The following is a 115,343-nucleotide window of genomic DNA, read 5'->3' as shown; positions in this document are numbered from 1 at the left end:
TCGTCGACGACCACCGCGGCGCCTTCGACGATTCCGGATGCCGACGGCGTGCCGGGCAGCACGGTGCCGACGGTCGCGGCCGGGGTGTCGGTGATCGGCACCCAGCCTTGGCGCGCGAGTTCGGCGCGCCCGAATGTCGGCCCGGAGGTGACGAAGCGGGCCGGGGCGACCAACTCGGCGTCCCTGGCGCGCTGTGCTTTCCGTGCGGCGACCAGATCGCCGAGACCGCCCGTATCGGCGCCCTCGTAGCAGCCGCGCAACTCCTGGACGGTCAGCGTGAAGACGTCGTCGAATTCGTCGATGACACCGCGCGCGACCAGATCCCGGCCCATGACCCGGATCATCCGCTTGACCATGCCGAATGCCCTGGTGCGACAGAACCGCAGCCGCTCTCGATGCGCCGCGCACCGATTCACCTTGCCGCGCAGGCGTTCATAGATCCGCCGCCGGAAGCCGCGCAGCTCTGCGTCGAGGTACTCGTCGGCCTCCGCACCGCGGCTGTGCTGCGCCGCCTCCCCGACCCGGCCGATCGCGCTGCGCAGCATGATGAACAGGCTCGCGGGATCCTCACGCAGATCCGGGGTTTCCAGTTTCAGCTCGTCCAGGCTGCGGTAGCCGTAGCGATCGATGTAATCGTCGATCCGGCCGAGGAATTCGGTGCGGTCACGCAGCGCATCGTAAATCTGTTCCGGCGCGGTCGAATTGATCAACGACACCAGTTCGGGATCGCGGCGAGCTAACTGCGCCAGCTCGGTCATGGCGCGCGCCGGTTCGGCGGATTCGACATCCGCACCGGGACCGACGACGGCATACAGGAACCACTCCGGCGCCTTCGGCAACAACAGTTTGGTCAGCAGATACATCAGACCGGTGCAGGTCAACAGGATCGCATCCAGGACCATCAGCGGACCCCAGCGCTCGACCAGTTCGCGATCGACCTTGCGATAGGCCGCGTAGGCCTGTTCGCCGGTCAGCGTCGAGTAATCGAGCGCATCGTATTCGTCGTAGACGCGATAGAAGTCGGTCATGAAGCGCTCGACCATATCGTCGATACCGAACAGCCGCCGCACATAGGTCACCGTGGTAATCGCCCGCGACCGCAGCCGGGCCAGTGGCGTACGGAAGATGAACGGGCGCAAAGTTTTCGCAACCTCGTCGGGCAGCGGTTCGTCGACGCCGAGCGCCGCCTCCAACACCTTCCGGTTCAACGGATACCCGGGTGCGATGCCAACCATCCGGTACCAGTGCAGCAGGTTGTAATAGACCCGGCCGTGAAAGTAACCGAGTAGCACCGGAGTCCAGCGATCAGTCTGGCGCAGTTGCTCGGCGGGCACCCGCAGCGACTTCGCGTAACCATGATATACGCGGCCGTAGATATCAGCGGCAGTCGTGTAGGTCAGCGGGGAGGTGATACCGCTGAAACTCTCGATGATGTTGGAGTTGTCCCAGATTCGCTCGTCGCCGTCGGCGAGCACCTCACCGGCGCCCCGCAGTACCGCAGCGCGCACCGCGCTGTCGGTGACCGCCGTGGTGATCGGCCGCGACTGCAGGAACCAGAGGCCATCGGCATCGATGGCCCACTCGATGTCCTGTGGCGCACCGAAATCGGCCTCCAGCTTGCGTCCCCACTCCACCAACTCGGCCAGTTCGGCATCGGCGAGCACGGCACGCTGACGGCGCTGCTGCTCGACCTCGAGCACCGCACAGCCCTGCTCCCCCGCGGGTGCATAGCTGCGATCCTTGTCCCCCACAGTCGTTTCCAGCACCGTACCGGAGGGTTTGTCGACCACAACCGAATCGGCGTCCACCGCACCCGAGACCAGCCCCTCGCCGAGCCCGTACACCGCGCTCACGACCAATTCGTCTGCGGCACCGCTGATCGGGTTCGCGGTGAACATCACCCCGCTCGCCTGCGCAACGATAAGACGTTGCAGGACAACGGCTATGGCATCGGTGCGCGGCTGGCCGTGCGCGAAGGCATAGCGGATGGACCGTTCCGAGAAGGCCGAAGCCCAGCAGTCGCGCACGCGCGAAGCGACCGCATCCACGCCGTTGACATTGAGGAACGAGTCGAACTGGCCCGCGTAGGAATGGCCGGGACCGTCCTCGACGACGGCTGACGATCGAACCGCAATCGCACCCGTGCCGACGCGGCCGTAAGCATCGGCGATCAGGTCGAGAATCGGCTGCGGCAGTGGCGCATTGGTGATCGCCGCGCGTAGTTTCGCACCAGCGGCCAGCGCCGAATCCAAGTCGTCCGACGATGTGACATCCATCACAATAGCGGCCACATCGCCATCCGCGGTGGTCTCGACAAGGAATCGGTTGAATACATCGGTGCCGACCACCACCCAGTCGGGGACGCGGAAGCCACCATTGTGCAAGGTGTACAACCCACGTGCTTTACCCCCGGCCAGCGCGGCGAATGTCGCCGAGTCGGTCCAGGGTCCAAGTACCTGCAAAGCTTCTCTCCCATCACCCCCGTTCACCGCACCGGAGCAGGCGCTCATGCGCAACAAGGCGGAGCAAAGCGTAAGGGGTTGTTCGGATATATCCGACTTTTTGCTTTCGACGTTAGCCCGCAATCCTGTGGTACTGCTTGCCGCAGACTTGGTTCGAACGCTTCGAGGCACCAGTAGGCTGGCCCTCTCGAGCGACCTGCAAGCAGTCGCCAGCAGGAGCCCGGACGTTCGTGGTTGTGAGGAGTAATTCGGCGTGAGTTGGACCTTCACCCCGGACGAGTTCGCCCATATCTGGCGCGAGACCGAAGTGGATCGTCACCCGTACCCGCTGCGCATTCTCGAGACGCCGCGCACCGAGGCCGAGGCCGACACATTGCGCGCACAGCTGGACGAGCGATTACCGCTGCGCAGCGATCCGGACCTGTCGGCGTGCCTGCGGATCTTGGCCGCACCGCAGACCAGGATCGTGGCGATCGGCGGCGGACATGGTTCCGGCAGCGAAATCCGATTGCTGGCCTGTGCGATCTACGATCGCGCCGTCCTGGCTATCCAGGAACCCGGTTCCGGACCGGATTTCGGTGGGTGCGTAAGACTTTCGATCGGGCACAGCGCCAAGCTCGGCACTCGGATCGCCGCATTGCTGCCCGCGGTCCCGGCCGGACACGAACCCGCGCGGGCGGCATCCGCCGATGCGATCCGCGATGACGAGACGGTGGTCGTATCGCAGCGGATGGTGCCGGCGATACGGCGGCTGCTGCTGAAGCCGCACACCGCCGAGGGGCATATCCGGATCGAGGGTCGGCTGGACCACCCGTCACCGCAGCCGCCGATCCACTACACCTGGATCGATGTCAAGGGCGACGGGCGCTACCTGATCAAAGCGGGCGAAACCGTGCACATCGTGCCGGCCTCGGCCGGACAACTCGCGACGCAGCTGCAGAAACGCATTCCCGCGCCGGCCCAATAGTTCGCACCGACCGGAACTATTTCATCCGGAGGCACGGGTAACGGTTAGTCTGAGGCGAACCGACCGATCCCCGGGGGGTGTGGTGCATGACGATCGAGAGCAGCCGAACCGATATCGCCCGCTTCAAACAGCAGGCACAGGCAGGCACCATCAGGTTCGATCCGGACGCGGCGCGACGTTGCGCCGAAATGTACGACAACCAGGCCGACCGGCTCATCCAGCTACGCCAGCGCCTCGAATCGGTGGGCGAGCTGGATGGCTTCGGTGGATTCATCTCCGCACAGCAGTTGCAGGCTGGATTCGCGCACAAGGCCCGTGACGCCGCCACCCTGCTCGATCACTACATCGAAGCCGCCTACCGCATGAAGGAAGCTTTCCTGATCAGCGGCGGGCTGTTCGAGGAGGCCGACGCCGCGAACGCCGCGGCGCTGCGGGCTATCGAGACGCGGGTGCCGCGATGAGCGCCGGATCGCGGAGTGATTTCGACTGTCGGACGCTCGGTGCGCGAATCGGGACACAGCGCGCGGTGGGAATAGCGGGGCCGAGCGTCAGCGAGGCGCGGTCATGAGTACAGCATCGCCAAACGATTCCACGAGAGATGGTGGTCGGGCGACGGGCAGGCCCGGCAATGATCCCGATTACATCGACTCGATGGAGCATTTCGAGTCGATGACGCACGAGGAGATCTACGCCAAGACCCAACAGATCGATGCCGGGCGGATCCTCAATGCATCGGTCACGTGGCTGGAAGTCGCAGGGACGCTGGCCAGTTCGTTTCCGCTGACCCGCGCCGGCTCGGATCGGGTGATGAATTCGATGGCCTGGGAGGGCGCCGCCGCCGAAGCCGCATATGCGAGTGCCCGCAGCTACGCCGACTCCGTCGATGAACTCGCCGCGATCATGGGACAGGTCGGCGCCCGCCTCGGCGCGGTGGCCGCAGCGGCGGAAGCGGTGAAGATCGCCGTGGTGCCGCCGGGCAATTCGGGCCCGATCGGCGCCATCGCCCGACTGCTCGAAGCCGCCAATGTGATCAATGCGCACATGGCCGACGAGGCGCTGCGCCAAGAAGCCGTCCTCGCCATGAACATGATCTACAAACCCGCCTACCACATGGCAGGCACCGCCGTCCCCACTCTCCCCGCACCACCCGCATTACCCGGCACACCGGGCACGACACCGTCGGCACCCCAGCACTCGCAGCAGCAGTACACCGAGCCCAGCGATCAAGCCACCGAACCAACACCAGCCCCCGACGGACAGGTGCCGGAGCCAACACCGTCGACATCGGAATCACAAGCACCACAACCAACTCCGGACCCAGCCACACCAGCGCCAGCCCCATCGACACCGGAATCACAAGCGCCGCAGCCCACGCCAGCACCGGCAACTCCGGAGCCAGCTCCCGCCCCTGGCACACCGGAACCGGTGCCTGCCCCCTCGCCGGAATCACAAGCACCACAACCAACTCCGGACGCACCGGCACCCGGCACCCCGGATTCCCAGGCACCGCAGTCTGCCCCGGCTCCATCGCCTCAGCCTGCCCCCGCCCCACTGCCCTCCCCGGCACCCGCGGCACCGGAATCCCCGGCACCGCAGCCCACCCCGACACCGGAGCAATCAACCCAGCAGGCACCCCCTCCGGCTCCGCCCCAACAGGCACCGCCCCCAACGCAGCAGCCACCGCCTTCCGCGCCAGCACCCCCAACCGAACAGGCACCCCTACCTGCGGCGCCCCCGGCCCCCGCCCCGTCGGGACCAACCTCTCCCTTCCCCGACCCAGGCGGCCAGCCCGGCATCACCGGCCCGATCCCCGACCAAACCGGCCCCTCCCAACCCTCACCGACCAGCAACCAACCAGGCGTCATCCCGACCCCCGACGGCAGTCAGCGATGAGCAGCTCCGCACTGGTCAACGCATCCACCCGCAGCTGATCCGAGCCACATCACCGCGATTGTTTTGTCGTCATGCCGTTTCGACCGCGGCTGGCACTGCCCGTTGGGGTCGACGCCCGCTTCCCATCGTTGGCATCGCGCCAGCAGTTCTTCCAACTCGATGCTCGATGCCTCCTCGGCAGCAGTCCGCACGATCCGTTCGCGGGTGCGAGCTGCTTCGGCCAGTGAGCGGCGGGGAGACATGAGACCCCCACGCCGAAGAGCAGCCAGCGTCAGGGCGCGGATACCGGAGCTGGGGTCGCGGACCGGTGCGCAACGATGCTGGTGCCCGCGCAGATTGCCAGGGCGAGCATCGCAGCCAACGCGCCCCATCGGGTCACCACGATGCCGAGGGTGGACAGCAGATAGCCCGCGCCGAGCGCACCGAGCGCGACGGCGGCGTTGCAGAACAAACCCATGGCCGCGACCGCGCGACCGAGGATCTGCTCGGGGATGACTTCGACCCGGTACACGGTCAATGCCACATTGCTGACGACGCCGATCCCTCCGATCCCCGCCCAGCAGGCGGCCAACACAAAAGGATTGGTGCTCAACGCAATTGGTACCAGTAGCGCGGTCCACACCCAGAGCGCAACCCGATAGACAAGCCGGATCGGAAAGCGGGCGATCAGCCGGGCAGCGCCGGCGGCACCGAGAATGCCGCCGAGACCCGCCGACCCGAGGACCAGCCCGATGATCCATGCGGAGTACCCGCTTGCCGCCAGCTCGACCATGATCAGCAGCAGCACCACCTGGATAACGGCATTCGACGCAGCGATCATTGTCGTCGAGGCCCGAAGGAATCGATCAGACCACGCCGTGCGCAATCCGTCCGCGATACTTCGAGCCGTCGAAGGCCGGGCTGTTCGGTCAGCTGCTGACGGCGTGCCCGAGACCTGCCGAATCAGCATCAGTGTGATGAGACAGACCACATATGACACCGCGTTGGCCACGAAGGGTAGCCAGCGCGCGACGCCATACACGGTGGCACCAGCCGCCCGACCGAAAAGAGCTGCGATCGGCTGTTCGGCCTCCAGGAAGGAGAACGCGGCGGGCCGTTGTTCGGGCGCCACTACATCACGCACGGCCGCCAACTCGCTCACACCGACGAAGACGTTTACGCAACCCTCGACGAACGCTGCGGCGACGGCAATCACGACGAGGCCTGGCAATCGCGCGTAGATCGCCGCGGCGACCAGCCCGGTCGCAGCCAACCCGACCAGCTGGCAACGCACCAGGATCCGGATTCGGTCGCCGTAGTCGGCGACGACTCCGGCCGGAATCTGGAAGATCAAGCTCGGCGCGGCAATGGCGAAGCCGACCCATCCGGCAGCCGCTGGGGAACCAGTCAGCGTGAGCACCAGCAGTGGATAGGCGATCCGGACACCATGGAAGCCCAACTGCGATAGCGCGTGACCGGACCACAGCAACAGGAAGTTCCGGTTGGCGCGCAGCCCAGCGCTAGCCATGGATGCCCGACAACCAGTCGATCAGCTCGAGCACCTCGACCTCGTCGGATTCCGAGCGCAATGCCTGATAGAGCCGTGCCACGACTTCGGCCCGCACACTCAGGATGCGAAAGTCGATATCGGGGTTCAGTTTCGGCAGCGTCAGTGCCAGCCCCGCCCACAGCTGCGGCCGCAACGGATCCGAACGCAGTTGCTCCAGATACAACGCTGCCGCAAGCGGGAGGTCTTGCGCGAGGTATGCCTTGTCACCGACGGGCTGATCCTCGATCGACAGCGCCGCTGCCGCGACACTGTCGATCTCCTTCAGCTGGACCGAAAGATGCAGGCGCCGATGGCTATCGGGAATCGAGTCCTGATCGACCGGCCCCGACGGCGCCAGCGCTTCGGGCCGCGCCGCCCGGGCCCGCCACCGAGCCGCCAACTCATCGATATCCGCCGCCACCGGCAGCAGGTTGCGCACCTGCCAGAAGGTGCGGTGTGCTGTGGAGATCTCGGAGGCGGCGAGCCCAGCCGCATGGGGCAGCTCCTCGGCCGCCCAGTCGGCGATGCCATCGCGCAATGTCCGCATCAAGTGTTCCCCTGTTGCGGTGAGCAATCCGGATTCCATCGCCTGTTCGATAGCACCCGCTACCTGGACGCGCCACAATGCGAATTCGACATGCGACTGCATAGAACCGTGGCATTCGGCGTTGCGATGGACGCGCCAGAAATCGGTGACACCGAAGAAGGCATAGATCCCGTGCGCCAAACCCATGATGGGACGCGGGTCGTCACGCCACGGCGCATAGAAGCGACAGGACGGGTCCTGGTCGAATAGGAGGATCTGATCGATCAGCAGGGTGAACTTGGTGTGCTGGATCTCATGGATCATGGTCAGCGCCAGCTGACAGGAGTCGGCAGGTGCTGTGGTGTAGACGCAGCCGACACCATTGGACGAGGTGTGGCTGGTACTGGCCGCATGCGGCCGCGCAGTCAACGGCGCCACGGTGCGCAGGCAGCTGCGCATCGGAATCAGGTATCGCTCGAAGTCACGGTGCAGCAGAGCCCAGGCGTCAGCGAAGTCCCGCTGCCACAATTCCGCATGGCCTGCCGTGAGTCGCGGCGGCACCGGCCGATCTTTGGCCAGATCGCGAAACGGATCGAGGTCGTCCAGAAACGTCGTGTGTTCACCTGCTTCGCCGCGCACCTGTCGCAACGGCAGCCAGTCCGGGTCAGCTTCGTAGTCCGGGCTCGGCACGAGGACACTTCTGCCGGACTGCGTGAAACCGATGGAGCCGTCGCTGGCCCAGCTCAATTCGCAATGGCCGCAGAAGTCGGCGGGCCCGAGCCGCGCCATGCCGATCCCCGGCAGCATCACGACACCGTTGCGAACGACGACTCGCATCGAGCCGTCCGGCAGACATGCGATGCCACCGGCGGCAGCGAGCCAGCCCAGGTAGCCGCAATCCGCCCACAGCGGCGTCGACGAATCATCGTCGGCGTATATGCGACCGAGAACGTGGGCGAGCCACGGTCCGAGGTGCGGGTACGCCAGCAGATCCGCGGTTTCGGCGGGATGGGTGCGCTGTAGATCAGCGAGAGCCTGATAGGCCGCATGCAATCCGGCGCCATCGCTGACCTCGGGCCGAACCGTGGCTTCGGCAACGAGCGTGCGCAGCAGGATCATTCGCGTGGTCAGCATTCCACTCACCAGCGTCGCAAGCGCCGTTTCGGTGCCATATCCCGAACTCAAAGAGATAGCGGCATCATCTATTCCGGTCACCGTTGTGGACATATCCCTACTCCTGTCACTCGAGCTTGGCGGTGTCGACGTCGGATAAGAGGCGCGACCCGATGTGCCGGATCAATGCCGTCAGATCGGCGCAGTACACCGAGGGATTGCGGAATCCGTTGTCCGCGCTGTACCGGTGGACGTAGTGACCGCCGCCACAAATGGTGTGTATCGAGCAACTGCGACACGTCGGACTCAACGCGTCGACCCCGATCTGACGCGCCACCATGGATGGTTCCCACAACGCCGCATCGAGCGGATTGCCCTGCTTGGAACAGGACAGCTTGGTAGCGCCCGCGAAGGCCGACTTCAGTTCGTCGACCTGCTCCAGAGTTCCGTCCGTTTCGATTACTGCCAATCGAACGGGTTCGAGGCCAACCGATTCCGATGCCGCCCGCCCACCGAGCAATAACGCGATAATGCTCTCGAAGAGCCGCACCCCGGTCTCTACCTCGGGCGCCTGGTACCAACGGTCGAAGATCGCGACCAACCAGTCGGCATAGGGCGTGGCATCATCTCCGCCGACCAGGTTCGGGGGCATAGTCGCCCAGTTGCCATGCGGTAGAAGGAAATCGACCGCAGGCGGATCGAATGCCAAAAGCGCTTCGTACGTCCGGACCGGGTCGTTATCGATATCGATCGTGCACAGCAGGCCGGCAAACAGCCGCGCCCTTCGATCCGGCGGCGCCAACTGCGCCAGGCCAGCCACCACCCGGCTATAACTGCCCTCGCCACGCCGGTCCCGGCGATGCCGGTCCTGACCGCTCTCATCCCCGTCGATACTGACGCCGATCCGAATATTCCACCGGTCACAGATGTCGACGAATTCCTCGTCGAGCAGCACTCCATTGGTCTGTATCCCCAGCCGCACCTCGGTTATCGGTTCCAACAGTGCCCGCGCGGTACGTGCGAATTCCGCGAGATTCCGATGACCGACCATCAGTGGTTCACCACCGTGCAACACGAGGTCCACCCTGGGCAGGTCGAATCGGCGTGCGTGATCACCGATCATGCGGCAGGCGTCGGCGAACACCTTATGACTCATGGTCTTCGGCTGATCACGCCAACTCTGATCGGCCATCTCGTAGATATAGCAATAGTCACAAGCTAAATTACACCGGCTGTGAATCTTGATGACGAATTCCACGAAAGGCTGCGGCTGCCACCCCGTTTTTCGCAGCTGCTCGACATCCAACCCCGCCGCAGGCCACAATTCTTCGCGCCGGGACAGCTCCAAGGGCACCGAACCCATACTTCACTTCCTTGGCCGGGCTGGGCACGCGTGCGACGGTTCGCGTCGCACGCGTGCACTGACTAGTTATCCGGGTTGATAAACGACTGGAAGGCCATACTCGAAGAGTTGCCGTCCCTATGCCGCTCGATCGCCGCGCGCAGCGCAGGGCTCGCGGCCTCGGTCAACTGTTCCGGCTTCAGATCCGCGAGGTCTGCAAGATTGCCCATGACAAATGCTCCTTCGTTCTCGCCTTTCGCGCACCACAGGTTCACCCCATAAAGAGGCAAATGAAAAATGAGGTATCCCGATACTGGGCGCGGCTAGAATAATCTTCCAGGGTCGATTCCATGAAAGGCTGCGGCTGCCACTCAATTTTCGCAGCCGCTCGGCAGCCAACCCGCCGCAGGCCGCAATTCTTCGCGCCGAGACAGCTCCAAGGGCACCGAACCCATATTTTACTTGGCCGGGCTGGGCACGCGTGCGACGGTTCGCGTCGCACGCGTGCACCCGACTAGTAATCCGGGTTGATAAACGAATTGAAGTTCATACTCGAAGAGTTGCCGTCCCTATGCCGCTCGATCGCCGCGCGCAGCGCAGGGCTCGCGGCCTCGGTCAACTGTTCCGGCTTCAGATCCGCGAGGTCTGCAAGATTGCCCATGACAAATCCTCCTTCGTTCTCGCCTTTCGCGCAGCACAGGTTCACCCCATAAAGAGGCAAATGAAAAGTAGGGTATCCCCCGATACTGGGCGCGGCGAGAATAATCTTCCTGGGTCCGACTATTTACGGACCCAATAACGGATACTACTGCAGCACAACTCATCTCGCATGGTTCAGCCATTCCCCATTTATGGGAAAATGCCGAGCAGTCTCTTTCCGCATACCTTCTTCATGCGCGGGCCACCGGCCGACAAAAGACCAGCAATTCGGGTCGCCAGATGGCAAACTATCGTTGCCGGCCGCAAGGCTCTCTCGCCGGAGAGGTGGCCACCGCGCGGATACTCGAATTCCGGCGGACGCTCCGATCGGTGTCGACAGGACCGATGGCGCGCTGCAGGGCTCAGACCTTGACCAGGTCGTCGGCGTGGATCACCGGGCGTTGCATGGTGTCCGGGAGTTCGGTGGTGGAGCGGCCGAGCATGCCGGAGAGTTCGGTGCTGTCGTATTCGACTACGCCGCGGGCAACTATGCGGTTGTCCGGGGCGATGAGGTCGACTACGTCGCCGCCGTGGAAGCGGCCGCGGACGCCGGTAATGCCCGCGGCGAGGAGGGAGCGTCGGCGATGGGCGACGGCTTGGACGGCGCCCTCATCGATGAGGATGGCACCGCGACTGTCGGCGGCGTGGCGGACCCAGAATTTGCGGGCCGAGAGGCGGACCGGACGGGCGGCGAACGCGGTGCCGACGGTGCCGGCGCTGAGCGCGATATCGGCCTCGGTGGCGGCGGCCAGCAGAACGGGGACGCCGGCGTCTGCGGCCAGCCGGGCCGCGGAGAGCTTGGAGGCCATGCCACCGGTGCCGAGTGCACCGCCACTGCCGGCGATGACGCCGTCGAGGTCGGCGCTGCTGCGGACCTCGGGGATGAAGGTGGCGGCACCCTTGCGCGGATCGCCGTCGTAGAGGCCCTCGACGTCGGAGAGCAGCACCAGCGCGTCCGCGCCGACCAGATGTGCGACCAGCGCGGCGAGTCGGTCATTATCGCCGAACCGGATCTCTTCCGTTGCGACGGTGTCGTTTTCGTTCACCACAGCGACCGCGCCGAGCGAGCGCAACCGGTCCAGCGTGCGCTGGGCGTTGCGGTGATGTTCCCGACGTGAGAAATCGTCAGCGCTCAACAGCACCTGCCCGACCGTGCGCCCGAACCGCGCGAACGAGGTGCCCCACGCATGCGCCAAGGCCAGCTGACCGACGCTGGCCGCGGCCTGCTTGGTGGCCAGATCCCTTGGGCGACTTGTCAATCCCAGCGGCGCGATACCGGCGCCGATCGCACCGGAGGACACCACGACCACATCGGATCCGGCCCGCATCCGCGCCTCCACCGCATCGGCGAGCCGATCCAATCGCGCCATATCGAGCCCGCCCTTAAGGCTGGTCAGCGCCGAAGACCCGATCTTGACCACCACACTGCGCGCCGAAGCGATCGCCGTCCTGGCCTCACTCAGCCCAGACTGCGACACCACTCCAGCCATCCCCGAACTCACCTGCATCGCAACCGAACTCCCTGTACCGCAAAAGAACTCGTCGTACCCACCAGTGCGACCGAATCCGCCGGGCGCAGCACTGCGCCCCGAACGCATTGGCCGCCACCGAATTCCGACACTCGCCGAATGGGCGGACCGAATCGCAGCGCTCGCCGAAACGGCATGCCAGCCTCCGGCGCACACCACAAGCCCGCGGTTCGCACGTTATTCCTCGTCGTCCTTGACCAGGCCGCGGCGCACTCGGGACGCGTGTTTGCGTTCGGCGGCGCTGATCCGGTCGTTCTGCTCCAGTCGAATATCGGTCCCGCGACCAGTTGGAACCATATCCACACCCGCGGAGATCTGCGGCTCCCAATCGAAGGTGACATCGCCGATGGTGACCGGTGCACCGGGCTTCGCGCCCTGCTTCACCAGCTCGTCTTCGACACCGAGGCGAGCCAGGCGGTCGGCGAGGTAGCCGACGGCTTCGTCGTTGTCGAACTGGGTCTGACGCACCCAGCGCTCCGGCTGTGGCCCGCGCACGATGAAGCCACCCGGCTCCTCCGGGTCGGCGATCACACTGAAGCCGGTCTCGTTCACCGCGATCGGGCGGATCACCGGACGCTTCGGCGCAGCCTTCGGATGCGCGGTCCGATACTGCTCGACCATCTCGGCGAGCGCAAAGGTCAAGGGGCGCAGGCCCGCTCGGCTCACCGCCGAAATCTCGAAAACCGGCCAGCCCCGGGCGGTGAATTCGGACGTGACCATCTGCGCCAACTCGGCGCCATCGGGCACATCGACCTTGTTCAGGATCACCACGCGCGGCCGATCGGCCAGATCACCGAGCCCGGTATCGGCATCCAAAGCCGGTTTGTAGGCGGCGAGTTCGGCCTCGAGCGCATCGACATCGGAAACCGGATCACGTCCTGGCTCCAGCGTCGCACAGTCCACAACGTGTGCGAGCACCGCACAGCGCTCCAGATGCCGCAGGAAATCCAGCCCGAGACCACGCCCCTCACTCGCGCCCGGAATCAGCCCGGGGACATCGGCGATGGTGAAGGTGGTGTCACCGCTGGAGACCACACCGAGATTGGGCACCAGCGTGGTGAACGGATAGTCCGCGACCTTCGGCTTGGCGGCCGAAAGTACCGACACCAGCGAGGACTTACCCGCCGACGGGAACCCGACCAGCCCCACATCGGCAACGGACTTCAGCTCGAGGACGAGATCGCCGTCCTCACCATCCTCACCGAGCAGCGCGAAACCGGGCGCCTTGCGCGCCCTCGAGGCCAGCGCGGCGTTACCGAGTCCGCCGCGTCCGCCACGGGCCACGATGAACTTGTTGCCCGCACCGACCAGATCGACGAGCACCTTACCGTCGTCGTCCAGCACCACGGTCCCGTCGGGCACCTTCAGCACCAGGTCGGTGCCCTGCTTCCCGTCGCGGTTACTGCCCTCGCCCGGTTTGCCGTTGCTCGCCTTGGCGTGCGGATGGAAGTGGAAGTCCAGCAGGGTGTGCACATTCGAGTCGACCTCGAGGATCACATCCCCGCCGCGTCCGCCATTACCGCCGTCCGGACCGCCGAGCGGCATGAACTTCTCGCGGCGCACGGAGGCGCAGCCGTGACCACCCTTGCCCGCACGCACGTGCAATACGACACGGTCGATGAATTTGGACATGTCCGAATCATCCTCCTCGGTGGTAGCCGTCGACTGCTTGCAGGTCGCTCGAATAAACCTGCGCTATGGGAACGCGATCCTTCGGGAACGCGAAAAGCGGGCCAGGGAAATGCACCCTGACCCGCTCAGCTGTTTCGGATTGGCTAGAGGCGGTCAGGCCTCGGCCGGCTCCGGAACGACGATGTTGACGGTCTTGCGGCCACGCTTGGTGCCGAACTCGACCTTGCCCGCCGCCAAGGCGAACAGGGTGTCGTCGCCACCACGGCCGACGAGCACACCGGGGTGGAAGTGCGTGCCGCGCTGGCGAACCAGGATCTCGCCCGCCGAAACGGTCTGGCCACCGAAACGCTTGACGCCGAGTCGCTGGGCGTTCGAATCGCGACCGTTGCGGGAGCTGGATGCACCCTTCTTATGTGCCATTTCTGAACTCCTGTGAAGTAATTCGAGAAAGCGCGAAGGCTTACTTGATGCCGGTGACCTTGAGGACCGTCAGCGGCTGACGGTGACCCTGACGCTTGTGGTAGCCGGTCTTGTTCTTGAACTTGTGGATGCGGATCTTCGGGCCCTTGGTGTGCTCGACCACCTCGGCGGCCACGGAAACCTTGGCCAGCTTGTCCGCATCGGTGGTCAGCTCGGCGCCGTTCACCACGAGAACCGGGGCCAGCGCCACGGACGAACCCGGCGCACCCTCGATCTTCTCGACCTTCACCAGGTCACCGACCGCGACCTTGTACTGCTTTCCGCCGGTCTTGACGATCGCGTACGTTGCCATCGGTCGGCTGCCCTTCTTCCTGTCATGTGCGCGGCTCGTGCTCGCGCTGCTGTCTGCTCCCGCACGGATGACTCCGGCTGGAAACCACAGCACTCTGGTCTGGTAGTCACCGCCGCCTCAGCAACCTGATGGCTCTCGGCTTCGAGCCGAGTCACGAATACAGCGCGGATAAGCGCTGTCGCCGGGCAGCGACTGTCCAAGATTACAGGACGGGTACCACCCCGACCAAACCGGTGCCCGCGAAAGGCGGGACCCCCGTCGCGGAATGCGGCGGGGGCCCCGGGTTCGGATCCGATTGTGGTAATCAGTTCACGTCGTCCACCGGCGGTCCGGCAGGACGACCGACGGCCCGGCGGCGCGGCTTGCGCGTCGGCACCACGACCGGCACATCCGCCGTGTAGTCCACCACGGGCCCTGCGGACGCCTGATCCGCCGTCGACAGCACGAAGACCGCACTGGCGCTGTCCGCAGCCGGTGCGGCGGCCGAACGCGCCACACGACGTCTGCGGCCGGTCGTACGGGGCGCCGCGGATTCGGGAACACCGTTGGCCGCCGCAGGTGCCTCCGATGTCACAACCGGCACTACGGCGGGCACCGCTGGTTCATCCGCCACCGAGCTCGAAATCCGAGCACCGACCGGTGCCAGGACCTCCTCGGCTGCGGGCTCGACAGCCTCCTCGGCCACCGCTTCCGCCGCCGCGACCTCCTCGGTGGCGGACGCAACGGACTCGGCGACTACGACCTCCTCGACCGGAGCCGCATCGGTCGCCGCGACGACATCGGTATCGACCGCTGCGACTTCCGCGACCACCGCGATGTCCGCGACATCGTCCGCGTGCACATCCTCGGCGTGCGTCGCCTCCTCCGACTGATGCGCCGCCATCGCCAACGCCACCGGATGCGCCCGCTTGACCGCGATCTCCGCCTCGTCCTCGGCAGCATGCCCGGTGCCATTGGTCGCCGCCGGCGCGCTCGCCGCCGCGGCCTTGTCCCGGCCACGGCGCCGCCGCGACCCGGTCTCCCGGCCACCGCGCGCACCGTCCTCGGCGCCCGCCAGCTCCACCGGGTAGGTGTGCACGACGATGCCTCGACCGTGGCACTGCTCACAGGTCGTCGAGAACGCCTCGACCAGCCCGGTGCCCAGCTTCTTGCGGGTCATCTGCACCAAGCCGAGCGAGGTCACCTCGGAGACCTGGTGGCGGGTACGGTCGCGGCCCAATGCCTCGGTCAGCCTGCGCAGCACCAGATCCCGGTTCGACTCCAGCACCATATCGATGAAGTCGACGACGATCATGCCGCCGATATCGCGCAGCCGCATCTGGCGCACGATCTCCTCGGCCGCCTCCAGATTGTTCCTGGTGACCGTCTCTTCCAGATTGCTGCCACCGGCACCGGTGAACTTGCCGGTATTGACGTCGATGACGGTCATCGCCTCGGTCCGGTCGATCACCAGGGTCCCACCCGATGGCAGCCACACCTTGCGATCGAGCGCCTTGGCGAGCTGTTCATCGATCCGGTAGGTCTCGAAGACATCGACACCGTTGTTCTCGTGCCGGGAGACTCGGGCGAGCATATCCGGCGCGACCGTGCGGATGTAGTTCTCGACGGTGCTCCAGGACCGCTCACCCTCGATGACCAGCCTGGAGAAGTCCTCGTTGAACAGGTCACGGATGACCTTGACCAACAGGTCCGGCTCTTCGTACAGCGTCTTGGGCGTGTTGTTGTCCTTGGCCTCGGCGGCCTTCTCGATGGTGCGCCAGGTCGCCTGCAACCGTTCGACGTCGCGAGCCAGCTCGGTCTCGCTGACGCCCTCCGACGCAGTGCGGATGATCACCCCGGCGTCGGCGGGCACGATATCGCGCAGGATCTCCTTGAGTCGCTTGCGCTCGGTATCGGGCAGCTTGCGGCTGATACCGGTGGACGAACCGCCCGGCACGTACACCAGGAAGCGTCCGGCCAGACTGATCTGGGTGGTCAGCCGCGCGCCCTTGTGCCCGACCGGATCCTTGGAGACCTGGACCAGCACCTGATCGCCGGGTTTGAGCGCTTGCTCGATCTTGCGCTCCTTACCGCCGAGACCGGCGGCCTCCCAGTTCACCTCACCGGCGTAGAGCACACCGTTGCGGCCGCGGCCGATATCGACGAATGCCGCCTCCATGGAGGGCAGCACATTCTGCACCTTGCCGAGATAGACATTGCCGACCATCGATGCGGAGCCGGTATTGGTGACGAAGTGCTCGACCAGGATGTTGTCCTCGAGCACCGCGACCTGGGTCGCGGTCGGGTGATCCGTAAAGCTCTTTTCGCGCACGACCATGACCCGGTCCACTGCCTCGCGGCGGGCCAGGAACTCCGACTCGGTCAGGATCGGTGGGCGACGGCGACCGGCCTCGCGACCGTCACGCCTGCGCTGCCGCTTGGCCTCGAGCCGGGTGGAGCCGGTGATGCCCTGCACCTCGTCGACGGTGGTGCGGCTGCGGCTCTTATTGCGCGGCTCACGCTCGTGCACGACGGTATTCGGCGGGTCGTCATCGGCGACACCCTCGCTCTCGGCGCCCTCCCCCGCCACCTTGCGGCGACGGCGGCGACGGCGACGGCGGCTCGAACCCTCCGGCACACCGGATTCCTCGTCCTCGGTCTCGGTGTCGTCGCTGGGCTCGGCTTCGGCCTCGCTCTTGGCGGCGTGCTCCGCGGGCCGCTCGTCCTCGGCGGCCTCCTCCGCGGCTTCGCTGTCGTCACCCTCGGATTCGGTGTCGGTGTGCTGTTCACCCCGACCACGTCCGCGACCACGACGGCCACGCCGCCGACGGCGCGGCTGATCCGCATCGCCCTGCTGTTCGCTCGACTCGTCCTCGGTGGTTTCGGTCTCTTCCTCGGCGGTCTCGACTGTGGCTTCCTCGGCGCGACGGTGATCGCGCTCGGCCCGACGCTGCCGACGCGCCTCCTCGGCAGCCGCGGCGTCCGGCGGCAGGAACAGCGGTGCGGCGACCTCGAAGACGACCGGCGTCACGACATGCGGCTCCTGCGGAACCGGTGGGGTGAACAGCTGCGTCGGCTGGTGGGCGACGGGCTGCTCACTTGCGGAGAAGATGGGGCCCGGCTCGGGCTGAGCGGCGAGCGGCTCGCGCTGAGCGGCGAGCGGCTCCGGCGCGGCGACGACCGGATCGGATACGGCCGGCTCTCGGACGGCGGCCGGCTCTCGGACGGCGGCCGCGGGGGCCTCGGCCTCGGATTCCACCGTGCCGAGTGCGTCGCGGACCGTTTCCGCTACCGCTCGATCGACATTCGATTGCGCACTACGTGCGTCGGCACCCAACTCGGCGAGCTTGGCCAGGATGCGTTTGCTGGTTACCCCCAGCCGCTTGGCAAGCGCGTGAACTCGGATTCGCTCCGGCAATTGTTCGGCATCCTGTGATGTTGTTGTCAGCGGCTCTTGATCGGCCACGAAGTCTCCTCGGGTCCCCGGGCGCGTCCCTCCTGGCAGGAGTGACGCGGCCGACGCGGGGGCACTGTCCGTTCACCTCACGCGGTTGGCGCGAGGTCAATTGGTCTCGCCCCGCATGCCCGGTTAACACCCAATGGTTTTCGTCGGTCGGGCTAACTGGTCACGCGGCGCCTGGCTGTTGGCTGAACTCCACGGCGCGAGCGCTCATCCAGCGTGCCGACGCGAACCTCCGGCCCCAGCAACGGGCCAGCTGTCCGTGGCAGCGATGATCGGCATCGAACCGCAGCGTCATCCGGTTACCATCCGACACCGATCGTCCGCGTACCTGCGCGAACAGCCGATATCGTCAGCAACCACTGCCAGTATCCCACACAGTGCGGCGACGCCTCGCCATCGCCGCACGAGTTCACCCCGCTGACACGAGGCTCCATCCCGCGGCGCCGCCGACAATGTCACCGGTTCGCGCAGCTCACGCCCATTACCTCACGGACGCGAGGCTCCGGCTCGCGGCGCTGTTACCGGCTCGCGCAGCTCACGCGTAAGGCCCGTGGGTCAGGCCGGGAACTCGGGAAACCAGAGCGCGATTTCCCGCTTGGCCGATTCCGGCGAATCGGAGCCGTGCACCAGGTTCTCCTGGGTCTGCAGCGCGAGGTCGCCGCGAATGCTGCCGGGGACGGCCTTCTCGACCGGATCGGTGCCGCCGGCGATCTGACGGAACGCCGCAATGGCGCGTGGACCCTCCAGGATGGCCGCGACGACGGGGCCGGAGGTGATGAACTCGATCAAGGAACCGAAAAACGGCTTCTCGGCATGTTCGGCGTAGTGGCCGCGCGCCAACTCGTCGGATACCTGCTTCAGCTCCAGGGCGGCAATCTTCAGCCCCTTGCGCTCGATCCGGGCCAGCACCTCACCGACGAGGCCACGGGCCACACCGTCCGGCTTGATGAGTACCAACGTCTGCTCAGTCACGGCGCACAGCCTAATAGGCGACACCCCCGGTTACCGAACCGGCGGCTAAGAAGAGCCCTGACTGCGTTGACTCGGCAGCAGACCCAGTTCCATCCGGCGTTTGACGTCGGCACGCAGCACCAGGATGAAGCCCCAGACGACGCCGAAGAAGACGCCCATGACACCGATGGACAGGTGCACGAAGACGCCGAGGATCAGCAGGACCTGGAGGGCCAGATTGAACGGGATCGCCCACGGGCGACGTTGCAGTCCGGCACCGAGGATCATCACCAGCGCGAGAATGACGAGGTAACTACCGGAGAACCAGCCGATACCGCCGCCAACGGAGGCAACCACGGGCAGCGCGAGCAGCACCGTGATCGCCTCGAGGATCAGCGTGCCCGCCATGACACCGCGCAGACCCTTCCACGGATCGGTGGCGGGCGGAGGGACCTGCGGCTCGCCGTCGGACCGCTCGGGCTCGGCGGCGTCGCCGTTTGACTCGGTCACGCTGTCTCCTTACTCACGCCGGATCCTTCCCGAACAGTGCCCGCGCCGCCCCCGCCGTGACGACCGACCCGGTCACCACGACGCCCGCGCCGGAAACCATTTCGCCCGCATCGCCGGCCTCCTCGGCAATGGCAATGGCGGTTTCCAGCGCATCGGGCAGGGTCTCGGCGGTGACCACCCGTTCGTCGCCGAAGCGCTGCACGGCGAGGTCCGCGAGGCGTTCGATATCCATCGACCGCGGCGACCCGTTGTTGGTGACGACGATCTCGTCGAAAACCGGCTCCAGCGCGTCCAGCATGCCGGCCACATCTTTATCGCCGAGCACTGCGACGACACCGACCAGCTTGCGGAAGTCGAATTCCGCGGTCAGCGTCGCGGCCAGCGCCCGCGCACCCGCCGGATTGTGCGCGGCGTCGATGAAGATGGTCGGGGCATTGCGCATGCGCTCCATCCGGCCGGGGCTGGTAACGCTCGCGAAACCAGCACGCACCGCCTCGATATCGAGCTGCCGATCCGCACCCGCACCGAAGAACGCCTCGACCGCGGCGAGCGCGAGCACCGCATTGCGGGCCTGATGCTCACCGTGCAACGGCAGGAAGATCTCGTCGTAAACCCCGCCGAGGCCCTGCAATTCGAGCTGCTGGCCACCGACCGCGATCTGGCGGGCCAGTACCCGGAACTCCGAACCCTCGCGCGCCACCGCGGCATCGACCTCGACGGCCCGGCGCAGCAGCACATCCATGGCCTCGGGTTCCTGTTCCGCGATGATCGCGACGGTATCGCGCGGCACCAGGCCCTCGGGCGCACGTTTGATGATCCCGGCCTTCTCCCCCGCGATGGACGCGAGATCGTCGCCGAGGAAATCGGTGTGATCCAGACCGATCGGTGTGATCACCGCAACCTGTCCGTCGATGACATTGGTCGCGTCCCAACGGCCGCCCATCCCGGTCTCGACGACCGCGACATCCACCGGCGCCTCCGCGAAGGCGGCATAAGCCATGCCGGTGAGCACCTCGAACTTGCTCATAGCCGGACCATCCGCGGCGGCGGACTGCATATCGATCATTTCGATATAGGGCAGCAGTTCGCGGTAGGTCTCCACATACTTGGCCGGGGTGATCGGCACGTTATCGATGCTGATCCGCTCGGTGGCCAGCTGCAGATGCGGGCTGGTGATCCGGCCGGTGCGCCGGTGCAGCGCGGTCAGCAGCGCATCGATCATGCGGGTCACCGAGGTCTTGCCATTGGTGCCCGCGATGTGGATGGCCGGATAGCTCTGCTGGGGTGAGCCGAGCAGATCCATCAGCGTCGCGATGCGGGTGAGCGACGGCTCGATCTTGGTCTCCGGCCAGCGCCGGTCCAATTCCGCCTCGACCAAAGCCATTTCGGCCAGATCCACCGGAGACGGCCCGGACCCGAGCCGCGGCTTCGGATGCTCGTCGTCGGCGTATTGTGGCTCCGGTTCGGCGTTCATTTGCCGCTCAATTCCGCGAGCCGGGCGCCGATGCGCGCGACCTCGGCCTCGGCGACATCGCGACGTCCCTTGATCTTGTCGACCACCTGATCCGGCGCCTTGGCCAGGAATGCCTCGTTACCGAGTTTGGCTGTGGTGGTTGCCAATTCCTTCTCGGCCGCGGTGAGGTCCTTCTCCAGGCGACGGCGTTCGGCGACCAGGTCCACGGCGCCGGAGGTGTCGAGCTCGACCGTCACGGTGGCCCCGCTCAGGCGCACCTCGACCGAGGCGGTCGCGGCGAATTCGGCGCCGGGCTCGGTGAGCCGGGCCAGGTTGGTCACCGAATCGTGCAGTTCGGTCAGACCCGCGGCGTCCAGGCCGATCAACGTGGCCGCCACCTTCTGCTTATCGGCCAGCCCCTGATCGCTGCGGAAGCGACGGATCTCGGTGATCAAGCGCTGCGCATCCGAAATCCGTTGTGCGGCGGTGCCATCCGTGGCTACACCGGTGGCCTGCGGCCAGCTGGCGATGACGACGGATTCGCCATCGGTCAACGCCTGCCACAGCGATTCGGTGACGAACGGGATGACCGGATGCAGCAGTCGCAGCACCGCGTCGAGCACATTGCCGAGCACGACGCTGGTCGACTCGGCGCGCGAACCACCGGCGGCGAACTGCACCTTGGACAGTTCCAGATACCAGTCGCACAGTTCGTCCCAGGCGAAGTGGTACAGCGCCTCGCACGCCTTACCGAATTCGTAGGCGTCGAAGGCCGAATCCACCTCGGCACGAACCTGTTCGAGCCGATCGATGATCCAGCGGTCGGCATCGGTCAGTGCGGCGCGATCGGGCAGCGTGCCCGGCTGCGCGCCGTTCATGAGCGCGAACTTGGTGGCATTGAACAGCTTCGTCACGAAGCTGCGCGAGGCGAGGGCATGCGATTCGCCGACCGAGAGGTCACCACCGGGCTGCGCACCCCGCGCCAGGGTGAAGCGCAGCGCGTCCGCTCCGTAGGAGTTGATCCAGTCCAGCGGGTCGATGCCGTTACCGCGCGATTTGGACATCTTCTTGCCATACTGATCGCGAATCAGGCCATGCAGGAACACATCCTTGAACGGCACCTGCTTCGCACCGCCCTTACCCGCGGTGAGCACATGATCGTCGGAGACGAAGGTGCCGAACATCATCATCCGGGCCACCCAGAAGAACAAGATGTCGTAGCCGGTGACGAGCACACTTGTCGGATAGAACTTCTGGAGCTCCTCGGTCGAATCCGGCCAGCCCATGGTGGAGAACGGCCACAGGCCGGAGGAGAACCAGGTGTCGAGCACATCCGGGTCCTGCACCCAGCCCTCGGGCGCGGTCTCGTCCGGACCGACGCAGACCACCTCGCCGTCGGGGCCGTACCAGATCGGGATGCGGTGACCCCACCACAGCTGCCGCGAAATGCACCAGTCGTGCATGTTGTCGACCCATTCGAACCAGCGCGGCTCCTGGCTGGTCGGGTGAATCACGGTGTCGCCGTTGCGAACCGCGTCACCGGCGGCCTTGGCCAGCGAGTCGACCTTGACCCACCACTGCATGGAGAGCCGCGGTTCGATCGCCTCACCACTGCGCTCGGAATGCCCCACACTGTGCAGGTACGGCCGCTTCTCTGCGGCGATCCGGCCCTCCGCGGCGAGCCGCTCGCGCACCTTGACCCGCGCCTCGAACCGATCCATACCGTCGAATTCGGTTCCGGTGCCGGTGATCCGGCCGCGCTCGTCCATGATGCTCGGCATGGGCAGGTTGTGCCGCAGGCCCATCTCGAAGTCATTGGGGTCGTGCGCGGGCGTGATCTTCACCGCGCCGGTACCGAATTCGGGATCGACGTAGTCATCAGCGATGATCGGGATCCGGCGTCCGGTGATCGGATGCTCGATGGTGCTGCCGATCAGATCCTTGTACCGCGGATCCTCCGGATGCACCGCCACCGCGGTATCGCCGAGCATGGTCTCCACCCGGGTGGTGGCCACGATCACATGCGGCTCATCGTCTTTGAGCGAGCCATAGCGCAGCGACACCAGCTCGCCCTCGACATCGTCGAATTTGACCTCGATATCGGAGATGGCGGTGCGCAGTTCCGGCGACCAGTTGACCAGGCGCTCGGCCCGGTAGATCAGGCCCGCGTCGTAGAGGCGCTTGAACATGGTCTGCACGGCCCGCGAGAGCCCGTCGTCCATCGTGAAGCGGTCGCGATTCCAGTCGACGCCGTCACCGAGCGCGCGCATCTGCCACTGGATCTGTCCACCGGATTCCCGCTTCCAGTCCCAGACCTTGTCGATGAACAGTTCGCGGCCGAGATCTTCCTTGGTCTTGCCGTCGACCGCGAGCTGCTTCTCCACGATGGTCTGGGTGGCGATGCCCGCATGGTCCATGCCCGGCAGCCACAGCACCTCATACCCCTGCATGCGCTTGCGGCGCGAGAGGGTGTCCATCAGGGTGTGGTCGAGCGCGTGGCCCATATGCAGGCTGCCGGTGACGTTCGGCGGGGGCAGCACGATCGAGTAGCCAGGCTTGTCGCTGGCGGTATCGGCGGCGAAGTAACCGGCCGCTACCCAGCGCTCGTACATCTCGGCCTCCACCTCGCTGGGAATCCAGCTCTTGGGGAGGGCATCGGCACGATTACGCGGGTTGTCAGGGGCTGCGCTGGTCACCCCGGCATTCTAGTGGTGGTGCCACTGAGCTCCTAAAAGAGCGTCTCGGAACTGTGTCGGCGCCCTGCGGCCGACTGCCCGCTATCCGGGGCACCGCCTCGGGACCGAGAGCCCGGCGCGCGAGCCCCGATGACCAATGTCGGTGGACCGGAAGGCGCTGGCCCGCACTCCAGTGTGGTGAACCAAGCCCGGATGAAGCGGAAACCGAGGTGCGCAGTCTCGTGGCGTGCGTGCCGGACATCCGAGAAGGATGGTCCTGAATGCCGAATGATTTCCAGACACGTTGTACAGGGCCAGTGCATAGAAAAAAGAAGGCGGAGTCTTCGGTGGATGAGGGACACCGAAGACTCCGCCTACATGTGGAGCTTACCGCCGAAACGGGCCCGAGCCGGGAATCCACAACTAATTCTCAGCTTCTCGAGGGGTTCTCAACGCGGTCGCCGGAACGCCACATTTCCCCCTTGACGGCGCGTCTGCCGCCCACACAACGGGGACGTTGCGCCGGCGGTGACGGCCGTTCCGAGCCGGGTGCGGTGCGACATCGTCATCGGCGATGAACGCCCGAACCCGTCTCGACGATCGTCCTCGACCGAACCACCATCGACCAGCTACGCCGGGCCGGTTTCGCGGTTCGACGGCGGGATCACGGGACCAGCACGGTCAGCGCGCTCGGAACCGCGCGGAGGGTGACTGGGAGTGTGCCCGCCGGTTCGCCGTCGGCGGTGGCGGGCGCGCCGGGAGCGGTGAGCGTCACCTGCGCGACGCGATACTGCTTGGATTTCGGGTGATCGATGCGCTTACCCGCCGACAGGGCGGGCAGCAGGCGGAGCATGTCCAGGCGTGAAACCGCGCCTACGACAGTCAGATCGAGTAGTCCGTCATCCATGACCGCATCCGGGCAGACCAGCATGCCGCCGCCGTAGGTGCGGGTATTGCCGATGGCCACCATGACGGCATCGGTTTCGATGACGGTGTCGGCGTCGGGATTGTCGAGTGCGCCGGGCGCGACACCGGACAACTCGATCCGGTACGGCACGGTGAAGCGGCCGGAAATCTCGGCCAGTGCGGCGAAGGTGTAGCGCAGTGGCCCCTTGGGCCAGCGCATATCGTTGGCGCGCAAGGTGACTCGCGCATCGAATCCGGTACCGGTGACGGTGGCGAACCACTTGAGCGTGAATCCGGGCGCGGGTGATTCGATGCGGCCGAGGTCGATGGTGCGGGTGCGGCCACCGAGGATCAGGTCGGCGGCCGCGACGGGATCGTCGGTGGGCACCCCGATTTCGCGTGCGAGATCGTTGCCGGTGCCCGCGGGGATCAGGCCGAGTGGCACGCCGGTCTGCGCGATGGCTTCCAGCACGACATTCATCAATCCGTCGCCGCCGATGCAGACCACCGCATCCGGCGTGGCGCTGCCGGTGATCGAATCCCGCACCTGACGTACGGATTCGACGGCCGATGGCGCGCACACCTCGGTGACCTCCACACCATGTGCGCCGAAGCGCGCCAACGCGGCCGCGGCCACCTCGTGCCCTCTGCCGACACCGGATTGCGGGTTGGTCACCACGGTGATCGCTCGCACCGGACGCGAATCCGATGTCATGGGACCAGCTTTCCCGGGTTGAGGATGCCAGCGGGGTCCACTTCCCGCTTCACCGCACGCAGTACGCGCACGCCCAGCTCACCGATCTCGTTCGGCATCCAAAAGCGATGGTCGGTGCCGACCGCGTGATGGTGGGTGATAGTGGCGCCCGCGGCCACGATCGAGTCACCGACCGCACCTTTCGCGATGCGCCACTGGGTGATCGGATCGTCCAGCTGCTTGGCAATGACGGTGAAGTACAGCGACGCTCCGGTCGGATAGGTGTGCGAGATGTGGCACATCACCAGCGGCGGGGTGCCCTGCCCGGCAAGCGAATCCGTCAGCGCCGCAGTCACCCTCGCTTTGAGTTCGGCCAGATTCGACCAGGTCGTCGCGGTTTCCAGGGTTTCGCACAGCACACCGAGATCGAGCAGCGCATCCCGCATATAGGGTGCGGCGAAACGCCCGTGCTCCCATTCCTGGGCCGGGGTCTGTCCCAGCGCGGTCCCGCCCGCCGCCACGAGCAATGCGCCAGCCTCGGCGCTACGGGCCGCGACATGCGCCGCGGTGCCTTCGAAGGTGGTGATGGCCAGACAACCGGCCACCGCATCGCCGCCGATATCGGCGGAGCGCGCCAGGTTGACGCCGGTCTCCACCTCGTCGGACAACCGCAGCACCGTAGGCGCGGCGCCGGCCTGCACCACCGAACGCAGTGCGGCGGCGCCGGTTTCGAAGTTCGGAAACGACCAGGCCTGGTAGCCGATGGTTTCCGGCACCGGATGCACCCGCAACGTGACCTCGGTGATCACACCGAGCGCACCCTCCGATCCGACGAATAGTTCACGCAGGTCCGGGCCCGCGGCCGAGGCGGGTGCGCGGCCGAGTTCGATGGTGCCGCTGGGTGTCGCGATCTTGAGGTGCTGGACCATATCGTCGAAGCGACCGTAGCCCGCCGATGCCTGCCCGGAGGACCGGGTCGCGGCGAATCCGCCGATACTGGCGAATTCGAAGCTCTGTGGGAAGTGGCCGAGCGAAAGTCGATGGGCGGCGAGGAGTTCCTCGGCCTTGGGGCCGGTGAGTCCTGCACCGAGCGTGGCGGTGCCGCTGACCGGATCGATCTCCGAAATTCCGTCCAGGCGGCGCAGATCCAGCGCGATAACGGTATCGAAGCGACCGCGGACCGGATCGACGCCGCCCACCACACTGGTGCCGCCGCCGAACGGTACGACCGCGATGGCATTCTCGGCACAGTAGCCGAGCACGGCGAGCACCTGCTCGTGATCGGCGGGGAAGACGACGGCATCGGGGGCGTCTTGTAGACCATCGGCGCGACGGCGCAGCAGGTCGGGGGTGCTCTTACCGCCCGCATGTAGCAGACGATCGTGGTGGTCGACCGAAATGCCGCCCACGCCGACCACCGCGACCAGCCCGTCCCGTTGAGTCGGCGTCAGTGTCGACTCGCGTAGCGGCACATCGCCCTCATCGCGGCGCGCCACCGGGTCACCGGACACTCCGAATACCTGCGTCAACAGGTTCCGAATCGCAGCCGAGAGCGGCTTGTGTCCGGCGGGGATGCCCCAGGCGTCCCACACCATACTCGCCGCGCACGTCGGCGCGCCCGGGTTTGCGGCGGGCGCCCCGGCCTCGGACGGTCCGATTTCGTCGGTGTACTGCTGCCTGTCGACCATGCGTTACAGTTTGACATAGACTGTCAAGCAGTAACGATCAGGCATCCGTTTTCCGGCACTTCGGTGCCGCCGATACCCGGTGGTGATATCCGATGACCTCCGCAGCATCCGCCCCCGATGACGCGCTCTCGGCCACCGATCTCGCCATCCTCGATGCGGCCAGAGCCTGCGTGGAGGAGTTCGGGGTGCGCCGCACCACACTCACCGAGGTGGCCCGCCGCGCCGGGGTCAGCAGGCCGACCGTCTACCGGCGCTGGCCCGATACCGGATCGCTGGTTGCCGAATTGCTGGTGCGCGAACTGCGCGCGATCGTCGCCGACACGATGCCGACAACGGGCGATGCGCGCACCCGGCTGGTCGAGGGCGTGGTCGCGGGTGCGGCGACGATTCGCTCGAATCCGTTGTTCGGCAAGATTTTCCGCACCGATACCGATCTGATGCTCACCTACGTGTTCGGGCGCCTCGGCCGCAACCAGCGCGCGCTGATCGAGCTGTTCAGCGCGAGCATCAGGGAAGGCCACCGGGACGGCACCATTCGCGCCGGCGATCCCGCGCAGATGGCGACAATGCTGCTGCTCATCGCGCAGTCGGCGGTGCAGTCGGCCGGTACGGTCGCGCGGCTGCTGGCCGGGTCGGCGCTGGATACCGAGTTGGCCCGCGCGATCGACGGCTACCTGGCTCCCATAGAGAAGGCTCGATGACAACCACCGAAAACCTCGGCACCGGCGATCCGTCTGCCATCGAAAGGGATTGTAATGACTGCGAATTCGGCTGATGCCCAAGGAAATTCCGCGCTGAATGCCGGACGCCGCAACCGTGGGCTGCAATGGCTCGGCGACGGCGGCGACATCGATGTGCTGGTGATCGGCGGCGGTGTGACCGGGGCTGGTGCCGCACTCGACGCCGCGGCGCGCGGACTGCGAACCGTGCTGGTGGAGCGCCACGATCTGGCCTTCGGCACGAGCCGATGGAGTTCGAAGCTGGTGCACGGCGGGCTCCGGTATCTGGCCAGCGGGCAGGTCGGTATCGCACATGAGAGCGCGGTCGAACGCGGAATTCTGATCACCACCACCGCACCACATCTCGTTCGCCCGCTACCGCAGCTCGTGCCGCTGCTTCCGGAAATCGGCATCGCACAACGGACTTTGATCCGCGCGGGCTTCGTCGCCGGGGACGTACTTCGCCGTAGTGCGGGCACTTCGCCTGCGACACTGCCGCGCTCGCGTCGGGTCGCCAGCGCCGAGGCGCTGCGATTGGCGCCGACGGTGCGCCGCGACGGGCTGCGTGGCGGCCTGCAGGCCTGGGATGGACAGCTGGTGGACGATGCTCGGCTGGTGGTCGCGCTGGCCCGCACCGCGGCCGCACACGGCGCGACGATCCTCACCCGGGTGGAAGCCCTTGACGTGACCGGAGATTCGGCCACCCTGCGCGACACCCTGACCGGCGACACCATGTCCATCCGAACTCGCACCGTCATCAATGCCACCGGTGTCTGGGCCGATCAAGTCGACGCGAGCATCGAATTGCGCCCGAGCCGCGGCACGCACCTGGTCTTCGATGCCGAATCATTCGGCGGACTGACCGCTGCACTGACCGTCCCCGTGCCCGGCAGCACCAGCCGTTTCGTCTTCGCCTTCCCCGCCGCACACGGCCGGGTCTACCTCGGTCTCACCGACGAGGATGCCCCCGGTCCGGTTCCCGACGAACCGAAGCCCACCGCGGCCGAAATCGATTTCCTCCTCGACACTATCAACACCGCACTACGAGAGCCTTTGACCCGCAACGATATTCGCGGCAGCTACGCCGGACTGCGCCCGCTGCTGCGGACGGCTGATAACAGCACCGCCGATATCTCCCGCCGCCACGCGGTCCTGCATTCCCCCGCTGGTGTCATCACCGTTGTCGGCGGCAAACTCACGACCTACCGCCACATGGCCGAGGACGCCGTCGATGCGGCGATCACGCACGGCAAGCTCACCGCTGGGCCGTGCCGAACCAAGCGACTTCCGTTGGTGGGCGCGGTCTCCGGCGCCGCTCGCGACCGGATCGCCGCCCCGACCGTACTGGTCGAGCGCTACGGCAGCGAGTCCGCGGCCGTACTCGAACTGACGGACCGTAATCCCGCCCTCGCCGAACGGGTCGCGCCCGGAATCGACGTCACCGCGGCCGAATTCGCCTTCGCGATCACGCACGAAGGCGCCCTCGACACCGACGATCTGCTGGACCGCCGCACCCGGATCGGTCTCGTTCCAGCCGACCGTGCGGCCGCCATGCCCGCAGCGGCGGCCGCCTGCGCGCGGCAGCATTAGTCCAGTTGCCAGGCGTCGAGTTCGGCTCGCATGGCGGCGCGTGGCCAGAGGTCGAGGCCGTGCGTGGCCTCGGCGGCCCGGATTTCGCGTAGTTCCGCGGTCTCCTCGGCGGGCTCCAGAAAGCGGAAGCCGAGGCGTTCGTAGTACGGGCCGTTCCAGGCCACATCGATGAAGGTGGTCAGTGTGATCGCCTGCAGCCCTTGGGCTTTCGCCCAGCGCACGGCATGGTCGATGAGCCGCTTGCCGATCCGCTTACCCGCGTGATCCGGATCCACCGAGACCTGGTCGATATGAGCGTTACCGTCGACGATGCCGAGGATCAGATAGCCGATCGGGCGGCCCGCGTCATCGGGGAAGATCCAGGCGCGGCCCGCCTGCTGGAATTCCCGGAGCGTATCCAGTGACGGCGGATCGTCATCGGCAACGGCCATCATGCCGATGTCGGCGAATGGTTTGCCCGCCACACGCTCGATATCTTGCAATATCGGCAGGTCGTCCTCGACCGCCGGTCGAATCATCCGCATGGACAATTCTCCCACGCCATTCATTCGACCGGAGTCGCCAGGATGCCGTTGACCAGCGCACGCAGCGCCCAGCGGGACCGATCGTCGCCGCCGCCCGCCAGCATCTGTTCGCGCATGGCCGCCAGCGTCGGATACCGGTCGGCGGGTAGTTCGGCGAAGTGTCGGGCGACCTCGGCGACGTAGTCCTGCTCAGTGGTGTCCTTGGTGTTGTACGCGCTCTGCTCCACGGCTTGTGCGGCCATGTGCAGGTAGATCAGGTCGACGGCCCAGGAATTGGTCTGCGGGTCCACTCCGCCCTCGGCGAGCAGGGCAAGTAGCCGCTCCACGATCAGCAGGGCGTTCGGGCTCGTCGGTATCGAGCCGAGCGCGACCAGGGCGAGCCCTTCGTGTTTGGACATCGCGTCGACGGTCGTCTCGACCAGTCTTGTGAGGCGGTCGCGCCAGGTATCGCCCATCGGCTCGGGCACCGTGCCGAGCATGTGGTCGAGCATGGCGGCCATCAGATCGTCACGGTTGGCGACGTAGACGTAGAGCGAGGCCGCGCCGGTGTCGAGGTCCTGCGCGACGCGGCGCATGGTGAGGGCGGCCAAACCGTCGCGATCGAGGACGCGCAGACCGGTTTCGATGATGACCTCACGGCTGAGGGGCGCCTTCGCCGGACGGGCCCGCCGGCTGACGGGTGCGGCACTCATGACGGCACCTCGCTCTCCGTCATAACCGCTGAGGCGGCTGTGTCGATGATTCGCTCGCTCATATCCGGGAGCATACGCCCCGACACGAACACCGTTTGACACGAACGTTGTTCGTTTCATATGGTGCACCGAACAATGTTCGTAACGATCGACGTTCGATTCCCTTCCCTTCCTTCTCAGGAGCTGGACATGACAACCCCCACACGAGCTAGCCCGTCGCCGGGCACCAAGGCCAGCGCCCGAATATGGGCGATACTTGCCGTGATTCTGGCGGCCGACATCCTCGACATGCTCGACTCGACCATCACCAATATCGCCGCGCCGACCATCGCACGGGATCTGCACGGCGGACCGTCGCTGATCCAATGGCTCGGCGCCAGCTACGCCCTCTCCCTCGGTGTACTGCTCGTCGTCGGCGGCAGACTCGGCGACCGCTACGGCAAACGCCGGTTGTTCCTCATCGGGTTGGCCGGATTCACACTCGCCTCGATCGCCTGCGGCCTTGCCGTCGATCCGGCCACGCTGATTACCGCGCGGCTTGTGCAGGGCGCCTTCGGCGCGATGCTGATCCCGCAAGGGTTCGGCATTCTGACCAGCGTCTTTCCCCGTGAACAGCTCGGTAAGGCATTCGGCGTCTTCGGCCCAGCACTCGGCCTGTCCGGAGTATGCGGACCGATCCTGGCCGGATTTCTCATCGATGCGGATCTATTCGGCCTCGGCTGGCGCGCTATGTTCCTGATCAATATCGGGCTCGGCGGACTCGCATTCGCCGCCGCCTACCGCCTGCTGCCCGCCGAACCTGGCGATCGCACCGTCACCATCGATGCACTCGGCGCTGTTCTGCTCGCCGCGGCCATGCTCGGCACACTATTCGGTCTGATCGACGGCTCGGCCAATGGCTGGACCGCCGCACCGTTGGCGGCCATGGCGGCGGGGGCCGTGGCCTTCGCGCTGTTCGCTCGTCGGCAGGTCACCGCGGACAATCCGCTGATCAAGCCGACACTGCTGCAGAACCGCGGCTTCACCTCGGGTCTGATCCTCGGACTCGTCTTCTTCGCCGCGGTCTCCGGGCTGCTGTACGTGGTCTCGCTGTTCATGCAGAACGGACTCGGGTACAACCCGACCGAGACCGCGCTCGGCCTGGCGCCGCTCGCCGTCGGCATCATCCTCGCTTCGATTGCCGCACACCAACTGTTGGCTCGGCTCGGTCGCAATCTCATCCTGATCGGTTTGCTGATCACTCTTTTCGGCACCGGCCTGCTCCTGGCTCTCGCACTCACCACCGGAATCGGTGTTGCCCCTTGGGCGCTGGCCATGGCGATCCTCGTGCTCGGCATCGGTATGGGTACCTGCTTCGGCAGCATCTTCGTCGTCACCATCGGCGATATCGACCCGTCCGAGACCGGCAGTGGCAGCGGGTCCCTTTCCGCCGTACAACAACTCGCCAACGCGATCGGCGCAGCCGCCGTCACGACGGTGTACTTCCACACGGTCGGCTCCGGTGAGGCGCACGCACTGACCGTCAGCCTGGCGCTCGTCGTGGCCGTCACGTTGATCAGTCTCGGACCGGTGTGGCTGCTACCACGCCATGCTCATGCCGAGCAGCACTGAATCACCTTCCAACCAAGGACTTATCATGATTCTCATCACCGGAGGCCGCGGCGCGGTCGCCACCGATCTCATATCCCTGCTGCGCGCCGACGGCCACGCCGTCCGCGTCGGCTCCGGCCGCCCTGAGCAGCTTCCCGCGGAAGTGGCCGCCGTCGCCTGCGACCTGCGCAACCCGACCACCTTCGCTCCTGCACTCGACGGCATCACCTCGGTGTTCCTGTATGCCGAGCCCGCGTGCAGCACAGAATTCGTCTCCGCCGCAACAGAAGCCGGAGTCGAACACATCGTGTTGCTGTCCTCGTCCGCAGTGCTCGATCCGACCGCGACCACCAATCCGGTCGCAAAGTCCCATCTCGACGCCGAGCTCGGACTCGCCGGTGCGCCGATGATCGTCTCCGTGCTGCGTCCCGGCGCCTTCGCGGGCAATGCCCGCGGCTGGTCGTTCGCGATCAAGGCTGATCGTCCGGTCAGCCTCCCCTACCCCAATGCCTACACCGATCCGATCCACGAACTCGACATCGCCGAATGCGCTCATGCGCTACTGACGAAACCGGACCACCGTGGTGGTGTCTACACCCTCACCGGTCCGCAGACGTTGCCGTTCACCGCGCAGATCGACCTGATCACCAAGATCACCGGCCGCACGGCAACCATCGCCCACGTCACCCCCGACGCGTGGAAACAGGAAATGGCCGAATTCATCCCGGCCAACTACGCAGACGGACTCCTCGATTACTGGCGCCGCTGCGACGGCGTACCCACCCCGATCACCGACACCGTCACCACCCTGACCGCCCACCCCGCCCGCCCCTTCACCACCTGGCTCGAAGACCACGCGTCCGAGTTCACCGGCTGACCCCGGCTTGTCTGGTCGCGCAAACGTCGCCGCGCGCAGTGGTCTGCGAGCTCGCAGAAGACAGGTGCGAGGGAGCATGTGATTCGCCGCCTCGGGTGCTCCACGACACTCATCGATCGAGGGCGCGGAAGGATCACCGCGTTTGCGCGCCAGCGGTCGGGTTTCGGGTGCCCGGCACGCTCTATGCTGGACGCCGGTGGTGGTCCGGGAAGGAGGCGCGGGTGCGGAATGACCCGTCGACCGTGGGGATCGCGCCGGGCGATGGTCTGATCGCACGCTTCGGTGCGGTTGTCGTGTATCTCGCGGGCGAAACCCCTTCCACGGACCGGATACTCGGCGCGATCGAGGCCGTGGCGGATACTCGGCATCCCGGGGCGGCGATCGCGCAGCGGCTGGCCGCGGTGGTTTTCGGCGGCAATTCCGAACCGTCACCGTTCGGCGTTATCGCACCGACGGCCGACGGCACCGTCATCCTGCTGCGCGGACAGGTCAGCGCGGAGATCCAGGGCGCGGAAGGAACCCGGCGACTCTCCGGAGCCCGCGCGTTCACCTGGGTGGACGAAATCGTGCGAGAACCGGTGCGGCGGATCGCGGTTGGCGCGGATACCGCCTTCCCGATCCACGAACTGCCACGCACCGACCTGCGCGCCGGCATCGTCCCCGGCAACGGTTTCGTCCTCCGCATAGCTGCCCGCCGCATCGGAAAATCCACAGCCACCCGAGCCCGCACCACCGGTACCCCCACCCCCGCAGCCGAACCCCCACCCACCGCTGCGGCCGGATCGGAAGCCCGCAACGAGGCGACCGCACAATCCGGGCCCATCCCGACCGGCCAACGCGTCGGCACGCCCCGACCCGCCGGATCGGGCCCAGCCGAAGGCTCCACCCAAGGCGCAGGTTCACGCGAAGCTGAATCCGCCCGCCCGACGGGATCCGTTCGAGAACCTTCCGCACCGTCGACCGACTCCAGCGAGCCCACCGAGACGGGGAGCTCGGCCAGCTCGATGCACCCTCCCGGGCCTCCGCAGCGATCCGCCGCACACGACGGACCGACCGTGCAGGCAGGACCGACCGGATCGATACAGACCGGCCGACCCCAGCAGCGATCCGCCGACGCCCGAGCCACCGAAGAGGCCGGACCCACGGGAACGACGCACTACGGACGATCCTCGCAGCAATCCATCGCCGACTCCGCCGAACCGATCGAAAAGGCAGGATCAACCGACTCTGGCCCGTCCACATCGGGATCGCCGGCGCGGGCCGTGGGATTCGGCGAGTCGACCGACAAGGTCGGGCCCGCAGGATCGACGGCCGCTGCCCGGCGGGGCGCCACATCGTCGGAGGCGCGGGCGAGTGGTTCGGCACCGTCCGGTGGGTCCGAACAGGCAAGTGCACCGGAGGAAATCGGCACCCAGGCCATGTCCGCCCAGGAACGGGAGGATGCCGCTGGCACGCAGGCGGAGGTAGCAGTGCGGCCGGAACCGATCGCGCTGCACAAAATTCCGGCATTGCAGGGGGCGCGGCCGCGGCCACTGCGACCGATTGGCAGCGCGAGCAACACGGAGAACTCGAGGGCGGGGCAGGCGGTCGGCACGCTGGTTCTCGCGGATGGTACCGCCTATCCGCTCGACCGAGCGTACGTCGTCGGCCGCAGCCCGGCGATGGACGAGACGGTACGTGCGGCCACCGCCACCCCCCTCGCGGTCCCGCGCGACCGCCACGTCTCGCGGGTGCACGCCTACGTCTCGGTCGACCGCGGCAAGGTCTACGTCCGCGACGCCGCAACCCCCGCAGGCACTTTCATCGCCGCCCCCGGCGCCGACGAATGGACCCGCATCGGCACCACCCCCACCGAACTGCACCCCGGTTGGAGCCTGCGCATAGGCCAACGGATCCTCACCTACCGCACCGACGACCGCCCGAAGCACCCAACCCGAGCCACCAGCAAACGCCGACGCCCCTGACCAGCTCGCACCGACCGCCGAACATGTGGTGGAAAACCCGAGCGTCACCGACGAAACCCGGCATTGCGGAGAAGCAGACCGCGCTCCAGGGCACGAACACCGATCCGCTCCGGGAGGAACAGGAGCCGACAACTCCGGGATCGGGACAAAGGGGGGTCCGCGACAAAATTCCTGGGGAGAGGACAATGTCCAGCATGCACCGCAATGGGCCGACACAGGACATCGACGAGTCCGCATTGACCGTGACCCAGCCCAAGGAGCAGGCCGCGGGCGTGACGGCCGTGGCCGTCGCCCTCAAACGCGGGGTCGAGGAGATGGGGGTGCTGCGCACCGCACGCACGCTGGCCCGGGTCAACCAGGTGCACGGCTTCGACTGCCCCGGCTGCGCCTGGCCCGAGCCGACGGGCCACCGCCGCCCGGCCGAGTTCTGTGAGAACGGCGCCAAGGCCGTCGCCGAGGAGGCGACGCTGCGCACCGTCACCCCCGAATTCTTCGCTCAGCACTCGATCGAGGAACTGGCGAGCAAATCCGGGTACTGGCTCGGCCAGCAGGGCCGCCTCACTCATCCAATGGTGCTGCGCCCCGGCGCGACCCATTACGCGCCCATCGAGTGGGATGACGCCTACCGGCTCATTGTCGAGCACCTGCGGGCGCTGAACTCTCCCGACGAGGCCCTGTTCTACACCTCGGGCCGCACCGCCAACGAGACCGCATTCCTCTACCAATTGCTGGTCCGCAGCTTCGGCACGAACAATCTGCCGGACTGTTCGAATATGTGCCACGAATCCTCCGGCGCCGCACTGACCAGTTCCATCGGCATCGGCAAGGGTTCGGTCTCGATCGACGACTTCGGCAAGGCCGATCTGATCATTGTCGCGGGCCAGAATCCGGGCACCAATCATCCGCGCATGCTCAGCGCGCTGGCGGGCGCGAAGGCACAGGGCGCCAAGGTCATCGCGGTCAACCCGCTGCCGGAGACCGGACTACTCGGCTTCCGCGACCCGCAGACGGTCAAAGGTTTCACCAGCGGTGTCCCCATTGCCGACGACTTCCTGCAGATCCGGCTCAGCGGCGATATGGCGCTGTTCCAGGGCTTGGGCAAACTGCTGTTCGAGGCCGAGGACCGCGCGCCGGGGACGGTGGTCGACCGCGAGTTCGTCGATGCGCATTGTGCGGGCTTCGTCGAATACGAAAAGAATATGCGCGCGGTCGATCTCGCCACGGTGCGAGCGGCAACAGGACTCACCGACGACAATTTGCACCGCACCGCAACACTTTTGGCCGAATCCAAGAACGTCATCATCTGCTGGGCGATGGGCCTGACCCAGCAGAAGCACGGCGTCGCCACCATCGAGGAGGCGACCAATCTGCTGTTGTTACGCGGCATGATCGGCAAGCCCGGCGCGGGCGTCTGCCCGGTGCGCGGCCACTCCAATGTGCAGGGTGACCGCACCATGGGCATCTGGGAAAAGATGCCCATGACCTTCCTCGACGCACTCGACCGCGAATTCGGCATCACCAGCCCGCGCAAACACGGTTACGACACCGTCGCTGCCATCCGTGCCATGCGTGCGGGTGCGGCGCGGGTGTTCTTCGGCATGGGCGGCAATTTCGTCTCCGCCACCCCGGATACCGAGGTGACCGAGGCCGCGCTGCGCAGTTGCGCGCTGACCGTGCAAGTCTCCACCAAACTCAACCGCAGCCACGTCGTGCACGGCGCGACCGCACTCATCCTGCCCACCCTCGGCCGCACCGATCTCGACCTGCAGAACGGCACCAAACAGCAGGTGTCGGTGGAGGATTCGATGTCGATGGTGCACCTGTCCACTGGTCGGCTGAAGCCGGTCAGCGCACACCTGCGCAGCGAAGTCGCCATTGTCTGCGAACTCGCGCGGACGCTGTTCGGCGCCGATCACCCGGTGCCGTGGGCGCAGTACCAGCAGGACTACGACAAGATCCGCAATGCGATCGCCCGTGTCGTGCCCGGCTGTGCCGACTACAACAAGCGGGTGCGTGACCGCAACGGCTTCGTCCTGCCGCATCCGCCGCGCGACTCCCGCGAATTCCGCACCGCCACCGGCAAAGCCAACTTCGCGGTGAACGAATTGACCTGGGTACCGGTCCCCGAAGGCCGGTTGATCCTGCAGACCCTGCGCAGCCACGACCAGTACAACACCACCATCTACGGCCTGGACGATCGCTACCGCGGGGTGCACGGCGGCCGCAAGGTGATTCTGATGAATATCGACGACATCACCGAATTCGGTTTCGTGGACGGCGATCTGGTGGATCTGATCTCCGAATGGACCGACGGCACCGAACGCACAGTAACCGGCTTTCGCATCGTCGAATACTCGACCCCGCGCGGCAATGCAGCCGCCTACTATCCCGAGACCAATCCCCTGGTTCCGCTGGATCACGTTGCGGCACGGTCGAATACACCTGTGTCCAAGGCGGTGACCATCCGAGTGGAGCCGCACGTCCATGTGGGGCAGCAATCGTGAGTAGAGTGACCGCACGCCGCAAGACGCACCGCATCTCCCCCAACGGCGTGATCGAGCGTCCGGATTCCGTTGCGGTAGAAGAACCATTGGAGCTACGCATCGACGGCCGATCGCTCACCGTCACCATGCGCACGCCGGGCAGTGATATCGAGCTGGTGCATGGATTTCTCCTGGGCGAGGGCATCATTCAAGCCGCCGAGGATGTGGTGAGCGCCCGTTACTGTGCGGGTACCGACGAGAACGGCCAGAACACCTACAACGTCCTCGATGTCCGCCTGCGCACCCCGACCCCGGTGCACGGTCGCAACTTTCTCACCACCGGCGCATGCGGTCTCTGCGGTAAGACCGCACTCGACGAGGTCCGCACCCGCACCAGATTCCCGCTGCCGACCACCTCGATCACCGTCGACACCGAAACCCTCGCCGTCATGCCGGACCGATTACGCACCCGCCAAACGGTTTTCGATGCCACCGGCGGTCTGCATGCGGCGGGACTGTTCACCTCCGACGGCACCGCACTCGCCGTACGCGAGGATATCGGCCGACACAACGCCGTCGACAAGGTGCTCGGCTGGGCCGTTCTCGAAAACCGGATCCCCGCAAACGATCTCGTGCTCATCGTCAGTGGCCGGGCCTCCTTCGAACTCGTCCAGAAGGCCGTGATGGCGGGCATCCCGATGCTCGGCGCCGTCTCGGCGCCCAGCTCATTGGCCATCGATCTGGCCGCCGAAGCCGGCCTCACCCTGGCCGGCTTCCTGCGCGGCGACACCATGAACATCTATTCCCGCCCCGACCGGCTGACCATTACCGACGAGGTTGCCGCCTATTGATCGTGACCTGAGGTCCGACTTACGGTTGCAGCACCAGATCCCTGGTTCGGCGACGAACGGAGAGACCGATGCGGATCACGGTAGATGGCAAATCCGGCGGGCTACGCGTGCGGATGCGGTTCGAACAGCAGCGCAATCGCTGGCTGGCGGTGCGAATCGTACTGGGGGTATTGGCATTTCAGGGCGCGGTCGTCGGATTGTGGGCGGTCTTCGCGCCGCACTCCTGGTACAGCAGTTTTCCGGGTTTCGGCATGCAGTGGATCTCCGCAGACGGCCCGTACAACCACCATCTGGCCTCCGATGTCGGCTCGTTCTTCCTGGCGCTGACCGCAGTGACACTGGCCGCGCTATTGCTCGGCGGCAGCGCACTTGCCCAGGTCGCGGGCCTCGGCTGGCTGGTCTTCGGCCTTCCGCACCTGATCTATCACGCCTTCCACAAACCCACCGACATGGGCGGTGCCAGCTTCACCCTCAGCGTCATCGGTGCGACGCTGATCGTCGCCCTCGGCCTGGCCCTGATCCTGGTCACCCCGCGTGGACCGCAGTTGCGCGATCCCGACCCCATCACCTTCCGCCTTCCCCGCCGCCGTACGACCAGGTAGACGCCCGCCCGAAACAGCAACGCCCCACAGCATGCTGTGGGGCGTTTTCCGTGCGAAGTGGGCGCGCTCAGGACACGTGCCAACCGCCGACCTCGGTCAAATGGTCGAGGGCCTGGACCACGGCCGGCGCACACAGGTGTCCATCGTTCGGCCCGAGCCACGCCATTTCGGCGATCTCCGCCGCCGGAGCCGGCGTGCCGTGACCAGGTGCGTGGAAGCAGTGCATCTCGACCAACATTCCGGGACGCCCGTGGGCGGGGGCCGTGATGGTCACCACGGGCGTGATCCGGTGCGCCTCCAATTCGACGCCGACTTCCTCGCGAACCTCCCGAACGAGCGCTCCCGGCAGGGTTTCTCCGGGTTCGGGCTTGCCGCCGGGCAGATAGAAGGCGTCGCGTCCCTCGGTCCGGACCGCGAGCAAGCGGCCGTTCTCGACGCACAGCCACGCCACCGACGTGAGCGTTCGTTCCCCGATCATCGTCCGGCTGACCCTTTCGAGCGACCTGCAAGCAATCGCTACTGACCCTTTCGAGCGACCTGCAAGCAATCGCTACGGACGACGTGTCAGTCCTTCAGCGCTTCGAGCAACGCCGCCCGCTGGCGCGCGCCGAGTCCACCGATGCGGCGGTCCTCGGGAATTTCCGCCTGATCCATCAGCTTGGCGGCCTTGACCGGTCCGACACCGGGCAGCGCCTTGATCACGGCAGCGACCTTGGTCTTCTTGACCAGGTCGTCGCTGTCCGCCTTCTTCAACAGGTCGGCGACCGATACCTGGCCGGCCTTCACCTTGCCGATCAGTTCGGAGCGCGCCTTGCGGACCGCAGCCGCCTTGGCCAACGCCTCAGTGCGCTGTTCCGCGGTCATGGTAGGCAGTGCCATGTCTCCTCCGCTTTCACTCGTCACTCGAACATCGAACATCTGGTTGACCGGACCGAGTAAACAGCACGACGACCACCACACTAGCTCGACACACCGGGTTCGACCAGCGGGAAATAGCGACAAGTTTTCTGAACGCCACCCAATCCACCGGACTACAGACCCCAAGCAGACCAGCGAAAAGGACAAAAGGAATCCATCATGAACCTGCCACGCAGTAAAAGAGGCTGTAGCGGCGATAACAGATGGCCGGGGGATGACGACACCCTAAGAAGACGCACAAGTGCGGGACGGCAGGTTCAACGGCGAACCAGGAGTCAATGGCGATTCCGAGTCCGGGCGCGATCGGCAACCTCAGCGATGCGGAATCCGACCGTCACCGTATCCCACACCACCAGCGCGCCAACAAGATAACCGACGGGCATCGATAGGAACAGTCTCCCCCGCCTCCCCGGAACTTTTGCCGGTCGTCGTGTGCACTTCGAAGAATGTCGTCGCGGGTCGGCGGTCGTGCGTCCGAGTAGTTCTGGGCGTATCCGACGAGTTACCCATGTACTTGCGAAATCACCCGTTCGGTGCGCAATACAGTTCGACGAGTACTGACGCGGGGGCCATCTGCGCCAGCACGTCTGCCCTGCCCGACGAGATTCCATGCCACCCGATCAACGGACACTGCTACGCTCCGAACTAGAACACGTTTCAATTCGGGAGAGGTTTCCATGGCAGCCAAGATCCGCGATGTAATCGAGCAGTACGTCAAATTGGTCGGTTCCGGCCCGACCGAGGCGATCGTCGACCTCTACGCACCCGATGCGGTGGTGCAGGATCCGATGGGCACCGATCCCAAGCGCGGCCATGACGCCATTCGCGAGTTCTACGAGGTGCTCGGGAACCTCGATCGGGAAACGAAGCTACACGCGGATTCGATTCGTATCGCGGGCAACCACGCCGCCTTCATGTTCACCCTCGTGACGAAGTTCGGCGATCAGCGCTTGATCCTCTCACCCATCGATGCGATGGACTTCGACGACGAGGGCAAGATCGTCGCCATGCGCGCCTATTGGGGCCAGGACGATATGCGCAACGAAGCGCCCTGACTGCACACAGACCGCAGGCGCGGTAGCCGAATTCGACTGCCGCACACGCGTTTTCGACTATCCGGCGCTCGTGCGAGCCGCCGCGAGCGGTGTGGCCCGCGCGACTGCGGCGAGGCTCGGGATGATGTCGAAGACCACGGCATACACCCAAAGCGGCGGCCCGATACACATCGGGCTAGTCCGAGCGAGATCGCCGCAGCATCGCGTAACAGCAGTGCCAACCTCCGATCTGCCGTGTGAAGACGTTCACCTCCCGTGTGAAGACGTTCACCAACTCCCACCCGAAATGCTCATCCAGCCACTCGACACAGGTCGTCAGTAGCGCCAAAATCCCCTGGTGATCGGGGTGCGCCAGTTCTGCGGGCGTTGTGAATCCCCCGGAGGTCGCGGCATAAACCACTAGATACTTGCGCTGGTACGTGCGCATATCGATGGTGCCGTTGAGAATCGCAGCGGCATCCAGCAGCGTGCCTGGGCCAGCCGGAAGCAACGGAGGTTGCGGTTGCATTCGCCTGACCCGGTTCGCCTGACGATTACGCCGACTTCTCCCGGCGCTCGGCGCGCTGCGCCTTGCGCGGCACGATGGTCGGCAGCACATTGTCGTTGACGGTGTCGGCGTTCACGACCACCTTGGCGACGTCGTCGCGGCTGGGGATGTCGAACATCGCCAGTTGCAGGACCTCCTCCATGATGGCGCGCAGACCACGGGCACCGGTGCCGCGCAGGATCGCCTGATCAGCGATCGCCTCCAGCGCGTCATCGGTGAATTCGAGGTCGACGCCGTCCATCTCGAACAGCCGAACATACTGCTTCACCAGTGCGTTCTTCGGCTCGGAGAGGATCTTGACCAACGAATCCTTGTCCAGGTTCGTCACCGAGGCGACAACCGGGAGACGGCCGATGAATTCCGGGATCAGACCGAATTTGATCAGATCCTCGGGCATCACCTCGGCGAAGTGGTCATCGGTATCGATATCGGCCTTGGAACGCACCTCGGCGCCGAAACCGATGCCGCGGTGACCGGTGCGATCGGAGATGATCTTCTCCAGCCCCGCGAACGCACCCGCGACGATGAAAAGCACGTTGGTGGTGTCGATCTGGATGAATTCCTGGTGCGGATGCTTACGCCCACCCTGCGGCGGCACACTCGCCTGGGTACCCTCCAGGATCTTCAGCAGCGCCTGCTGCACACCCTCACCGGAGACATCGCGGGTGATCGACGGGTTCTCGCTCTTGCGGGCGATCTTGTCGACCTCATCGATGTAGATGATTCCGGTCTCGGCACGCTTGACGTCATAGTCCGCGGCCTGGATCAGCTTCAGCAGGATGTTCTCGACATCCTCACCGACGTATCCAGCCTCGGTCAGCGCCGTCGCATCGGCGATGGCGAACGGGACATTGAGCATTTTGGCCAGCGTCTGCGCCAGGTAGGTCTTGCCGCAGCCGGTGGGGCCGAGCATGAGGATATTGGACTTGGCCAATTCGACGGTCTCACCGCGGCTGTCGCGCCCTTTGTCGCCCGCCTGGATGCGCTTGTAGTGGTTGTAGACGGCGACCGCGAGGGTGCGCTTGGCAGTGTCCTGCCCGATCACATAGTTCTCCAGGAAGTCCCGGATCTCGGCAGGTTTCGGCAGCTCATCGAGTTTGACCTCGCTGGACTCGGCCAGCTCTTCCTCGATGATCTCGTTGCATAGATCGATGCACTCGTCGCAGATGTACACCCCTGGTCCCGCAATGAGCTTCTTGACCTGCTTCTGACTCTTTCCGCAGAACGAGCATTTCAGCAGATCGCCGCCGTCTCCGATGCGCGCCATCTCGTGGGTCCCTACTTCCTTGTCCGCGTGCAACCGTCTATCCAGGTTGCCAGCAATCCGCCACCCTCGGGTGTAATCACCAACACCTCGAGCGATTCCGACGGTTCGAGCACTGCCGTCAACCGGGAGCTGAGGTCCCTAGCTTGACCGTACCCGGTGTGCACGACGGAGGTCGACAACTCGAGCATGTTTCTCGCAAGGGGTTGTCCGAGTTCTTACCACTTCAAACACGTTAACCCCGATCGGCGGCCATCCGACACGCCTGGCCGCCCGCCTCGGAAATCCTTCCGCCCGGCACCCTTCCGGCCGATCGGATTCCCTGAAGCAGTCCGGCCGGGCCACATGCCGAGCGGCATATGCCCCGGCCGGATTTTCCTGACATAGAGCAACTTACGAGCGATCAGCGCCGCGTCCGGCGCGGCCGTCCTACTTCTGGGCGCTGAGCTTGCGGTAATCGAAGACCGTATCGATGATCCCGTACTCCTTGGCCTCCTCGGCCGTCAGGATCTTGTCGCGGTCGGTGTCCTTGCGGACGGTGTCCGCATCCTTACCGGTGTGGCGCGCCAGCGTGGTCTCCATCAGGCGACGCATGCGCTCGATCTCCGCGGCCTGGATCTCCAGGTCCGAAACCTGCCCCTGGATGCCACCCTCCAGCGACGGCTGGTGGATCAGCACGCGGGCGTTGGGCAGGCAGGCGCGCTTGCCGGGGGTACCGGCGGCGAGCAGCACGGCGGCGGCGGAAGCGGCCTGCCCAAGGCAGACGGTGGCCACATCGGCACGCACGTACTGCATGGTGTCGTAGATCGCCATCAGCGAGGTGAACGAACCACCGGGCGAGTTGATGTACATGGTGATGTCGCGATCGGGGTCGAGCGACTCCAGCACCAGCAGCTGCGCCATGATGTCGTTCGCCGAGGCGTCGTCGACCTGCACGCCAAGGAAGATGATGCGCTCCTCGAACAGCTTGTTGTACGGGTTGGACTCCTTGACACCGAAGCTCGAGTGCTCGATGAACGAGGGCAGGATGTAGCGCGACTGCGGGCTCGCCGGGGCGGTGCCGCCGAGGCCGGGGCGCGGGTCGAACAGATTAGCCATCTTCGTCTCCAAAGTCTGGGTGGGTGAGCGATCGGCGGCGCGGACTTACTTCGCGCCGTTCGCCTGGGCCGCGTGGCTGATCACGTGGTCGATGAAGCCGTATTCCTGGGCCGCCGTCGCCGTGAACCAGCGGTCGCGGTCGGCGTCGGCGGTCACCTGCTCGACGGACCTACCGGTGTGCAGCGCCTGCAGCTCATTCAGTTCCCGCTTTGTGTGTGCGAACTGTTCGGCCATGATCGCGATATCGGCGGCCGAACCACCGATGCCCGCCGACGGCTGGTGCATCATGATGCGCGCATGCGGCAGGGCGTACCGCTTGCCCTTGGTGCCGGCGGTGAGCAGGAACTGGCCCATGGATGCGGCCAAGCCCATGCCGTAGGTGGCGATATCGCACTCGGCGAACTGCATCGTGTCGTAGATGGCCATGCCCGCGGTGACCGAACCACCCGGAGAGTTGATGTAGAGCGCGATGTCCTTGGTCGAATCCTCCGCCGACAGCAGCAGGATCTGCGCGCAGATCTTGTTGGCGATGTCGTCGTCGACCTGAGTGCCGAGGAAGATGATGCGCGCACGCAGCAGGCGCTCGTATACCGAATCACTGAGGTTGAGGCCAGCAGTGGGGGATGTCATGACGACCCCTGCCTTGTTCATTGTCACGGATACCTGCCTTCTCTTCTCACCGGCTCTGATTGCTACACAGCCATCACTGGTTCGCTATCACAAACATTAACGAAGCCGGGCGGCACCGAACTCCCGGTACCGCCCGTCTTCGCTCACAGCGCAATCTGGCTGACGCTCGATTGCGCTGTGCGCGAGCGCGCACTGTGTTTTCGGTTCACTCGCTACGCTCGCTCACGGCGCAATCACCCAACCACACGGCATCCGATCACGCTGTTCTTCCATGGAATTATTCGGCGCTCGCCGCGGCGGTCTCTTCGGCGCCCTCCGGCTCGGAACCCTCAGGGGCACCGAACATTTCGGCGGTGTCCACGGCGTTGCCGTCGGAGTCGGTGACCTTCACCTTGCCGACCACACCGGCCAGCGCCTTACCGCGACGCACATCCGCGAAGACCGCGCCGAGCTGGCCCGCCTGCTGCACCTGCTGGATGAACTGCTCGGGCGAGAGGCCGTAGCGCTGCGCCTGGAACAGGATCCGCTCGGTCAGCTCCTCCTGGCCGACCTGGGTGTTGTCCGCCTCGGCGATGGCGTCCAGCAGCAGCTGGGTCTTCACCGACTTCTCGGCGGACTCCTTGGTGTCCTTGTCGAATTCCTCGCGACTGGAGCCCTCGGCCTCGAGCGCCTCGGCCAGCTTGGCCTCGTCGTGGTCGAATCCGTGCACGGCATCGTGCAGCACGGCATCGATCTCTGCCTGCACGACCGCCTCGGGCAGCGGCACCTCGACCTGCTCCAGCAGGGTCTCGAGCACCTTGTCGCGGATCTGACCGGCCTGCTCGACCTTCTTGACCCGCTCGACCCGGTTGCGCAGGTCTTCCTTCAGCTCGTCGAGGGTGTCGAATTCGCTGGCCAGCTGGGCGAAGTCGTCATCGGCCGCGGGCAGTTCGCGCTCCTTGACCGAGCGGACCGTGACGGTGATGACCGCCTCCTTGCCCGCGTGCTCGCCGGCGACCAGGGTCGAGGTGAACTCCTTGGACTCGTCGACCGCCAGGCCGATGAGCGCCTCGTCCAGACCCTCGATCAGCTGGCCGGAGCCGACCTCGTGGGACAGACCGGTGGTGGCCGCCTCGGGCACGTCCTCGCCGTCGACGGTGGCCGACAGGTCGATGGAGACGAAGTCGCCGTTCTGGACCGGACGCTCGGCACCGGTCAGGGTGCCGAAGCGCTGGCGCAGCGACTGCAGCTGCTCCTCGATGTCCTCGTCACCGATGGTGAACGAGTCGACGGTCACCTCGATGGCATCGTAGGCGGGCAGGGTGATCTCCGGACGCACGTCGACCTCGGCCGTGAACGCCAGTTCCTGGCCGTCCTCGATCTTGGTGATCTCGATCTCGGGCTGGCCGATGACCTTGACCTCGGAGGTGGTGACGGCCTCGCTGTAGCGGCCGGGCAACGCATCGTTGACGACCTGCTCGAGGATCGCGCCGCGACCCAGGCGGGCCTCGATGAGCTTGGCCGGGGCCTTACCCGGACGGAAGCCGGGGATGCGGACCTGGTTGGCCAGCGCCTTGTAGGCCTTGTCGAAGTCCGGCTTCAGCTCTTCGAAAGGCACCTCGACGTTGATCCGGACCCGGGTCGGGCTCAGCTGCTCGACGGTGCTCTTCACGGACATGCTCCTTGTTCGTTGGTTCTGGTCGACTTGCTGGGGTAGTCACGAGCGAAAACGCCGCACGGCTCAACGTGCGTATCTCGACCAGGTTAGTTGACTCGTCGCGGCGGGCTGCAGGCAGCACCACCGCCGACGACCCGGCTCCGCGTTTACTTGCCGACGGCGACCGCGTCGGTGACGAAGACCAGCGTTTCGTTGGGCTTGATGCCATTGCCGCCCTCGCCGTAACCGAGGTTCGGCGGTATGATCAGCAGCCGCCGCGCACCTGCCTGCACACCGACCAATCCCTGCTCCCAACCCGGAATGACCTGTCCGGCACCGAGCGTGAGCTGGAAGGGCTTGCCCCGGTCGAACGAACTGTCCAGCTTCTTCTTATCCGACCAGGTGATCAGCGTGTAGTTCATGGTGAGCGGCTGACCCGCGACCGCGCCTGGCCCGCTGCCGGGGACCAGATCCTTGACGACCAGCTGGGTCGGCGGGGTGCAAGTATCCGGGATGGTGATCTTCGGCGTCGCACCGAAGCCGCCGACCACCACGATGTCGTCGGCGGTGCATTCGGCGCCGGTGTTCTGCGCGGGCAGCTGGCCGAAAGTGGGCTGCGCCGATGCCGCGGCGGCGGCCGATGACGTGGCCGCGGACGTGGTGGCGGCCGAGCCCTTGTGGTCGTCCGAGCCACAGGCGGCCAGCGCGAATGTCGCCGCGGCAATGGTGCCGATTCCGATGATCCTGCGCAGTGTTTGCATATGGCGGACCATAATGCACCGCGACTCGCCTCGGCCGAGCCCCCGTCGGCAATGCGGCGACACACGGCACCGGATCACATGACATCCGGCACCAGACGGAGCCGCCACCGGTGCGGGATCGTGAGAACCGATTTCGGCGTGGCACGGCCTGGGTAGGCTGACGGTGAATTCTCCATCCGGCGTTATCGATCGACGCCGGCAACCGTGCAGGACCCGGTGACAGGCGGTCCCCTCGAGGTGCTGCTTCCGATGCCCGAGTGTGAGGAGAGTCGACGCATGACGCAGATGGCCGGCGCCGAGGGCGATACCTCGGCCGACAATGTCGAAAGCAGTGGTGGTGCGACCGTCGCGCCACGGCCGTATCGGCTCGCGCAGGTGCCGGGTCCGCTCGATCCCGCGGAACTGGAACGGCTCGACGCGTGGTGGCGGGCCGCGAACTATCTGGCGGTCGGCCAGATCTATCTGATGAACAATCCGCTGCTGCGCGAACCGCTGCGGGCCGAACACATCAAGCCACGGCTGCTCGGGCATTTCGGCACCGTGCCCGGCCTGAATCTGGTTTGGGTGCACGCCAATCGGGCGATCCGCCAGCGCGATCTGAACGCGGTCTTCGTGGCCGGGCCCGGACACGGCGGGCCGGGACCGAATGCCTGCGCGTGGCTGGAGGGGACATACTCCGAGCTGTACAGCCATGTGCCACAGGACGAGACCGGGATGGGCGCGCTGTTCGCACAGTTCTCCTTCCCGGGCGGCGTGCCGAGTCACTGTGCGCCGGAGACGCCGGGTTCCTTCCACGAGGGCGGTGAGCTCGGCTATTCGCTGCTGCATGCGTTCGGCGCGGCGCTGGACAATCCGGATCTGACGGTGTTCTGCGTGGTCGGCGACGGTGAGGCGGAGACCGGGCCACTGGCCACCAGCTGGCACGCCAATAAGTTCCTCAACCCGGTGCGCGACGGTGCGGTGCTGCCGATTCTCGCGTTGAATCAGTACAAGATCGCCAACCCGACCATCCTGGCGCGCATTCCGGAATCCGAATTGCTCACGCTCCTGAGCGGATACGGCTACGAGCCGATTGTCGTCGCGGGTAGCGAACCTGCGGCCGTGCACCAGGAGATGGCCATTGCCGTGGACACCGCCCTGGATCGCATCGCGGAGATCCAGCGGCGCGCACGCGCTGGGACCGATGGGGCGCGCCCGAGCTGGCCGATGATCGTGCTGCGCACACCGAAGGGGTGGACCTGCCCGCCGGTGGTCGACGGCGATCCGGTCGAGGGCACCTTCCGAGCGCATCAGGTGCCGTTGGCGGCCGCGCGTACCGATGACGTGCACCGGGCGGTGCTCGAACAGTGGTTGCGGTCCTATCGGCCGGAACAGCTCTTCGATGAATCGGGCCGGCCGGTGTCGACGCTGCTCGACCTGGTGCCCGCTGGTGATCGGCGGCTGAGCGCGAATCCAATCGCCAACGGGGGCATGCTCGTTCGGGATCTGCGGCTGCCCGATTGGCGTTCCTACGGCATCGAGGTCCGCGCGCCGGGTGCGACCCAGCACGAGGCGACCCGGGTGCTCGGCGCCTGGCTGCGCGATGTCACCGCGCGCAATCCGGACAACTTCCTGACCTTCGCACCCGACGAATTGGTCAGCAATCGGCTGCAGGACATTCTGCAGGTCACCGGACGTGATTGGCAGGCCGAGATCGGTGAATTCGATGTGGATCTCGACCGCAGCGGACGAGTGATCGAGGTGCTGTCCGAGCATATGTGCCAGGGCCTGCTCGAGGGCTATCTGCTGACCGGCAGGCACGGCGTATTCACCTGCTACGAGGCATTCATCCACATTGTCGATGCGATGTTCAACCAGCACGCCAAATGGCTGGACGCGAGTGCGGCGGTACCGTGGCGGCGCCCCATCGCGAGCCTGAATTACCTCCTGTCATCACATGTGTGGCGACAGGACCACAATGGCTTCACCCATCAGGATCCCGGATTCCTCGATGTGGTGCTGAACAAGAAACCATCGATCGTGCGGGTGTATCTGCCGCCGGACGCGAATACGCTGCTGTCGACCTACGATCACTGCCTGCGTTCCCGGCATTACGTCAATGTGGTGGTCGCCGGGAAACAGCCGCAGGCGGACTGGCTTTCGGTTTCCGATGCCGCGGTGCACTGCGCACGCGGTGCCGGGATCTGGGAGTGGGCCGGGCAGAACGACGATCCGGGCACCACACCGGATGTCGTGCTCGCCTGCGCCGGGGATGTGCCGACATTGGAAACACTCGCGGCGGCGGCGATTCTGCGCGCGCGACTGCCCCAATTGCGGCTGCGGGTGGTCAATGTCGTCGACCTCATGCGACTGCAGCCATCCGACCAACATCCCCATGGCCTGTCCGACCGCGAATTCGACACGCTGTTCACCCGGGACCGTCCGGTGATCTTCGCTTTCCACGGCTACCCGTGGCTGATCCACCGGCTCACCTACCGGCGCACCAATCACAGTGAGCTGCACGTGCGTGGATACATGGAAAAGGGCACCACGACAACACCTTTCGACATGGTGATGCTCAACGATATGGACCGGTACCACTTGGTCATGGATGTGATCGACCGGGTTGCGACCTTGCGGGAGAAGGCGGCGGGGCTGCGGCAGGAGATGGTCGATGCCCGCTGGCATGCCCGCGCGTGGACTCGCGAATACGGCGAAGACATTCCGGCGGTAGCGAACTGGACCTGGCCGAACCTCAGTCTCTGATAAGTGCCGCGAAACTTCCTTGCGTGCGGTGCGCGGCTCGGCAAGATGCTGTTGACGATCAGCTGCACACCGCCGGAAGGCGCGGCCTGGCCCGCGACCGATCTGGGCTTCTTGCTGCACAAGAACCCGGACCGGGTGCAGGCGTTCGAGCAGTCCTACGGCACCGCGCATGCAGCGTATTCGTAGGCCACCGCGGTGTGCTGTACGGCGGCGCTGCTACCGGAAGTGGATCCGATGATCTGCTCGAACAGCGCGAAGTGCTGGGGCATTCAAATTTTTGCCATCGAGGCGAAACACACCGTTGCCGTTCCAGCGGTTGCCAAGGGACCCAGCGTCCGCGCCAACAATCTAGGACTGTCGACTCTGATGTAGCCCTGCGCGTCTCGCCTACCAGAGCGGATCGCCGCGCAAGCCGATGGTCCTCGATATCGCCGAAGTTTCTCGGCACCGGAACCCGCCCGGCGAAGCGCTGGCTATCCGCTGGTGCGACTACCAGCAACTACTCCGACCCTTACCATCGCCGGGACCCGATCCGTGCCGACGGCCCGACCCTACGCCTTCCAGCTGCCGAGACGAGGTGGGACACCGTGGCAGCCGAGAAGCACGGCGCCGAGACTGTGAAACCAACTGGGACACAGGTACACCCACACCGCCGAGCGCCACTATATCGACGCACCGAAGCAGGCAACCGACTGCACCGAAGTGCTGAACCTGCGCAAGCCGACGCACGAAACCGTGTCGCGCAGTCGAATCCCGGCCGGTCGGCGAGGCTCGAAAATGGCCTCCGACCCGCCAATACTGTCGGGGTGACAGGATTTGAACCTGCGACCCTCCGCTCCCAAAGCGGATGCGCTACCAAGCTGCGCTACACCCCGTGGCCTCGCGGCGGAAGATGGCGCCGACGAGGATGAATCCTCCGTGGAGCGGGTGACGGGAATCGAACCCGCACCATCAGCTTGGAAGGCTGAGGTTCTACCATTGAACTACACCCGCAGGCATACGACATCTGATGGGATCGCCATGATGTCGTGTGCGAACCGACTGTACCGAATCGGGTGTCGGGAACGCCAATCAGCCCCGTCGAATCGCTCAACAGGGCCGTTCCCATGGAGACGCGACCACACCTCCGGGCGCCAGTGGTAGCCAATTGCTATCAACGACTGCGTCGGGTCGCCGCTCGAGCCGGAAACCGCCCCTTTCGGCGTGCTGCCGGCGTGTCGGTCCGCGACTTCCCGGCCAACAAAATTGATGTGTAACGCCGGCGGTGCGACAGCGATGTCATACCCGATCGCCATTCGCGAGGTACCGATAACTCGTTATAAAACAGCGTTTTTCAGTGCCGAGTGGCTTGCTAGGATCCTTTTTGCCGGACGGGGGGTATCTGGAAAGGGGGCGGTGAGCGTGCACCGAGCGAGGTGGACCCAACCGCGTAGCAGTGGGAACGATCGGGATGGCGCCGGCACCTGCATGGGAACAGGGCACCCAGGTACCGACATCACCCGTGGCGGGTGAGTGCGATGGCTGCGGAGATCGAGCCACCGGTGGCGCGGATGGCAGGCGCGTGGGCCTGTGCGGTCTGCGCGGAACCGGGATCGCACGCGTCACCACAACAGTTGCAGCCGGTACTGGTCGAGATCGTCGACCGGCTGCTGTTGCTGGCCAGGTCCGAGCCCTTTCCGGTGCCCGAGGCGCGGATGTTGGGGGCGCGACTGGTCGAGGCGCCGTTCGAACGGACCAGAATGCTGGCCCAGGCCACCCGCTGGCTGCTGAGCTTCCCGGCGGGAACGCCCGGGTCGCTGGTCGCCACGCGCTGGCCGCTGGTCGCCAGTCAGGCCATCGATAGCTATGCCCAGGCACTGCAGGAGCGGGCGCTAGCTCAGCAGAAGCAGCACATTTCGGCCGAGGCGTCGTTGCGGGTGCAGGAGATCGCCGCGCTGGAGCATCGGCTGCGGCACGAGGCCACCCATGACGCGCTCACCGATCTGGCCAACCGGACGTTGCTACAGGACAAGGTGCGGCTGATGACGGCCGACCCGAACCGCGGCGTCGGCCTGCTGCTGATCGACCTGGACCGGTTCAAGCAGATCAACGACAACTACGGACACGCCGTCGGCGACGAGGTGCTCGTCGAACTGGCCCGCAGGCTGCGCGGGATCTGCCCGCCGGATACGATCATCTGCCGCTACGGCGGTGACGAGTTCGTGCTCGCCACCAACCCGCTGCACAACACCCTCGGCGAAATCGCGCAGCGCATCGTGGCCGCGCTGCGGGATCCGGTGTGGTCGACGGCCGGTCCGGTGCCGGTTTCGGCCAGCGTCGGCACCGCCTACTGTGCACCGGGCGACTCCTGCGATTTCACCGATCTGCTGCGCCGCGCCGATCGCGCGATGTATTCGGCGAAGACCGCGGGCGGGCGCCGCTTCGCCCTCGCCGACTCCGATAAACCCGAAATCAAGGCCGTCGCAGGCTGATCCGGCATCGGCCCTCCGGTCACCGCACACCGCATCGGTGTGGGCGACCAGCGGGTCGGTCCGGCCAGCCGGCCGGCCAGCGCTGACATCGATCGCCGCACGCGGCAGGTTCAGCTGGCCTGACAGGTGGGGCACCAGAAGAGGTTTCGGCCCTCCAGCACGCTGTGCGCGACGGGTGTGCCGCAGAGGCGGCATGGCGCGCCGGGACGGCGGTAGACGTAGGTGCGTGGGCGGTCGGCCGCGTAGGACGGTTCGCCGTGGTCGTGTTCGGGCCGGACGACGACCATCTTGCCGACCCGTACGCCCACCCGCATCAGCGCGACCAGATCGGTCCACATCGCGTGCCATTCGTCGGCGGTCAGCACGGTACCCGGTCGCTGTGGCGAAATGCCGTGCCGGAACAACAGTTCCGCGCGATACACATTGCCGACACCGGCGAGCACCTGTTGATCCATCAGCAGGGCGCCGATCGGCCTGCGCGAGCGGTGGATTCGCCGCCAAGCCCGTTCGGGATCGGCGCCACGCCGCAGCGGATCCGGGCCGAGTCGCTCGGTCAGCGCCGTTACCTCGGCGCGGGTGTACACCTCGCACGCGGTCGGGCCGCGTAAATCGGTGCCGTACAGGCGATCATCGGCCGACGCGTCGCCGACGACCCGCATCCGCACCTGTCCGACCGGCTCCCCCATCGGCAGCGGCACCTCGGTGAACACCCCGTACAGCCCGAGGTGCACGTGGACGACCAGACCCGACTCGTAGTGGTGCAGTAGGTGTTTGCCCCACGCATCCGCGCGCGTCAGCACCTGTCCATCGACTCGCGCGGCACCGGAGGCGAACTTGCCCTGCGGACTGGAGACGCGCACAACTCCCCCGGCAAAGCGTCGTTGATGCAACCGCGCGAGCCGATGCAGCGTATGGCCCTCAGGCATCGCAGGTCGAGGTCCTCTCCGGTCCGCTGTCTCACCTTGGCTTGCGAGACAGCGGATTTCGCCAGTGGTGTGTCAGTACGCCGGAACAGCCGGGGGCACACCGGTCTTCTCGTACTCGGCCAGGATGTCGATGCGGCGCTGGTGGCGCGGCTCCTCGGACCATGTGGTCGAGAGGAACGCATCCACGATCGCCAGCGCCTCTTCGGTGGAGTGCATGCGGCCACCGATGCCGATCAACTGGGCGTTGTTGTGCTCGCGGGCCAGTTGGGCGGTCTCCACGCTCCAGGCCAGGGCGCAGCGGGCGCCGGGCACCTTGTTCGCGGCGATCTGCTCACCGTTGCCGCTGCCGCCGAAGACCAGCCCGAGGCTGCCCGGATCGGCGACGGTGCGGCGGGCCGCCTCGATGCAAAAGGCGGGGTAGTCGTCGAGTGCGTCGTATTCGAGGGCGCCGCAATCGACGACATCGTGGCCCGCCTGCTCCAGATGGGCCTTGACGTGATTCTTCAGTTCGAAACCGGCATGGTCGGCACCCAGGTATACGCGCATGGCTGCGATTGTGTCAGGCGTGTTTCGCGGTGCCGCGAGAGGGCCGCGCAGCCACCATCAACACTGTTAGCCGCCGCGGCGAATCGACAGATGTGCCAGCGCGGTGTGCATCACGCCAACGGCATCGAACCTCGTCCCCGGTGAATGAATAGAGTTCTTCGCATGCAGCCGCACGACTCCCAGCCGCCTCAACAGGCGGGCGGACCCGCCGATCCCTATCCCGCACTGGGCGGATGGGCGCAGGCTCAGGACGCGACCGCCACACCGAATGAACCACCCGGGTACCCGTCGTCGCCCCAGTACCCCGCAGCGCCGTATCCCGGAATCCCCATACCCCAGTACGGGCCAACGCCCTATGGATACGAAGTTGCTCCGGTCCCGCCCGGTACGCCCCCGCAACGGCAGCCGCGCGGACTGTCCCCGTACGGCATGCCCGCACGGCACCCGTGGGAAATTCCACTGCTGGTCGTCGTCTGTGTGATCACCACGCTCGCGATGCTGATCGCGCTGGCGGTGTGCATCGATCTCGTCCTGGGGCAGAAGCAGCCGAGTATCTACGTGATCATCCTGGTCTTCGCGCCGATCGTGGTCTGGTTCCTGCGCGGTAGGAACTACGCGACCATGCGGGTCAACGGCGTCAAAATGTCGCCGACCCAGTTTCCGGAGGGCTATCAGCTGGTGGTCGAGGCGGCTGCCCGATTCGGGCTGGCCAAGGTGCCGGACGCCTACGTAGTGCTCGGCAACGGCCAGATCAATGCCTTCGCCTCCGGTCACGGGTTCCGGCGCTTTGTCGCGGTGTACAGCGATCTGTTCGAAATCGGCGGCGCCGCACGCGAACCCGATGCCCTCGCCTTCATCATCGGTCACGAAGTCGGACATATCGCGGCCGGGCACACCTCGTACTGGCGTCAGCTCGGCATGTTCGTTGCGCCGTCACTGCCGATCATCGGTAGCTCGCTGATCCGGTCCCAGGAGTACACCGCCGACAATCACGGCTACTGCAACCGACACGTCGGCGCATCGAGCGCCATGGGCACCCTCGCCGCGGGCAAATACCTGAACAAACTGGTCGGCTTCGACGAAATGGCCGATCGGGCCGCGGTCGAAAAGGGCTTTTTCGTCTGGATCACCAATGCCATGTCCTCACATCCGGTGTTGACCTGGCGGATGTGGGCACTGCGCGACCGCAGCAGGCACGGCAGGCTGTTCTTGCGGCCGACCCGACCGGCCGGTGTGCCGCCGGCCGGTCGGTACCCGAGCAGCTACGGCGAGGTTCCGGCGTTGCCGCCGAAACCCGTGCCGTAGCTCCGCGGTCAGTCGAAGGCCGGGTCCTCGGTCCTGGTCCGCTTCAGTTCGAAGAAGTGCGGGTAGTCGGCCAGCGTGACCGCCGCGTCCCACAGCTTCCCGGCCTCCTCGCCGCGCGGTATCCGCGACAGCACCGGACCGAAGAAGGCCGTGCCGTTGATATGGATGGTCGGGGTGCCGACATCCGGACCGACCTTGTCCATGCCCGCGTGATGGCTCTTGCGCAGCGCCTCGTCGAATTCGGTGCTCTCGGCGGCCGCGGCGAGTTCGGCGGGCAGGCCGACCTCGGCGAGCGAATCCGCGATCACCGCGGCGAGGGACTCCTTACGGGAGTCGCGCACGTACTCCTCGCGCCGGTTGTGGATGCGGGTGCCCATCGCGGTGTAGAGCGGGGAGAGCACCTTGTCACCGTGCTCCTGTGCGGCGGCGATGGCGACCCGAACCGGACCCCAGCCGGTGGCGAGCAGTTCCTCGTACTGCGGGGGCAACCCCTCCTTGCCCTCGTTCAGCACCGACAGGCTCATCACGTGGAAACGGGCCTCGATATCGCGGACCTGCTCGACCTCGAGGATCCAGCGGGAGGTGATCCAACACCAAGGGCACAGCGGGTCGAACCAGAAATCGGCAACATTCTTGGTGGTCGTCTCGCTCACAGACCTGTTCCTTCCATCGCACGCTCGTATCGCGCGGATTCACCGCGCCACTATTCGTGGCCAACCACGCGGGCGCACGATTCGTTCCCGGACCGGACACCGATTCTCCGAAAGGCGGACCCGGGTCCCAGTAGGGTTGACACGCAGGCGTCCGGTTCCCTCCGAAAAGGAGTCCGTCATGACCTCTGATCAGCATTTCGTCATCGTCGGCGGCGGGCTGGCCGCGGCCAAACTGGCGGAAGCACTGCGCGACAACGATTTCGCCGGAACCGTGACGCTGATCAGCGCCGAGGACTACCTGCCCTATGAGCGACCACCGCTGTCCAAGGAACATCTGACCGGGAAGAAATCGCTCGAGGAATTCACCGTCGATCCGGGCCAGTGGTACCGCGATCATCACATCGATGTCCGGCTCGGCACCGAGGTCGGCGCGATCGATCCGAGCGCGAAAACCGTGACGCTGCCGGATGGTTCGACGCTCGGCTACGACAAGCTCGCACTCGCCACCGGCTCGACACCGCGCCGTCTGCCGATTCCGGGCATGGACGCACGCCGGGTGTACACGTTGCGCACCATCGGCGATTCCGACAGCCTGATCGAGCTGTTCGGCTCGGCCCGGCGGCTGGTCATCATCGGGGCGGGCTGGATCGGGCTGGAGGTCGCCTCGGCCGCGCGTGCCGCCCGGGTCGAGGTCACCATTGTCGAATCAGCCGAACTGCCGCTGTTGGCGGCGCTCGGACCCGAGATGGGTCGGGTCTTCGCGGATCTGCACCGCGACCACGGCGTCGACCTGCGATTCGGCGCGCGGGTCGAGGCGATCACCACCCATCGAGTGGAGACGGATCTGGCGACCGGTGTCCGGCTCGCCGACGGCACCGTTATCGAGGGCGATGCGGTCCTCGTCGCGATCGGCGCCCGGCCGAATATCGAACTGGCCGCCGACGCCGGGTTGGCGATCGACGGTGGCGTACTCGTCGACGCGAGCCTGAGCACCAGCGACCCGAATATCGTTGCGGTCGGCGATATCGCCAGCGAACAGCATCCGCGGCTCGGGCGTCGAATTCGGGTGGAGCACTGGGCGAATGCGCTCAACCAGCCCGCCGTCGCGGCGCAGACCATGCTCGGCAAATCGGCCTCCTACGACCGCCTGCCGTACTTCTTCACCGACCAATACGACCTGGGTATGGAGTACACCGGATTCGCCGCACCCGGTGAGTATGCCCAGGTAGTCGTGCGCGGCGATGTGGCGAAACGCGAGTTCGTCGCGTTCTGGCTCGATGCCGACAACCGGGTCTTGGCGGGAATGAATGTGAACATCTGGGATGTCACCGACCGGATCAAGGAGCTGATCGGCCAGCAGGTCGATCCGGATCGGCTCGCCGACACCGCCGCGCCACTGTGATGCAGTCAGGATCGAGTATGGGTCGAATCGACGTTGCCAGTTCCGACCTGATCGCGAGCGCGCCGCAAGTGCGCACCGCCCGCTAGGAGACCCGATATGAAATACATGCTGCTCAAGACCTACGGACCCGCCGCCAATTGCGAAGTCCCGATCACCGAGTGGACGCCGGAGGAGATCAAGGCGCATATTGACTTCCAGCAGGCCCTCGGCGCGGAGTTGGCCAAATCCGGTGAGCTGGTGGACGCGCAGGGCCTGGCGGGGCCGGACGAGGCACGGCTGGTCAATTCCGACGGGCGCTCCGCACCCGTGATCACCGATGGGCCGTTCCCGGAAACCAAGGAGTTCCTGGCCGGATATTGGATTGTCGATGTGGAAAGTCCGGAGCGAGCGCTGGAGATCGCCGCACAGGCCTCGGCGGGCCCCGGACCCGGTGGGGCACCGATCGGTGAGTACATCGAGGTACGCGCGCTGATGGGTACCCCGGCGACCGAGCAATAGTCGGCGATGAACCGAGCAGTGCCGATCGAGGACCTGTTGCGCGAACTCGCACCACAGGTCCTCGGCACGTTGGTCCGCCGATTCGGCGATTTCGACACCGCCGAGGATGCGCTCCAGGAGGCGATGCTGGCAGCGGCCACCCAGTGGCCCGCCGATGGCTTGCCGGATAATCCACGTGGCTGGCTGATCCAGGTCGCACAGCGACGGATGGCCGATGCGGTGCGCGCTGATGTGGCTCGGCGACGCAGGGAAACAACGGTTTTCGAACGCCACATACCCGACGCGGAGACCTTCGACCGCGACGACACTCTCGCCATGTTCTTCCTCTGCTGCCATCCGGCACTCTCATCCGCGAGCGCCATCGCCCTGACCTTGCGCGCCGTCGGCGGGCTCGGCACCGCGGAGATCGCCAATGCCTTCCTGCTGCCGGAAACGACCATGGCGCAACGAATTACGCGCGCGAAGAAGAAGCTGGCCACCCTGGACCGCCCATTCGCCCGACCCGGTGACGCGGAATGGCACGAGCGACTCGGTGCCGTGCTACATGTGCTGTACCTGATCTTCAACGAGGGCCACACCACCACCACAGGTCCAGACCTACAGCGACCCGACCTCTCCAACGAAGCAATCCGCCTGATCAGGTCGATCCACCGGCTACTCCCCGACGACACCGAGGTCACCGGCCTGCTGGCACTCATGCTGCTTACCGACTCCCGGCGAACCGCCCGCACCGGAATCCACGGTGAACTGATCCCCCTCGCCGAACAGAACCGCGCACTATGGGACCGCGACCTGATCACCGAGGGCATCACATTGACGACCAGCACCCTCGCCTCCGGCCTCGCCGGCCCCTACCAAATCCAGGCCGCAATCGCCGTACTACACGCGAAGGCGCTGCGCGCCGAAGACACCGACTGGCACCGAATCCTGGCCCTGTACAACATAATCGAGCGCATCTCGAAGAACCCTATGGTCACCCTGAACCGCGCCGTCGCCACCGCCATGGTCCACGGCCCCGCCGCCGGACTAGAACTCGCCGACACCCTCGAAGACCAACTAGCCGGCAACCACCGCCTCGACGCCGTGCGCGGCCATTTACACGAAATGGCAGGCGATTTCCGCACAGCCATCGCCTACTACACCCGCGCCGCCAACCACACCACCAGCACCCCCGAACGCAACTACCTAACCTTGCGCGCCGCCCACCTCCGCCACCACCCCCTGAACCAGCGGAGGCCCCCATGGGAAGCCAAGCTGTAATGCAGAGCCATTCCCGATTGGCGCGGGGATGTGCCGATCCGAGTCAGAGATCGGTGCTGCGACGCAGTGAGCGAGCCGGTACGCACCCCGGAATGGCTGTGCGCCTTGGGTATTCGTGGTGGATATCCGGTCCGCAGATATCGTGGCTGGTCAGCGGCGTGCATTGACACAGATCCACCCCTCGCTGGATCCGCGTGTCTCATGCGCGCGCGATGCGGCAGGCGGCAGACTGCTTGGTGTGGCAGGCAAATTCAGTGCTGGGATTCTGTTGTTCCGCCGGAGTTCCGGTGCGGTCGAGGTGCTGATCGGGCATATGGGTGGACCGTTTTGGGTGCGCAAGGATGCTGGGGCCTGGTCGATTCCGAAGGGTGAGTACGAGCCGGAGCACGAAGACGCGGAGGCGGCCGCGGCGCGGGAATTCGTCGAGGAACTCGGGCTGCCGGTGCCCGAGGGCGAGCGGGTGCCGTTGGGCGAGGTCCGCTATGGCAGTGGCAAATCCACCAAGAACCTCACCGTCTGGGCCGTCGAGGGCGATGTGGACCCCTCCACAGTTGTCCCCGGCACCTTCGACATGGAATGGCCGCCCAAATCCGGCCGCCTCGCCACCTTCCCGGAAATCGACCGCGCCGCGTGGTTCGACCTGCCTACCGCCCGCGACAAACTCGGCACCGGCCAACGCCCCTATCTCGACCGACTCGCCGAACACCTCGCCTGACCGTCGCTATACACCGAACACTCTGCCGGTCACCGGCACTCCGGCCGACGGTGAGCACCCCGCAGACTGGGGAACCGGGCACCCCACACAAAGGTTGTCCGGTCCTAGGCGGGCTGCCCGGTGGCCAGCGAGTATGCGGCCCGGGGTCGCGCTGCCACTCGGCACGGGACACCGCCGGAACGGCACCCCACCGGTCACGCAGTACGCCGCGCCGCTCGCGCCGAAGGTCGGCAATGCATGCGCCGAAATCCTCCGGCGGTCAGCGCAAGCACGGCACCAATGTCAACGCTGCTGGGCAACACAGGACACCACCTCAGCTCGACGATCATCGCGATGTGCCGCCCAACTTCCCCGACAATCAGCGGAGCATGCCAGCCAACATCCCGCCGCTCACCGCGGTACGCCCGACGTCAGCGCGGCACACCACCCCAGGTCTGCCCGGTAATCAGCTCATACGCCTCCATGTACTTCTGGCGCGTGGCATCGACGATCTCAGCGGGGATCTCCGGCCCCGGGTACTCCTTGTTCCAGCCCGTGGAGGTCGACCAGTCGCGAACGAACTGCTTGTCGAAGGAGCGTTGAGGCCGGCCGGGTTCCCATTCGGCGCCGGGCCAGAAGCGGGAGGAGTCGGAGGTCAGTACTTCGTCGCCGAGGGTGAGAATGTCACTGTCCCAACCGAATTCGACCTTCGTGTCGGCGACTATGACGCCGCGCATGGCGGCGTGCGCGGCACCGCGGGTGTAGATGTGCAGAGTCAGGTCGCGCAACTGCTCGGCGACCTCGCGGCCCTCCTGATTCACCACATCAGCGAAGGTGATGGGCTCGTCGTGGCCCTCGGCGGCTTTACTGGTCGGGGTGAAGATCGGCTCGGGCAGTTTGTCGCCATCGCGCAGACCGGACGGTAGTGCGACGCCGGAGACCGTTCCGGTGCGCTCATATTCCTTCAGCCCCGATCCCGTCAGATAGCCGCGCGCGATGCATTCGACCTGCACCATCTTCAGCGGCTTGACCCGGATGCCGCGACCGGCGAACTCCGCGGGCACATCGGTCGCGGAGACCACATGGTTGGGCACCTCGGTGAAGTATTCGAACCACCAATTCGACAGCTGGGTCAGCAGTGCGCCCTTCTCCGGGATCGGCGTCGGCAGCACCACGTCGTAGACCGATACCCGGTCCGACGCCACGAGCAGCAGGGTGTCGCCGTCCTCGTAGAGGTCGCGCACCTTTCCGGCGTGGACATGCTTCACGTCGCAGCTCCGATCCTGGTCGATAGGGTTTATGGGAAAAAGTCCCGCGCGGGCAACCTTACCGAGGTGGCATTGTGGTGAGTGTTGTGCCCGCCGGGGGCCGCCCGCGCACGTTCTTCGAACCACGAAGGAGTCCAATGTCCGCACCGAATCTGACTCGCGACCAGGCAATCGAACGCGCCTCGACAGTGCAGGTCGAGAACTATCGCATCGAACTCGACCTGACCGACGGGGCAGGGCAGCCGGGCGAGCAGACCTTCTTCTCTCGCAGCACGGTCACTTTCACCGCGACCGCGGGCGCGAGCACGTTCATCGATATCGTCGCCCGCGGGGTCCGCTCCGCCGTGCTCAACGGCACGCCGATCGACATCGGCGACTATGACGAAGCCAAGGGCATCACCCTCACCGGTTTGGCCGAGCGCAACGAACTCGTCGTCGAGGCCGATTGCGAATACTCCAACACCGGTGAGGGCCTGCACCGCTTCGTCGACCCCACCGATGACGAGGTCTACCTGTACTCGCAGTTCGAAACCGCCGATGCCAAGCGCATGTTCGCCTGCTTCGATCAGCCGGATCTCAAGGCCACCTTCGATATCAGCGTCACCGCCGCGCCGAACTGGAAGGTCATTTCCAACGCCGCCGTGGTCGATACGCTCCTCGCCGACCCCGGCAAACACCTGTTCCGCACCACCCCGAGGATGAGCACCTATCTGGTCGCGCTCATCGCGGGCCCGTACGCGGAATGGACCGACGCCTACACCGACCATCACGGCACCATCCCGCTCGGCATCTACTGCCGTGCCTCACTCGCCGAACATATGGACGCCGAGCGCCTCTTCACCGAGACCAAGCAGGGGTTCGGCTTCTACCACAAGAACTTCGGTGTTCCGTACGCCTTCGGCAAGTACGACCAGCTGTTCGTCCCGGAGTTCAATGCGGGCGCGATGGAGAACGCGGGTGCCGTTACGTTCCTGGAGGACTACGTCTTTCGGTCCAAGGTGACCCGGGCGTCCTACGAGCGGCGCGCCGAGACCCTACTGCACGAGATGGCCCATATGTGGTTCGGCGATCTGGTCACCATGAAGTGGTGGGACGACCTGTGGTTGAACGAGTCGTTCGCGACCTTCGCCTCGGTGCTGTGCCAGTCCGAGGCGACCGAATACGCAAGTGCCTGGACCACGTTCGCGAATGTGGAGAAGTCCTGGGCCTACCGGCAGGACCAGCTGCCGTCCACCCATCCCATCGCCGCGGACATCCCGGACCTGCATGCGGTGGAGGTCAACTTCGACGGAATCACCTATGCCAAGGGCGCTTCCGTGCTCAAGCAGCTCGTCGCGTATGTCGGTCTGGAGCCGTTCCTCGCAGGTCTGCGCGCATACTTCACCGAACACGCCTACGGCAATGCCACTTTCGACGATCTGCTGTCGGCGCTGGAACAGTCCTCGGGCCGTGATCTGTCCGGCTGGGGCGCGCAATGGCTCAAGACCACCGGTTTGAATATCGTGCGGCCGGATTTCGAGGTCGACGCCGAGGGCAAATTCACCTCGTTCGCGGTGGTGCAGGAGGGTGCCGCACCGGGTGCCGGCGAACGTCGTGTCCATCGCCTCGCCGTCGGCGTCTACGACGACCAGGATGGAAAGCTGGTGCGCACCAAGCGCGTAGAGCTCGATCTCGATGCCGCCGACCGCACCGCTGTCCCCGAACTGGTCGGCGTCCCGCGCGGCACATTCGTGCTGGTCAACGATGACGACCTCACCTACTGCTCGGTGCGCCTCGACGCCGATTCGCTCGATGTGCTGGTGAACCGCATCGCCGATATCGCCGAACCGCTGCCCCGCACACTGGCCTGGTCGGCCGCATGGGAGATGACCAGGCAGGCCGAATTCCGGGCCCGCGATTTCGTCGCCCTGGTCCAGCGCGGTATCGGCGCCGAATCCGAAATCGGTGTGGTGCAACGACTCCTGATGCAGGCCAACACCGCGATCGGCAGCTACGCCGATCCGGAATGGACCGCCACCGTCGGCTGGCCCGAATACGCCAACCGGCTGCTGGAACTCGCCCGCGAGGCCGAGGCCGGTTCGGACCACCAACTCGCCTTCGTCAACGCACTCACCGGTGCCAAGCTGTCGGCCTGGCATACCGAGGTGCTGCGCGAACTGCTCGACGGCGATCCGGCGAAGGTCGGTCTCCCCGGGCTGATCGTCGATACCGATCTGCGCTGGCGGCTCGTCACCGCACTCGCCGCCGCCGGTGAGATCGACGCCGACGGTCTCGCCACTCCCATGATCGATACGGAGTTGTCCAACGATCCGACCGCGGCGGGTAAGCGGCACGCCGCGGCCGCGGCGACGGCCCGTCCGATCGCCGAGGTGAAGGAGCAGGCCTGGACGACGGTGATGACCGACGATTCGATCCCGAATATCACCGCCCGCTCGATCGTCGGCGGCTTCGCGCCCAACGGCCAGGGTGAGCTGCTGACGCCCTACGTGGAGCGCTACTTCGCCGAGATTCCCGCCGTCTGGGAGCGCCGCTCCAGCGAGGTCGCGCAGACCGTGGTCGTCGGGCTCTACCCGGCGTGGGCGATCAGCGAGGAAGCCGTCGCGGCGGCGGACAAATTCCTTGCCGATGACCATCCGCCGGCCCTGCGCCGCCTGGTGAGCGAGGGCAAGGCGGGCATCGAACGCTCGCTGCGCGCCCGCGCCTTCGACGCCCAGGACTGAAATACACACGGCGCGTTCACCTCAACCGAGGTGAACGCGCCGCAGGCGCAACGGTCAGCGACCGATGGCCGCGGCCATCACCCGAACCGCGGAGACCAGACCGTCGATGAGCTCGCCCTGCCGGAACGAACTCAGTGCGGCGGTGACGCCGAGCTGGCAGACGCGGTCATTGACGCGATCGGCGACCTCGCGGCCGGAGCGCACCTCGATGGCCTTGTCATTGGGCGAAACCGCGATGAGCACCGAATGCGCCGCCTCGGGGGTCGCGGGGAAGACCGCGTCCGCACCGGCGGCCGGATCCGCGCCGAGATCGCCGATGTAGACGTTGAAGCGCACCTTGGTCGCGCGGGTCGCCTCGGTGAGCACATTGTCCATGGTGAGCCGCTCGTCATCGCTGAACGGAGCTTCCTTGAACACCGCACCGGCCTCGTGCACGCCGGAGACCCGGCCGCTGCTGGTGACCACCGAACCGTGCGGCAGTTCGGATTCGACTACCGCCGGCCAATTAGAACTTGCCACTTGCCCGGCCTCCGATCAGCTCCACCTCGGTGGATTCGATTGCCGCATGGTGTCCATGCGACGACTCAGCGGTGTGGTGACCCGATCCGGTCACCTCGTCGGTGGCACTCCACAGCACGGCAGGCTGGGTCCACTTCTGACCGAGGTCGAAGTGAACCGGCTTCTCGCCGGGCAGTGGCTTGCCGAGAAACGACAATCCGGCGATCGCGCCGTAGATCACCAGCGGAATGCCGAGGAAGATCAGCACTGTCTCGAGAATGCTCACGAACTAACGGTAGACGATCGTGTGTAGTAGTTCGCGCTCTGGTCGAACTCGTGTTGCCCGGTCACACCAGCCAGGCGGCGGCATTCGCGGGCAACTGTCCGTTCACCGGCGGTGCGCTGACCAGCAGTACGTCACCGGGCGGCAGCGAGATCGGCGCGGGCGAGGCGTTCAGTACGCAGACCAGTCCACCGGTGCGCCGGAAGGCGAGACAACCCGCCGGGCTGCCGTACCACTCGATCCGCGGACCCGCGAATTCCGGTCGGACACTGCGTAATTCGATTGCCAAGCGGTAGAGCGACAGCGTGGAACGCAACTCCTCCAACTGCGCCTCGACCGAGGACGACGCCCACTCCGGCGGTATCGGAAGCCAGGACCGCGCCGCCGTGGTGAAGCCGAACGGCGGCGCCGCACCCTCCCACGGAATCGGCACCCGACAGCCGTCGCGGCCGCGCTCGGTATGTCCGGAGCGTTCCCAGACCGGATCCTGCAGTACTGCCTCGGGCAGATCGTCCACATTCGGCAGTCCGAGTTCGGCGCCGTTGTAGATGAAGACCGCACCGGGCAGCGCCAACTCCACCATGATCATCGCGCGGGCCCGCGCCACCCCGACGGGGCCGCCACCGTAGCGGGTGACCTCGCGCTCGATGTCATGGTTGGACAGGGTCCAGGTGGGCGAGGCGCCCACCGGCGCGACGGCCGCGAGCGAATTGTCGATGGCGGCCCGCACGGTATCGGCGGCGAATTCCGTCTCGGCGAGGCGGAAATTGAAAGCCAGGTGCAGTTCGTCCGGTCGGACGTACTCGCCGAAGCGGGTGTTGTCATCGACCCATACCTCACCGATCGACACCGCGTTCGGGTACTCGTCGAGCACCTTGCGGATGCGGCGGTGGATCTCGTGCACATGAGGATTGTTGAAGCGCGGATCGCTGTCGTCGTGCACGAGCATCTTGGTCTCGACGCGTTCCATATCGGGCAGGCCGTCCGGTTTGGCCATGCCGTGCGCGACATCGAGGCGGAAGCCGTCGACGCCGCGGTCGAGCCAGAACCGCATCGTCTGCTCGAAATCGGCGGCGACCTCGGGATTCTGCCAGTTCAGATCGGGTTGTTCCCGCGCGAAGATATGCAGGTACCACTGGCCGGGCGTGCCGTCGGGCTCGGTGATCCGAGTCCAAGCGGGTCCACCGAAGATGCTCGGCCAGTTGTTCGGCGGCGTGGCGCCGTCGGGTCCGCGGCCGTCGCGGAAGATGTAACGCTCGCGTTCGTGGCTGCCGGGCGCGGCGGCCAGCGCCGCGGTGAACCACGGATGCTGGTCACTGGTGTGGTTCGGCACCAGGTCCATGGTGACCTTGAGATTGCGGTCGTGCGCCTCCGCGATCAGCGCGTCCATTGCCGCCATGCCGCCGAACAGCGCGTCGATATCGCGCGGATCGGCGACGTCGTAGCCGCCGTCGGCCATCGGCGAACGCATCACCGGACAGATCCAGAGCGCGTCGACCCCGAGTAGTTCGAGATAGCCGAGCTTCTCGCGAACGCCACCGAGGTCGCCGATCCCGTCACCGTCGGAGTCCGCGAAGGATCTCGGATAGACCTGGTAGAACACGGCCGACCGCCACCAAGGTTGGACGGTGCGATCCCCCGACGCCGGCACGGCAGGTGTATCAGTCACATCCGCAATAGTGCCAAAGATTTCGGTGAATTCGCCCAGGCTCAGCGATATTCATCGATATCTGGCAAATATTCAGCGTTGCAAGCCTCGAGTCGAAACCCTGTCGCTGACCCGGAACCAGCGGGAAATACCTCACCGAGCCACATTCATCAGCGAATTTGCCGCCATCTCCAGATAGTCGAGCAACGCCTTGCGATGCTCATCGTCCAGTACCGCCGGTTCGATCTCCGCCACGCCGATGCGCATACAGCGCAGCCAGGCATCGCGCTCAACCGAACCGATTTCGAACGGCATATGCCGCATCCGTAGCCGCGGATGTCCCCGTTCTTCGGAGTAGGTGCGCGGACCACCCCAGTACTGCTCGAGGAACATGCGCAGGCGCCGCTCGGCCGGTCCGAGGTCCTGCTCCGGGTACAGCGGGCGCAGCACCTCATCGGCTGCCACCTCGCGATAAAACGTCGCGACGATCCGTTGGAACGTTTCCGCTCCGCCGATCGCCTCGTAGAACGACGTGGCTGTTTGCTCGCCGGAACTCATCGGATCCTCTCGATCGGGCCAATCTGCCGCCGTCCATTGTGCCCGCGTTACGGACGGGCGGCCCTTCAACCACAGTTCACCCGACATTGTGCGAAATCACCGTGCAATGGCGGGCGTTCCATGGTCAACTGGGGGGCAGTCTCTGCCGAGATACCACATGATCTTGATGATGAAGAAACCGGGGTCACTTATGAAGCAGCGGCACGGCCGATCACGTGAGGCCAGGACGCACCGACAACTCCAGCCCGCCGACGTCCACAATCGTGGGTCGGGGGCCACTCCGCTGCACATCTTGTCCGATTACTATCCGGGTGCCCATCGCACCGATGAGCCCGCTCACCACAATTCGCACCTCACGCCGGTCCAGAACGAGACCGCCAATTGGTTGAAGCGCCGGGTGCTGCTTCTCAATGCCACCTACGAGCCGCTCACCGCGCTGTCCGCACGCCGCGCCGTGGTGCTCCTGATCTGCGATAAAGCCGATACCGTTCACCACGACCCGCAGGGCTCGGTGGTGCATTCCGCCGAATCCGCCGTCACGATTCCGTCGGTCATCCGGCTGCGCAGCTACGTCCATGTGCCCTATCGGGCGCGCGTCCCGATGACCCGGGCCGCCCTCATGCATCGTGACCGCTACCGCTGCGGGTATTGCGGCGGCAAGGCGGAGACCATCGATCACGTCATCCCGCGCAGTCGCGGCGGCGAGCATTCCTGGGAGAACTGCGTCGCGAGTTGCGCCCCGTGTAACCACCGCAAGGCGGACAAACTGCTCAGCGAGCTGGGGTGGACGTTGCGTTCGCCGCTGATCTCGCCGAAAGGTCCGCATTGGCGGCTGTTGTCGACCACCGCGGAGCTGGATCCGGTGTGGTTGCAGTATCTCGGCGAGGGTGCGGCCTAGAGCTTGTCGACCCGGCCCGAGGGGCCCGCGCAGTATCTCGGGCGAGGCGCAGCCTGACGCTCGTGGGCAGGGCGCGGTCCGAGGGGTTCGCGCATCGGCCTGGGCGAGATAATGCGCGGACCCCGGTCTTCGGACGAACCGGTCGGGAATCATGTGTACTCGACGACCAGCGTTGCCCAGGTGCCGGGTTCGAGTGCCTCGAAGACGTGCGGCTCGTCGCCCGGGTAGGCGATGTAGTCGCCGGGCGCTAGTTCGACCGGTGTGTCGATCGGGCCGACGAGCGCGTGTCCACTGGCCAGGAGTATGTGCTCGACAACGCCGGGAATATGCGGCACCGATTCGCGCGCATGACCGGGTTCGGCCGTGATCCGGAACAGATCACGGCGCGAGTTGGCCGGCCCCGCCGCCAGCAGCGTCGCGCGGTACTCGGACTTGGCGGCCGCGACCACCGGCCCCTCCCCGGCACGAATGACGTGAACTGTGGGGCGCGGCGGGTCGAGCAGCCGCGAGAAGGGCATGTCCAGCGCGACGCACAGTGCCCATAAGGTCTCCAGGCTCGGATTGCCGGTACCCGATTCCAGTTGGGACAGTGTGGATTTCGCGACGCCCGCACGGTTGGCGACCTCGGTGAGCGACAGCCCGGCGCGCGTGCGCTCGCGGCGCAGCGCGGCGGCGATCACTGCCTGCGGCGTCGTCGGATCCTGCTCCATGCACACTCCCGTCGACTAGGGGGATGGCAGGCCGGCGGAGCCGGCCGGGGTGGGTGATTACAGTTGACCGCCCAACGGAGAACCGTTTTGACGAATCGCCCCGCCATGTTCACTATAAGCTACATGCGTTCGATATGGCGAACACTTGATCGGAACACACTCTCCGGGATCGCGACGGTACTACTCGCGATCGGGCTGATCGGTGTTTCCTATGGCGCTAGCACCGTCACCTCCGGTTTTCCGATCTGGGTACCGATTGTGCTCGGGGTCGTCGTGCTGGCGGGCGGCGCGGAGTTCCTGTTCATCGGGATCATGGCCGCCGGTGGCAGCCCGATCGCGGCGGTGCTGGCCGGACTGCTGGTCAATGCCAGGCATCTGCCATATGGGCTGTCGGTGCCCGATGTGGTCGGCACCGGATGGCGACGATGGATCGGCGTCCATGTGATGAACGACGAATCCGTCGCGCTGGCCCTCGCCCAGCCCGATGTGGCGCGGCGACGGGCCGCGTATTGGGTGAGCGGGTTGGGTGTGCTCATCGCGTGGCCGGGTGGTGCGGCGATCGGTGCGCTGATCGGCTCGGTGCTGCCCGATACCGGCGCGATCGGGTTGGATGCGGTGTTCCCGGCGGTGCTGCTATCACTGGTCATGCCCGCTCTACGAGCACGCGGCACGCTGCGCGCGGCCTTGATCGGAGCGCTCGCGGCCGTGGCCAGTGCGCCGTTCCTGCCCCCGGGAATGCCTGTGCTGGTTGCGCTTTCGGGACTCTTCTGCGCGATCTCGAAGCGGGACAGCGAAGAGCCAGGCGAGGGGCAGGTATGAGCACACCGATCTTGCTGGCGGCCATGGGCGCCTTGTCCGCCGGTACCTATGCCTTCCGTTCGTCGGGGCCTGCTCTGCGCAATCGCATCCGGCTCCCGGAGCGAGTGACAAGGCTGCTGGAGATCGGCGCGGTCGTACTGTTGGCCGCGATGGTCGCCATCACCACCCTGCCCACCGGCTCCGGCCACCTCGGATTCGCCCTCCCCGCAGGCGTTCTCGTCGGTGGGCTGCTGGCCTGGCGCAACCAATCCATGCTGGCGGTAATCCTGGCCGCCGCGGCCACCACCGCCGTCCTGCGTCTGCTCGGCGTGTCCTGACTCCCAAGCCACGGTCGACACTGGGATCCGATCAGCCGCACCCCTTGCACGCACTCACAACGGAGGCGAAGCCCCGGAAGGGTGCCGGGGTGGCAGCTACCTGGGCGTGAGGGGTATACCGCCACCCTGACGGCGGGCAACGGAGCCATAGCGGGCATCGAGACGCAGCCAGGTCTTGGTGGCACGGACGCGAACGATCTCGGTGGACGGGATGCGGCGCGGATCGGCCTTATCACCGGAATGCGGGATGAAATCCATTGCGGTGAGTGCGAATACGACACGCATCGGGACCTGCACATGGGCGAGCGGCCCGGAGACGGTGAGCACCGTCTGGTCCAGCAGGGAGGCGGGCGGGCCATGGCTGCTGCCGTGTTCCTTCGCCAGTGCCGCACCCTGTTCGGCGAGATCGACGAGGGTGCGCGCGGGCACATCGTCGACATGTTCGAAGCCGACATCCGGCGGGAGCGCACCGCGCCAAGCCGAATCCATCGAATAGCCGAGATCGATCGGACTGGCGGACGGCAAACCGGCCAGCACCAGATCGGCACCGACGGTGACATCGTCGGTGCCGAGCTCGGCGACCACGGTACGCATTGCGAGCGCCTCGAAACCCGTTGCCACCCATGCGGACACGTACCGTTCCCCGCGACGGCGCAGACGCACCACCGCCGCGGGATCCAGCCGAATGGCCCGGTTCAGAAAGGTCGCCAGATTCTCCCGCTCGGCCGGATCGGAAATTTCTAGGACGCGCTGTCCCGACATCAGTGCTCCCACATCACCACATCGCGGTCGCCACCGCATGACAACCGCAGTCCGCCACCACCACTACCCAACCGGATTCCGTCGGCACGACGCAAGCCGATGCCGACGACCGCTGCTCGACGGCCGAAGCCGGCCACTGCTGTCCAGCATCCAAAATCCGCCGCCCGAACGCCCCGGGCTCAGTCTTTCCACTGGGCGAGGTAATCCCGTTCGTTATCGGTGAGCCGACGCAGGCGCTGCGAGCGCATATCGAAGGCCGCGATCTGAGTGGAGGCGATCACCGCTGGCGGCGAGTCGGGGGCCGCGCCATTGGCCCGGACCTCGTAGCCGATGGTGAAATCGACCGCACGCAGCTGCTCGATCCACATGGCGATATCGAGCGGGCTGTCCTCGTGCCGCAGCTGGCCGCGGTAGCGGACCCGAAGGTCCGCCAGCACACAACCCTCGCGCAACGGTGCGGTCGGGCGTCCGTCCTCGAACAGCCACGGAATCCGCGCCTCCTCCAGCAGCGTCACCATGCGGGCATGGTTGACGTGCTGGAACACGTCCATGTCCGACCACCTGACGTCTACTTTGGCGTGGAAGCGCTTGGGCAGCAGCAGGCTGCCGCCGAGCGCCCTTCCATTGCCGTTGAGCGAACTGGTCAACGCGGTACCTCCGATTGAGCGCCCACCCCGCTCACCATGCTTCGCACTTGCCGCGCCGCAACCGACAGCGTGGCGAGATCGTGGGTTCCGGACTCGAACAACTCCGACAGCGCGGCCCGAGCGCGCCCGAGCCGGGACTGGTTTTTCGACTCCCAGTATGCAATCTTCTCGTCCGCTGTCTCCTCCGGGTCACCGCCGGAGAGCACATCGAGGGTCAGCGAGCGCAGCGATCCGTACATATCGTCGCGCAGTGCGAGCCGGGCCAGCGCATGCCAGCGATCACCGCGTTCCAGGTGACTGACCGCTTGCAACAGCCAATCGATCTTGAGGTGATCATTGAGCGCGTAGTACAGCGAGCCGACCTCGTCGCCGCTGCGATCGGTGATATCTGCGATATCCAACACATCGAGCAGCGGGAACATATTCAGCAACCCGAAGACCTCGGTGGCGAGGTCGGTCGGCGCGCCGCGCGCGATCACCTCGGCGGACTGGTCGGTGAGCGTCGAGACATGATGCCCGCGCAGCCAGCCTGGCACCTTCGGTGCCAGTTCCCGCACGCCCCGGCTGTACCGGTTGATCTCCGCACCGACCGCGATCGGCTGCGGGCGGTTGCTCAGCAACCAGCGCGAGGCGCGGTCCAGCGTCCGCTTGGTCTCCAGCTCGAGTTCGTCACGCACCGATACCGGGGCGTCGGTGGCCCGGATCCGCGTCCACATATCGTGCAGATCGAAGATCTCGCTGGCCGCCGCGAATGCGCGCACAGCGTCGGTCGAGCTGGCACCGATCTCCTCGTTCAGCCGATGGGCGTAGGTGATGCCGCCGTAGTCGACCATCTCGTTCACCACCATGGTTGTGGTGATCTCGCGACGCAGTCGGTGCCGCTTGATGGCGGTACCGAAGCGGTCGCGCAGCGGTGTCGGGAAGTAGTTCGGCAGCCGGGTGGCGAAGTACGCGATATCCGGCAGATCGGTTTCGAGCAGATCGGCCTTGAGCGAAAGCTTCACGTGTGCCATGAGATTGGCCAATTCCGGTGAGGCCAGACCTGTGCCCTGTTCGAGCCGGTGCTTGATCTCCACTTCCGAAGGCAGCGCCTCCAACTCGCGATCCACCCCGCGTTGCGCCTCCAGGTCTTCGATGAGTCGCTGGTGCACATTCAGCATCCGGGGCGCCTCCGCCCGGGAGATGCCCATCAGGAAGTTCTGAGAGACGTTGTCCTGCAACACCATCTGACCGACCTCATCGGTCATCGAGGCGAGCAGCGGATTGCGTTCGGCCTCGGGCAGTACGCCCGCGCTGACCACACCGTCGAGCAACACCTTGATATTGACCTCGTGGTCGGAGCAGTCGACACCGGCCGAGTTGTCCAGTGCGTCGGTGTTCATCTTGCCGCCATTGCGGCAGAACTCGATTCGGCCGAGCGCGGTCGCACCCAGATTGCCGCCCTCGCCGATCACCTTGGCCCGCAACTGATTTCCATTGACGCGCACCGCGTCATTGGACTTGTCGCCGACCTCTGCATTGGTCTCGGTGCTCGCCTTGATATAGGTGCCGATGCCGCCGTTCCACAGCAGCTGCACTGGCGCGAGCAGGATCGCCCGCACCAGTTCCGGCGGCGACAGCGCGACCACCTCGTCGGCCAACCCCAATGCCTTTCGCGCCTGCGGGCTGATCGGCACCGATTTCACGGTCCGATCCCAGACGCCACCGCCGGTGCTGATCAGCGAGGTGTCGTAATCGGCCCAGGACGAGCGCGGCAGCGCGAACATCCGCTGCCGCTCCCGGAACGACGGCGCCGCATCGGGCTCCGGGTCCAGGAAGATGTGCCGGTGGTCGAAGGCAGCCACCAGGCGGATGTGCTCGGACAGCAGCATGCCGTTGCCGAATACATCGCCACTCATATCGCCGACCCCGACCACGGTGAAATCGGTGGTCTGCGTATCGATATCCATCTCTTGGAAGTGGCGTTTCACGCTCTCCCAGGCGCCCCTGGCGGTAATGCCCATCGCCTTGTGGTCGTAACCCGCCGAACCACCGGAGGCGAAGGCGTCACCGAGCCAGAACCCGTAGCGCTGGGCCACATCGTTGGCGATATCGGAGAAGGTCGCGGTGCCCTTGTCGGCGGCGACCACCAGGTAGGTGTCGTCGCCGTCACGGCGGATTACCCGCTCGGGCGGCAGTACCGCACCGGTCGCGCGGTCGACATTATCGGTGACATCGAGCAGACCGGAGATGAACGTGCGATAGCATTCGACGCCCTCCGCGCCGAGTGCCTGCCGGTCCGCGGTCGGATCACCGGTGGCCGGGGGCGGCTGCTTGACTACGAATCCGCCCTTGGCGCCAACCGGCACGATGACCGCGTTCTTCACCGCCTGCGCCTTCACCAGGCCCAGGATCTCGGTGCGGAAGTCCTCGAGCCGGTCCGACCAGCGCAATCCGCCACGCGCCACCGGACCGAAGCGCAGATGCACACCTTCGACTCGCGGCGAATATACGAAGATCTCGAATTGCGGCCTCGGCTTGGGCAATTCGGCGATCTCGCGCGGTTCCACCTTCACCGAGATGTACGCGCGCGAATTGCCCTGGGCGTCGGTCACGTAGTAGTTCGTCCGCAGCGTCGCTTTGACCAGCGACAGGATCGCCCGCAGGATCCGGTCGGCGTCCAAGCTGACGACCTCATCGATGCGGCCGCGGACCAGGGTCTCCGAATCGCACGCGTGCTCGGCCGATTCGGTATCCGGATCGAACCGCGCCGTGAACAGATCGACGAACAACCGCGCGATATCTGGATAGGCGAGCAGCACCCTGGTGATATTCGCCTGGCTGTACGGGAAGTCGGCCTGCTGCAGGTACTTCGCGTACATCCGCAGGATCGATACCGCACGCCACGACAGCCGGGCTCGCAGCACGAGTTCATTGAGCCCGTCGGCCTCGGCACGCCCGAACCAGACCGCTTCGAAGGCCTCGGTGAACCGGTCGTGCAGGCCGCGCTCCTCGGATTCGAGCACAGCGGCTCCGGCCGAGGACTCCAGCAGTTCGGCGTCCAGATCCCGGTCCAGTGAACTGCGCAGCAGTTCTGGCCGAGCCAGCAAGCCGAAGTCATAGATCCAGCGTTCCCCGCCCTCATCGCCGACCACCGGATCCAGCAGAATCTGATACGGCCGCTCGTCGACCACCTCGACACCGAGGCTCTGCAGCACCGGCAGTACCTGGCTCAGCGAGATGCCGCTGCCGCCGATGTAGAGCGTGAACCGCCACGAACCCGGCACCGAATCCGCACGGCGATACAGGTATTGGTCGATCGAGCCAGCGGAGAGGCCCTCCAGCCGGGCCACATCGGCCAGGGCGCGCTCGGCGGCGAAATCCTGTTTGTAAGCCTCAGGAAAGGCCTCGGCGTAACGCTGTACGACGCCGGGATCCAGCACGGTCGAGGTGCTCACCGCGTCGTTGAGGCGGTCGTCCCAGGTGTGCGTCGCATCGGAGAGCAGGCTCTGGATGCGCAGCCGATTGGCCTCGGAGGTGTCGGCTTGGGCCACCGATTCGCGCGGCACCCCGTGCTCGGACTCCGGCATGCGCACCGTGAAATACACACTGGCCAGCTCACTTTCGCTGACCCGCGCGGAGTAGTCGATGGAGACACCGCCCAGTTCGCGCACCAGGATTTCCTGCATCTCCAACCGCACCCGCGTGGTGTAGCGATCCCGAGGCAGATAGACCAGGCACGCGACGAACCGGCCGTAGCCGTCCGAACGCAGGAACAGCCGAACCTGTCGGCGCAGACCGACATTCAGCACCGCGGTCGCGGTGCGACGCATGGTCTCGGCATCGGAGGAGAACAGTTCGGTGCGCGGGAACGATTGGATGACCTCGAGCATCGCCTGTCCGGAGAACGAATCCAGATCGAAGCCGCTCTCCTCGATCACCGCACGCACCCGGCGCTCGATCACCGGGATATCCAGGACGTTCTCATGTACCGCGGTCACGGTGAAGACACCGATGAACAGGTGCTCACCGACGATCGTGCCGGACTCGTCGAAGTCGGCGACGCCGATGAAGTACGGGTACACCGAGCGGTGCACGGTGGCGGGCACCAGGCCCTGGGTGAGCATGAGCAGCGGGCGGTCGCCGGTGTTGATCGGCACCCGGAAGTCGGTGCCGGAATCGGGGCGCAGCACGCCGAGGCAGGTAGCGGGCAGCGGATTCGAGACCATCTGTCCCTGCTCGGCGCTGAGCCGGTAGCGGGCGTAGCCGAGCACGGTGAAATTGCCACTGGCCAACCAGCGCAACAGATTCGCGGTATCGACCAGATCGGTATCGGAGAACGGCGCGTGGCCGGATTTCGCCGCCAACTCCAGCTCATCGGCCAGAGTGCTCTGCACCTGTTTGATGGCCTCGGTATCACCGATGACCTGACGCACATCCGCGACCACATCCGGCATCGACTGCTCGATCCGATCCAGCAGGGCCGGACTGGTCGACGGGTGCAGCTGCAGATGCATCCACGATTCGCGCAGGCCTCCGGCGCCGTTGCTGTCGACCTCGTGCGGCGCGGCGCTGGTCAGCCGTCCCTCCGGATCGCGCGTCACCTCGAAGATCGGGTGGATCACCTCGCTCACGCTGACGCCCATCCGGCTCAGCGACGAGGTGATCGACTCCACTAGTAGCGGCATATCGTCGGTGACCAACTGCACCGCGGCGCCGAGTCCGGAGCCATCATCGGAGTGGTAGACCCGTACCAGCGCCTGCCCGACTGGGCGGGTCATCGCGAGTTCCATATGCCGCCGGAAGATCTGGGTGATCCCGGTGATCGCGCAGTCCACATCGCCCGCGTCGACGTGGCGGAAATACGCCTCCTCGAGGGGGGCGAGTTCACCGCGCAGCGACTGCGGCAAACCCGCGGCCCACGCCGCTGTGTTTACCCGCCCCGCCGGCTGCGCCGGCTGCCGTCCCCCATCGGACAATTCGGACGAGACCGTCATTTTTTCGCCAACTCCTCGGATTCGGTTCCGCAACAAAGTGACGCCGGTCCGAGAGTAGCTGTGCCTTGCTGACGCGCGGGTGAAATCCCTTCTAAATGCAGGGTGTTCACCGATACCGCAGCGTTCGCCGCTTGATTGCCGAGGTGGATGGTCCCGGCACAGCACCCGGTCGGACCGGCAACGTCAGGTAGACGCAATCGCGATGGTAGCGACCCAATGTCGGGACTGCGCCTGCACATGCACGGTCCCCACCATAGCCAGATCTTTGGCAGGGTGTGCGTCGACCGCATTTCCTTCGATGAAGACACTGCGCGGTACCTGTTCGCCGCAGTTCCTTCGGAAGAATGACCGTTCGACACCGTCATGCACAGATGTGATCGCCTCGGCACCGGTTCGCAACCCGGTGCGGCGGCCCGGCGCCGAACGGTCTTCGGCGATGGCGACCGTGGATTGCTCGGACTGCATCTGCGCATGCACACTCCAACCTTATCGCCGTGACTTATGCATATGACACATCGTGGCGGAACTCAGGCCTTATTCATGAAGGAGATGAACAGCGAGGCATCGAGCGCCGCGGCACGCATCGGCAAACAAGAGGCACTGGTGCAGATCGGCTCGATGCGCGCGGGTCGGGTGCGGTGATCGGCACACGCACGTTCAGGTCGTCAACGATTTCCTTCGTCCTCGGGAAACCGGAACCACCCTGCCCGACCTTTTCGCCGAGGACGTCTTCTACTACTTCACTGCCGCGAAATGGTCCAAGTCGATGCGATCGCGGGTCCATCATCGACCTGTCGGTGTACTGCAGTGAGCGAGGTACTCGGCGACCAGCCAAGCCGGCATACCGGTGTCGCCTCCACGACCTGGACGACGAAATCGCCGAGGCTACTTCATGGTCCGACGCAGCCAGCCCCCACACACACCGTCTACGTGAACGTGACGCTCTCCTCGAGCAACCCGCCGCCACCGCGAAGCCACAACTGGGCGACCGGTTCGAAGGCCGAGCGCGCCATGGCGCAGCGCGCACAGCAATCGTCGCTGCACTGAAACACTTCCGTTCGGCGGGGCAGTGCACGGCAACCGCCCCGCCGAACGCCGGACTCAGCCGCGGGTGAGCTTGCGATGCGTCACCCGATGCGGGCGGGCCGCTTCCGGGCCGAGGCGGTCGATCTTATTGGCCTCGTATGCCTCGAAGTTGCCCTCGAACCAGAACCACTTGGCCTCGTTGTCACTATCGCCCTCCCACGCCAGGATGTGGGTGCAGGTACGGTCGAGGAACCAGCGGTCGTGGGAGATGACCACGGCGCAGCCCGGGAACTGCTCGAGCGCGTTCTCCAGCGAACCCAGCGTTTCCACGTCGAGGTCGTTGGTCGGCTCGTCGAGCAGGATCAGGTTGCCGCCCTGCTTGAGGGTGAGCGCGAGGTTCAGGCGGTTGCGCTCACCACCGGAAAGCACCCCGGCCGGCTTCTGCTGGTCCGGCCCCTTGAAGCCGAATGCGCTGACGTAGGCGCGCGAGGGCATCTCCTGGTTGCCGACCTCGATGAAGTCCAGCCCGTCGGAGACGACCTGCCAGACATTCTTCTTCGGGTCGATGCCCGCGCGGTTCTGGTCGACGTAACTCAGCTTGACCGTCTCACCGACCTTCACCTCACCGCTATCGGGCGACTCGAGGCCGACGATCGTCTTGAACAGTGTGGTCTTACCAACACCGTTCGGACCGATGACACCGACGATGCCGTTGCGCGGCAAGGTGAACGACAGATCCTTGATGAGCTGACGGTCGCCGAAGCCCTTGTCCAGATGCTCGACCTCGACGACCACATTGCCCAGGCGCGGACCCGCCGGGATCTGGATCTCCTCGAAGTCCAACTTCCTGTGCTTCTCGGCCTCGGCTGCCATCTCCTCGTACCGGCCGAGGCGGGCCTTGTTCTTGGCCTGGCGGGCCTTGGCGCCCGAACGCACCCAGGCCAGTTCCTCCTTGAGCCGCTTCTGCAGCTTCTGATCCTTCTTGCCCTGGACCTCGAGACGCTGGGCCTTTTTCTCCAGGTAGGTGGAGTAGTTGCCCTCATAGGGGTGGGTCCGGCCGCGGTCGAGTTCGAGGATCCACTCGGCGACATTGTCGAGGAAGTACCGGTCGTGGGTGACGGCAAGGACGGCGCCCTGGTAGGTGGCCAGGTGCTGTTCGAGCCACAGCACGCTCTCGGCGTCGAGGTGGTTGGTCGGTTCGTCGAGCAGCAGCAGATCGGGCTTGCTGAGCAGCAGCTTGCACAGCGCGACGCGGCGGCGCTCACCACCGGAGAGGTTGGTGACCGGCTCGTCCGGCGGCGGGCAGCGCAGTGCGTCCATGGCCTGTTCGAGCTGGGAGTCGACATCCCAGGCGTCGGCGTGATCGAGGTACTCCTGCAGCTTGCCCATTTCGTCCATGAGCTCATCGGAGTAGTCGGTGGCCATGAGTTCGGCGATCTCGTTGAAGCGATCCAGCTTCACCTTGACCTCGCCGAGGCCCTCCTCGACATTGCCGCGAACCGTCTTCTCCTCGTTCAGCGGCGGCTCCTGCTGCAGGATGCCCACCGTGGCGCCCGACGCGAGGAAGGCGTCTCCGTTATTCGGCTGGTCCAGTCCGGCCATGATCTTCAGCACGCTGGATTTACCTGCGCCATTGGGGCCGACGACGCCGATCTTCGCGCCGGGAAGGAAGTCCAAGGTGACATCGTCGAGCACGACCTTGTCGCCGTGCGCCTTGCGAACCTTCTTCATTTGGTAGATGAACTCAGCCATACGGGAAAGCCTATCGGTGTGGGTGTCAATGGAATGCAGCAGAGCCACCACTGTCGCCGGGGTATCCGACCTGTGGTCAGGCGTCGACTGGCTCGGTATCCGCGAGTTGAGGTGGTGCGGTCGTCGCGTCCTCCCCCGGTCCCTCCCCATCGACGCGTGCACGGTCATCAGCGCTGGATCGGTCACAACTATTCCGTGCCAGGGTACTGGGTCCGGACACCGCGCCCGAAACCGCGCGCCGGACCACATGTGCGGTGCAGCGGGACAGGTCCGGTCCGATCGAGGTGGCGCGCATCTCGACGTCGCGCCGCTCCACGCCATCCCTGGCCCGATACTCGTGGGTGCGCAACTGCCCGTGGGCGATGATCGGATCACCGCGACGCAGTGAGGCGTCGACACCGACCACCAGCCGACGCCAGCAGCTGACAGTGAGATAAAGAGTCCCGGCGTCGACCCATTCACTCGTCTCCGGATTGAACCGCCGAGAATTGCTCGCCATCCGGAACGTCACCACCTGCTCGCCATTGGTCAGATCCCGCTTGACCGGATGCGTCACCACGGTCCCGATCACGGTCACCATCGCTTCGTACATCGTTGCGCCCCTTTATATTTCGATCCGTCAGACTCTCGGGTGTTACTTCCCTTCAAGCCTGACGGCTCCGAACCCCTCCGGCCGCCCCAATTCCCGAATGTGGACAACTTCGCCACATGTGGACAGTCGCAGCTTCACAAACCCCAGCGGAGTTAGATGGCCGACAGATCGGTATTGGCGCCACACAGCACGATCACCGGCCGCTCGCCCTCGGCAGGCACATACGCACCGCTCTGCACGGCGGCCAATGCCGCCGCACCCGCAAGTTCCACCACGATCCGGAATTCGCGCCACAGATATTCGCGAGCGGTCGAGATGGCGTCATCGGTCACCAGCAACGATCGGACCTCGTAGCGACGCGCGATATCCAGCGCAATATCCCCGATTCGATTGGCCCCCAAGGAGTCCATCGCGATGCTGCGGACATTCACATCCACCGGCCGGTCCGCGAGCAGTGCGGCGTTCAGCGTCGGAATACCCTCCGGCTCGACCCCGACCACCTGCTGGCGCCGCCCCAGCGCCGCCGCGATCCCGGCGACCAGCCCGCCGCCACCGACCGCGACCAGCACCGACGGCCGCCCGCGCACCTGCTCCTCCAGCTCCAGTCCAACCACACCCGCACCGGCGACCACGGCGGGCAGATCGTAGGCGTGCAACTGCAACGCGCCCCGCTCTTCGGCCAGATCGCTCGCGTATTTGTACGCCTCGGCGTAAGTCGTTCCGTGCCACAGCACTTCGGCACCGTAGGACCACATCGCGGCCACCTTGGTATGCGGTGCCGACTCCGGAACCACCACCGTGCACGTCTTGCTGAGCCGAGCCGAAGCCAGCGCGGCCGCGATCCCGGCATTGCCCGCGGACGCGATCACCACGTGGTCGACCTGCGCGGGCGACTCCAACAGCGCATTGAAACTGCCGCGCACCTTGAATGTCCCACCATGCTGCAGGTACTCGAGTTTCAGCGTGACCGGAACCAGCCCGTTCGGTCCGATGATCGAGGTATGGAAGACCGGCGTCTTGCGCACCTGCCCGGCCAGCCGTCTGCGGGCCACCCGCACATCGGACCGATAAACCCGTCGGGCGTGCCTGTTCTCCACCACCGCGGTACTCCGCTCACTCACGCTTGCACCTCGATGGGGCTCAATGACGTATTCCTCGATCACGTTTGGCCAATTCGGCGAACATGGCATTGTGGGCGGCCAACTCCGCGTTGTGGTCGCGGTCGGCGGCCCGGTCGGTTCGTTTCGCGAGTTTCGCATCGCTGCGCGACCACTGGATGAGCAGTGCCAACATCACAACGACCAACGGCACCTCACCGCTGGCCCAGGCCAGGCTACCGCCGGTGCGTTGATCACCGAGCAGGTCGTTGTTCCAGCCGAGGGCAAGAGTGCTGAAGAACCATCCACCCATCACGGTGGTCATGCTCATCAGCGCAATGCCGAAGAAGGCATGGAAGGGCAGGGAACCGAAGATCATGCCCAGTTTGGTCAGCGGCTGCACCTGGCGCGGCTTGGGGTCGATGCCGATGACCACCCAATAGAACAGATAGCCGCTCAGCAGGAAATGCAGATTCATCATCAGATGCGCGGCATGGGAATCGACGAACGAGTCGTAGATACCGCCCATGTACAGGGCGTAGAACCCGCCGACGAAGATCACCGAGGCGACGATCGGATGGGTCAGAAAACGCGAGACCGGATTGTGCACCGCGGCCAGAATCCACTCCCGCGGCCCTGGCACGCCACCGCGCCCGGCCGCGGGCAACGCCCGCAGCGCCAGGGTGACCGCACCGCCGAGCGCGAACAGAATCGGCGCCAGCATCGATAACGCCATGTGCTGTCCCATGTGCACGCTGAACACCGCGGGCGAATACCGTCCCACCCCGGATGAGGTGGTGAAAAGCAGGATGGCGCAGGCCGACAACCAGGCGATGGTCCGGCCGATCGGCCAGGCGTCGCCCCGCGCGCGCAACCGCCGTACCCCCATCAGGTACAGCACGGCAAGCACGATGGCCAGCGTGCCGAAGATCAAGTCGAAGCGCCAGTCGAACAGGATTCGCGATGCCGTGGGCGGGCCATCGAGGTTGTAGCCGAGTTTCACCTCGGCGGGTGTCGGCACACTGGTCGGCGGCGGTGGCGGCGTGCGCCCCAACCCAACGGCCAGACCCATGGTCGCCGCGAAGATCAGCACCTCCAACCCGCCGAAGCGGATGAGCGCGGCGCGGTCCCGCGGATTCGCGGCGAGTGCGGGCAGGCTGGCGCGGCGTTGCAGATATCCGAATACGCCGAGCACTACCAGTGCACCGGCCTTCGCGATGACGAGTCGGCCGTAGGTGGTGGTGAACAGATCGCTCCACGGCACCCGCACCCAGGAATTGATCACACCGCTGACACCGATCACGACAAAGGCGATGGTGGCAGTGAGCGAGAACCGCCGGGCCGCGATATCGGTGTGCTCGCCGCCGCGCATCGCGTGCGCGAGCACCGCGAACAATCCGCCGACCCACACCGCGGCCGAAACCAGGTGCAGGATCAGGCTGTTGGTGGCCAGGTCGTGCGCGCCGCCTGCGGCCGAATGCCCGGTCAGCGCCAGCGGCATCATGGTCACGATCGCGCCGCCGAACAGCACCGGGACCCAACCCCAACGCAGCGCAAGTCGGCAACCCACCGCGACGATGAGCGCGAACACCGCCGTCACCCGCCATGCCTGGGCCAGCTCTACTTGGCCGATCGCGTGCCACAGCTGCTCCGGCCGCCAGATCTGCCCCACTGGCTGCCCGGTGGTGTCCGACACCGTCAGCGGAATGAGCAGCGCCGCACAGCACGCCCAGGTCAACGCGAAGTTCGAGGCGCGCCGCACCGCGCGATATCCGCCGACATCGAGCAGCCCATCGGACTGCGGCGGCACCAGGAATGCGGCGAGCAGCAGCGAGCCGACGGTCAGCGCCGCGGCCAGATCGGCGAGCGCGCGCACCGCGGGCAGGCCATAGGTGGTCAACGGCCCCGGATCCGGAATACCGAGCAGACTCAGCGCCTGTGCCGCCGACAGTCCGACGATCATCGCGGCAACCACCGCTGCGATCGCACCGGCCAGCACTGTCAGCGTCGTAAAGGTCGCCCCGGAGCCCGGCTTACCCGCTTCGAGCTCGGGGACGGCGGACGGGTCCTGCGGTGACGACATGGCACTGAGCGTAGTCGGCCCTTGATACGTGGCCCGGTGGGGTTTGGGCCGATAAGGTGGCAAACGGATCGGAGGTGCGATGTCGATCATGCCGCGACTCGTTTGGCCCGCACACCATAGGTGGCTGAAATGTTGCTGAGGCTAAGAACCTAGCCACCTGGACGGTCGCTATAATTGCCGCGCTGGACAGCACGGCCAATGTCGGCCATCGTGGAACCCGCTGCCTCCGTAGCTCAGTTGGATAGAGCAAGGGCCTTCTAATCCCTAGGTCGCAGGTTCGATTCCTGCCGGGGGCACCACGCAGCCCGTCTCTTCGCGTTTATGCGGGTAGACGGGCACCGCGTACGTCGCCTCGCCCGCTGTCGACCGTACGCGGATCCAACCTCGAGGGTTCGCCCCCGAGTCACATCTAGGAACTCACCGATTCAGTTGTCATGTCTGTGACCGATTTCCCATCCGGATAGCCCGAAGTATGCAGAGGTCACGGCCTGCCGTGGGATATGTACCACACCAGCCCACGCCTTAAACGGGGTGAACCAGACTTCTTCAGCGACGCGCTGCGCCCGGCTTCGAAGTCCAAGTCGCTGCCCGGTTCGGCAACCGGTCGGGCAGCCGAGCCTGTCCCGCCAATCCTTCTCCCATGGCCACTAGGTTTGCGTCATGCCGGTAACGACCACCTCGTATCACCACGGCGATCTGCCCGAGACGAGTTGCCGGGGCCGACTTCCTCAGGGACCCGCCGAGACCCTGCCGGTGTTTCTCATAGGACGGTTCGGAGTCCACATTGTGAGCAGACCGACATTGTGAGCAGACCGGTTGAACCAGTCGTCGCGGTGGATCGTAGTACGGGGGACGAATTGCGATCGACGCATCGTCGAAGTGCGACGAAGGGTTCGAAAGATGAGTTCAGCCAAACGTTTTCAGCGTGCCACGGTGTCGGTCGCGGCCGCCGCTGTCGTGCTCGCGGGCCTGCTCAGCGCCTGTGGCGGCGAGAAAAGTAGCCAAGCGGTGGTGCAGCCGTCCACGGCCGCAACAGTGGTGTCCAGCGCGGGGCAGGCGCCCGCGGTAGCGAAAACGCAAGGCTGGCTGAAGATCTACGATGGCCAGGCCCCGGCCGGGACCACGAATATGGTGCAACTTCGGGTGACCAGCAATCCTGCTGTCGGACAGTTTGTTTCGGATGGATCGGGGCGGTCGCTGTACCGGTTCGACAAGGATACGGCGGCACCTTCGGTATCCAACTGCTCCGGGCAGTGCGCCGTGAATTGGCCGCCGCTGACCGTGAACCGCGATCAGGCGCTCTACGCCGGGGGCGTCGATCCCCAGCTCGTCGGATTCATCGAACGTGCCGACGGCTCCTGCCAGATCACCATCGACGGTTGGCCGGTGTACTACTTCTCGAAAGACACCACGCCGGGTGACCTGCTCGGTCAAGGTGTCGGCGGAACGTGGTTCGCGGTCACTCCGAACGGCGGCAAGGCTCTGAACAAGTGAGTACAACGGCCCCGGACGCCGCCGATCGGCTGTCTGCTCAGCTGTCGAGTTTCAGCAATTCCCACGACAGCAGATCTGTCAGCCCAGGATCTTCGGCCCGCCACGCGCTATAGACCTGGTATACGAGATCCATTCCGGCAAAGCCGGATAAACCGGTAATCCTGGCATGGTAGTGCTGGTCCGGACCACCGGCGCGGAACTCGACGCGTAATCGACATCGACTTCCTCGTCGCGGTCCGGGTCCTGGTCACCGACGTAGTCGAGGTGGATCTGGAATATCGGCAACAAGTAACTATCCGCAGATCGCCGCCACCGCACCGGCGAGCAACGACAACCCCCGATCCAGTTCGTCGTCGCCGATTGTCAACGGCGGCAGCAGCTTTACCACCTCATCGGCCGAACCCGAGGTCTCCACGAGCAGCCCGCGTTCGAAGGCGAGTTGGCACACCTTGCCCGCGCGGGAGGCTTCTTCGAACACGATGCCGTGCACCAACCCGCGCCCACGCGTCGAGACACCGGGAAACGCCGCCGCGATTTCGGCGAGCGCGTGCGCCACGCGTTCCCCTTTGGCCAGCGTAGAGATCTCCAGCGCGCGATCGGACCAGTAGTGCTCGAGCGCGACCCGCGCGGTGACGAACGCCGTATTGTTGCCACGGAAGGTGCCGTTGTGCTCACCAGGCGCCCACTGATCGAGTTCGGGCTTGAAAAGCACCAGCGCCATGGGCAACCCGTATCCGCCGATCGATTTCGACAGCGTCACGATGTCGGGGGTGATGCCCGCGAACTCGAACGAGAAAAATCCACCGGTCCGTCCGCAACCCATCTGCACATCGTCGACGATCAGCAGAATTCCGCGCGCACCGCACAATTCGGCCAGCTGCCGCAGCCATTCCGCGCGTGCGACATTGACCCCGCCCTCACCTTGCACCGTCTCCACGATCACCGCGGCGGGCTGGTCCAAACCCGAGGACGCATGGTCCAATGCGCGCCGCATCCAGCGCAGATCGTCGGCTTCATCGAGGAAGCCGTCGTACGGCATGGGCATCGCATGTGGCAGCGGGACACCGGCAGCGGCACGTTTGGCGGCGTTGCCGGTCACCGATAGCGCGCCGAGCGACATCCCATGGAAGGCGTTCGTGAAGTTGAGTACGGTCTGGCGTCCGGTGACCTTGCGAGCTAGTTTCAATGCCGCCTCGACCGCATTCGCGCCGGTCGGACCAGGGAACTGCACCTTGTAGTCCAGCCCGCGCGGTTCGAAAACCGTGTCGCGCAAGGCCTCGAGCAGCCGCCGCTTGGCGATGGTCGACATATCGAGGCTGTGCGTGATCCCGTCACCGACGATGTAGTCCAGCAACGCCCGCTTCAGCACCGGATTGTTGTGGCCGTAGTTGAGTGCGCCCGCGCCGGCGAAGAAGTCCAGGTAGTCCTTGCCGTTCTCATCGCGCAGCCAGGCGCCGCTGCCGGTGTCGAAGACGGTCGGCCAGGCCCGGCAGTACCCACGCACGTTCGACTCGAGCGTCTCGAAAACGGTCATCGCAGTGGTGTTTCGAGCGACCTGCAAGCAGTCGCTAGCGTCGACAGTCATCGCGATCCTTCCTGTCGTGCGCGATCGCCCATGAGGCAAATCTGAAGTGACTGTGTTTCTAACATTGGTGCAGCGGGTTTGTCGCACTTTTCCAAAAATCGCGCGCTGACCTACCGCGCGTCCCCCAACGCGCCGTAGAGTCAACCGTTTGTGCGGGGCAAAGTAGAGGGCAACAGATCGCAACTCGCCGCACTGCACGCACTCCGAACCGCGCGGCTGTACCTGTACCTCATCCGAGCCGGCTTCCGGCGCCAATCCCAGTACAAACTCGCGATGTTCGCCGGCCTGTTCACCAACTGCGTCTTCGGATTCGTGCGCGCGGCGGTGATGATTTCGGCGGTGCGGGCCTCCGGCGGCTTCGGCGGTTACGACGCGGGATCGATCGGCGCCTACGTCTGGCTATCCCAGGGACTGCTCGGCGCGACCCAATTCATGGGACCACCACTGGAATTGGTGGATCGGGTCAAGAACGGCGATATCGCGATCGACTTCTTGCGTCCGGTCGATGTCCAATTCAGCTATCTCGCCATCGATCTCGGCCGCGCGGCGTGCACCTTCCTGCCGCGCGGCGTGCCGAGCGTACTGGTCGGCATCCTGACCTTCGGACTGGTCATGCCGGGTACGCCGGGGCCCTACGTGCTCGGGCTGGTCAGCGTGCTGCTGGCCGTCGCGTTGTCATTTCTCTGCCTTTTCGCCGTCGGATTGATCGGATTCTGGGTGGTGGAAACCCGTGGGCTCCGAGTGCTATACCAGATTTGCGGCACGTTTCTGGCCGGGCTGTTTGTGCCGGTCCACATGTTCCCGGCATGGCTCCGTACCGTCGCGCATGCCACTCCGTTCCCATCGATCCTGCAGTCGCCGATCGATGTCCTGTCGGGTCGGGTCACCGGGATGGATGCCGTGATGGTCGTCGCCGCGCAAGCGTTCTGGGTACTCGCGGTCGGCGCGGTCGGCCGGGCGCTGCTGGTGGCCGGGCGCCGCAGACTGGAGGTGCAGGGTGGTTGAGCCCCCGTATACGCCCCCACCGGCCGGCACCTGGTTCACTCCCTATGCCGCGGTGTTGCGCTCGCGGATGCGAGCCCAGCGCGCATACCGATTGTCCTTCGCCAGTGAGATATTCAGCGCCTTCCTGATCGGCATCGTCGAATTCGTCGAGGTGTGGGTCATCTACCACAATGTCCATCTGCTCGGCGGGCTCGATCTCGACGCTGCACTCCTGCTGTTCGGTCTCAGCAACACCGGATTCGCACTGGCCCAAGTCCTGTTCGGCCACCTGGATTCACTACCGACGCTCATCCGACTCGGCGTGCTCGACGCCTATCACCTACGACCCCAGCCACTCCTGCTGCAGCTCATCACCAGCGACATCTCGCTGCGTCGATTCGCCCGTGCCTCGGTGGCGATCATCGTCCTCGGACTCGGTCTCGTTCGCAACGATCTCACCTGGGGTCCACAAACTCTCGCGCTGCTGACGACTACCCTGCTCAGCGGCATCGCCCTCTTCGGCGGCCTGTTCGTCTGCGCCGCCGGCGCGCAGTTCTACCTGATCGACGGTGCCGAACTGACCAACAGCTTCACCTACGGCGGCTCCTTCGCCGCCATGCAACCGGCTTCGGTATTTCCGACATCGCTGAAGCTGGTATTCGGCCTCGCCATTCCGGTCGCGTTCACCGCGTACCTACCGACCATCGCACTGCTGCACCTACCCGGCCCCCCGCTGCTGCCGGCCTGGCTGGCCTGGTGCGCACCGTTGGCGGCGCTGTGGGTGTGGCTGCTCGCATTGGGTCTGTGGCGACTGGGCACTCGGCACTATCAGGGAGGCGGCGGATAAGCGTGGCGGACAGTGAGTTATCGGACTCGATCATCGAGGTCGACAACCTGACAAGGCAATTCACTCTATTTCGGAGAAACGGGCGGCGCTGGCGACACAGCCGCGAAACGCTCACCGCGGTCGACCGGATGACGTTTCGCATCGAACGCGGTTCGGCGGTCGGCTATATCGGCGCGAACGGGGCGGGCAAGTCGACCACAATCAAAATGCTGACCGGGATCCTGGTCCCTACCTCAGGCACTGTGCGCACTTGCGGCCTGGACCCGGTGCGACAGCGGCGCGAACTCGCCGCCCGGATCGGGGTGGTATTCGGGCAGCGCTCCCAGCTGTGGTGGGATCTACCACTGCGCGAATCATTTTCGATTCTGACCGCGATCCATCGGCTGGAATCCGATGTCGCGCAGAAACGTACCTACGAGTTGGTCGAACAATTGGAGATGGCCGAGACGCTGGACACTCCGGTGCGTCAGCTCTCGCTCGGGCAGCGCATGCGGGCCGAGGTCGCCGCGGCGCTGCTGCACTCCCCCGAACTGGTCATTCTCGACGAGCCGACCATCGGCCTCGATGTGCTGTCGAAACAGCGGTTACGTGAGTTCCTACGCGCCGAACGCTCCGAGCGCGGCACCACCCTGTTGCTGACCACGCACGATATGGGCGATATCGAACGGCTCTGTGATCGGGTGCTCGTCGTCGACCGCGGCAGTCTGGTGTACGACGGTTCACTGACCGGACTCGCGGCGCGGGTCGGTGCCCGGCGGGTGCTGGTCGTCGATCTGGCCGAACCGACCCGCAATCTCGACGATGTGCCCAGCGCCGAGCTGTTGACCAGCGAGGGCGGCGGCATGCGCCAGCGATTGGCCTTCGATGCCGAATCGACCACCGCCGCACAGGTTCTCGCTGCCGTCTCCGAGCGCGCCGAGGTTCGCGACCTGTCCATAGAGGAGCCGGACATCGAGGACGTCGTCCGGCGGATCTATGAATCCGCCTGGTGACCGACGCCGGTGTCCGGCTCCCGATTCGGTTGATATTCAGTTGTTTTCGGGTTCCCGAGCTCCTTGGTCGAGCCGGAACGGCGGGTATTCGTCACGCATCAGCGAGGCGTACGCACCCACCCGGATGGCCCACCGGTGCAGGCCGAGCAGAAAATCGAACAGCCCCTTCGGATAAACCGCCGTGAACAGCAGTGCCACCACCGCGACCAGCAGCAGCGCGTTGGCCAGCGTGAATCCGCCCCAGTCATCCCTGCCGCCCATACTCGCACTGAAAATCGCACCGAGGATCAGGTAGTGCGGAATGGCCAGCAGCCACCATTTCACCAGCACCAGACCACGACTCAGCTGCTCGGGATAGTCGATCTCCAAGTCCGCCGGATAATCCGGGTCGGACTGCAGACTGAACGGCGGATACCTATCGGTGCCTAGCACGGAGTAAGCGTAGAAGCCGACCCGCCAGCCCCACCGCATGACGCCGACATTGAAGTCGAACAGTGCGCGCGGATAGTTACCGGTGATCAGAATCGCGAAGAATGCGACCACCGAGACGATCACGTACGCGATGTACAGAAAAACCAGAATAATGGCGTGTGGGATGGCCAGGATCCATTTGACCAACCACATCCATCGCGATAGCGCGGGATCGAGATCTCCTCGGACACGAACCGGATTGGCCGGGCTAGCCGCAGCGACGGTGTTCTCGGGCTCCATAATCAATGCTCCTTCCAGGTGCTTCGATGCCTCGACAAACGGGAGGAATGTCCTGATTGTCCCGTAGCGAACGTCCGGGTCACACCACATTCCGATACCGACACGCCAACGAAAAGGTGGCTGCCGCCGTGGCGAATCGCGCAGTGCCGCAACGGCCCTGCCGCGGGCCTCAGCTCGGCGCCTGCCCCTGGGCCGAGTACAGACTGACCTCGCCCTCCTCACCGAGGAAGGCGTTCACCAGCATGATCTGCCCGGCCTCCAGCTCGTCCGGGTCGGGGGCACTGGTGGTGATCGAGATCTGCGGAATCACCGCCCAGTTCACGACATAGCGTTCCGGCGGTCCGTCGTCGTCGGACAGGCGCGCGAGTCGGAATACCGACACCGTCTTGCGGATGATGAGCGTGCGCACCACCTCGGCAATTCGCTCCGGATCTTCCAGCGCGAACATGAACCCGAACGTCAATTCGGGCGAAGACACATAGGCGGGCACAAACACCGAGGCTAGTCGATCGAACGATGTCGCGCTCGCACTCCCCCGAAGTGGTTGCTGCCCATGCGCTCAGCGATTTCCCGAGGGTCGGAATGTCGGCAGATATGTGACCGATCCGTAACGGATCATAACGATTTCCCGGCAGCTCATCTGCTTTTACACCATACTATTGCGCCGATTCGACTATCGCGCTTTCCTGAAAAGGTCCCGATTTTCTCGGGCCGTCTTCCTCATCGCATCGTCGCGGATTTCCCGGTTTCTTTGGCGTGCTGATGGCTGTGTGGGCGGCGATCCGGGTGCGGGGCTGCGCCGGAGCCGAGGGGTGCCCCTCCATGAAATCCTCCTCGGCCCTGGCGCATCCAAATACACACCCATCGTCACCGCAGGGGCGTGCATCATGCCTACCGAATACGCAACGGGTCGTATCGGAGCCGACGAGCTGCCATCGCCATCGGCGCTACTGCGCGCATTTCGCGAACCCCACGATCCGAATCGACACCGGCACCGTGTGCTGGACGCGGGACGCGAACTGGTCGAATGCCATGAACGCAGGCGCGATGCCCTGCGGGCGGCGCATGCGCCGGGCGTGTCGAGCGGATGCGTCGCGCAGTGCCTGCAACTCGTCGACCACGTCGACGTACAGCGCACCGAACTGGTCGGCCACATCGACAATTGGGTCGCCGACAATGTGCAGCACCGCACCGGCGCCTCGTTGCACACCGAGACCCTGGGCGCCGTCATCGATCGAATGGCGGCGAAATGGGTTGCGGCACAACATGCATTGGGTATGTCGGAATCGATCGAGCCGCCGCATCCACTGCAGTTGGACGATGACGCCCAGCTGCAGTGGAGCCGGTTGGCCGAACTGGCCGACGGGTACAAGGACCTGATCACCGATGTGACCGAGCACCGGCGCAGGCTGCCGGTGTGGTGATCACCCGGGGTTCTCCAGCCCCCTATCGATCGCTGTGGGGCTCGACCACTTCCGCGTCGACGAACGAGGTGCTCGGCTCGACTTCCGCGTCATAGGACACATCGGCCTCGTCGTCGACGAGTTCATCGGCGCGCTGCGCCGCGGCATCTTTGCGCGCGGCGGCCGCGGCCTCGTTCATCTCGATGGCGTCGGTGATCCACTCACCGATCTCCCGAGTGACCTCCGCGACGGTGCCGGCGATGATGTTCGCAATATTTCCGACGTGCCGCGCACCAGAGGAAGTCAATTCTTGAATCAGATCCTTGTTGCTTTCGAATTTCCCGATCATTCACACACCCACTTCGGTTGTGTTCCGTTGTCGCATCACGATAACACCGGACGTGGAATCCTTCCCGACCAAGAACGGCGGCAGTGCCAGTTCGAATATCTTCAGCCAGACCGATCCGACTTGCTTACCGAGCGAACCGGTGTGGTAGGGCATTCCATACTTTTCGCACAGCGCCCGGACCTGCGGGGCGATCTGCGGATAACGGTTCGCGGGCAGATCCGGGAACAGATGGTGCTCGATCTGGTGCGATAAATTGCCGGACATGATGTGGAACAGCTTGCCACCGGTGATATCGGCCGAGCCGAGCATCTGCCGGACATACCATTCACCGCGGGTCTCCTCGGCGGTCTCTTCTTCGGTGAACGTCTGCACGCCCGTGGGGAAGTGGCCGCAGAAGATGATGGAGAAGGCCCACAGGTTGCGCACCAGATTCGCGGCGACGTTTCCGGCGAGTGTGCTGATGAACAGCGGGCCGGTCAATGCCGGGAAGACGATGTAGTCCTTGAGCACCTGCCGACCGGCCTTGCGCCACTGGCCTTTCAGCAATCGCTTGATCTCCGACCAGCTCTTCTTGCCCCGGAGGATGTTCTCCACTTCCAGGTCATGGCCCATCACACCCCATTCGAACAGCACCATCAGCGCGAGGGCGTAGAGCGGCTGGCCGAGTCGCAGCGGATTCCATTGCTGGCCCTCGGTCATGCGCAGGATGCCGTAGCCGATATCACGATCCACGCCGTGGATATTGGTAAAGGTGTGGTGCATGTAGTTGTGCGAATGCTTCCACTGATCCGCCGGGCAGACCGTATCCCATTCGAACTCACGGGAATTCAGGCCGCGCTCGCGCATCCAGTCGTACTGGCCGTGCATGACATTGTGGCCGATCTCCATATTGTCCAGGATCTTCGACACACTCAGCGCGGCTACCGCAGCCAGCCAGAACGGCGGCAGGAAGCCGAGATACATCAGGCCGCGGCCGGCGATCTCGAAACCGCGCTGTGCCTTGATGATCGAGTAGATGTACTCGCGATCGCTATCGCCGAGATCGGCGACAACGCGAGCGCGCAGGTCGTCGAGGGCCCGGCCGAGTTCCTCGACCTGGTCCGGGCTCAGCACCAGCGGGCCGTCTTTCGTTTCGGTCAGAATTGTCATTGCTGTGATCCCTTGCCTTGTCAGATATCGATGTCGACATCGCCGACGGGCGCGTTGATGCAGAGCTGGATGGGCTGATCCGGATCGCTATCGGTTTCGCCGGTGCGCACGTTGCGTGTGCAGCCGGTGCGCCGAACCGCGGTGCAGGAGAAGCAGATACCCATCCGGCAGCCGTACTCCGGTGTCAGACCCGCGGCCTCGGCCTGCTCCAGCAGGACCGCGCCGTTGTTCTCGGCGCTGCGGCCGCTGGCCGAGAAGCTGACCGTGCCGAATGCCGCATCGGCGTCGACGGGGGTGGTGGACAGGGTGAATTCCTCGGTGTGCAGCCGCTCGCCCAGCTGCTCCGCCTCGAAAATCTTGCGCACTGCGGCCATCAGGCCCGGTGGCCCGCAGACGTAGGTCTCGCCATCGGCGAACCACGGTGCGACGCGTTCGAGTTGGTCGTTATCGAAATAACCGGAGCCATCGCTCGGATAGCGCAGTTCGATGCGGAAGTTCCTGCGCACCTGCGCAATCGCCTCCAGCTCGGCCCGATGCGGCACCGTCTCAGGCGATTTCGCATAGTGCAGGAAGGCGAGTTCGCCCGGATAGCCCTCATCCGCCAGCGTGCACAGCATGGACAGTACCGGGGTGATGCCGCTGCCGCCGCTGATCAGCAGCACCCGTTCGGGGCGTAGTTCGGGCAGCCGGAAGACACCGGCGGCCGGCTCCAGGCTGACCACCATGCCGGGCACGGCATTGCGGTAGAGGTATTGCGATACCAGGCCGCCCGGATGCGCGCTGACCGTCAATTGCAGATGCCGGTCGCGCCGCCCCGCCGGATTGACCGGTGAATAGCACCTGGTGTGCCGGATACCGTCGATTACCACGCCGATCCGCACGTATTGCCCCGCGACATGGCCGCGCCACTGCCGGGTGGGGCGCAGGGTCAGCGTCACCGAACCCGGCACCGAGCGGCGGACGTGGGTGATCTCCGCCCGCAACTCCCGAACCGTCAGTGTGGGGCGGACGAGTTCCAGGTAGCGGTCGAGCGAGTGCGGTGTGGTCAGGGTTTGCACCAGGTCGATGAGTCCCACCATGCGGATGCCTCTGCTTTCGGGCTGCGGCGTGCCCCGAACCGTCATTGACCAAGATTTCAGTGCACGCCTGTACACTCAACTAGTGTGACCGACGGACCGGGGGCAGTGTCAACCAGGAATTGATGTGACCCGAACTACATCCTCGGAATGGACGAATGGTGAACAGCTGTAAGCTCACGGTGATGACCGAGACCGCAGCCACCCGGGGAGAACGCAAGGAGCGCACCAGACAGGCCCTGCTCGACGGCACGCTCGCATTAGCCGCCGAGCGCGGCTTCGGTGCGCTGAGCCTGCGGGAGATCGCCCGCTCCGCGGGCATTGTGCCGACCGCGTTCTATCGGCATTTCGCCTCACTCGACGATCTCGGCGCGGCCCTGGTCGACGAGGGCATTCGGGCGCTACGCCTGGCCCTGCGGCAACTGCGTCGCACGCCCGATGCTCGACTCTTGGAGACCGTGCGCTTCGTTTTCGATCAGGTCGCCGTCAAGCGCGAACTCTTCGGCTTCATCACTCGCGAACGCCGCGGCGGCTCGGCCGCCCTGCGACACGCCATCGCACTCGAGCTGCAATTGATCGTGCGCGAACTGGTCGTCGATCTCTCCCGCATCCCGGAACTGGACTCGTGGTCCCCCGAAGACCTCGAACTGGCCGCCGATCTCATCGTCTCCACGGTCGCCGACTGCATTGCCGACTACGTCGCCGCCACCCCGCGCGACCAATCCGCGATCATCGATCGCACCACCAGTCAGGTCCGTCTCATCACGCTCGGCATGGCCGTCTGGCGGCCGAACAGAGAGTAGCGACTACCGATCCCCCATGCGGCTGAACAGGTCTGCCAGCAATGCCCGGAGTTCGTCGCCGATTTCGCGGTCCCGGTAGGTCGCCAGACGTGCCATGGCGAGCCCTTGAATTCTACTGAGAAGGCCAGGCTAATTCGGTAGACAAATCGCCGGTCACGCTACGGCGGGAATGTCCCCGACTCGGGTATGCAGTCCGGGCTGCGGACGGGCAGCAGGGCAGCGACACCAACGGTCAGGACCACCAGAATGCCGACAATGCCCGCGCGGTCCGTGTCGAAGGCCCAGACGAAGAAGCCGAAAAGTGCTGGAGCGAGGAAGGATACAGCGCGGCCGGTGGTCGTGTAGAGGCCGAACATCTGCCCCTCGCGGCCGGGTGGGGCCAGCCGGGCGAGGAACGAACGGGCGGCGGATTGGGCCGGCCCGACGAAGATGGTGAGCAGCAGGCCGAAGATCCAGAACATGACCGGACCGGACACGATCAACAGCGCGATGCCACATATCACCATGGCGACCAGCGATGTCACGATCACGATCTTCGGACCGAGGCGATCGTCGAATCGGCCCGCGGCGAGCGCGCCAAGTGCCGCAACGACATTCGCGGCAATGCCGAACAGCAACACATCAGAGTCGGCGATACCGTAAACCCGCACGGCCAGGATCGCGCCGAAGGTGAATACACCGGCCAGACCGTCGCGGAAGATCGCGGCGGCGACCAGGAAGCCGACGGTGCGTCGATCCACGGCCCACAACTCGCGCAGATCCCGCCACAGCACCCGGTACGAGCCGAAGAATCCAGCCTTCGCCGCGCCGGGATCGGCATCGGTATGCGGTAATTCGGGTACAGCGAAGAGCACCGGCAGGGCGAAGGCGGCGAACCAGACGGCGGCCAGCAGCACGACCAATCGGATATTCGTACCGTTATCAGTGGGCACGCCGAGGAGGCCGCGGTTATCACCGTGACCGGAGATGAAACCGAAGTAGCTGATCAGCAGGATGAAGATGCCGCCGAAATAGCCCATGGCCCAACCGAATCCAGAGACCCGACCGACATCGGCAGGGGTGGAGACCTGACGCAGCATGGCGTTGTAGGGCACGCCTGCCAGTTCGAAGAATGCGGAGCCGAAGCCGAGCAGCACGAGGCCGAGCCAGAAATGGTGGTAGTCGTCATGGACGAAGAACATCAGTGTCATCGTCAGAATGGTCAGCGCGGTCAATACGCCGAGTGAGCGTTTGCGTTTCGCGCTCGCGTCGAAGTGCTGACCGCAGATCGGCGCGGTGAGTGCGACCACGAAACCCGCGATGCCGAGGGCCCAGCCGAGCCACGCGCTCGGCGATACACCGCCCGGCAGATCGTCGCCGACCTTATCCGTGAGGTACACCGAGAAGACGAAGGTCAGGATCACGGCATTGAATGCCGAGGACCCCCAGTCCCACAACCCCCATGCCACGACTTGTGCGCGCCCGGCGGCCTGCCCGACCATCGCCCGTGCTTCAACCCCGGACTCGTCTGTCACCCGGCCACCACCCTCATCGAAATCGCTGCGCGATGTGGCGCTCATGGGCGCAGCCTAATGCGGATTCCGTCGGCAGGCGGGCCAACAACCGATACCATCCTCAGTATGCACTCAGTTGCATAGTACCGAGTGTAACGATAGCCTGGCGTCATGGCACTCGAACATGCGCTGCTGGTATCGCTGACCGAGCGCGCCGGTTCGGGGTATGAGCTGGCGCGCCGCTTCGACAAGTCCATCGGGTTCTTCTGGCGCGCCACCCACCAGCAGATCTATCGCGTGCTCAAGCGCATGGAGGAATCCGGCTGGCTCAGCAGCGAGACGGTCGCCCAGGAGAGCAGGCCGGATAAGAAGGTCTACTCGGTGAACGAGGCGGGCCGCGCCGAACTGGCGCGCTGGATCGCCGCTCCGACCGATACCTCGATGCCGCGCAATGAACTCGGCGTGAAGATCCGCGCCGCCGCATACGGCGATATCGGCGCGCTCTGTGATGAGGTCGCCCGGCATCGCGAGCAGCACAATCAACGCCTCGAGTTGTTTCGACTCATCGAGAAACGCGATTTCGGGGGGTCGCCCCCCGATGGACAGAGCCCGGCACCGGATCAGCTCTCCGGTGCCCCATTGCATCAGTACCTCGTGCTGCGTGCGGGCATCCGCGTCGAGTCCGGATTCGTCGAATGGTGCGACGAAGTACTGCAAGCCCTGCAACCTCGTGCAACAGCCCAGCATGCGGACCCGAAGAAAGGTGAGACTCAGCGATGAGTTCGTTCCCCCATCTTTTCGAGCCTCTCGATCTCGGCTTCACCACGCTGCGCAATCGCGTGATCATGGGGTCGATGCATACCGGGCTGGAAGATCGCGCCTGGGATACCAACCGGCTCGCCGCCTATTTCGGCGAACGGGCCCGTGGCGGAGTGGGTCTGATCATCACCGGCGGCTATGCGCCGAATCGCACCGGCTGGCTGCTGCCGTTCGGCGCGAAACTCACCAATAAGTCCGAGGCCTACCGGCACCGGGTGATCACCAAGGCCGTACACGAAGAAGGCGGCAAGATCGCCATCCAGATCCTGCACGCCGGCCGTTATTCCTATATGCCGAACAGTGTTTCGGCATCCTCGATCAAGGCGCCGATCAATCCGTTCCGGCCGCGCAAGCTCTCCGCGCGCGGGGTCGAGCAGACCATCGATGACTATGTGCGCTGCGCGAGGCTGGCCCAGTTCGCGGGCTACGACGGTTGCGAAATCATGGGCGGTGAAGGCTATTTCATCAACCAGTTCCTCGCGCCGCGCACGAATAAACGCACCGACAAATGGGGCGGCTCCCCGGAGAACCGACGCCGCCTAGCGGTGGAGATCGTGCGCCGCACCCGTGCCGCAGTCGGCCCGGACTTCATCATCGTATTCCGTTTGTCCATGGCCGAATTGGTCGAGCAGGGGCAGACGTTCGACGAAATCGTCACGCTGGCAAAGGAACTAGAGACTGCGGGCGCCAGCATTCTGAATACCGATATCGGCTGGCACGAGGCGCGGGTGCCGACCATCGTCACCTCGGTGCCGCGGGCGGCATTCGTCGAATTCACCGCGAAGATCACCGCGCAAGTGAACATTCCGGTCTGCGCGTCCAACCGGATCAATATGCCCGAGATCGCCGAGGAGATCCTCACGCGCGGTGATGCGCAACTGGTTTCGCTGGCGCGGCCGTTCCTCGCCGATCCGGAATGGGTGAACAAGGCGCGGGCGAACCGGGTCGACGAGATCAATACCTGCATCGCCTGCAATCAGGCGTGCCTGGACCACGCCTTCCAGCACAAGACGGTCTCGTGCCTGTTGAATCCGCGGGCGGGCCATGAAACCCAACTGAAGCTGCTGCCGACACGGCGCACCAAGCGCGTCGCGGTGGTCGGCGCGGGGCCGGCCGGGCTGTCGGCGGCGGTGAATCTCGCCGAACGTGGGCACCGAGTCGACCTTTTCGAGGCCGACGACAAGGTCGGCGGGCAGTTCGATATTGCCCGCCGGATTCCGGGCAAAGAGGAGTTCAACGAGTCGATCCGCTACTACACCAGGATGCTGGAGGTCACCGGCGTGACTCTGCACCTGAACAAGCGGGTCACCGCGGCGGAGTTGCTCGACGCGCGCTACGACGAGATCGTGCTGGCCACCGGTGTGCGCCCGCGCATTCCGAATATTCCTGGCATCGACCACCCGATGGTGCTGTCCTATGCCGAACTGGTGCGTGAGGAGCAGACGGTCGGCAAGCGCGTCGCCGTCATCGGTGCGGGCGGCATCGGCTACGACGTGAGCGAATTCCTCACCGTCGACGGACATCCCGCCCTCGAGCTCGACGAGTGGAAGCAAGAGTGGGGCGTCGACTCGGCCGACGAACACACCCGCGGCCAGCTCACCGAGCCCAGGCCGGCCCCCGCCACCCGCGAAGTCGTGTTGCTGCAACGCAAGTCGACCCCGTTCGGGAAGGATCTCGGCAAGACCTCCGGCTGGGTGCACCGCGCCGCGCTGAAGGCGAAAGGCGTCGAGCACGTCGGCGGCGTCAACTACGAACGCATCGACGACAACGGCCTGCACATCAGCTTCGGCGAGAAACGCCAACGCCCCCAACTGATCCCGGTCGATAATGTCATCATCTGCGCGGGCCAGGAATCCGTACGCGAACTCGAAGAGCCGCTGCGCGCCGCCGGTGCCACTATCCACCTGATCGGCGGCGCCGACCTCGCCGCCGAACTCGACGCCAAGCGCGCGATCGACCAGGGCACACGACTCGCGGCGCGCCTGTAGCGGCGCCACCCACCGTGCCGTCACCCTCGTGGTCCCCGTCCACCGCGCCCATTTTCACCCCCGCGATTCCGTGCGCGGCACGGGAGACGGCGCACTCCGCCGCACCCTGCGGTGCGGTGCACCAGGCATTGGTGCAGGCCAAGCGAGAACACCCCGCCACCACAGCAATCTCGACTGACGCCGAGATCCGCGAGGGGATCCCGTCGAATCGGCGCAGGAATGGGTGGTGCCGGCGCCTCGCATTCGGATCCCCTAGGCTCCTCTCGTGAGTCTGCCCTCCCCTACCTCCGAAAATCGCGCGGTCGTTACCGGCGCTTCGTCCGGCATCGGCACCGCGCTCGCCGCTGAGCTTGCTGTTCGCGGGTATTCGTTGATTCTGGTCGCGCGGCGCGGTGAGGTGTTGACCGAACTCGCGCAGCGGTTGACGTTGGCGCATGGGATCGCCGTGGAGGTGCGGGCGGTCGATCTGGCCGATCGGACGGCGCGGGGGGCGCTGGTCGAGGAGTTGGTGGCGCGCGATATTTCGATCCTGTGCAATAACGCCGGTATCGCAACCTTCGGTGCGGTCGCCGAATTGGATCCCGCCTATGAGCGAGCCCAGATGGAGCTCAATGCCGTCGCCGTGCACGACCTCACGTTGGCCGTGCTGCCCGGCATGATCGCAAGGGGTGGCGGCGGCATCCTGATCAGCGGTTCGGCGGCGGGCAATATGCCGATTCCGAACAATGCGACCTATGCGGCGAGCAAGGCCTTCGCAAATACCTTCTCCGAATCGCTGCGTGGCGAATTGAAGGGCTCCGGCGTGCACGTCACCCTGCTCGCCCCGGGCCCGGTCCGCACCGAAAACCCCGATCCGGCCGATGCCTCCATCGTCGACCGCATGGTGCCCGACTTCATGTGGGTCACCTCCGAGTACACGGCCAAGATCTCCATCGACGCCCTGGCCCGGAACAAGATGCGCGTGGTCCCCGGCCTGATCAGCAAGGGCATGAGCGTGGCAGGCCAATACGGCCCCCGCGCCCTCACCGCCCCGGTCGCAGGTGCGTTCTACAAGAAGCTCGGCGGCTGAGAAACAGCGGGGTGCGGGCCGCGGCACTGCGCTGATCAGCAACCCGTCAGGAAACGTTGGCGGTGCGTCAAGGAACCGTCAGCATCACCCATGATCACCAGGTACCGGCGTAGTCCTGATATCGGCCCCGCATGCCCGAGAAAACGGGGGCGCACCCAGGAGAATCACGTGACGCTGCTCGAAATCTTCCCCTCGCTACGATCGGGAAGGCCTTCGCGGCTCGACTCCGCCGTCTGGCCGCAGGATACCCACTACGACGACGACGGCAGAATCACCCTCGGTGGGGTCGCCCTGGCCGATATTGCCGACCAGTACGGCACCGCCACCTATGTGCTCGACGAGCACGAGGTCCGCACCCGCTGCCGGGCCTACAAGAAGGCCTTCCCGGAGGCCGAGATCATCTACGCGGGCAAGGCGCTGATGATCCGCGCGGTCGCGGAATGGGTTACCCAGGAAGGACTTTCGATCGACGTATGCTCGGCGGGTGAGCTCGCCATCGCCATGGCGGCCGGTGTCGATCCGAAGCGAATCGTATTGCACGGCAATGGAAAATCCTCCGACGAGCTCGCGGTTGCCATGCACAGCGGGGTCGGCCGGATCGTGGTCGATTCGCTGACCGAGATCACCCTGCTGTCGGCACTGTCCACTCGACCGCAACAAGTCCTGCTGCGACTGTCCCCCGGCATCGATGTGCACGGGCATCCCGCCGTGAAAACTGGTGTGCTGGACCAGAAATTCGGTTTTCCGATCGGCAGCGATCTGGCCACCGAGGCGGTCCAACGCATTATGCGCCAGCCGAACCTCGAGCTGATCGGCTTCCACTGCCACCTCGGTTCGCAGATCTACGACCCGGACCATTACGGTGAGGCGGTACGCCGGTTGATCGGCGAAATGGCGAGGGTCCGTGCGGATCACGGCCGCATCCTCACCGATCTCGACCTCGGCGGCGGACATGCGGTTGCCTACCGCAGCGGCGACGCCGAGATGAATCTGACCGAACTCGCCGACATCATCGACGACGCCCTGGACGCGGCCTGCGCACGCCACCACTTCCCGCGCCCGAATATCGCCTTGGAACCGGGTCGCGCCATCGTTGCGCGCGCTGGGGTGACGTTGTACCGGGTGCTATCGATCAAGCACATCGACGGCGGCCGGACTTTCGTCACCGTCGACGGCGGTATGGGCGATAACGCCCGCGTCGCACTGTACGGCGCGAAATACGAAGTGGTCGTTGCCAATCGGCATCCCTGCGGCCCGGAGATGACCGCGACGGTAGCGGGTCGCTACTGCGAGGCGGGCGATGTGCTGGCCACCGATGTTCGACTCCCGGCCGACTTGCGCCCCGGCGAGGTGCTCGCGGTGCCGTGCACCGGCGCCTACCACCACAGTCTCGCCTCGTCCTACAACAGCGTCGGTCGACCACCGGTCATCGCGGTACGCGACGGGCGTGCCCGCCAACTGATCCGCCGCGAAACCACCGACGATCTACTCGCCCGCGATATCGGCAACTGACGGGCGCCGCCGGTCATCGACTTGTCCGGCGGCAGGGCCGATGTATCGAGCACCGGCTGTTCACAAACAACCGGACCGCCGACCGAACCGTCGGCGGGTCCAGGTTTTCCACGCACACTCAGCGCTTGCGGGTGCCGAAAATGCTGCGGCTGATCTCCCGACCTGCGGCGGTCGCGGCCGAACGCAGGAAGCTCTTCACCGCCGGATTCTTCATAATGCGCTCGGCGGCGGATTCCGCCTCGGGGGTGGCCTTTGAACGACCCGGAGCCGGAGGTGCCTCCGCTTCCTGTTGGGCCGCCGCGACTTTCGCGGCCAAGATCTCATAGGCGGACTCACGATCGATGGTCTGGCCGTACTTCGCGGCCAGCGCGCTGGATAGCGCCCGCGACTTGATCTGCTCCGCGCCGATGGTGTCCATCAGGGAGCGTGGCGGCTGCATCCTGGTCCACGCCACGGGAGTCGGCGCGCCCTGCTCGGAAAGCACTGTCACGATCGCCTCACCGGTACCCAACGAGGTCAGCGCCTTCTCCAAGTCATAGACACCGGTCTTCGGGTAGGTGCGTACGGTCCTGGACAGCGCCTTCTGATCGTCGGGGGTGAAGGCACGCAGCGCATGCTGAATGCGCGCACCGAGTTGGGAGAGTACTGAATTCGGGATATCGGTGGGCAGCTGAGTGCAGAAGAAGACGCCGACACCCTTGGACCGGATCAGCTTGACCGTCTGCTCCACCTGCTCCAGGAATGCCTTCGAGGCATCCGCGAATAGCAGGTGCGCCTCGTCGAAAATGAAGACCAGCTTGGGCTTTTCGACATCGCCGACCTCGGGCAGCGTCTGGAACAGATCGGCGAGCACCCACATCAGGAAGGTCGAGAACATCACCGGCCGCGCCGCCTGCGCGCCGAGTTCGAACAGTGTGATCACACCCTGACCGCCCGCGGTGCGCAGCAGATCGGCCGGATCCAGTTCGGGCTCACCGAAGAAGGTGTCACCGCCGTCGGCCTCGAGATTCACCAGCGCGCGCAGGATCACCCCCGCGGTCGCCGCCGAAACCCCGCCGATGCCGTGGAGATCCTCCTTGCCCTCTGGGCTGGTGAGGTGGGTGATGACCGCGCGCAGATCCTTCAGATCCAGCAGACCGAGCCCCGCCCTATCCGCCCAGTGGAAAATCAGCCCGAGCGTGGACTCCTGAGTTTCGTTGAGTCCCAACACCTTACTGAGCAACACCGGGCCGAATGCGGTGATGGTCGCACGGATCGGCACGCCGACACCGCCGGTGCCGAGCGAGACGAATTCGGTCGGATAGCCGGCCGGCGCCCAGCCGGGCGCACCGGTCTCGGCCGCCCTGGCGCTGAGCTTGTCATTCGTCTGCCCGGGCAGCGCGAGCCCCGACAGATCACCCTTGATATCGGCGAGTACCACCGGAACCCCGGCGCGGGACAGCTGTTCGGCAATGCCCTGTAGCGTTTTCGTCTTACCGGTACCCGTCGCACCGGCGACCAGCCCGTGCCGGTTCATGGTGCGCATCGGAATCCGCACGCGCGCAGTCGGATCCACGGCACCATCCACGACAACGGTGCCCAATTCCAGCGCCGCACCGTCGAACGCGTACCCGGCCGCGATCTCCTGCGCCACCGACTGTTCCGCGGTGTTCGCCGCCAATTGCGCGGATTCCGCCGCGGCAGCGCTGGCGGCCGCGGTCTGCGCCGTCACGGCGGCCCTGGATTGCGCAGCAGCGGCCTGTGCCACCGCATTCGCCGCATTCGGATCCGCGGTCGCGGCGGCCGCCTCCTGCTCGGCCAACTCGCGTTCGGCGGCCACGGCCGCGGCGGCGGCTTCGGCGGCCACGCGCGCCGCCTCCTCGGCCGCTTTCCGTGCCGCGGCCGCCTTCTCCTGAGGGGTTGGCCCGCCCGTCTGCCGACCACCACCCCCCATCGAATCGCTTCGCGATCCTGCGTTCATGGCGTCCTCCGTCTGGTCTGACCATGACTGCTTCCCAGTGTTAGCTGTCATGCCGAAAACGCATCCGCCGATCTCCCGCAAACTCTATAACCGCTGCTCCCACCGAGTCGGCTCAACCCTGTGGTGACATGCACTCCTGCGCAAACAGCACCAGCACAACCTCCGGTTTCGAGCGAAGTGGGACCGAGTAGCTGCCGCGAACAGGTACGCCGAATGCATCGCCAATAAATACGGCTAATGTTGCCGAGGTGTCCGACAAATACGTGGTATGGATGGATTGTGAGATGACCGGCCTGCGCCTCGACAGCGACAAGCTGATCGAGGTGGCCGCGCTCGTGACCGATAGCGACCTCAATGTCCTCGGTGACGGCGTGGATATCGTCATCCACGCCGACGACGCGGCCTTGGCAGCCATGCCGCAGGTGGTCGCCGATATGCACGCACGCTCGGGCCTGACCGAAGAAGTGCGCCGCTCCACGGTCACCCTCGCCGACGCCGAGCAGCAGGTACTCGACTACATCCGCGAATACGCCCCGACCGCGGGCACGGTGCCACTGGCCGGCAATTCCATCGCGACCGACCGCGGCTTCATCGCCCGCGATATGCCCGCACTCGATGCGCATCTGCACTACCGGATGATCGATGTGAGTTCCATCAAGGAACTGTGCCGCCGCTGGTATCCGCGCATCTACTTCGGCCAGCCGGAGAAGGGCCTGACCCACCGCGCTTTAGCCGACATCAAGGAATCCATCCGCGAGCTGGAGTACTACCGGCGCACAGCCTTCGTCGCCGCGCCTGGCCCGTCGACCACCGAGATCGCCGCCGTCGCGAACGAACTGAGCGGTGGCACCGATGCGGGCGAGCAAAACACCACGTCAGAAACCGATTAGGGACTCGAGGGGTTGACACGCTAATATCGACCGCGCTGGTGATTTCACCGGCGATGGTGAGTGTAGTTCAGTTGGTAGAGCACCAGGTTGTGATCCTGGCTGTCGCGGGTTCGAGTCCCGTCACTCACCCCAAACGTCCTGGTGCGCGAACCGTCCCCCTCGGGGGCGGTTCGCGCACTTTGACCAGCAGATTCTTCACTGTCGACGATATCGTCCACTGGAATTCGGAAGACCGGGACCAGCCGATCCGGGGCCGGTAATCAACCAGCTCCTCGATCAACGCCTTCGTCTCACTATGGCGACGGATCTCCAGCTGAGGAGGAACCGATGTCCATCAACGACACGGCTACATCTGCACTTGCGGCCTTTCGGCGCCGTCCCAACATCCGCGAGGAGATCATCGAGACCCTACGCGGCGCTGTCATCTCCGGGGAGCTGCGCCCCCGGATGATCTACTCGGCCCCGGCCCTGGCCGAACAATTCAATGTATCGGCCACCCCGGTCCGCGAAGCGATGATCGACCTCGCCATGGAAGGGCTCGTCGAGGCGGTCCGCAACAAGGGATTCCGGGTCACCGAACCGTCCGAGGAAGAACTGGACCACCTGACCGAGCTGCGCATGCTGATCGAGGTTCCCACGGTGCGCCGCATCGCGGAGTCCGGCGTCGACCCCGAGCGCATCGCCGAACTTCGTCCGCTCGCCGAGGACATCGAAAACGCCGCCGCCGCGCACGACCTCATCACCCATGTCACCATCGACATGGAATTCCACACCAAACTGCTGAGTCTGGCGGGCAACCCGCAGTTGGTCGAGACGGTGCGATCGTTGCGCGCCCGCTCCCGAATCTATGGGCTCAAGAGCCTGGCCGACCGCGGCCAGCTCGTTGCCTCCTCCCATGAGCACACCGAGCTGCTCGACCTCATCGACAGACACGACGCCGAGGGTGCCGAACAGCTCATGCGCCGCCACATCGGCCACGTCCGCGGAATCTGGGCCGACAAACCATCCGACCCGACCGACCCCGTGCGCGCCGCGGACCAGTGAGAACTCGGTCTTCACCCGGCCGCGATTCCGGTCGGTCGTGCCGGAACTGCTCCAGTTAGCCGGTGGTTGGGCGATGCGAGGCCCACTCGCGCCGGACGTGGCCGATATGCGTGCGGACCAAGTCCGCCATGCCGGCACGATCTCGGGCCAGGGCAAGATCGATCATTTGCTCATGTTCGACAGTCGTCGCCACCAGGTTGCCTTCCGCGGCCAGTGATTCGAGGCCGTAGAGGCGGCTGCGACTGCGCAGTCCGCGAACTTCTTCGACGATCTTCGGGTTGCCGTGCAGCGCTAGGAAGCGGATGTGGAATTCGGTGTCGAGTTGGGTGTAGCCACGCAGGTCGACGGCTTCGGCAGCCTCGACGAGTTGGCGAGCGAGTGGGCGAAGTTCTGCGACGCGACGTGCGGTATCACCCTCGCAGAACTCTGCCACCGCACCCATGATCGGCACCTCGATCAGCAGGCGTAGCTCCACAAGATCGTCGAGTTCGGCGTCGCTCATCTCGGTGACGCGGAAGCCGGTGTTCCGGACAACTTCGACCAGCCCTTCGCGGACCAGCTCGAGCATGGCTTCGCGCACAGGGGTCGCCGATACTCCGAGCTGAGCGGCGAGCAGCGGGGCTGGATAGACCACTCCGGGCTTCATCTCGCCGGTGATCAGTGCCGAACGAAGGGCCTCGGAGACCTGCCCTCTCAGGGTGGTTCGAGAGCGGATGGATTTGAGTGCCAGCTGCTCGACTGGTGCCATATGCCCACCCCGGTTCCTGGTTGTGCGAGAAGCCAAGCTTCGTCCAGTGTCACATTGTAATAGCACATTCTCCTGGTGTTACCGCTCGGCCGGTTTGATGGCGATCAACCTTCGGCGAAGCTATTGCCATTGCAATGTGAAATTGCAATACTGATCACCAGTGGTCCACGTCACAGTACCGCACTGATACATGCGACGCGCTGCGACACGGCACTGGATTGGAGGAGTCGGATGACCGCGACAGTCGTCGCGCAAGGAGCATCAGCGACCCGGAGTCCGTCGATCACCGGAAGCGCGCGGATCACCAGAACCGCACAGTACATGCTCGAGCCATCCGACCCCCATCTATTGGTTTTCACCCCCTGAGCTGTCTAGTGCGCCGGTCTGGGTGCAAACCACAGAAGTTACGTGTCGTCAAAAGGAGAAAACTCACAAAAGTTCCGCCGCAGGCGCTATGGTATGTGAAATGTCACATACCACAGTCTGATGCAAGTGTTTATTCAGTCGCGGCACGGCCTCGGCTAACTGGATGGTCCGTCCGTCGGCGGGCCACGCAAGATGGAGTAACCCAATGACCCTCATTCGTCGCGGCGCCGTGATTGCGGCCGCCATGGTGATCGGGCTCAGCCTCGCCGCGTGCGGCAGCAACCTCACCCAAGGAGGTTCCGGAAACAACGGCTCCGGAACCACCGGCACGATCAACCTCGGCATGCTCACGCCGCTGACCGGCAGTTCGGCGGCAATCGGTCCGAATATGCAGAACGGTGCCCAGCTCGCGGTCGACGAGATCAACGCGCAGGGCGGGGTCGGCGGCCGCAAGCTCGCGCTCACCGTCTCGGACGAGGGATGCGACCCGAGGACGGCCGCTGCCGGTGCCGCGAAGCTCGTCAGTGACCACATCGACATCTCTGTCGGTGGCTACTGCTCCTCCGCGACCCTGCCGACGCTGAGCATCTTCAACAAGGCGAACATCCCGATGATCATCCCGGCGGCGAACTCCGCAGACCTCGTCGCGCAGAAGCTGCCCAACGTTTTCATGATCAACGGCACCGGCATCCAGCAGGCGGAGGCCGCATCGAAGTTCATCAAGTCGCAGGGCAGCACGGCTGTCGCCCTGCTCGATGACAACACGTCGTATTCGACCGACATCGCCAAGCGCGCTGGGCTGGATCTGCAGTCGCTCGGTGTCAACGTCGTCACCCACCAGTCGGTCACCGCCGGAGAATCGAATTATTCCGGTGCTGTCAACGCCGTGATGAGCTCCCATGCGGACTTCGTCTACTGGACCGGCTATTACCAAGAGGGGGGTCTGATCATCAAGCAGCTCAAGGCTGCCGGCTATCAGGGCAAGATCATGGTCGCGGATGGAACGGTCGACGAGAAGCTGGTCCAGATCGCAGGTCAGCAGAATGCGCAGGGCGTGTTCGCGACGATGACCGAGACGCCGCAGACCGTCCCGGATGGTCAGGCCTGGGTCAAGAAGTACCAGGACAAGTTCGGCTCCGCACCCGGCCCGTACTCCACCCAGTCGTACGACGCCATACGGGTTGCCGCGGAAGCGATCAGGCTCGCCGGCTCCACGGACGGTCAAGCCGTTATCAAGGCGCTCATGCAGATCAACGGGTTCAAAATTTTTTCCGGCCCGCTGAAGTTCACGCCCGAGCACACGCTGACCGAGGGTGGATTCGACATCCTGGTCGTGCGGGGTGACGATTTCGCCCTCAACAAGTGAGAGACGCCGGGTGGCCGCCCTGCCTCGGTCGGCCACCCGGCATTTCGATTGTTACGCAACAACTTTCAACATTTCTCTCTCGCCCTGATATCTCTCACATGCTGGGAAAACGCATGGATAATCTCCCTCAACTCGTGCTCGACGGCCTATTCGTCGGGTCGTTCTACGCCCTGGTCGCCCTGGGCTACTCGATGGTCTACGGGATCATCAAACTGCTGAACTTTGCCCACGGCGACATCTACATGCTCGGCGCATTCGCCGGTTTCACCACGCTGAGCGTCGGCGCCGGTGCGCTCGGCGGCGGTTTCCTGGCTCTCGTCGTCATCATGCTCGTCGCGATGATCGGGACCGGAACGTTCGGTGTCATCCTCGAGCGGGTCGCCTACCGCCCCTTGCGGAGCGCGCCGCGGCTGTCGGTCCTCATCACAGCAGTGGGTGCAAGTTTCGCGCTGGAATACGGCATCGCGGTGGCGTACGGCCCGAACCCGGAGGTGTATCCGATCGGAGTGAGCGGCGGTGCACTGGACATCGCCGGAGCGCGGATCACGTACGCGCAACTCGCGATGGTGGCGATCGCCGTCGCGCTCATGGTCGCCCTCGACACCCTGGTCCGGAAGACCCGATCGGGCCGCGCAATGCGGGCGATCGCGCTGGACCCGAAGGCATGTCTGCTCATGGGGGTCAACGTCGATCGCGTCATCTCCCGGACCTTCTTCCTCGGGTCCGCACTGGCCGGCGCGGCGGGAGTCATGGCCGGCGTGTACTACGGGAAGATCGACTTCCTGATGGGCTTCGTCATCGGGCTCAAGGCGTTCACCGCCGCGGTCATCGGTGGCATCGGGAACCTGCGCGGAGCCGTGCTCGGCGCGATGGTGCTCGGTCTGCTCGAGTCGTTCGGTGTCGCGTTCCTCGGCAGTCAATGGCGTGATGTCTTCGCGTTCGGCTTCCTCATCCTCTTCCTGACCGTGCGCCCGACAGGGCTGCTCGGCGAGCGTGTCACGGAGCGTGTGTGATGAACGACAAGTCGGCCTTGCAGACAGGCGAGGATGGCTCGGCATACGTTCGGGCTGTCGAGGAACGTGCACCCGCGAATGTCGCGCTCGCTGGGAGGGGCGTGGGGAGTCCGAAGCCGGGCGGCGCGCAGCTGTCGCGCGCGCTGTCGAGTGTCCTCGCGAGCAAATGGCTCGGCGCCGTCGTAGCCGGCCTCGCGCTGGTGCTGCCGTATCTCGACTCGAGCACCTATGTGATTCAAATCGCCACGGACGCACTCATTTTCGTGATGCTCGCGGTCGGGCTGAACATCGTGGTCGGCTTCTGTGGACTCCTCGACCTCGGGTATGCCGCGTTCTTCGCGATCGGCGCATACACCTCGGGTGTCCTGTCGACGAAATTCGGGTGGCCGATGATCGCGACCATTCCTGCGGTCGTGGTTGCCGCGGTCGCCGGTGGACTCATCATCGGCGGGCCGACACTTCGGCTCCGCAGCGACTACCTGGCGATCGTCACTCTCGGCTTCGGAGAGATCATCCGCATCACCGCGAACAATCTCGATTTCACCGGTGGACCGAACGGCTTGTATGGCATCCCCGACCTGGGCAACTTCGGACTGCGGTCCGACGTCGCGATCTACTGGGTCACCGCCGTCATCGTTTGTCTGGCCGTGCTGTTTTCGAGCCGGCTCGGGCGTGGCAGGCTCGGCCGGGCGTGGCGCTTCGTCCGTGAGGATGAGGACGCCGCCGAGGCGATGGGCATCCATACCTACAAGGTGAAGTTCACGGCATACATTGCGGGTGCGATCTTCGGCGGCATCGCGGGTGTGCTCTTCGCCGCCCACCAGACGGCGATCTCACCGCCGAGCTTCAATTTCCTGTGGTCGGCACTCATTTTGATGGCCGTCGTCCTGGGCGGTATGGGGTCCACCCCGGGTGTCGTCGTCGGGGCTCTGGCGATCTCGCTGTTGCCCGAGCTGCTGCGCGATGCGCAGAACTGGCGCTACCTCATATTCGGCGTGCTGCTGATCGTCATCATGATCTTCCGCCCCCAGGGGCTGCTGCCGGCACACATCGGGGAACCGAAGCGGCGCAAGCGGCAAGCATCGACCACCAACTTGGGAGGTGCCTCGTGAGCACAGTCCTGCTCGATGTCAAGGACATGGCCGTGTCCTTCGGCGGTGTCCGCGCCGTCGACGGCCTGACCTTCTCGGTCCGTGAGGGTGAGGTGCTGGCGGTCATCGGGCCGAACGGCGCCGGCAAGACGAGCGCCTTCAATTGCATTACCGGCTTCTACAAGCCGTCGGCTGGCTCCGTGACATTCGCGGGCGCCGACATCACCGGAAAGCGGCCCGCCGTCATCGCCGCGAGCGGCATTGCGCGGACATTCCAGAACCTTCGGCTCTTCGGCGACATGTCGGTCCTCGACAACGTGCGGGCCGGGATGCACGTACGCATCAGGCAGAACTTCCTCGACGCGATACTGCACACGCCGCGCTACCGGCGCTCCGAGGACGCGGCTACCGACGAAGCGGAAAAGTGGCTCGACTTCGTGGGGATGCAGCACGACCGAACCATGCAGATCCGCAACCTCCCGTACGGCGAGCAGCGGCGGGTGGAGATCGCGCGGGCCCTCGCCCGCGAGCCCCGGATGCTCCTGCTGGATGAGCCTGCGGCCGGACTGAACCACGGAGAGAAGAAGCGACTGCTCGACCTCATGCAACGCATCGCCGATCTCGGGATCGCGGTGGTCCTGATCGAGCACGACATGGGTCTGGTCATGCAGGTGTCCGAGCGGATCGTCGTGCTCAGCTACGGCAAGGAGATCGCCGACGGCACGCCGGCGCAGATCCGGTCGAATCCGGCCGTCATCGAGGCATACCTCGGTGCCGAGGACGAAGACGCGCACGCGGAGGCGGAACGAATCGCGGCCGAAGCGATTCCGGGTGACCCGGGGCTGGAGGTACGGCAGTGAGCACAGTCCTCGACATCAGGGGGCTCGAGGTCGCCTACGGCAAGGTGGAGGCCCTGCGGGGTCTCGATCTCACCGTTGCAGAAAACGAGATCGTCGCACTCCTCGGCAACAACGGCGCCGGCAAGTCGACAACGGTATCGACGATCTCCGGCGTGGTCCGGTCCCGGGCCGGGTCCATCACGGCATACGGCGACGACATCACTGCGGCGACGCCGTGGTCGATCGTCGAGCGCGGGATCCTGCAGGTGCCGGAAGGTCGGCGGATCTTCTCGCGGTTGACCGTGCACGAGAACCTCCAGCTCGGCGGCTACACCGTGCGGGACAGCGCAGCGATCGGCAAACGGATCGATCAGGTATACGACCTGTTCCCGCGGATGGCCGAACGCCGCAACCAGCAGGGCGGCACCCTCTCCGGCGGCGAGCAACAGATGCTCGCGATCGGGCGGGCGATGATCGCCGGACCCCGGCTGATCATGTTGGACGAACCATCCATGGGTCTCGCGCCGCTGGTCGTGTCCCAGGTCATGGAGGCCATCGTCTCGATCAACCAAGCGGGAACGGCGGTGCTGCTCATCGAACAGAACGCACGGGCCGCGCTGAAAGTAGCTCACCGCGGCTATGTTCTCGACTCCGGCCGGGTGACGGTAACCGGTTCGGCCGACGAACTACGTGCCGACCCGCAGGTCGTCGAGGCATACCTCGGAGCATGACGGCGATGACAAGGAGCATGACGGGGATGACCATGACGGGGATGACAAGGAGCACGACGCCGATGACGAGCATGACGCCGATCGAGACGATCGACTGGCACACCGGCGGTGAACCGTTCCGGATAGTGCCGGACTGTCGGATGGCCGTGGCTGGCGACGGGCTCACCGTCGCCGAACGGCGGGTTCTCGCGATGGAAAGCGACGAAGTGCAGTGGGTCCGGGCGCTGCTGTGCAGCGAGCCACGTGGTCACGCCGACATGTACGGCGGTTTCCTCGTCCCACCGGACGACTCCGGCGCCCACTTGGGGGTGCTTTTCTGGCACAAAGACGGTTTTTCGACAGCCTGCGGGCACGGCACGATCGCACTCGGCGCATGGGCAGTGGAATCAGGTCGGGTGCAGGCACCCGCCGACGGAGTAACGGATGTGGTCATCGACGTTCCGTCGGGGCGCGTCACAGCGAGTGTTCGCACCGTCGGAGGTGCCGTCGAGGACGTGACGTTCACGAATATCGCCAGCTATGTCCTCGACCGCGGCGTCGAGGTTGCGACGTCACGGGGGACTGTCACGGTCGACATCGCATTCGGCGGCGCCATGTATGCCGTGCTGCCGGCGCAGGCGGTTGGTCTGCGGGTCCGGCCGGAGGACATCACCCAGCTCATCGAGATCGGCCGGGAGATCCGCAATGCGCTCAATGCGGCCGGCGCCGCCGAACACCCGACCGATGCCCGCCTATCCGGGATCTACGGGACCATTCTCACCGAGGAGGTCCACTCTCCGGAACCGCGCGCGGACGGAAGTCGACGACTGCACCAGCGCAACATCACCGTGTTCGCCGATGGCGAGGTCGATCGGTCTCCGTGCGGATCAGGGACGTCGGCCCGGGTCGCGCTCCTCGCCGACCGCGGAGAGCTGCGCCCGGGTGATGAGCTCCGGCACGAGTCCATCGTGGGCTCGGTATTCCGGGCATGGATCGCGGAGCAGGCCACGGCACACGGAAACCCGGCGGTCATCCCGGCGATGACGGGCACCGCCTACCAGGTCGGGACAAGCCGGTTCACCGTCGACCCGCGCGATTCGCTAGTTCCGGGATTCGTGCTGCGATGAGCGTATTTCTCGACTCCGACGACATCTTCGCACTCGGTCCTGTCGCCGCGGTAGCGACACTACAGGACGCGCTCCGCGCCGGACTCGACCCGGATGACGACGTGCCCCGCGCCGTCATCCCACTGAGCAAAGGCCAGGCGTTGATCATGCCGTCGGAGGCAGGTCAATGGTTCGGAGTAAAGGTCGCGACGGTTGCCCCGGACAACCCCGCACTCGGCTTGGAACGGATCAACGCCACCTACCTCCTCCACGACGCCGAGACGTTGTGTCCCGTTGCGATACTCGACGGCGTGGCGCTGACGACCCTGCGCACGCCCGCAGTCTCGGTCGCGGCGTGCCTCGACCTGCTCGGTGCACTCGCGGACGAGTCCGGTGACGGGCTCCGGCTCGTCGTCTTCGGCGTGGGCCCGCAGGGCGAAGGACACGTGCGCACGATACGAGCTCACGCACCTCTTATCGATGTCAGTGTCGTGACGCGTCGTGGCGGTCTGGTCCCGGCGTGGGCCGACCGGCACCTCGCGGCAGATGACGCAGCGCTCGCCGACTACGTTCGGGTCGCGGACGTGGTCGTCACGGCAACCTCTGCCCGCGAGCCGGTCTTCGATGGACACCTCGTGCGCGACGGCGCGGTCGTCATCGCCGTCGGTTCCCATGAGCCGTCGGCACGCGAACTCGACGGCGCGCTCCTGGGACGCGCGACGGTCGTCGTCGAGAGCCGAGACGTCGCACTTCGCGAGGCCGGAGACGTCGTACTCGCGGCGGCGGAGGGCCTGCTCGACCCGAGTTCACTGGTTTCCCTGGCGGACCTGTTCGGTGTCCTGGGGCAAGGGAACGGCCGGGCGATTGCCAACAGCCGTCCGACCGTCGTCAAGACGACCGGAATGGCGTGGGAAGATCTGGTCGTCGCCGTCGCGGCATACGAACGATGGTGTGCGAGAGCGTGACGCCCCTGCCACCACGCAGGACAGGCGGGCTGCCTGCTGCCATGACCAGCATCGGATCGCAGCACTTGCCGCACAACAGTACCGACCTGCCGGATGCCCCTTGACCGGATTTCCTGGTACGTATGCCGGGACATCCGGGGCTCGGAAGGCCGGAAGGCCGAGGAGGCTCCCGACACAGTCGGACCTCCTGGGCCTATGCCTTTGTGCGGCAGTCGATTTCACGCATGTCAAGGTCTCACATGCCAGGCCTTCGCGGACTCTGCCAATTATCTGACATATCTACGTTTCACTCCATAGACTGCAGTCAGCAGGGGCGGTGTCAGCAGGACACTACCCCGACTGATCAGAAAGACACCAAGTTCGTGATGCGTTCCGCGGCAATCGCAGCTTTCGTCGGCGCAACTCTGCTCACCGGAGCCACCGGTACCGCGACCGCGGATATCGTGGTCGAACCGGGCACCGGATCCAGTACGGGTTCGAGCTCCGTCACCACCGGATCGGCCGGCGGTGTCACCACCACCGGCTCCTCGGGCACCGGCTCGGCCGGTGCCGCGATGTCCGGCTTCGAGAATCTACTGTTCGGCGGGCCGCTGATGTGCGCCGCACTCGGGAGCGCCGTCGGCGCGACGCTCAGTTGCGCGTAGGGCGATTCCCTAGCGATTGTCGGCGTTGCCCGCCTTCCACTCCGGCCACGGAATGTTCCAGTCGCCGAGTCCGTCCACGCCCGAAAGCGTGCCGCCCACAGTGTTCTTGACGATGGTGATGTCGCCACGTTTGGCGTTCTGCAAGACCCACAGCGCGTTCGCCGGGCTCAGATTCAGGCAGCCGTGGCTGGTGTTCGAGTTTCCCTGCGCACCGACCGACCACGGCGCGGAGTGAAAGAAGATGCCGGAGTAGGAAAGTCGGGTCGCGTAGTCGACCGGCGTCTTGTAGCCGTTCGGCGAACTCACCGCGACGCCGTAGGTCGAGGAATCCATGATGATGCGGTCGAAGCGGTCGCCGACGATGTAGATGCCGTTATCGGTCGGGGTGCTGTCCTTCCCCATCGAGGTGGGCATGGTCCGCACCACCTGACCGTTCATCTCCACCGTCACCTGCTTGGTGCTGTCATCCGCGGTGAAGATCGTCGGATCGCCGATGGTGAAGAAGGAGTGGATATTGTCCTGGCCGAACAGCCCCTTGCCGAGATCACGGCCGTAGACATCCACATCGATGGTGACCTTGGTGCCCGGCGCCCAGAAATGCTCCGGCCGCCACCGGACCTCACGATTGTTCACCCAATAGAAGGCGCCCTCGACCGGCGGCTCGGTAGTGATTTTGATCGCGTTCTGCGCGGCCTTGCGGTCCGGGATGTTCTCGTCGAACTGCACGGCCACCGGCTGACCGATACCGACCACTTCCCCTTCGCCCGGCAGCAGAAACGGCTTGGTCTGACTGTCCGGGGAACTGGTCGTGAAGCTCAACACGGTGGTGTTCGCACCGCCGAGACCGATCGCGCCGGCCTCGAGCTTGTAGGTCTTGCCGTAGCCGAGTACCTCGGTGGTCTCCCAGCTCCGTCCGTCCGCGGCCAGCTTGCCTGCGACCGGAGCGCCCTTCGAGTTGGTCAATGTGACGGTGGTGAACTTGCCATCGTCGACTGTGAAGGTCAGCGGCACGCCCGGCGAAACCCCCGTGCCACCGTCCTTGACCGGAGATAACAGCTTGGGCTTCATCAGTTCGGTGACCGGATTGCGGTCGATCGCGACCGTAGCGGCGTCGCTGGCGTTGGACGACGAACACGCCGTCAAGGCCAGCGCCACCACCGCGCATACGATTACCGGTCCTGTGATCTTTCTCATCGACCGATGTCGACCCTGACCAACGCTCATAACCAACCCCGTTTCAAGTCCCGATGCACCAGGGCACCGACGGCTTCGGATCCAACCCGACCACGCTCCTCCCGCAACGCCGACGGAGTTCGGCTCGGACCACGCTCCAGACATTCTGCCACCAGCTCAACGAGTCCATCTCAATGGAAAGCACTCCGCCACAGGCGAGTTGCACCGGTTAGATCAACCGCACCCGGCCGGGTGTTAACACCCATCGCGAAACCCCCTCACCCCCGGTCAGAAACCGATTTCACTTCTGGGCACTCGGCCTGTTAATGTTTGTCCCGCACCGCAACGCGGAGCACAGCAAGATACGCGCCATTAGCTCAATTGGCAGAGCAGCTGACTCTTAATCAGCGGGTTCGGGGTTCGAGTCCCTGATGGCGCACCTAAGTTAGTAGGTCAGGCCCGACTTTATGGTCGGGCCTGTTTGCTCTACAGGACCGTCACCAAAAGTCACCACCAAGGTTCCGCGGCTGGCCATGCCTAGCCCCAGCTCCAGCACGGCCGATGAGTCTGGTGCCCGTTTCGGTGAGACGATGTAATGCCGCTCCGTGACGATCACGCAACAGGGCTGTGACCGAATACACCCCAAGGTGACGAAGTGCTGGTCGAAAGCCGGGGCAAGGCATACTCATGTGGTGCTCGGCGCAGAATAGTTCGATCTCGTCATGGCTGTCATACGCGGCGACGCCGACGAGGTGCGACGCGCTCACCAAGCTGGTGTCGACCTGGCGAGTGCCACTGCGCCGGGAGGCTCTGGCTCTCTTCTCGGTTGGGCCGCGGAGTGGGGCAGAACCGAGATCCTCGCTTACCTGCTGGCCCAGGGCATCGAAGCGGAGTCGACTGCTCTTTCGAGGGCCGCGAACAGGGGCCATGCCAAGACGGTGCGGCTACTGCTCGACCATGGCATGAACCCGGATCTGCCGATAGCAACTAACAAGTTGACACGACAGCCGGATGCGTCGTGATCGCTGGCGGAAATAGTTCCGCTCCGACGCAGGTTAGTTTCCATGGAAACCAAATTGCGAGTCGGCGATCAGGCCGGCACCGATCTTGGAGGAAGACACCTCATGAGCACCATCGACTCGACTCCCACCGTCGACATCCGCCGCGCCGAGGACCGGTTCAAGTCCGACTACGGCTGGCTGGATTCCAAGCACTCGTTTTCCTTCGGCCACCATTTCGACCAGGCCAATACTCATCATGGGCTGCTGCTGGTCAACAACGACGACATCGTCGATCCCGGTACGGGGTTCGACACCCATCCACACCGCGACATGGAGATCGTCACGTGGGTGCTGAAGGGCTCGCTGGTCCACCAGGACTCCACCGGCCACAACGGCGTGATCTACCCCGGCCTGGC

100 protein-coding genes and 5 tRNA genes (1 of these 105 running past the window's edge) are annotated in these 115,343 nt (G+C 65.4%); 49 read left to right on the top strand and 56 right to left on the bottom strand.

The features are described 5' to 3' along the window. Positions 1-2,462, bottom strand: partial view of a phosphoenolpyruvate synthase gene (locus tag AB0J29_RS10690; protein ID WP_364782641.1) — the 5' portion only. It extends 262 nt beyond the left edge of the window; 2,462 of the gene's 2,724 nt are visible here — the first part of the coding sequence; its start codon is at positions 2,460-2,462; its stop codon lies off the left edge, out of view. A 253-nt stretch (positions 2,463-2,715) separates the two neighbouring features. Between AB0J29_RS10690 and AB0J29_RS10685 the strand changes: the two genes are divergently transcribed. From AB0J29_RS10685 to AB0J29_RS10675, 3 genes are all read left to right on the top strand, one after another. Beyond that, on the top strand, positions 2,716-3,429 hold the full coding sequence (locus AB0J29_RS10685; protein ID WP_364782638.1) for an ESX secretion-associated protein EspG: 714 nt from the start codon (positions 2,716-2,718) through the stop codon (positions 3,427-3,429). A gap of 86 nt (positions 3,430-3,515) precedes the next feature. Next, positions 3,516-3,890, top strand: a complete 375-nt coding sequence (locus AB0J29_RS10680; protein ID WP_364782635.1) for a hypothetical protein — start codon at positions 3,516-3,518, stop codon at positions 3,888-3,890. A gap of 103 nt (positions 3,891-3,993) precedes the next feature. Continuing rightward, on the top strand, positions 3,994-5,322 hold the full coding sequence (locus AB0J29_RS10675; RefSeq protein WP_364782632.1) for a hypothetical protein: 1,329 nt from the start codon (positions 3,994-3,996) through the stop codon (positions 5,320-5,322). Between the two features lie 271 nt (positions 5,323-5,593). On the opposite strand, the gene AB0J29_RS10670 is transcribed toward AB0J29_RS10675, so the two are convergent. The 16 genes from AB0J29_RS10670 to AB0J29_RS10595 all read right to left on the bottom strand — a co-directional run bounded on the left by AB0J29_RS10670 (position 5,594) and on the right by AB0J29_RS10595 (position 26,689). After that, complete coding sequence (locus tag AB0J29_RS10670) at positions 5,594-6,829, bottom strand: MFS transporter (protein WP_364782629.1); 1,236 nt, start codon at positions 6,827-6,829, stop codon at positions 5,594-5,596. Next, complete coding sequence (locus AB0J29_RS10665; RefSeq protein ID WP_364782626.1) at positions 6,822-8,603, bottom strand: HEXXH motif domain-containing protein; 1,782 nt, start codon at positions 8,601-8,603, stop codon at positions 6,822-6,824. Before AB0J29_RS10665 ends, AB0J29_RS10670 begins: the two co-directional genes overlap by 8 nt. A gap of 13 nt (positions 8,604-8,616) precedes the next feature. Continuing rightward, on the bottom strand, positions 8,617-9,852 hold the full coding sequence (locus tag AB0J29_RS10660) for an FxsB family cyclophane-forming radical SAM/SPASM peptide maturase (protein ID WP_364782623.1): 1,236 nt from the start codon (positions 9,850-9,852) through the stop codon (positions 8,617-8,619). Between the two features lie 62 nt (positions 9,853-9,914). After that, a complete protein-coding gene (locus tag AB0J29_RS10655) occupies positions 9,915-10,061 on the bottom strand; it encodes a hypothetical protein (RefSeq protein WP_364782620.1) in 147 nt (48 codons plus the stop codon). A 284-nt stretch (positions 10,062-10,345) separates the two neighbouring features. Further along, positions 10,346-10,492, bottom strand: a complete 147-nt coding sequence (locus AB0J29_RS10650; RefSeq protein WP_364782617.1) for a hypothetical protein — start codon at positions 10,490-10,492, stop codon at positions 10,346-10,348. 400 nt (positions 10,493-10,892) lie between these two features. Continuing rightward, positions 10,893-12,020 (bottom strand): glutamate 5-kinase, encoded by a 1,128-nt coding sequence (proB, locus tag AB0J29_RS10645; RefSeq protein WP_364782614.1) that lies wholly within the window; start codon positions 12,018-12,020, stop codon positions 10,893-10,895. 216 nt (positions 12,021-12,236) lie between these two features. Beyond that, a complete protein-coding gene (gene obgE / locus AB0J29_RS10640) occupies positions 12,237-13,691 on the bottom strand; it encodes a GTPase ObgE (RefSeq protein ID WP_364782611.1) in 1,455 nt (484 codons plus the stop codon). Between the two features lie 153 nt (positions 13,692-13,844). Continuing rightward, entirely contained in the window at positions 13,845-14,111 is a 267-nt protein-coding gene (gene rpmA / locus AB0J29_RS10635; RefSeq protein ID WP_063047669.1) for a 50S ribosomal protein L27, read from the bottom strand. Between the two features lie 40 nt (positions 14,112-14,151). Then, positions 14,152-14,463, bottom strand: coding sequence for a 50S ribosomal protein L21 (rplU, locus tag AB0J29_RS10630; RefSeq protein ID WP_040687720.1), 312 nt, complete (start codon positions 14,461-14,463; stop codon positions 14,152-14,154). A gap of 304 nt (positions 14,464-14,767) precedes the next feature. Beyond that, positions 14,768-17,908 carry a translation initiation factor IF-2 N-terminal domain-containing protein gene (locus AB0J29_RS10625; protein WP_364782608.1) on the bottom strand — a complete coding sequence of 1,047 codons (3,141 nt, stop codon included), beginning with the start codon at positions 17,906-17,908 and terminating at the stop codon, positions 14,768-14,770. Positions 17,909-18,460: 552 nt separating this feature from the next. Further along, on the bottom strand, positions 18,461-18,877 hold the full coding sequence (ndk, locus tag AB0J29_RS10620; RefSeq protein WP_364501309.1) for a nucleoside-diphosphate kinase: 417 nt from the start codon (positions 18,875-18,877) through the stop codon (positions 18,461-18,463). A gap of 45 nt (positions 18,878-18,922) precedes the next feature. Then, on the bottom strand, positions 18,923-19,366 hold the full coding sequence (locus AB0J29_RS10615) for a DUF4233 domain-containing protein (RefSeq protein ID WP_364782605.1): 444 nt from the start codon (positions 19,364-19,366) through the stop codon (positions 18,923-18,925). Positions 19,367-19,379: 13 nt separating this feature from the next. Beyond that, entirely contained in the window at positions 19,380-20,750 is a 1,371-nt protein-coding gene (locus AB0J29_RS10610; RefSeq protein WP_364782843.1) for a folylpolyglutamate synthase/dihydrofolate synthase family protein, read from the bottom strand. Positions 20,751-20,836: 86 nt separating this feature from the next. After that, positions 20,837-23,515, bottom strand: coding sequence for a valine--tRNA ligase (locus AB0J29_RS10605; RefSeq protein ID WP_364782602.1), 2,679 nt, complete (start codon positions 23,513-23,515; stop codon positions 20,837-20,839). Positions 23,516-24,158: 643 nt separating this feature from the next. Further along, complete coding sequence (locus tag AB0J29_RS10600; protein WP_364782599.1) at positions 24,159-25,115, bottom strand: YegS/Rv2252/BmrU family lipid kinase; 957 nt, start codon at positions 25,113-25,115, stop codon at positions 24,159-24,161. Beyond that, on the bottom strand, positions 25,112-26,689 hold the full coding sequence (locus AB0J29_RS10595) for an FAD-binding oxidoreductase (RefSeq protein WP_364782840.1): 1,578 nt from the start codon (positions 26,687-26,689) through the stop codon (positions 25,112-25,114). Before AB0J29_RS10595 ends, AB0J29_RS10600 begins: the two co-directional genes overlap by 4 nt. 185 nt (positions 26,690-26,874) lie before the next feature. Between AB0J29_RS10595 and AB0J29_RS10590 the strand changes: the two genes are divergently transcribed. Beyond that, positions 26,875-27,483, top strand: coding sequence for a helix-turn-helix domain-containing protein (locus AB0J29_RS10590; protein ID WP_364782596.1), 609 nt, complete (start codon positions 26,875-26,877; stop codon positions 27,481-27,483). A gap of 54 nt (positions 27,484-27,537) precedes the next feature. Continuing rightward, positions 27,538-29,091, top strand: coding sequence for a glycerol-3-phosphate dehydrogenase/oxidase (locus AB0J29_RS10585; RefSeq protein ID WP_364782593.1), 1,554 nt, complete (start codon positions 27,538-27,540; stop codon positions 29,089-29,091). Here AB0J29_RS10585 and AB0J29_RS10580 read toward each other — a convergent pair. Next, a complete protein-coding gene (locus tag AB0J29_RS10580; RefSeq protein WP_364782590.1) occupies positions 29,088-29,615 on the bottom strand; it encodes a GNAT family N-acetyltransferase in 528 nt (175 codons plus the stop codon). The genes AB0J29_RS10585 and AB0J29_RS10580 overlap by 4 nt on opposite strands. A gap of 20 nt (positions 29,616-29,635) precedes the next feature. After that, positions 29,636-30,307, bottom strand: a complete 672-nt coding sequence (locus AB0J29_RS10575; RefSeq protein WP_364782587.1) for a TetR/AcrR family transcriptional regulator C-terminal domain-containing protein — start codon at positions 30,305-30,307, stop codon at positions 29,636-29,638. 189 nt (positions 30,308-30,496) lie between these two features. Between AB0J29_RS10575 and AB0J29_RS10570 the strand changes: the two genes are divergently transcribed. From AB0J29_RS10570 to AB0J29_RS10545, 6 genes are all read left to right on the top strand, one after another. Beyond that, positions 30,497-31,918: an MFS transporter gene (locus AB0J29_RS10570; RefSeq protein WP_364782584.1), complete on the top strand. Its 1,422-nt coding sequence runs from the start codon at positions 30,497-30,499 to the stop codon at positions 31,916-31,918. 25 nt (positions 31,919-31,943) lie between these two features. Beyond that, on the top strand, positions 31,944-32,774 hold the full coding sequence (locus tag AB0J29_RS10565) for an NAD(P)H-binding protein (RefSeq protein ID WP_364782581.1): 831 nt from the start codon (positions 31,944-31,946) through the stop codon (positions 32,772-32,774). Between the two features lie 221 nt (positions 32,775-32,995). Next, complete coding sequence (locus tag AB0J29_RS10560) at positions 32,996-34,738, top strand: FHA domain-containing protein (RefSeq protein WP_364782578.1); 1,743 nt, start codon at positions 32,996-32,998, stop codon at positions 34,736-34,738. 194 nt (positions 34,739-34,932) lie between these two features. After that, positions 34,933-37,242 carry an FdhF/YdeP family oxidoreductase gene (locus AB0J29_RS10555; RefSeq protein ID WP_364782837.1) on the top strand — a complete coding sequence of 770 codons (2,310 nt, stop codon included), beginning with the start codon at positions 34,933-34,935 and terminating at the stop codon, positions 37,240-37,242. After that, the gene (gene fdhD, locus AB0J29_RS10550) at positions 37,239-38,072 is read left to right on the top strand and encodes a formate dehydrogenase accessory sulfurtransferase FdhD (RefSeq protein ID WP_364782575.1); all 834 of its coding nucleotides are present in this window, start codon (positions 37,239-37,241) and stop codon (positions 38,070-38,072) included. The genes AB0J29_RS10555 and fdhD overlap by 4 nt, the downstream gene beginning before the upstream one ends. 68 nt (positions 38,073-38,140) lie before the next feature. Then, entirely contained in the window at positions 38,141-38,674 is a 534-nt protein-coding gene (locus AB0J29_RS10545; protein ID WP_364782572.1) for a hypothetical protein, read from the top strand. Between the two features lie 67 nt (positions 38,675-38,741). Here AB0J29_RS10545 and AB0J29_RS10540 read toward each other — a convergent pair whose 3' ends face one another. Together AB0J29_RS10540 and mihF are read right to left on the bottom strand one after the other, a co-directional pair. Then, a complete protein-coding gene (locus tag AB0J29_RS10540; RefSeq protein ID WP_364782569.1) occupies positions 38,742-39,152 on the bottom strand; it encodes an NUDIX domain-containing protein in 411 nt (136 codons plus the stop codon). Positions 39,153-39,238: 86 nt separating this feature from the next. Beyond that, the gene (gene mihF / locus AB0J29_RS10535) at positions 39,239-39,553 is read right to left on the bottom strand and encodes an integration host factor, actinobacterial type (protein WP_364501275.1); all 315 of its coding nucleotides are present in this window, start codon (positions 39,551-39,553) and stop codon (positions 39,239-39,241) included. 716 nt (positions 39,554-40,269) lie between these two features. Here mihF and AB0J29_RS10530 point away from each other — a divergent pair. Then, positions 40,270-40,647: a nuclear transport factor 2 family protein gene (locus tag AB0J29_RS10530; protein ID WP_364782566.1), complete on the top strand. Its 378-nt coding sequence runs from the start codon at positions 40,270-40,272 to the stop codon at positions 40,645-40,647. A 175-nt stretch (positions 40,648-40,822) separates the two neighbouring features. On the opposite strand, the gene AB0J29_RS10525 is transcribed toward AB0J29_RS10530, so the two are convergent. The 6 genes from AB0J29_RS10525 to AB0J29_RS10500 form a co-directional block, all read right to left on the bottom strand. Beyond that, positions 40,823-41,155 carry a hypothetical protein gene (locus tag AB0J29_RS10525; RefSeq protein WP_364782563.1) on the bottom strand — a complete coding sequence of 111 codons (333 nt, stop codon included), beginning with the start codon at positions 41,153-41,155 and terminating at the stop codon, positions 40,823-40,825. A gap of 25 nt (positions 41,156-41,180) precedes the next feature. Further along, positions 41,181-42,461: an ATP-dependent Clp protease ATP-binding subunit ClpX gene (gene clpX / locus AB0J29_RS10520; protein ID WP_364338981.1), complete on the bottom strand. Its 1,281-nt coding sequence runs from the start codon at positions 42,459-42,461 to the stop codon at positions 41,181-41,183. Positions 42,462-42,887: 426 nt separating this feature from the next. After that, positions 42,888-43,556 (bottom strand): ATP-dependent Clp protease proteolytic subunit, encoded by a 669-nt coding sequence (locus tag AB0J29_RS10515; protein WP_364782560.1) that lies wholly within the window; start codon positions 43,554-43,556, stop codon positions 42,888-42,890. Positions 43,557-43,601: 45 nt separating this feature from the next. After that, a complete protein-coding gene (locus AB0J29_RS10510) occupies positions 43,602-44,186 on the bottom strand; it encodes an ATP-dependent Clp protease proteolytic subunit (RefSeq protein WP_364782557.1) in 585 nt (194 codons plus the stop codon). Between the two features lie 277 nt (positions 44,187-44,463). Next, positions 44,464-45,837, bottom strand: coding sequence for a trigger factor (gene tig / locus AB0J29_RS10505; protein WP_364782554.1), 1,374 nt, complete (start codon positions 45,835-45,837; stop codon positions 44,464-44,466). A 152-nt stretch (positions 45,838-45,989) separates the two neighbouring features. After that, on the bottom strand, positions 45,990-46,583 hold the full coding sequence (locus AB0J29_RS10500; RefSeq protein ID WP_364782551.1) for an FKBP-type peptidyl-prolyl cis-trans isomerase: 594 nt from the start codon (positions 46,581-46,583) through the stop codon (positions 45,990-45,992). Between the two features lie 276 nt (positions 46,584-46,859). On the opposite strand from AB0J29_RS10500, the gene AB0J29_RS10495 reads away from it, so the two are divergent. Together AB0J29_RS10495 and AB0J29_RS10490 are read left to right on the top strand one after the other, a co-directional pair. Continuing rightward, positions 46,860-49,328, top strand: a complete 2,469-nt coding sequence (locus AB0J29_RS10495) for a phosphoketolase family protein (RefSeq protein WP_364782548.1) — start codon at positions 46,860-46,862, stop codon at positions 49,326-49,328. Between the two features lie 3 nt (positions 49,329-49,331). Further along, a complete protein-coding gene (locus tag AB0J29_RS10490; RefSeq protein WP_364782545.1) occupies positions 49,332-49,514 on the top strand; it encodes a hypothetical protein in 183 nt (60 codons plus the stop codon). A gap of 615 nt (positions 49,515-50,129) precedes the next feature. Here the strand turns inward: AB0J29_RS10490 and AB0J29_RS10485 are convergent. Beyond that, positions 50,130-50,203, bottom strand: a tRNA-Pro gene (locus AB0J29_RS10485). Positions 50,204-50,247: 44 nt separating this feature from the next. Beyond that, positions 50,248-50,321: transfer RNA gene (locus tag AB0J29_RS10480), tRNA-Gly, on the bottom strand. Positions 50,322-50,845: 524 nt separating this feature from the next. On the opposite strand from AB0J29_RS10480, the gene AB0J29_RS10475 reads away from it, so the two are divergent. After that, positions 50,846-51,799, top strand: a complete 954-nt coding sequence (locus AB0J29_RS10475) for a GGDEF domain-containing protein (RefSeq protein WP_364782542.1) — start codon at positions 50,846-50,848, stop codon at positions 51,797-51,799. A gap of 110 nt (positions 51,800-51,909) precedes the next feature. Here the strand turns inward: AB0J29_RS10475 and AB0J29_RS10470 are convergent, their stop codons facing one another. After that, a complete protein-coding gene (locus AB0J29_RS10470; protein ID WP_364782539.1) occupies positions 51,910-52,725 on the bottom strand; it encodes a DNA-formamidopyrimidine glycosylase family protein in 816 nt (271 codons plus the stop codon). 72 nt (positions 52,726-52,797) lie between these two features. Continuing rightward, positions 52,798-53,271, bottom strand: coding sequence for a ribose-5-phosphate isomerase (locus tag AB0J29_RS10465; RefSeq protein WP_364782536.1), 474 nt, complete (start codon positions 53,269-53,271; stop codon positions 52,798-52,800). Between the two features lie 162 nt (positions 53,272-53,433). On the opposite strand from AB0J29_RS10465, the gene AB0J29_RS10460 reads away from it, so the two are divergent. Continuing rightward, complete coding sequence (locus AB0J29_RS10460; RefSeq protein ID WP_364782533.1) at positions 53,434-54,576, top strand: M48 family metalloprotease; 1,143 nt, start codon at positions 53,434-53,436, stop codon at positions 54,574-54,576. Positions 54,577-54,584: 8 nt separating this feature from the next. Here AB0J29_RS10460 and AB0J29_RS10455 read toward each other — a convergent pair whose 3' ends face one another. Beyond that, on the bottom strand, positions 54,585-55,229 hold the full coding sequence (locus AB0J29_RS10455) for a DsbA family protein (RefSeq protein ID WP_364782530.1): 645 nt from the start codon (positions 55,227-55,229) through the stop codon (positions 54,585-54,587). A gap of 178 nt (positions 55,230-55,407) precedes the next feature. Between AB0J29_RS10455 and AB0J29_RS10450 the strand changes: the two genes are divergently transcribed. The 4 genes from AB0J29_RS10450 (at position 55,408) to AB0J29_RS10435 (ending at position 59,104) form a co-directional block, all read left to right on the top strand. Beyond that, positions 55,408-56,631: an FAD-dependent oxidoreductase gene (locus AB0J29_RS10450; protein ID WP_364782527.1), complete on the top strand. Its 1,224-nt coding sequence runs from the start codon at positions 55,408-55,410 to the stop codon at positions 56,629-56,631. Between the two features lie 96 nt (positions 56,632-56,727). After that, complete coding sequence (locus AB0J29_RS10445; protein ID WP_364782525.1) at positions 56,728-57,129, top strand: YciI family protein; 402 nt, start codon at positions 56,728-56,730, stop codon at positions 57,127-57,129. Between the two features lie 6 nt (positions 57,130-57,135). Next, a complete protein-coding gene (locus tag AB0J29_RS10440) occupies positions 57,136-58,389 on the top strand; it encodes a DUF6596 domain-containing protein (protein WP_364782522.1) in 1,254 nt (417 codons plus the stop codon). Positions 58,390-58,627: 238 nt separating this feature from the next. Beyond that, complete coding sequence (locus AB0J29_RS10435) at positions 58,628-59,104, top strand: NUDIX domain-containing protein (protein WP_364782520.1); 477 nt, start codon at positions 58,628-58,630, stop codon at positions 59,102-59,104. Positions 59,105-59,514: 410 nt separating this feature from the next. Here AB0J29_RS10435 and AB0J29_RS10430 read toward each other — a convergent pair whose 3' ends face one another. Continuing rightward, positions 59,515-60,351, bottom strand: coding sequence for a phosphoribosylaminoimidazolesuccinocarboxamide synthase (locus tag AB0J29_RS10430; protein ID WP_364782517.1), 837 nt, complete (start codon positions 60,349-60,351; stop codon positions 59,515-59,517). A 137-nt stretch (positions 60,352-60,488) separates the two neighbouring features. Between AB0J29_RS10430 and pepN the strand changes: the two genes are divergently transcribed. Next, the gene (gene pepN, locus AB0J29_RS10425) at positions 60,489-63,071 is read left to right on the top strand and encodes an aminopeptidase N (protein WP_364782514.1); all 2,583 of its coding nucleotides are present in this window, start codon (positions 60,489-60,491) and stop codon (positions 63,069-63,071) included. A 54-nt stretch (positions 63,072-63,125) separates the two neighbouring features. Here the strand turns inward: pepN and AB0J29_RS10420 are convergent, their stop codons facing one another. From AB0J29_RS10420 to AB0J29_RS10405, 4 genes are all read right to left on the bottom strand, one after another. Then, positions 63,126-63,590 carry a DUF5130 domain-containing protein gene (locus AB0J29_RS10420; protein ID WP_364782511.1) on the bottom strand — a complete coding sequence of 155 codons (465 nt, stop codon included), beginning with the start codon at positions 63,588-63,590 and terminating at the stop codon, positions 63,126-63,128. Next, positions 63,577-63,855, bottom strand: a complete 279-nt coding sequence (locus AB0J29_RS10415; protein ID WP_364501213.1) for a hypothetical protein — start codon at positions 63,853-63,855, stop codon at positions 63,577-63,579. The genes AB0J29_RS10420 and AB0J29_RS10415 overlap by 14 nt, the downstream gene beginning before the upstream one ends. Before the next feature lie 61 nt (positions 63,856-63,916). Further along, a complete protein-coding gene (locus AB0J29_RS10410) occupies positions 63,917-65,521 on the bottom strand; it encodes a glycoside hydrolase family 13 protein (RefSeq protein ID WP_364782508.1) in 1,605 nt (534 codons plus the stop codon). 132 nt (positions 65,522-65,653) lie between these two features. Further along, positions 65,654-66,058 carry a globin gene (locus tag AB0J29_RS10405; protein WP_364782505.1) on the bottom strand — a complete coding sequence of 135 codons (405 nt, stop codon included), beginning with the start codon at positions 66,056-66,058 and terminating at the stop codon, positions 65,654-65,656. A gap of 190 nt (positions 66,059-66,248) precedes the next feature. Here AB0J29_RS10405 and AB0J29_RS10400 point away from each other — a divergent pair, with 190 nt between their 5' ends. Further along, positions 66,249-66,956, top strand: a complete 708-nt coding sequence (locus AB0J29_RS10400) for an HNH endonuclease (RefSeq protein WP_364782834.1) — start codon at positions 66,249-66,251, stop codon at positions 66,954-66,956. A gap of 149 nt (positions 66,957-67,105) precedes the next feature. Here AB0J29_RS10400 and AB0J29_RS10395 read toward each other — a convergent pair whose 3' ends face one another. Continuing rightward, positions 67,106-67,666, bottom strand: a complete 561-nt coding sequence (locus tag AB0J29_RS10395) for an XRE family transcriptional regulator (RefSeq protein WP_364782502.1) — start codon at positions 67,664-67,666, stop codon at positions 67,106-67,108. A 123-nt stretch (positions 67,667-67,789) separates the two neighbouring features. Between AB0J29_RS10395 and AB0J29_RS10390 the strand changes: the two genes are divergently transcribed. Next, positions 67,790-68,485, top strand: a complete 696-nt coding sequence (locus AB0J29_RS10390) for an AzlC family ABC transporter permease (RefSeq protein WP_364782499.1) — start codon at positions 67,790-67,792, stop codon at positions 68,483-68,485. After that, entirely contained in the window at positions 68,482-68,802 is a 321-nt protein-coding gene (locus AB0J29_RS10385; RefSeq protein ID WP_364782496.1) for an AzlD domain-containing protein, read from the top strand. Before AB0J29_RS10390 ends, AB0J29_RS10385 begins: the two co-directional genes overlap by 4 nt. A 96-nt stretch (positions 68,803-68,898) precedes the next feature. Here the strand turns inward: AB0J29_RS10385 and AB0J29_RS10380 are convergent, their stop codons facing one another. From AB0J29_RS10380 to AB0J29_RS10350, 7 genes are all read right to left on the bottom strand, one after another. Continuing rightward, a complete protein-coding gene (locus tag AB0J29_RS10380) occupies positions 68,899-69,564 on the bottom strand; it encodes a hypothetical protein (protein WP_364782493.1) in 666 nt (221 codons plus the stop codon). Between the two features lie 179 nt (positions 69,565-69,743). Beyond that, positions 69,744-70,166, bottom strand: a complete 423-nt coding sequence (locus AB0J29_RS10375; protein ID WP_364782831.1) for a thioesterase family protein — start codon at positions 70,164-70,166, stop codon at positions 69,744-69,746. 41 nt (positions 70,167-70,207) lie between these two features. Continuing rightward, positions 70,208-75,187 (bottom strand): NAD-glutamate dehydrogenase, encoded by a 4,980-nt coding sequence (locus AB0J29_RS10370; protein ID WP_364782490.1) that lies wholly within the window; start codon positions 75,185-75,187, stop codon positions 70,208-70,210. 1,101 nt (positions 75,188-76,288) lie between these two features. Next, a complete protein-coding gene (gene ettA / locus AB0J29_RS10365) occupies positions 76,289-77,965 on the bottom strand; it encodes an energy-dependent translational throttle protein EttA (RefSeq protein WP_364782487.1) in 1,677 nt (558 codons plus the stop codon). A gap of 76 nt (positions 77,966-78,041) precedes the next feature. Continuing rightward, the gene (locus tag AB0J29_RS10360; RefSeq protein ID WP_364782484.1) at positions 78,042-78,557 is read right to left on the bottom strand and encodes a single-stranded DNA-binding protein; all 516 of its coding nucleotides are present in this window, start codon (positions 78,555-78,557) and stop codon (positions 78,042-78,044) included. A gap of 152 nt (positions 78,558-78,709) precedes the next feature. After that, positions 78,710-79,678 (bottom strand): serine/threonine dehydratase, encoded by a 969-nt coding sequence (locus tag AB0J29_RS10355; RefSeq protein ID WP_364782481.1) that lies wholly within the window; start codon positions 79,676-79,678, stop codon positions 78,710-78,712. Positions 79,679-79,697: 19 nt separating this feature from the next. After that, on the bottom strand, positions 79,698-81,737 hold the full coding sequence (locus AB0J29_RS10350) for a cytochrome c oxidase assembly protein (protein ID WP_364782478.1): 2,040 nt from the start codon (positions 81,735-81,737) through the stop codon (positions 79,698-79,700). 222 nt (positions 81,738-81,959) lie between these two features. Between AB0J29_RS10350 and AB0J29_RS10345 the strand changes: the two genes are divergently transcribed. Both AB0J29_RS10345 and AB0J29_RS10340 read left to right on the top strand, forming a co-directional pair. After that, positions 81,960-82,036 (top strand) — tRNA-Arg (locus tag AB0J29_RS10345). Between the two features lie 601 nt (positions 82,037-82,637). Next, positions 82,638-83,231: a hypothetical protein gene (locus AB0J29_RS10340; protein WP_364782475.1), complete on the top strand. Its 594-nt coding sequence runs from the start codon at positions 82,638-82,640 to the stop codon at positions 83,229-83,231. Between the two features lie 78 nt (positions 83,232-83,309). On the opposite strand, the gene AB0J29_RS10335 is transcribed toward AB0J29_RS10340, so the two are convergent. After that, a complete protein-coding gene (locus AB0J29_RS10335; RefSeq protein WP_364782472.1) occupies positions 83,310-83,516 on the bottom strand; it encodes a hypothetical protein in 207 nt (68 codons plus the stop codon). A gap of 7 nt (positions 83,517-83,523) precedes the next feature. Then, positions 83,524-84,816 (bottom strand): diaminobutyrate--2-oxoglutarate transaminase, encoded by a 1,293-nt coding sequence (ectB, locus tag AB0J29_RS10330; RefSeq protein WP_364782469.1) that lies wholly within the window; start codon positions 84,814-84,816, stop codon positions 83,524-83,526. Between the two features lie 150 nt (positions 84,817-84,966). Here ectB and AB0J29_RS10325 point away from each other — a divergent pair, with 150 nt between their 5' ends. The 3 genes from AB0J29_RS10325 to AB0J29_RS10315 all read left to right on the top strand — a co-directional run bounded on the left by AB0J29_RS10325 (position 84,967) and on the right by AB0J29_RS10315 (position 87,639). Continuing rightward, positions 84,967-85,821 (top strand): ABC-2 family transporter protein, encoded by an 855-nt coding sequence (locus AB0J29_RS10325; protein ID WP_364782466.1) that lies wholly within the window; start codon positions 84,967-84,969, stop codon positions 85,819-85,821. Further along, positions 85,814-86,647: an ABC-2 family transporter protein gene (locus AB0J29_RS10320; RefSeq protein ID WP_364782463.1), complete on the top strand. Its 834-nt coding sequence runs from the start codon at positions 85,814-85,816 to the stop codon at positions 86,645-86,647. Before AB0J29_RS10325 ends, AB0J29_RS10320 begins: the two co-directional genes overlap by 8 nt. A gap of 128 nt (positions 86,648-86,775) precedes the next feature. Further along, entirely contained in the window at positions 86,776-87,639 is an 864-nt protein-coding gene (locus AB0J29_RS10315) for an ATP-binding cassette domain-containing protein (protein WP_364782460.1), read from the top strand. 36 nt (positions 87,640-87,675) lie between these two features. On the opposite strand, the gene AB0J29_RS10310 is transcribed toward AB0J29_RS10315, so the two are convergent. Next, positions 87,676-88,350: a DUF4389 domain-containing protein gene (locus AB0J29_RS10310; protein ID WP_364782457.1), complete on the bottom strand. Its 675-nt coding sequence runs from the start codon at positions 88,348-88,350 to the stop codon at positions 87,676-87,678. A gap of 169 nt (positions 88,351-88,519) precedes the next feature. Next, positions 88,520-88,798, bottom strand: a complete 279-nt coding sequence (locus AB0J29_RS10305) for a hypothetical protein (RefSeq protein ID WP_364782454.1) — start codon at positions 88,796-88,798, stop codon at positions 88,520-88,522. A gap of 439 nt (positions 88,799-89,237) precedes the next feature. Between AB0J29_RS10305 and AB0J29_RS10300 the strand changes: the two genes are divergently transcribed. Next, positions 89,238-89,774, top strand: a complete 537-nt coding sequence (locus AB0J29_RS10300) for a DUF4254 domain-containing protein (protein ID WP_364782451.1) — start codon at positions 89,238-89,240, stop codon at positions 89,772-89,774. Positions 89,775-89,796: 22 nt separating this feature from the next. On the opposite strand, the gene AB0J29_RS10295 is transcribed toward AB0J29_RS10300, so the two are convergent. Genes AB0J29_RS10295 through AB0J29_RS10285 form a run of 3 tightly spaced genes read right to left on the bottom strand, consistent with a single transcriptional unit; the run spans position 89,797 to position 92,330 of the window. Further along, positions 89,797-90,102, bottom strand: a complete 306-nt coding sequence (locus tag AB0J29_RS10295; protein ID WP_364782448.1) for a hypothetical protein — start codon at positions 90,100-90,102, stop codon at positions 89,797-89,799. Then, entirely contained in the window at positions 90,103-91,251 is a 1,149-nt protein-coding gene (locus AB0J29_RS10290; protein ID WP_364782445.1) for an acyl-CoA desaturase, read from the bottom strand. Positions 91,252-91,271: 20 nt separating this feature from the next. Further along, positions 91,272-92,330, bottom strand: a complete 1,059-nt coding sequence (locus AB0J29_RS10285) for an FAD-binding oxidoreductase (RefSeq protein ID WP_364782442.1) — start codon at positions 92,328-92,330, stop codon at positions 91,272-91,274. Between the two features lie 182 nt (positions 92,331-92,512). On the opposite strand from AB0J29_RS10285, the gene AB0J29_RS10280 reads away from it, so the two are divergent. Then, on the top strand, positions 92,513-93,130 hold the full coding sequence (locus tag AB0J29_RS10280) for a TetR family transcriptional regulator (protein ID WP_364782439.1): 618 nt from the start codon (positions 92,513-92,515) through the stop codon (positions 93,128-93,130). A 158-nt stretch (positions 93,131-93,288) separates the two neighbouring features. On the opposite strand, the gene AB0J29_RS10275 is transcribed toward AB0J29_RS10280, so the two are convergent. Beyond that, a complete protein-coding gene (locus tag AB0J29_RS10275; RefSeq protein ID WP_364782828.1) occupies positions 93,289-94,611 on the bottom strand; it encodes an MFS transporter in 1,323 nt (440 codons plus the stop codon). A gap of 183 nt (positions 94,612-94,794) precedes the next feature. Between AB0J29_RS10275 and AB0J29_RS10270 the strand changes: the two genes are divergently transcribed. From AB0J29_RS10270 to lysA, 4 genes are all read left to right on the top strand, one after another. Continuing rightward, entirely contained in the window at positions 94,795-95,403 is a 609-nt protein-coding gene (locus AB0J29_RS10270) for a PadR family transcriptional regulator (protein WP_364782436.1), read from the top strand. Beyond that, a complete protein-coding gene (locus tag AB0J29_RS10265; RefSeq protein WP_364782432.1) occupies positions 95,400-97,430 on the top strand; it encodes an NADPH-dependent 2,4-dienoyl-CoA reductase in 2,031 nt (676 codons plus the stop codon). The genes AB0J29_RS10270 and AB0J29_RS10265 overlap by 4 nt, the downstream gene beginning before the upstream one ends. Positions 97,431-97,695: 265 nt before the next feature. Then, positions 97,696-98,499: a mycolate reductase gene (gene cmrA / locus AB0J29_RS10260; RefSeq protein WP_364782429.1), complete on the top strand. Its 804-nt coding sequence runs from the start codon at positions 97,696-97,698 to the stop codon at positions 98,497-98,499. A 168-nt stretch (positions 98,500-98,667) separates the two neighbouring features. Continuing rightward, a complete protein-coding gene (gene lysA / locus AB0J29_RS10255; protein ID WP_364782426.1) occupies positions 98,668-100,011 on the top strand; it encodes a diaminopimelate decarboxylase in 1,344 nt (447 codons plus the stop codon). Between the two features lie 118 nt (positions 100,012-100,129). Here lysA and AB0J29_RS10250 read toward each other — a convergent pair whose 3' ends face one another. After that, a complete protein-coding gene (locus AB0J29_RS10250; RefSeq protein ID WP_364782825.1) occupies positions 100,130-101,944 on the bottom strand; it encodes a helicase HerA-like domain-containing protein in 1,815 nt (604 codons plus the stop codon). Positions 101,945-102,219: 275 nt separating this feature from the next. Between AB0J29_RS10250 and orn the strand changes: the two genes are divergently transcribed. The 3 genes from orn (at position 102,220) to AB0J29_RS10235 (ending at position 103,905) form a co-directional block, all read left to right on the top strand. Further along, a complete protein-coding gene (gene orn / locus AB0J29_RS10245; protein ID WP_364782423.1) occupies positions 102,220-102,861 on the top strand; it encodes an oligoribonuclease in 642 nt (213 codons plus the stop codon). A 56-nt stretch (positions 102,862-102,917) separates the two neighbouring features. After that, positions 102,918-102,993: transfer RNA gene (locus AB0J29_RS10240), tRNA-His, on the top strand. Between the two features lie 195 nt (positions 102,994-103,188). Next, the gene (locus AB0J29_RS10235) at positions 103,189-103,905 is read left to right on the top strand and encodes a GntR family transcriptional regulator (RefSeq protein ID WP_364782420.1); all 717 of its coding nucleotides are present in this window, start codon (positions 103,189-103,191) and stop codon (positions 103,903-103,905) included. Between the two features lie 55 nt (positions 103,906-103,960). Here AB0J29_RS10235 and AB0J29_RS10230 read toward each other — a convergent pair whose 3' ends face one another. After that, positions 103,961-104,653 (bottom strand): GntR family transcriptional regulator, encoded by a 693-nt coding sequence (locus AB0J29_RS10230; RefSeq protein ID WP_364782417.1) that lies wholly within the window; start codon positions 104,651-104,653, stop codon positions 103,961-103,963. A 529-nt stretch (positions 104,654-105,182) separates the two neighbouring features. Between AB0J29_RS10230 and AB0J29_RS10225 the strand changes: the two genes are divergently transcribed. The 8 genes from AB0J29_RS10225 (at position 105,183) to AB0J29_RS10190 (ending at position 112,753) form a co-directional block, all read left to right on the top strand. Then, positions 105,183-106,385 carry a branched-chain amino acid ABC transporter substrate-binding protein gene (locus AB0J29_RS10225; RefSeq protein WP_364782414.1) on the top strand — a complete coding sequence of 401 codons (1,203 nt, stop codon included), beginning with the start codon at positions 105,183-105,185 and terminating at the stop codon, positions 106,383-106,385. A gap of 113 nt (positions 106,386-106,498) precedes the next feature. After that, positions 106,499-107,398 (top strand): branched-chain amino acid ABC transporter permease, encoded by a 900-nt coding sequence (locus AB0J29_RS10220; RefSeq protein WP_364782410.1) that lies wholly within the window; start codon positions 106,499-106,501, stop codon positions 107,396-107,398. Then, complete coding sequence (locus AB0J29_RS10215) at positions 107,398-108,510, top strand: branched-chain amino acid ABC transporter permease (protein ID WP_364782407.1); 1,113 nt, start codon at positions 107,398-107,400, stop codon at positions 108,508-108,510. Before AB0J29_RS10220 ends, AB0J29_RS10215 begins: the two co-directional genes overlap by 1 nt. Continuing rightward, positions 108,507-109,349 carry an ABC transporter ATP-binding protein gene (locus tag AB0J29_RS10210; RefSeq protein ID WP_364782404.1) on the top strand — a complete coding sequence of 281 codons (843 nt, stop codon included), beginning with the start codon at positions 108,507-108,509 and terminating at the stop codon, positions 109,347-109,349. Before AB0J29_RS10215 ends, AB0J29_RS10210 begins: the two co-directional genes overlap by 4 nt. Continuing rightward, the gene (locus AB0J29_RS10205; RefSeq protein WP_364782401.1) at positions 109,346-110,059 is read left to right on the top strand and encodes an ABC transporter ATP-binding protein; all 714 of its coding nucleotides are present in this window, start codon (positions 109,346-109,348) and stop codon (positions 110,057-110,059) included. The genes AB0J29_RS10210 and AB0J29_RS10205 overlap by 4 nt, the downstream gene beginning before the upstream one ends. Positions 110,060-110,121: 62 nt before the next feature. Beyond that, entirely contained in the window at positions 110,122-111,165 is a 1,044-nt protein-coding gene (locus tag AB0J29_RS10200; RefSeq protein ID WP_364782398.1) for a proline racemase family protein, read from the top strand. Then, complete coding sequence (locus AB0J29_RS10195; RefSeq protein ID WP_364782395.1) at positions 111,162-112,109, top strand: ornithine cyclodeaminase family protein; 948 nt, start codon at positions 111,162-111,164, stop codon at positions 112,107-112,109. The genes AB0J29_RS10200 and AB0J29_RS10195 overlap by 4 nt, the downstream gene beginning before the upstream one ends. A 365-nt stretch (positions 112,110-112,474) precedes the next feature. Beyond that, complete coding sequence (locus tag AB0J29_RS10190) at positions 112,475-112,753, top strand: hypothetical protein (RefSeq protein WP_364782392.1); 279 nt, start codon at positions 112,475-112,477, stop codon at positions 112,751-112,753. 9 nt (positions 112,754-112,762) lie between these two features. Here AB0J29_RS10190 and AB0J29_RS10185 read toward each other — a convergent pair whose 3' ends face one another. Beyond that, positions 112,763-113,947, bottom strand: coding sequence for an Ig-like domain-containing protein (locus tag AB0J29_RS10185; protein ID WP_364782389.1), 1,185 nt, complete (start codon positions 113,945-113,947; stop codon positions 112,763-112,765). Between the two features lie 345 nt (positions 113,948-114,292). Between AB0J29_RS10185 and AB0J29_RS10180 the strand changes: the two genes are divergently transcribed. The 3 genes from AB0J29_RS10180 to AB0J29_RS10170 form a co-directional block, all read left to right on the top strand. Next, positions 114,293-114,365, top strand: a tRNA-Lys gene (locus tag AB0J29_RS10180). A gap of 283 nt (positions 114,366-114,648) precedes the next feature. Next, a complete protein-coding gene (locus AB0J29_RS10175) occupies positions 114,649-114,948 on the top strand; it encodes an ankyrin repeat domain-containing protein (RefSeq protein ID WP_364782386.1) in 300 nt (99 codons plus the stop codon). 102 nt (positions 114,949-115,050) lie between these two features. Further along, the coding region (locus tag AB0J29_RS10170; protein ID WP_364782383.1) for a pirin family protein at positions 115,051-115,343 on the top strand (293 nt) is incomplete at its 3' end.

Source organism: Nocardia sp. NPDC049707 (assembly GCF_040674855.1).
GTDB lineage: Bacteria > Actinomycetota > Actinomycetes > Mycobacteriales > Mycobacteriaceae > Nocardia.
The sequence above is the reverse complement of the archived record's forward strand: the minus strand, read 5'-3'. Positions and strand labels throughout refer to the sequence as shown.

What these genes read in the sequence shown, in the direction of transcription:
- AB0J29_RS10680 (WP_364782635.1), top strand. Translation starts at nt 3,516, where the DNA reads ATGACGATCGAGAGCAGCCGAACCGATATCGCCCGCTTCAAACAGCAG.
- AB0J29_RS10675 (WP_364782632.1), top strand. Translation starts at nt 3,994, where the DNA reads ATGAGTACAGCATCGCCAAACGATTCCACGAGAGATGGTGGTCGGGCG.
- AB0J29_RS10670 (WP_364782629.1), bottom strand. Translation starts at nt 6,829, where the DNA reads ATGGCTAGCGCTGGGCTGCGCGCCAACCGGAACTTCCTGTTGCTGTGG.
- AB0J29_RS10665 (WP_364782626.1), bottom strand. Translation starts at nt 8,603, where the DNA reads ATGTCCACAACGGTGACCGGAATAGATGATGCCGCTATCTCTTTGAGT.
- AB0J29_RS10660 (WP_364782623.1), bottom strand. Translation starts at nt 9,852, where the DNA reads ATGGGTTCGGTGCCCTTGGAGCTGTCCCGGCGCGAAGAATTGTGGCCT.
- AB0J29_RS10655 (WP_364782620.1), bottom strand. Translation starts at nt 10,061, where the DNA reads ATGGGCAATCTTGCAGACCTCGCGGATCTGAAGCCGGAACAGTTGACC.
- AB0J29_RS10650 (WP_364782617.1), bottom strand. Translation starts at nt 10,492, where the DNA reads ATGGGCAATCTTGCAGACCTCGCGGATCTGAAGCCGGAACAGTTGACC.
- proB (WP_364782614.1), bottom strand. Translation starts at nt 12,020, where the DNA reads ATGGCTGGAGTGGTGTCGCAGTCTGGGCTGAGTGAGGCCAGGACGGCG.
- obgE (WP_364782611.1), bottom strand. Translation starts at nt 13,691, where the DNA reads ATGTCCAAATTCATCGACCGTGTCGTATTGCACGTGCGTGCGGGCAAG.
- rpmA (WP_063047669.1), bottom strand. Translation starts at nt 14,111, where the DNA reads ATGGCACATAAGAAGGGTGCATCCAGCTCCCGCAACGGTCGCGATTCG.
- rplU (WP_040687720.1), bottom strand. Translation starts at nt 14,463, where the DNA reads ATGGCAACGTACGCGATCGTCAAGACCGGCGGAAAGCAGTACAAGGTC.
- AB0J29_RS10610 (WP_364782843.1), bottom strand. Translation starts at nt 20,750, where the DNA reads ATGGCTTTGGTCGAGGCGGAATTGGACCGGCGCTGGCCGGAGACCAAG.
- AB0J29_RS10600 (WP_364782599.1), bottom strand. Translation starts at nt 25,115, where the DNA reads ATGACATCGGATTCGCGTCCGGTGCGAGCGATCACCGTGGTGACCAAC.
- AB0J29_RS10595 (WP_364782840.1), bottom strand. Translation starts at nt 26,689, where the DNA reads ATGGTGTGGGACGCCTGGGGCATCCCCGCCGGACACAAGCCGCTCTCG.
- AB0J29_RS10590 (WP_364782596.1), top strand. Translation starts at nt 26,875, where the DNA reads ATGACCTCCGCAGCATCCGCCCCCGATGACGCGCTCTCGGCCACCGAT.
- AB0J29_RS10585 (WP_364782593.1), top strand. Translation starts at nt 27,538, where the DNA reads ATGACTGCGAATTCGGCTGATGCCCAAGGAAATTCCGCGCTGAATGCC.
- AB0J29_RS10580 (WP_364782590.1), bottom strand. Translation starts at nt 29,615, where the DNA reads ATGCGGATGATTCGACCGGCGGTCGAGGACGACCTGCCGATATTGCAA.
- AB0J29_RS10575 (WP_364782587.1), bottom strand. Translation starts at nt 30,307, where the DNA reads ATGAGTGCCGCACCCGTCAGCCGGCGGGCCCGTCCGGCGAAGGCGCCC.
- AB0J29_RS10570 (WP_364782584.1), top strand. Translation starts at nt 30,497, where the DNA reads ATGACAACCCCCACACGAGCTAGCCCGTCGCCGGGCACCAAGGCCAGC.
- AB0J29_RS10565 (WP_364782581.1), top strand. Translation starts at nt 31,944, where the DNA reads ATGATTCTCATCACCGGAGGCCGCGGCGCGGTCGCCACCGATCTCATA.
- AB0J29_RS10555 (WP_364782837.1), top strand. Translation starts at nt 34,933, where the DNA reads ATGCACCGCAATGGGCCGACACAGGACATCGACGAGTCCGCATTGACC.
- AB0J29_RS10545 (WP_364782572.1), top strand. Translation starts at nt 38,141, where the DNA reads ATGCGGATCACGGTAGATGGCAAATCCGGCGGGCTACGCGTGCGGATG.
- AB0J29_RS10540 (WP_364782569.1), bottom strand. Translation starts at nt 39,152, where the DNA reads ATGATCGGGGAACGAACGCTCACGTCGGTGGCGTGGCTGTGCGTCGAG.
- mihF (WP_364501275.1), bottom strand. Translation starts at nt 39,553, where the DNA reads ATGGCACTGCCTACCATGACCGCGGAACAGCGCACTGAGGCGTTGGCC.
- AB0J29_RS10530 (WP_364782566.1), top strand. Translation starts at nt 40,270, where the DNA reads ATGGCAGCCAAGATCCGCGATGTAATCGAGCAGTACGTCAAATTGGTC.
- AB0J29_RS10525 (WP_364782563.1), bottom strand. Translation starts at nt 41,155, where the DNA reads ATGCAACCGCAACCTCCGTTGCTTCCGGCTGGCCCAGGCACGCTGCTG.
- clpX (WP_364338981.1), bottom strand. Translation starts at nt 42,461, where the DNA reads ATGGCGCGCATCGGAGACGGCGGCGATCTGCTGAAATGCTCGTTCTGC.
- AB0J29_RS10515 (WP_364782560.1), bottom strand. Translation starts at nt 43,556, where the DNA reads ATGGCTAATCTGTTCGACCCGCGCCCCGGCCTCGGCGGCACCGCCCCG.
- AB0J29_RS10510 (WP_364782557.1), bottom strand. Translation starts at nt 44,186, where the DNA reads ATGACATCCCCCACTGCTGGCCTCAACCTCAGTGATTCGGTATACGAG.
- AB0J29_RS10500 (WP_364782551.1), bottom strand. Translation starts at nt 46,583, where the DNA reads ATGCAAACACTGCGCAGGATCATCGGAATCGGCACCATTGCCGCGGCG.
- AB0J29_RS10495 (WP_364782548.1), top strand. Translation starts at nt 46,860, where the DNA reads ATGACGCAGATGGCCGGCGCCGAGGGCGATACCTCGGCCGACAATGTC.
- AB0J29_RS10475 (WP_364782542.1), top strand. Translation starts at nt 50,846, where the DNA reads ATGGCTGCGGAGATCGAGCCACCGGTGGCGCGGATGGCAGGCGCGTGG.
- AB0J29_RS10470 (WP_364782539.1), bottom strand. Translation starts at nt 52,725, where the DNA reads ATGCCTGAGGGCCATACGCTGCATCGGCTCGCGCGGTTGCATCAACGA.
- AB0J29_RS10465 (WP_364782536.1), bottom strand. Translation starts at nt 53,271, where the DNA reads ATGCGCGTATACCTGGGTGCCGACCATGCCGGTTTCGAACTGAAGAAT.
- AB0J29_RS10460 (WP_364782533.1), top strand. Translation starts at nt 53,434, where the DNA reads ATGCAGCCGCACGACTCCCAGCCGCCTCAACAGGCGGGCGGACCCGCC.
- AB0J29_RS10450 (WP_364782527.1), top strand. Translation starts at nt 55,408, where the DNA reads ATGACCTCTGATCAGCATTTCGTCATCGTCGGCGGCGGGCTGGCCGCG.
- AB0J29_RS10445 (WP_364782525.1), top strand. Translation starts at nt 56,728, where the DNA reads ATGAAATACATGCTGCTCAAGACCTACGGACCCGCCGCCAATTGCGAA.
- AB0J29_RS10440 (WP_364782522.1), top strand. Translation starts at nt 57,136, where the DNA reads ATGAACCGAGCAGTGCCGATCGAGGACCTGTTGCGCGAACTCGCACCA.
- pepN (WP_364782514.1), top strand. Translation starts at nt 60,489, where the DNA reads ATGTCCGCACCGAATCTGACTCGCGACCAGGCAATCGAACGCGCCTCG.
- AB0J29_RS10405 (WP_364782505.1), bottom strand. Translation starts at nt 66,058, where the DNA reads ATGAGTTCCGGCGAGCAAACAGCCACGTCGTTCTACGAGGCGATCGGC.
- AB0J29_RS10400 (WP_364782834.1), top strand. Translation starts at nt 66,249, where the DNA reads ATGAAGCAGCGGCACGGCCGATCACGTGAGGCCAGGACGCACCGACAA.
- AB0J29_RS10395 (WP_364782502.1), bottom strand. Translation starts at nt 67,666, where the DNA reads ATGGAGCAGGATCCGACGACGCCGCAGGCAGTGATCGCCGCCGCGCTG.
- AB0J29_RS10390 (WP_364782499.1), top strand. Translation starts at nt 67,790, where the DNA reads ATGCGTTCGATATGGCGAACACTTGATCGGAACACACTCTCCGGGATC.
- AB0J29_RS10385 (WP_364782496.1), top strand. Translation starts at nt 68,482, where the DNA reads ATGAGCACACCGATCTTGCTGGCGGCCATGGGCGCCTTGTCCGCCGGT.
- AB0J29_RS10380 (WP_364782493.1), bottom strand. Translation starts at nt 69,564, where the DNA reads ATGTCGGGACAGCGCGTCCTAGAAATTTCCGATCCGGCCGAGCGGGAG.
- AB0J29_RS10370 (WP_364782490.1), bottom strand. Translation starts at nt 75,187, where the DNA reads ATGACGGTCTCGTCCGAATTGTCCGATGGGGGACGGCAGCCGGCGCAG.
- ettA (WP_364782487.1), bottom strand. Translation starts at nt 77,965, where the DNA reads ATGGCTGAGTTCATCTACCAAATGAAGAAGGTTCGCAAGGCGCACGGC.
- AB0J29_RS10360 (WP_364782484.1), bottom strand. Translation starts at nt 78,557, where the DNA reads ATGTACGAAGCGATGGTGACCGTGATCGGGACCGTGGTGACGCATCCG.
- AB0J29_RS10350 (WP_364782478.1), bottom strand. Translation starts at nt 81,737, where the DNA reads ATGTCGTCACCGCAGGACCCGTCCGCCGTCCCCGAGCTCGAAGCGGGT.
- AB0J29_RS10340 (WP_364782475.1), top strand. Translation starts at nt 82,638, where the DNA reads ATGAGTTCAGCCAAACGTTTTCAGCGTGCCACGGTGTCGGTCGCGGCC.
- ectB (WP_364782469.1), bottom strand. Translation starts at nt 84,816, where the DNA reads ATGACTGTCGACGCTAGCGACTGCTTGCAGGTCGCTCGAAACACCACT.
- AB0J29_RS10315 (WP_364782460.1), top strand. Translation starts at nt 86,776, where the DNA reads ATGACGTTTCGCATCGAACGCGGTTCGGCGGTCGGCTATATCGGCGCG.
- AB0J29_RS10310 (WP_364782457.1), bottom strand. Translation starts at nt 88,350, where the DNA reads ATGGAGCCCGAGAACACCGTCGCTGCGGCTAGCCCGGCCAATCCGGTT.
- AB0J29_RS10305 (WP_364782454.1), bottom strand. Translation starts at nt 88,798, where the DNA reads ATGTTCGCGCTGGAAGATCCGGAGCGAATTGCCGAGGTGGTGCGCACG.
- AB0J29_RS10300 (WP_364782451.1), top strand. Translation starts at nt 89,238, where the DNA reads ATGCCTACCGAATACGCAACGGGTCGTATCGGAGCCGACGAGCTGCCA.
- AB0J29_RS10295 (WP_364782448.1), bottom strand. Translation starts at nt 90,102, where the DNA reads ATGATCGGGAAATTCGAAAGCAACAAGGATCTGATTCAAGAATTGACT.
- AB0J29_RS10290 (WP_364782445.1), bottom strand. Translation starts at nt 91,251, where the DNA reads ATGACAATTCTGACCGAAACGAAAGACGGCCCGCTGGTGCTGAGCCCG.
- AB0J29_RS10285 (WP_364782442.1), bottom strand. Translation starts at nt 92,330, where the DNA reads ATGGTGGGACTCATCGACCTGGTGCAAACCCTGACCACACCGCACTCG.
- AB0J29_RS10280 (WP_364782439.1), top strand. Translation starts at nt 92,513, where the DNA reads ATGACCGAGACCGCAGCCACCCGGGGAGAACGCAAGGAGCGCACCAGA.
- AB0J29_RS10275 (WP_364782828.1), bottom strand. Translation starts at nt 94,611, where the DNA reads ATGGTCGGGCAGGCCGCCGGGCGCGCACAAGTCGTGGCATGGGGGTTG.
- AB0J29_RS10270 (WP_364782436.1), top strand. Translation starts at nt 94,795, where the DNA reads ATGGCACTCGAACATGCGCTGCTGGTATCGCTGACCGAGCGCGCCGGT.
- AB0J29_RS10265 (WP_364782432.1), top strand. Translation starts at nt 95,400, where the DNA reads ATGAGTTCGTTCCCCCATCTTTTCGAGCCTCTCGATCTCGGCTTCACC.
- AB0J29_RS10250 (WP_364782825.1), bottom strand. Translation starts at nt 101,944, where the DNA reads ATGGGGGGTGGTGGTCGGCAGACGGGCGGGCCAACCCCTCAGGAGAAG.
- AB0J29_RS10235 (WP_364782420.1), top strand. Translation starts at nt 103,189, where the DNA reads ATGTCCATCAACGACACGGCTACATCTGCACTTGCGGCCTTTCGGCGC.
- AB0J29_RS10230 (WP_364782417.1), bottom strand. Translation starts at nt 104,653, where the DNA reads ATGGCACCAGTCGAGCAGCTGGCACTCAAATCCATCCGCTCTCGAACC.
- AB0J29_RS10225 (WP_364782414.1), top strand. Translation starts at nt 105,183, where the DNA reads ATGGTCCGTCCGTCGGCGGGCCACGCAAGATGGAGTAACCCAATGACC.
- AB0J29_RS10220 (WP_364782410.1), top strand. Translation starts at nt 106,499, where the DNA reads ATGGATAATCTCCCTCAACTCGTGCTCGACGGCCTATTCGTCGGGTCG.
- AB0J29_RS10215 (WP_364782407.1), top strand. Translation starts at nt 107,398, where the DNA reads ATGAACGACAAGTCGGCCTTGCAGACAGGCGAGGATGGCTCGGCATAC.
- AB0J29_RS10200 (WP_364782398.1), top strand. Translation starts at nt 110,122, where the DNA reads ATGACGAGCATGACGCCGATCGAGACGATCGACTGGCACACCGGCGGT.
- AB0J29_RS10195 (WP_364782395.1), top strand. Translation starts at nt 111,162, where the DNA reads ATGAGCGTATTTCTCGACTCCGACGACATCTTCGCACTCGGTCCTGTC.
- AB0J29_RS10190 (WP_364782392.1), top strand. Translation starts at nt 112,475, where the DNA reads ATGCGTTCCGCGGCAATCGCAGCTTTCGTCGGCGCAACTCTGCTCACC.
- AB0J29_RS10185 (WP_364782389.1), bottom strand. Translation starts at nt 113,947, where the DNA reads ATGAGAAAGATCACAGGACCGGTAATCGTATGCGCGGTGGTGGCGCTG.
- AB0J29_RS10175 (WP_364782386.1), top strand. Translation starts at nt 114,649, where the DNA reads ATGGCTGTCATACGCGGCGACGCCGACGAGGTGCGACGCGCTCACCAA.